This window comes from Mucilaginibacter sp. SG538B, from assembly GCF_013376065.1.
Classification (GTDB): domain Bacteria; phylum Bacteroidota; class Bacteroidia; order Sphingobacteriales; family Sphingobacteriaceae; genus Mucilaginibacter; species Mucilaginibacter rubeus.
The window spans coordinates 2131044-2246386 of record NZ_JABMJI010000001.1 but is presented as its reverse complement, the minus strand read 5'-3'; the positions used below and the strand labels follow the sequence as shown (position 1 = coordinate 2246386).

Below are 115343 nucleotides of genomic sequence, written 5' to 3'. Positions count from 1 at the left end.
AGGCAAAGGCGTTGAATATTATACTTCGCTTTATACTGGCAACCGCTTTTATCACTCCCCAACCTATACTACCGAAACCGTGGTTGACAAAGTTGGCAGCGGCGATTGCTTTATGGCCGGGCTTATTTACGGCTTTTATAACAAACAAGATCCACAGCAATTGCTGGACTTTGCAACGGCAGCCGCATTCGAGAAGCTATTTATTGAAGGCGATGCGACCACCAAAACAGTTGATCAAATTTATAACACAATGAAACAATGAGTAAAAAAGATATAGTACTTGACGCGATATTAAAGCAGGGTACATTACCGCTGTTCTTTTATAAAGACCCGGAGGTGAGCCTGCAAATAACCGGCACGCTTTATAAAGCTGGCATTAGGGTATTTGAGTATACCAACCGCGGTGCAGCCGCCCTCGAAAACTTCAAGGTTTTAAAACAAGCCCTTGCAAACGGCGATATGCCGGGCCTGGAATTAGGTATCGGCACTATCAAAAGTGTTCAGGAAGCTGAAGCTTTTATTGCTGCCGGGGCTGATTTTATCGTTTCGCCAATTGTTAACCCCGAGGTTGGCAAACTGGCGGCGCAGCATAACCTGTTATGGATTCCTGGTTGTATGACACCAACCGAAATCTATACAGCTCAACAAAATGAGGCTGCGTTGATAAAAATATTCCCGGCCAACATACTGGGACCGGAGTTTGTATCCTCAATCAGGGATTTGTTTGCCGGTCAGTTGTTCATACCAACAGGTGGGGTTGATTTGAACCATGACAGCATCAGTACCTGGTTTAAAGCGGGGGTATGCGCCGTGGGCATGGGCAGCAAGCTCATCAGCAAAAGCGTATTGGAAAACCGGGAGTACGACAAATTGTATAACGATACCCTGAAGCTGCTGGAAATAGTACAAACCATTAAATAGCCTGTAAACCTAAATTATAATGAGAGAAGAAAAAGTTGGAAACTACCGCTGGGTGATCTGCTCGCTGGTATTTTTCGCAACAACCGTTAATTACCTTGACCGGGCAGTAATCAGTTTGCTTAAATCAGACCTTACCAAAGAGTTTAAATGGAATGATGGTGATTATGCAAACATTGAGATAGCTTTTAAAATAGCTTATTCAATAGGTTTGCTGGCTGCCGGACGGATCATTGATAAGATAGGCACCAAACTCGGCTATTTCCTTTCAACACTACTATGGAGTATTTCGGCGGTGTGCCACGCTTTTGTTGGCGGCACCTTTGGTTTCGGCGTAGTGCGTTCTGCATTAGGCCTTAGTGAAGCGGGAAATTTTCCTGCAGCTATTAAAACCGTGGCCGAGTGGTTTCCTAAAAAAGAACGTGCATTTGCTACGGGGATCTTTAACTCGGGTGCAAACATAGGTGCTATAGTTGCACCTTTAACAGTTCCGTTTATAGCAGCTGCCTGGGGATGGCGCTGGGCATTTATCATAACCGGCTCAATCGGTTTTATATGGCTTGTATTATGGCAGGTAATTTACCGCGCACCTTCAAAGCATAGCAAGGTATCAAAAGCCGAGCTTGATTACATCAACAGTGATCATGACAGTCAAACTGAAGCTTTACAGCCTGCTGAACAAAAGAAAATATCTTGGGGCAAGCTGCTTTCGTTTAAGCAAACGTGGGCATTTGTTATAGGTAAATTCCTTACCGACCCTATATGGTGGTTTTACCTGTTCTGGCTCCCCGATTTTTTGGAAAGCCAGTATCATTTAAAGGGCACAGAAATAGCCATTCCCGTTGCGTTGGTTTATACCATGTCTACCTTTGGGAGTGTTGGCGGCGGTTGGCTGCCCATGAACCTGATTAAAAATAAATGGCCGGTGTTTAAAGCCCGTAAAACATCCATGTTTATTTATGCACTGGCAGTAATACCTATCATATTTGCCCAAATTTTGGGCGGTGTTAATATGTGGCTTGCCGTTATCGTAATTGGTATAGCAGCTTCGGCGCACCAGGCCTGGAGTGCCAATATATTTACTACAGTTTCGGATATGTTCCCAAAACGCACAATTGGCTCGGTAACGGGCTTAGGTGGCATGTTCGGTTCTATCGGTGGTGTGTTCCTGTCGCTTGCCGTGCAAAAAAACCTGTTTGTGTATTACCGGTCAATCGGTAAAATTGAGATAGCCTATTATATTATGTTCTTTGTTTGCGGAAGCGCTTACATTTTAGCCTGGCTCATTATGCATTTCCTGGTGCCTAAAATGAAACCAATTGAATTGGATTAACCATATGAAATATAACGAAGGAAGCCGGGGCAAATGATCCGGCTTCCTTTTTTTATAAAGAGTGGCTTACCGCCTGTTCGGCCAGTTCATCAATCCAGCTCGAAAGGTAAGGCTCTGTACCATCAATCCTGATCCATTCGCTATCCTGATCTTTGACAATTACCAAATGTAGTGTGCCATCTATCGATTTAAACTCATATGCATTGGCATAACCGGCCCAGGTCACCTGTTGCGCTGTACCTTCAATAATGCTATCGGTCCCCGTAAGCGTGGCATCAAATTGTTGTTTCATAGTGTTTATAGTTTTACTAACCTAACATAGTTCTGGCAGTTTCTGTTTGCGCTGGTGTTAAGCCGAAGGCCATGTTATTTATTTTAGACTGATAAAATTGTATTTAAATTTAAGCAACTAAAACTTTTAATACACGAGTTACGTTTTGTTAATAATTATAAACCATGAACAGAAGGCTCAGTACAAAATATTTCCAGGTATCGCAAAGGGTATGGGGAACTAAACTATTATTTGTTAATGTTTACATGATCGCCAACCGTCCCGGTGCTGCCAAAGGTTGGGTTTTGGTTGATACGGGGTTAAAAGGTTCGGCAAAAAAAATAATTGCCATGGCCGAAGAGCTTTTTGGCCCGGGAACCAGGCCTGCAGCTATTGTGCTCACACATGGACATGCCGACCACTCGGGAGGATTAGCAGAACTTTTGGAGATTTGGAATGTACCTGTTTATGCCCACGCACTTGAATTGCCTTACCTAACAGGCCTGTCATCATACCCACCAGCCGATCCATCGCTGACCGACGGACTGATGAGCTTGTTGTCGGTATTTTTCCCAACATCCCCCATTAACCTCGGTACTAAAGTAAAAACCATCGATATGGAGGAAGGGATCCCCGAACTGCCCGAATGGAAGATCATTCACACACCCGGCCATACGGCGGGCCATATTTCCCTGTTTTTGCCAATAAATTCGACCCTTGTAGCCGGGGATGCCTTTTCAACTACTAAGGCCGAATCAGCTTTATATTCATTTAGTTCGCTTAAAAAGTTAACCGGACCGCCAAGGTATTTCACTACCGACTGGGAAGCTGCTGCCCAATCAGTACGCAGGCTTGCCGCGCTTGAACCACGTACGGTGGCCACAGGCCATGGCCCGATAATGCGCGGCCGTGAGCTGCATGATCAATTGCATGAACTGGCCGATAACTTTGAGCAGGTTGCAATACCCGTAAAAGGCCGCTATGTGGGGCATCCGGCTGTTGCCGATGAAATGGGCGTGACCTATATCCCGCCTTATATAAGCAGCAGTATCTTAAAAGCAACAGTTGGCATCGCAGCTGCACTCGCAACGTTTTTTATTATAAAAGGATTGCAGGAATAGGAGCAGAATCCCATCGCTTTGTGCTTACCTTTACCGCGTGGAAAATTTAAAACCCGATCCCAAAATTCTCATCGATATTGTACAAACCCGGATGCCTTATGGCAAATATAAGGGTACTATTATAGCTGATATCCCAGTATCTTACCTGGAATGGATGTCGGGTAAAGGATTTACTAAAGATAAAATGGGGATGTTACTTTCAACCACATTTGAGATCAAAACAAATGGGCTGGGTGAGATTCTGTATATGGTGAAGAAACAAGTTCAAGCCCAAGCCCCCCGACCCCCTAAAGGGGGAGGATTCTGATCAGGTTTTTTACCCATCTCCATTAAAAAAAGAAGCAGTACTCGTAACGCTTCTTTTTTATGCCGACAACTCCCGTTTAAGGGGCTGGGGGGCATCTACAATCTGTTAAACCAGCCTTTCTTCCAAAATACAAACACCTGTATTATGGCTATCAAAAACATAAACAAGATAGCATAAATGTAACCATGGTGCCAATATAACTCTGGCATGTTATCCGGCAGAAGATGGCCTTTATCATCCTGCCGGGAAAAATTCATCCCGTAGATACCGGCTATAAAAGTAAGCGGGATAAAGATCACAGAAATGATAGTAAGCACCTTCATGATCTCGTTCATGCGGTTACTTACCATGGATAGGTACAGGTCGATGATACTTGACGTTACCTCTTTATAGTTTTCAATGAGGTCCATGGCCTGGATGCAATGATCATAGGCGTCGCGCAAAAACAATTTAACTTCCGGCGTTATCAGCGGGCTTTCAGACCTGATCATGTCATTGATCTTATCCCTTTCTGGCCAGCTGGCACGGCGTACAACAATGAGCGTACGTTTTAGCTGCTGCGCATCAAACATGATGGTTTTATCGGCGCTTTGATAAAGCTTATCCTCCAGCGCATCCAAATGATCGCCTATTTCGGCAAGCAGCACAAAGTAGGTATCAATTATGGTATCGGTAAGCGCATAGCACATATAACCCGGTCCGGCAGTGCGGATAGCACCTTTCCCTGCCTTTAAGCGGGTTTTTACAGCATCAAAACGTTCAGCATGGTCTTCTTCAAAGCTAATGATGATATTATCTTTTATAATAGCCGAGAACTGGCAGTTGATGATCTCATTATCCTTGTTAAAATGAATAATGCGGCTGGTACAAAAGGCATAATCCTCGTATTCATCAAATTTGGGGCGCTGGTGGGTGTTGGCAATATCCTCCAAAACCAGGGAATTGATATTGCAATGTTCACCAATTTGCTCAATCAGCGAGGCATCGCCCAACCCATTAATCTTGATCCAATGGGTATGATTATCACATTTATTTAGCTGTTTTAATGCTGTTTTGATATCCTTGCCCTCGCAAGTTACCAACTCATCTTTATTGTATGAGTAAACTGATATAATGGGTTTCAGTGCATCCTCGGCTACCCTGATAGTACCCGGTCTGTCGCCTACATTTCCTGCTTGTTTGTGTTTTTTAAGGCGCAGGCGTTTAAAGTTGCCATTCATCTACAAATAGTTTATGGTTTGCGGGCCCTGGTTAAACAGCAGGTCAATGATACTCAGGTTTTTCATAAAGCCCTTGCGGTCTTCAAATACCTGGAAATATGGTTTCTGCTGTATATCGCTTTCTTTTTTAGGATGGATAGAAAACCGAAAATCGTGCAGGTTAGGATATTCGGGCTGGTATTCATCCGTGTAATTTAATTCCGTTTTTATTTTAGTAAGCTTGAGCAGCAGGTTCAAAAGCTCCTGATTATAATCAAACAAGTAGGTAATTTGTTTTTCATAAAAAGGTGCAAAGTCATCTTCATAAAACTCAAAATAAGCCGAACGGCGATAACAGGCCTGCAAGCTTTGCCAGTGCAGGCGCTGCCACATAAAATCGTAGCTGATTTTTACATCTTTAACTTTAGTGTGATTTTTTGAACCTTTTATTACCGGAACCACCAATGCCAGCACACCATCGGGCGAGTAGATATTGGCCCGGTTGCGATAAGTTTGTTTGGGGAAATGTTCTTCTCTTTCTATCAGTATATCAGGCTTGTACGTATTTAACTGTACAAAATAATCTACCGGTGGAAGATAAAACATGGGTAACACAGCGCCTTTTTCAATCATATATTTTATGTTTGTGCTCAAAATTGGCTAAAATAATGATAAAAAAGGGTTTTACTAAGTTAGGGATATTAATTTTATACCTTATCTCGTTGCTTCCCTTTTGGTTTTTATACATTTTATCCGATATTGCGTTTGTTATTATTTACTACGTTGTTCATTACCGCCGTGATGTAGTGCAGCAAAACCTCCGCAATTCCTTTCCCGAAAAAACAGATCAGGAACGTCATGATATTGAACGAAAGTATTATCGCTACCTGGCCGACCTGATAGTGGAAACCATTAAAATGATCACCGTATCAGAAAAACAGATCCAAAAAAGGGTAGTGGCTACCAACTCCGACCTGGTGTTTGAATACTTTGCTAAAGGTAAAAGTATTATTGCAGTTGCCGGCCATTATTGCAATTGGGAAATGGCAGCCCTCAATTTCAACTTTGTTACCGATAAAAGATTCATGATCATTTACAAAAACCTGTCGAACAAAACGTTTGATGATTTTTTTATTAAGATCCGGTCAAGGTTTGGTGGGCAGCCGGTAGCCATGAAGCAAACGCTACGCAAAATGGTGGAATACCGTAAGGAGCTTACCGTAAGCGTATTGGTGGGCGACCAAACCCCTGTAATGCATGAGGTAAACTATTTCACCAATTTTTTAAATCAGCCAACTGCGGTATTTTTGGGTATTGAAAAGATTGCCAAAACAATTGACGCCGCTGTTGTTTTTTACGACATGAAAAGGGTAAAACGCGGATATTATGAATATACCCTAATCCCGCTTACCGAAACACCAAAAGAAACTGCCGAACACGAAATAACAGATATGCACGTGAAATACCTTGAGGGAATGATCAGGAAAGAACCGCAATACTGGTTATGGTCGCACCGGAGATGGAAATTTAAGCCGGAGGATTTACATAGATGACCCATACACCTAAAGTTGCTGTAGTTATTTTAAACTGGAACGGCGCAAAGTACCTTAAACAATTTCTTCCTTCGGTATTATCCTCAACGTATCCTAACCTGGATATCGTTATGGGGGATAACGCTTCTTCGGATGATTCAATAGCGTTTATGCGCGCAAACTATCCATCGGTAAGGATTATCCAAAATGATAAAAACTACGGCTTTACAGGGGGGTATAACCGGGTGCTGGCCCAGGTTGATGCCGATTATTATATCCTGCTTAATTCGGACGTTGAGGTTGTTCCAGGATGGATTGAACCTGTTATCGAATTAATGGAAAGCGATAGTTTAATTGCTGCTGCTGCTCCCAAGATCCGGTCATACGCACAAAAAGAATACTTTGAACATGCCGGTGCTGCCGGTGGCTTTATTGATAAGCACGGCTATCCCTTTTGCCGTGGCAGAATCTTTTACGAGCTGGAAAAGGATAACGGTCAATATGAGCAATCAGGTGAGGTATTCTGGGCATCGGGAGCTTCTTTGTTTATCAAAAAAAGCATCTGGGATGAAGCCGGCGGCTTTGATGAAAGCTTTTTTGCCCATATGGAAGAGATCGACCTTTGCTGGCGCTTAAAAAACATGGGCTATAAAGTAATGTACTGCGCGCAATCAACCATATATCACGTTGGCGGCGGTACATTAAATGCCGAAAACCCGTTTAAGACCTATCTCAATTTCAGGAATAACCTGCTGCTTATAAAAAAGAACCTTCCATTTTGGCGGGCGTTTTGGGTGATCAGCATCCGTTTTATAATGGATCTCCTGGCCTTGTTCAGGTTTTTGATGGAAGGTAAACGCAAAGATGCCTGGGCAGTAAGCAGGGCACATCAAAGCTTTGTGTTAAGTTTCTTCAAGAAGGTTAAAGACGAAAGGCAAAAGGCGAAAGGCAACGCGGTACAAAACACAAAAGGCATATACAGAGGCAGTATAGTTTGGGATTTCTTTGTTAAAAAGAAAACTCATTTTACTGATCTTGATCCTTCGGAGTTTTAGCGGCATCTGTACCCTGTTCCGGCTCAGTTTCGTCGCTTATGCCCCGCGCTTCTACTTTAATGGGAGGCAAGCCTTTTGGCCATATTACGCGTACGTCCTGCTGGCGGAACGGTATTTCGATACCTTCTCTGTTAAATGCATCGTAAATATCGGCTAATACGCGGCTCTTAAGTCCAAGCCAGGTATTGATATCGGCTGCCCAGAAAAACACCCTGAAATCAACCGAGCTTTCATTTAAATTATGCAGGAATACAGAAGGCGATGGCTGGTTCATGATATCATCATGGTTAGTTAATAAATTTAACAATATTGCCTTAACCTGCTCAATGTTTGATCCATATGCTACCCCAATAATCAGTTCAACCCGGCGATTGTTATTACTTAAGGTCCAGTTAATTACGTGGTGAGATATTAAGTCGCCGTTAGGGATAATTACCTCCGCGCCATCGGCGGTAGCAATTTTACTGGCACGGATGCCGATATCCATAATAGTACCCGAACGGCTGTCAACTTCAATAATATCACCAACCTGGATCGGTTTCTCGAAAGCAAGTATCAAACCCGATACGAGGTTGTTAACGATATTCTGTAAGCCAAAACCAATACCAATACCAAAGGCACTGATAATGATAGTAATCTTATCAATAGGCACTCCTGAAGCAGCTACGGCCAGGAAGAAGCCTAAAGCAATTACCCCGATACGGATAAGCAGGGTAGAGGTGCGGTTCTTTTTCTTGGCTACATCAATATCATTGGCATGCTTGGCTGCAATATCATAAAGATAGCTGATTATCTTTGACGCGATAGATGACAGCCAGATCACGGCCACAAATATGATCACGCTTTGAAACGTGAACTGGGTATTGGTACCCCCGATGCTGCGGTTTTTGGTCAGAAAATCGCCCAGGTAATCAAATACGGTATCTTCAACGTTCAGGTTTTGGGTAAGCATTACCAGCCATAGCAAGGTAGCCAATATGCTCAGCACACTCCTGAACTTATTTTGCATTAATTTATAATCGATAAAAGAAGTTAGGTTGTTGCTCTTTTTACCGGCTTCCAGTTGCAGGAACAAGGCTTCCATAATGATATGCACTATGTAATACATAGCAAGGGCAAGCCACAGGTTATAAACTACACTAACACCAATGATTTTAGCCAAACTCACCCTGCCGAAAACATTACATAAAAAAGATGCTCCCTGCAGAAATATGAAAACCTTCAATATAAAGCCGGTATAAGGCAGGTAATCAGCCCTGGCCTTGCGCACTTCCGATAAAAACCTGAAACTTATTACCGATGCCGCCAGACCTGAAATCAAAACAACTACCCTGTCGATATTGGTTACCTGGATATAAAGATTGCTCAGGCTGTAAATAATAGTGATGCCAAATAGCTGCAGCATATAACGGAACATAGTTGCAGGGCATGCCTTTTTTATGAGGTAAAGCAGGGCGATCATCAGCACCAATAAAAACATCTCCAATACAATTACCGGCGGGTGATCATAAACGTTTGGCAGCAACGTAAAAGTTAAAACAATTGAGGATACAAATGGATAATTTACAACGTAATTGGCCTGGCCAAACACACTTTCGGGCGCATCGTTATCACGTATGATCCTACGGCGACTGGCGCGGACCCAGGCAAAAAAAACAAATAGAACCACCAGGCCAGAAAGATGGATCAGGATATCCCGACCTATAAAAAAGTTGAACAGCTTGGCGTTCATATCGGCCGTAGCTTTTGTTGCCGGGCCGAAATCGCTGCCTTCATCAGCATTCATGTTCCATATGTTGCTATACTCCTGAGACATCGCCCTGATGCTGAAATCCCTGATCTTGGTATCAATCTGGTCTTTAAGGTCAAGTATCGAAATATAAACAGCCGAGGTGCGGTTTTGCAGCAGGCCTACTTTTACCATCACCTTTTTGTTAGTGGTGTCCAGGCGATGGTATTTACTGTCGATAGCTATTTTCTGGATGAGGTAAGTGGTAGCCAGCGAGCTATCGGCAGGCAGGATCTTTAAAACGCTGTCGCGCGATATAGCGTCCAGATCGTTTTGATTTTGAACAAGTTTACTGTTGATATCCGCAAGCTGCTCCTGCCAAAGGTCAAGCTGGTCATCACTGCGGGTAAGCACATCCCTGATGGTATACAGGTACCTTAACGTGCTTGATTTATCATTATCAATAAGCGATTTGATGAGCGTAATCCGCCTTTCAAATGATGGCAGCTTGGTGCTGATCTCTGCCGTATCTAACTTTTTTGACAGGTTGCTTTTGATCTGGTTAAAGGCAGATGTGTAATATTCAACCTTTTGCAGCAGGTTATTGACCGATGTATCCGAGCGTTTGAGCGCCCGCATCATCGAATCACGCGAAAGGATAGAAGCCCGAAGCGAGTCTCTTACCGATCTTGGCTTTTTCTTTTTGGCTTGGGCAAATGCATCAACACTGAATAACAGCGTAATAAAAAGTAAACTTAGCGCGGCAACCCGGAATATTTTAAGCATCTGGAACAATAAGCTGAAAGCAATGTTTAAACGCTTTTACACCAAAAGCGTTTTATCAAAACGATAAAATATTTTAATATTATTTGAGCGACAGGTTTTCAATGGCCAGGCGATAGCTATCCATCCCGAAACCCGCAATTACTCCACGGCAACTGGCCGCTATCATTGATTTATGCCTGAACTCCTCGCGCTTGTGTACGTTGGAGATATGCACTTCAATAACCGGCGTATTGATGGCTGCAATTGCATCGGCAATGGCAATAGAAGTATGGGTATACGCGCCGGCATTCATCACAATACCATCGTAACTAAACCCAATTTCATGCAGTTTATTTATAATTTCGCCCTCAATGTTGCTTTGATAATAATCAATGGTGATGTTTGCATAGCGTTGGCGCAAAGTTTCAAGGTAGGTTTCAAAACTGGCATCGCCATAAATTGATTTTTCGCGAACGCCTAACAGGTTCAAATTGGGGCCGTTTATAATTTGTATCTTCATTAGTTCAAACTTAGCTATAAATCATCAAAACTAAAATCAATTGGATTGGCGTTCGGCAATAAAAGGTTTCCAGGCATATTTAAAATTAGAAAAGTCGCTGTCCGACAACTCTATCGAAGCTTACAGCAGGGATATAGAAAAGCTATATCAATATTCAGATTTACAGTTAGTTAAGTTAAAACCAGAATTAATTACTTTAACTAATTTACGGGAGTTCATCAACTGGATAAATGAGCTGGGGATGATCCCGTCATCCCAGGCCAGGATCCTATCCGGGATCAAAGCGTTTTATAAATACCTGCTGATGGAAGATATTATTAAATCTGACCCGTCAGAACTGCTCGAATCGCCCAAGATCAGGCGTAAACTGCCGGATACATTGAGCTATGAAGAGATCAACAAAATTATAGCTGCCTTAGACCTTTCCAAACCCGAAGGCATGCGAAACAAAGCCATCCTGGAAACCCTATACGGTTCAGGCCTGCGTGTATCCGAGCTTACCGAACTGAAACTCTCCAACCTGTACCTTGATATTGAATTTATAAAGGTGACCGGTAAAGGCAATAAGGAACGATTGGTGCCGATAGGCAGCGAAGCTATAAAAGCGCTGAAGATCTGGATAGAAAATGTAAGAGTACATAACCCAATAAAAAGAGGTGAGGAGGATTATGTTTTCCTGAACAGGCGCGGCACAAGGTTAAGCCGGCAGATTATTTTTTTAACCATCAAAGGGTTGGCTGAAACCATCGGATTGAAGAAAAAGATAAGTCCGCATACCTTTCGGCATTCCTTTGCCACACACCTGGTTGAAGGGGGCGCCGATTTACGGGCAGTACAGGAGATGCTGGGACATGAAAGTATCACCACAACAGAGATCTATACCCATTTAGACAGGGAGTATTTAAAAAGCACCATCAGCCAATTCCATCCGCGGAGCTAAAACGGGCGATCAGATGAGGTACTGATCAATTACATCCTGAGGGATCTTTGCACCGCGTCCGGTAGCCATGTCAATCATCACATAATCAAACCAACCATCGCAGCAGATCTTTTTAGTGGCTTTATTGGTGATGGTAAACTTCACACGGCAGCCTTTGTCGTCAATACTTTCAATACCGGTTTTCACAATAAAGTAATCGCCCATGGTTAAAGCACGTTTATAATCCACATGGGCGGTACGTACTACCCACCCGAACCCGCGTTCCATAAATTTTTCCATCGCCATTCCATAGCAACGCTCCATCTGGTCGTAACGCGCAGCCAGTACATAATCAAAATATTTGCTGTTATGTACGTGCTGAAACATGTCGATATCATCGGGGCGTACGCGAAACTCAGATTCAAAAGTGGAAAGTTGGAGTGGTGTATCCATGCAGCAAATATAGTAAACCTATTTAAGCGAAAGGAAAGCCTCCAGTTTCTCATTAAAAGTGTTCCCGTGATCGCAATTGGTAAAAAATACATAGCCGGACTGCCGGGCCTTATCCATCATGAAAGCTGATTGAAAATTGCCATTATTGCCTGAGTGTAAGTAAATTGTACCTGATGAAATTTGCGCTATTGCTATGCCCAATCCCCAGGCTGAATAGCCTGCTTTGCGGAAATCTTCGGGAAGGGGCACGGTTAATTGCTGCCGGAACATTTCATGGATGCTATTGGTACTTAGTCCTTGGTCATTCATCAGGGCTATGAGGAATGTGGCATAATCTAAAGCATTAGTGTGCAGGGAAGCTGCAGGATTGAAAGTGTTTGAATCAATGCTGATGGATGGAATTACAGGCCAGTTTAATCCGTTAGCAGGATCTATGTGCCCAGCCTGATGTCCTCTGACCTTATGTTTCAAAATATAGGTATTGGCAGTGTATGAACTATGGGGCATGTGTAGTGGGATAGCCACTTCACGTTCAAACAGTGGCTCTATATTTTGCAATGAACGGTTAAGCAAATGTGCTACCACTTTGCCCAGGTAAAGAAACCCCTCGCCCGAATAATTGAATGATGTACCGGGCTTGAAATTCAAATAAAGGTCACCTTGTTTCACGTGTAAAGAGGAATCGGCCGTGAAGAAGCGCCAGTTTGGAAGCCCGGATTGATGAGAAAGCACCATCCGGGCGGTGATTAGTTTGTATCTCTCATCCTGTGCGATATCAGGATAGGGAAGATATTTATACAAAGGAGTATCCAGGCTTAATATTCCGCGATCTGCCATTTTTAAAACCCAATAAGTAAATATTGGTTTGGAAAGTGAGGCTGCTTCAAAAATCGACTGCTCGTCTACAGGCGCTTTTGTTTTAATATCTTTTATACCCAAAGCCCGGTGATAAACTATCTTACCTTTATTTATAAATGCGATAGATACCCCCGGGAGCTGCAACGAATCCATTTGTTTTTTCAAAAAAGCATCCATAGCAGTGTTACTGATAAGTTTCCCGGCTGGGCTTATGATCTGTGCTTGTAAGTTGCAGATGAGCCCGGACAAAACTAAACAGGTAAGTATAAGCATCCGGGTATATTTATTGTGTATGTGAGAAGATTGCATGTTTTGCATGAGGTAAGTTTTTAAATGGGACGCGAATATTAAAGATTTCGTTACAGGTTATTTTATATTTTAAGTGCTGTACCTTATTGCCGGATTTCTGCCTACCTATTAAAATATCTAAAAACAAAAAGCGGGCGATCTTGTGGATCGTCCGCTTTAAATGAGGATACAGAATCTATTTTATGACCACCACTTAAGCGGAAAAACTATCTTATCAACCGAGCTCGCTACCATATCCGGTTTAAACGCGTAATGGCTCAACTGATCTTTACTGGAGATACCAGATAGCACCAGGATAGTTTTATATCCCATTTGTACACCGCCCTGGATATCAGTTTCCATCGTATCGCCAATTACAGTCGTTTCGGCAGTTTCAAGGCCCAGGAATTTCCTTGCCGAGCGCATCATTACCGGGCTTGGCTTGCCGGTTACAAAAGCCTTACGGCCGGTAGCTTCCTCAATCATGGCTGTTGTAGCTGCGATACCTAAATTGTTCCAGCCTGGTTTTTTAGGAGATGGGTCCCTGTTGGTGGTTATAAACTTAGCGCCTGCCAGGATCATGTCGACCGCGCGTTGCACCATTTCCAATGTAAAGTTGCGGCCTTCGCCCAAAACAACAAACTCCGGGTCGGAATCAACAAGCGTGATGCCGTTTTCGTGCAAACTGCTCAATAGGCCGCCCTCGCCAAGCACAAAAGCGGTACCGTTAGGGCTTTGATCGCCCAGGAATTTCCCGGTAGCCATGGCGCTTGTATAAATATGTTTTGTTTCTACAGTTATTCCCAATCTTTTAAGTTTCCGTACAACCTCCAGGCTGGTGCGCTGGCTGTTGTTGGTCATAAAGGCAAATGGTATATCGTTATCAATAAGGTGTTTGATGAATTTATCGGCGCCCTGTATCAGTTCTTCGCCGCTGTAAATTACACCATCCATATCAATTAAAAGACCTTGTTTCATGCGTATAAATTATAAATGTTTTGTTTTATTAAAGAGGTGATGTTGAATAACCGGCGTTTTAAGCTCCCTCAAAAAAATCGATCAGGCCGCCAAAGTAGCTCTCGTTCCACCCGTCAACAATATCATTATAATCGTCATCGGGAATGTTGGTGTGCCTTAACTCGGCCGAAGTGCCTTGTTTATCAGCATGCAATTTGATGGTAACGATAGAGTTATCGCTTTGTCCTTCAAAATACCATTGCTGAACCACTTTTTTATTGGGTTCAAATTCAATGTTTTTACCTACTATACTGCCATCCCACATAGAAAATTCGGTACCGGGCTCTGTCGACATTTCTGCGACTTCGCCAGTCCACAATTCAATTGTAACCGGGTTGGTGATGGCCATGTATATCTCTTCGGGAGTGGCCGGTATGCTGTAATATTTTTTATAATCTTTCACCCGCGCAATTTAGCTCAAATAATTTAAACCTTCACCGGGCCAATTGGCAAAACGGTTTTTCCGTAAATCTCATTCAAAACATTGGCAATGCCGGTGTAGATGGCCGACGCCCCGCAAATAATACCTTCATAACCGGCAAGGTGCTTAATCCCTGCATTGCCGGTGACATCACCAGCCACTAACAGGAAAAATAATATAGTTAACGATGCAAAAACAAATTGCAGCGCACGGTTAAGCCTCAATGTTCCAAAAAACAACAGCAGGGTAAATACACCCCAGATGCTTAGGTAAGCGATCATGGCCCCTTCAGATGGCGCAGCTCCCCAGCCAAATTTAGGCATTACCAATAGGCCCACTAATGAAAGCCAGAAAAATCCATAAGAGGTGAATGCGGTCAGCCCGAAGGTATTGTTCTTTTTAGCTTCGATAACACCGGCAATAACTTGCGCCAAACCGCCGTAAAATATGCCCATAGCTAATATCATGGTGTTCATTTCAAAAAAACCGGCATTGTGAATGTTTAATAAAACGGTGGTCATTCCGAAAGCGCAAAGGCCAAGCGGCGCCGGGTTGGCAATGCCATCCTTCACTGGTACTGGTGTGGTAGGGATCATAATAGGTTTTAGTTTATTTGGTTTGTACCGCAAGCTAACTGATTTATAAATATTAAGCAAGTTTTTCATACCCTTAACCTACTTTTGCAATAATTAAACAACCCCACTAAAAGCATGTCCGGCAGAGCAGACTTTTAAATAACAAACAATAAAAGTTTCCCCATTAGAGGGGATTTAGAGACACCTACCTATGCAAAAATTAGTATTAATACGCCACGGCGAGAGTACCTGGAACCAGGAAAACAGATTTACAGGCTGGGAAGATGTCGACCTGTCAGAAAAAGGTTACGAACAGGCCCATCGCGCCGGAAAGATCCTTAATAAAAACGGCTACAATTTTGATATCGGCTTTACATCTTATTTAAAGAGATCCATTAAAACGCTCCATTATATTTTGGAAGAACTTGATCATTTATGGATCCCCGTCGAAAAATCATGGCGGTTGAACGAACGGTTTTATGGTGCCTTACAAGGGTTAAATAAAGATGAAACCATTGCCCGATACGGCGAAGAACAGGTGTTAAAATGGCGGCGCGACCCTAATGAACACCCGCCCGCTATAACCAAAGATGATGCGCGCTATCCGGGTCATGATCTCAGGTACAAGGACCTGACCGAGCGTGAGCTCCCGCTGACCGAAAACCTGAGCGAAACTATGGACAGGGTATTGCCCTTTTGGAACGAAAGAATTGTCAGGGCCTTGCGCCGCAATCAAAAGGTTATTGTAGCGGCACATGGTAACAGCCTGCGTTCGCTTATAAAATATATTGATAATTTAAATGATAAGGAAGTCACTTCGCTGGAAATCCCTACCGCTACCCCCTGGGTTTATGAACTTGATGGGGATTTAAACAGGATCAGGCATTATTACCTGGAATAATTTACCCTCCGGATCTTCATTTCTCTTTTTTATGTAGCACAATTGTTTATCTTGTAAGCCATAAACCAATTAATCCCTAATTAAGACGAATGAAAAAATCCGATATCTATGAGGTCGCCATTAAAATACTGGGTATATACCTGTTGGTGGCCGATATCTCTAAACTTCCCGGCCTGATCACTTTTATCGGTAACCATGCAAGTTCCCCTGCCGAACAGCAGCCTGCCGATCAGGGAAACCTTTTGTTGGTAAACGGGTTAAACTTTATTTTCCTGATCATATTGGCGGTGCTGTTAATTGCCGGTACTAAAAGGATCACCCGCTGGATCACTAATGAAAGTGATTACCAGGAAAACGCGAAACTTTTTGCCGAACGAAAAGTCATCTACGAAATATCCCTGGTAATAATAGGAGGGTTATTGTTAGTTGGCACTATCCCTGATTTTTTATATCACCTGTATACGCTTGCTAACGTTAATGAACAAAGCAGTGTAATATCGGCAGGGGCAAAAATATTTATCGGCATAATTACCGTGGCATTTGCCAAAAGGATAGGGGCTTATTTTGCCAAATAAATTTGAACAACTTTAATGTATTGAAAGAGCGGCCTTTTTGGACGCTTTTCTTGTTTGCGGCCGGCCATATGTTAACCGTTGTCAAAACTCTTTCAACCATGGGTTGTCCACACCTGATGTGTATGACCAAAGGGTGTTCCACTAAAAAAAACGCCAAAAATCTTAAATATCTGATTATTAGCAATATAGTTACCTTTCACTTTTTGAACCACTTAAGTTGTTGATAACCAGCGGTAACATAAATGCGCAGTATTCCACAATGTTCCACTTCTGAAAATGGAACACTTTATATAAATGTAAAAAGTTTCAAGGTTTACTTAACAATAAGTTAATGAAATAGCAATAATTACGAATTAACCTTTGTGCAGCTTTACCGTATAATTTAACATTATTAACTTATACATTAAAACCTAAAAAAATCATTATGCTAAAACTTACTAATCTACGTATGTGGGTATTGGCCGCTGCCGCAACAGGCATGCTGGCAAGCTGTCAGAAAAATGGCCAGATGCCTGCATTGAAAGATGCTGATCAAACTGCAACCGGTGCAAAAACGATTAAAACCTTAGCTGTGTCCTTAACACAGGGTTTTGAAGTTGGCGCAACCAGTCCAAAAACTGCTTATGATGTATCACCAACCGGTTCATCAAGCGGCGACAATGTTACCCTATCCGGCAGTTCATGGAATATGTATGATGCCCTGATCGGTAATCTCGCAGCAGATCAAAAAGCAGGCTCATGGAGTGCCCGTGTACGCAATACCGGTAAAATTACCATGTTGTTTGATGTTACTACCGGCATAAGTACTGTTACTATTAAAAGTGCAACTTATAACGGCGATACTCCAAGCACATGGGGATTGTTTTATTCTGTTAACGGAGGTTCGTCCTGGACGCAATCCGGCTCAGCAATTACTACTACTGCAACCCTTACTACATCAACTTTTACTGTTACACAAACCGGTAATGTACGTTTAGAGATCCGTAAATTATCCGGCGGCACCAACCGTATCAATATTGATGATATCACCATTAATGATAACGGCGGCGGCGGTACAGGCGGGGGTACTGTACTTACAGGCAAAAAATTCCTGTTTGATGCAAGTCACCTTGAAAATGCAGGCAGCGCCGACTGGCAAATAGATGCCGACGGCACTGAGCAGGTTGCTATTTACACAGGCGGTACCACTACCGAAACCAAGGCACAACGCATTCCTACTCCGTCATACACAGGTATTACTTCATCTACTACCGAAACTTATTGGAAAGGCGCTCTTTCAGCATGGGCTGTAGAATTGGTAAAACGAGGCGAACTGGTTGAATCGTTACCTGTAGGCACTGCCATCACTTATGGCGGCGGTGGAGCCCAGGATTTGAGCAATTACGATGTATTTGTTGTTTGCGAACCTAACCGCTTATTTACTGCCGCCGAGAAAACTGCTTTGATGAACTTTGTAGCAAACGGTGGTGGTTTATTTATGATAGCTGATCATACGGCGGCAACAACTGCCGGTACCGATGCTAATGGCTACAATCCTTCAGACCGCGATGGTGATGGTTATGATTCGCCAAGGGTTTGGAATGACTTAATGACCAACAATGGCATCAATAACAACAACCCTTTCGGCTTTAGTGTAAATTATGTTGATATCAACGAAAGCCCGTCAACCAACGTTTATACCGGCTCCAATGCCGATGCGCAAAAAGTGCTGAATGGTGCGGCAGGTACTGCTTCAAAAATGGCTTTCTACGATGGTTCTACAGCAACCTTGTTCCCGGCCAACAACTCAACCGTACAGGGCTTATTCTGGCGTAACAGCGCTACCAATGGTGGCAATGCCAACGCTATGGCATTATTGGCAACCTATGGAAGCGGCCGTGTTGTTTGGATCGGCGACAGCTCGGACGCCGATGACGGCACAGGTGATACAGGCGATAACCTGTTTAATGGTTGGTCGGGTGATGCTCCGTCAGGATATACCTCGCATTCGTCATTTCATTTAAATGCTTCATTCTGGCTGGCCAAAGCCCAGTAAGCATAAAATAACCTTAGAACGGGAGAATTTTCATTTGTTAGTTTAAGTCCGGTTGCCCGTGGCAACCGGACTTTTTTATTACCCCGCTTCAAACAAGTTAGTTGCTTTTGCAGTTATATATTATACGAAGGTGATCAATGAACTCATCTTCTGTTTTACCTATACAAAAACTTCACCATGAAAAATTATGAAACCTTAGTGGATGCCACTAATGACCTCATGAAGAGGGGATATACGGCCAACCTTAGCCTTGATGGCGATACTATTGATGATAAAGAAAAAGATATCAGGATGACCGCCGATGACTTTGAGATCGATGAGTTTTACCGCTTTGAAGGTCCAAGTAATCCATCGGATATGTCGATAGTATACGCTGTATCATCATCAAAATATAACTTAAAAGGAGTGCTGGTAAATGCATATGGTACTTATGCCGATGATAGCTCATCCGCGTTAGCTGCCAAATTGCATCATGGGCAGGTAAGTCATAACCTGCACGGCGACGACAGGCCCACGGCGTAAGTAAGTCGAAAGTCTTAAGTCAAAAATCTTAAGTTAAAAGTCGGTGACAAATATTTCTGTAGGGACAGCGGGATATTTGTTGGCGGCTTTTGGCTTTTAATATAACAGCCAATTTTTAAACGTCTGCCCTTCGGGGGATTAGAGAGGCTTAGATCTCAATTCCTTCGTCATTTTTTTTCCTGCCGACTGGATAGCCGCCGTACCATTACGCGTTAAAAATTCAAGCTGGGCCGGTAGCTCATCGGCCACCCAGGGGTAACGGTGCCGCAAATTAAACAAAGCCCAACCAGCAAATACTTTCACCGCTATTTTAACTTTTGGATCTATCATCCAGTCAAAAAGCTGCTCAACCGCTGGTTCAAGATCGATGCTGTTCAGTTTTTGTTTTACCGGCGATTGTTCTTTTTCTTCGGTGGCGTGCATCAATATTTTAGCATAATGCCTTTGGCAGCCTGGATTGGTAACCTGTGGTAACCGTTCAATCAAATATTCAAGATTATTGGTAAAAACCTCAGGGTCTTTTAAAAACATGTTTTCCAGGAGCCACGCCGCACGGAACCCGAGGGGTTTATCAGCATGAAAGGTAATCTCTATCAGGTCGCGCAAATCAAACTGTTGTTCCGTCAAAATACGGCTTAATTCAAGCACTTTGAGTTTGCCTATGGTATTCGCTATTTTTTGGGTAAGTTCGTCGCGGGTCATTGGTAGCCTAAAAGTAAAAAAATACCGGGGCCTAACCTAAAACACTTGTTCATTTTTGGCATTCACTTTCAATGTCATCAAAAGTTATACATTTGCTATCCGTATTAAAAATTTAAGAGATACATGGTTAAATTCAACCGATTCACACTTGACAATGGCCTTAGGGTTATTGTGCATGAAGATAATACAACGCCAATGGCGGTGCTTAACATTTTATATGATGTTGGTGCACGCGATGAAGATCCTGAACAAACCGGCTTTGCCCATTTGTTTGAGCATCTCATGTTTGGCGGATCAGTCAATATCCCTGTTTATGACGAACCACTGCAAAGGGTAGGAGGTGAAAATAATGCCTTTACCAGCAACGATATCACCAACTATTATATCACTCTGCCATCGGCTAACCTGGAAACCGCATTTTGGTTGGAGAGTGACCGGATGCTGAGCCTTGCTTTTAGCGAAAAAAGCCTTGAGGTGCAGCGTAACGTAGTTATAGAGGAGTTTAAACAGCGGTACTTAAATCAGCCATACGGCGATGTTTGGTTAAAGCTTCGTCCGCTGGTTTACAAAAAACACCCTTATCGTTGGGCGACTATCGGCAAAACCATCAAACATATCGAGGATGCACAAATCGAAGACGTAAAAGCGTTCTTCAAAAAACATTATAACCCACAAAACGCCATTATGGTAGTAGGGGGTAACGTAACAACTGAACAGGTAAAAGAGCTCTCCGAAAAATGGTTTGCTCCGATCCCGGCCGGCGAAAGATATCACCGCAGCCTTCCCCAGGAACCTGAACAGCAGGAAGCCCGCCGCGAAACGGTTACCGCCAAAGTACCACTCAATGATGTGTATATCGCTTTTCAGATGGGGGCCCGCACAGATCAAGATTACTATGTGGTAGAGCTGCTTTCGGATATTCTTTCGCGCGGCAATTCATCACGGTTATATAAATCGCTGATTAAGGAAAAACAGATTTTTAGCGAGGTGCATGCCTATATTACCGGCAGTTTGGATAAAGGCATGTTTGTGTTAGAAGGCAAACCGCTCGATGGCATCAGCATTGAACAGGCAGAGACTGCATTATGGGAGGAACTGGAGAAAATAAAAACTGAGGAGATCCCGGCAGATGAACTTACTAAAGTTCAGAACAAAACCGAGTCAACCATGATATTTTCCGAAATGTCGCTATTGGATAAGGCCATGAACCTGGCCTCATTTGAATTGCTGGGTGATGCTGACCTGATCAACCATGAAACAGCAAAATATCTTGCTGTAAACGCTGCCCAGGTAAAAGCACAAGCCAATAAACTGTTCAGAAAAGATAATTCATCAACACTTATTTATTTGGCTGAGAAATAAAACCGTCTGAATCAGAATTTACAGAATTTAAGAATTAGCTGAATTTCAAATGGCATTCTGTGAATTGTAAAATTCTGTAAATTCTGATTCAGATAAACAATATACATATGATCAACAGAAAATTAGCCCCCGAATTCAGGGCTATCGATAATATTAATCTGATTAGGCCAGAGCACAAGAAACTAAGCAATGGCTGCAACATTTTTTGCTTTAACTCCGGCGACCAGGAGCTCGTGCGCATTGAGTGGGTCTTCGGTAACCTAAGCTTTGATCCGGCGAAACCATTGCTTAACATGGCCGTAAACTCCATGCTTACTGATGGCACTACAACTTTAACTGCTGCACAGATTGCCGACAAAATTGACTTTTACGGCGCCTTTTTACAGGTTGACTATGGATATGAAAACTCGCAGGTAACACTGTATAGCTTAAATAAACACCTGCACCATACTTTACCGGTTATTGCCGATATCCTGAATAATTCCATTTTTCCGGAGAAGGAACTGGAAACCTTTAAGCGCAACCAACAACAAAAATTGCAGGTTAGTCTGCAAAAAAATGATGTGGTGGCCCGCAGAGCATTTAACAGGGCTGTTTATGGAACTACCATTTTTGGATATGCTGCTGAGATGACCGACTATCAAACCCTGCAGCATGATGATATGCTGGCACATTACAAAAAAATGTACCAGCCTTCCAATTGCACTATCGTTATAGCGGGTAAGATTGAGCCTGAAATGCTGACATTGCTTACCGATACGTTTGATAAAGACTGGGAAAACAGCCCAACCCCGGCGGTTACAATTCAGCCCGAGATTAAGGCCGCCGCCGACCTGTTTTATTTTACAGAGAAACCGGAAGCTTTGCAATCGGCTATCCGGATAGGTACGCCTATCATCAACCGTTCGCATGAAGACTTCCAGGCGTTACAGGTTTTAAATACAGTATTCGGTGGTTATTTTGGATCGCGGTTAATGGCTAATATCCGCGAGGATAAAGGGTATACCTATGGTATAGGATCGGGGCTGGCGTCATTTAAGCAGGGCGGATCATTTTTTATAGCGACAGAGGTTGGTGCAGATGTTTGTAAGTCGGCGGTTGCCGAGATTGAAAAAGAAATGAACCTGTTGAAAACCGAACTGGTACCGGAAGAGGAACTTTCCCTGGTGCGCAATTACATGTTAGGCTCATTATTAGGAAGTTTGGAGAATGTATTTTCGCATGCTGATAAGTTCAAAACCATCTATTTTGCAGGTTTGGATTACGATTATTATGCCAGGTACACGGTGACCGTAAAAAACATAACTTCAGATAAGCTGATCCAACTGGCCAATACGTATTTCAACTTCGATCAGTTTTATAAAGTGATTGTAGGGAAATATTAATTTTTGACTTCGGAATTGGGATGTTCGATTTCGGATTACTTTGATTTCGGAAATTCGCTTTTTGATTTGTCTAACGGCGAATCAGAAAGCGAAACTCCCAAATTCTTGAATGGATTTGAGCAGTAAAAATAAAATAAATCCGAAATCGAACATTCGAAATCCCAAATCCCGAATTATCATCTTAAGGCAATTTTAAATAAATAGAAAAGCGAAATTCCGAATTCCGAAATATTTTATTACCTTTGCCCGGCAAATAATAACTCCAAAATAATTATTTGCTATGCAGTTAGACCCATCAAAATTTGTTGCCGAAGGATTAACTTACGACGACGTTTTACTACTCCCGGCTTATTCAGAAGTGTTACCGCGCGAAGTGAATACCGGCACTTACTTAACTAAAAGCATCCGGTTAAACATTCCTATTATCTCGGCCGCCATGGATACCGTTACTGAGGCTGATCTGGCTATTGCCATTGCACAGGCAGGCGGTATAGGCATGTTACACAAAAACATGACCATACAGGCACAGGCCGACGAGGTGCGCAAGGTTAAACGCTCAGAAAGCGGTATGATCCAGGATCCGGTAACTTTACTGGAAGACGCCTTGCTTGCAGACGCTTTCCAGATCATGAGGGAATTTAGCATTGGCGGTATCCCGGTTATTGATGCCGATCATAATCTGAAAGGCATTATCACCAATCGTGATCTTCGCTTCCAAAAAGACATGAGCGTTCCCGTGAGCGAAGTAATGACCAAAACCAACCTGATCACTGCACCTGAAGGAACTACTTTAGTTGACGCTGCCAACATATTGCAAAGTAATAAGATTGAGAAACTACCGGTTGTGAATAAAGATGGAAAACTGGTAGGCCTCATCACTTATAAAGATATTCAGAAAGTTAAAAACTTCCCTAACGCTTGTAAAGACGAATATGGTCGTTTACGTGTTGGTGCAGCCGTTGGTGTGGCCGCCGATAACATTGACCGGGTAACCGCCCTGGTTAATGCCGGTGTCGACGTAATTACGGTTGATACAGCTCATGGCCATTCAAAAGGAGTTATTGATATGGTTAAGGCAGTTAAAAAACTCTATCCTAACCTGCAGGTAATTGCCGGCAACATCGCAACAGGCGATGCTGCTATCGCACTTGCTGATGCCGGTGCTGATGCGGTTAAAGTAGGTATTGGCCCGGGCTCGATTTGTACGACCCGTATCATTGCCGGTGTGGGTGTACCACAGTTATACGCGGTATATGAGTGCGCCAAGGCACTTGAAGGTCGTGGCGTTCCGGTAATTGCCGATGGCGGTATTAAACAAACCGGAGATATCGTTAAAGCTATTGCCGCCGGTGCAAGCTCAATCATGGCAGGTTCATTATTTGCCGGTGTTGAAGAGTCGCCCGGCGAAACTATTATATATGAAGGCCGTAAATTTAAATCATACCGTGGTATGGGTTCGGTTGAGGCGATGGCCAAAGGCTCAAAAGACCGCTATTTTCAGGATGAAACCGATGTGGTGACAAAACTGGTACCGGAAGGAATTGTTGGTCGCGTGCCGTTTAAAGGCAGCATGGCCGAAGTGATTTTCCAGTACATCGGTGGTTTACGTGCCGGCATGCACTATTGCGGTGCTGCCAATATCGAAGACCTCCAACGTGCCAAATTTGTGAGGATCACCGCTGCTGGTATGCGCGAAAGTCATCCGCATGATATTACTATCACTAAAGAAGCGCCTAACTATACAAGCAGGTAATTCTTAATATAAACTGCATAAAACAAAAGCGGCTGAAAGATCCTCTATCTTTCAGCCGCTTTTGTTTTTGATAATAACCTATTGGCCGGTCACTGATGATGATTTTGAAATTAAACCGTTCGCGGTGATGATCTTTAACGCCTGTTCGTAATTGAATCCCACTTTAACAAGTGCATCAAAATAATCTTTATTTAATTTAGCTATTTCGGCTATTTTGCCGGGCTGCTTAAAGTAAGCGAGTTGAGCATCAAGCACTGATTTTGCCATCGATGCGTACATCGGTCCCATAGAATTCATCGCGTTTTGCATGTCATTAGAGGGGCTTCCATTAAATAGTCCTGTTGAGGCTGTATCCGTGGCTACAGGTGGTGGCGGAAGCAATACAACATCGGTTACCTTGACATGCTTGGTTGCGGCAGCTTGCTCAGTTAAACTAACATTATAAAAATTAAAATAGTTAATTCCCGACCTGCTTAACCCGGCATGCTCTATGATGTCAATGGATTTTGCAGCAGAAGGTATTTTTTTAAAATATACCTTAAACTCAAGCTTATCACCAGCCTTTTTTAATACATTTTTATTGGGTACCATGGCTATGTTTTCCGACTTAACATACTCATAATGTGCGTTGCTTAAATCAGTTTGAATAAAGATCTCTTTATTGAGCTGTAGCCACGCATTATCCTGGTAAGCATAGTTTTCAAAGGTCACAATAGTATACTGACTATTGGTTTCTATTTTTTTGATGATTGTTGATTGATCGTCTTTTTGCTCAACATTAGGAGTTGTGATGTTTTGTGCGAATGCCTGCACTGCAACAATAAAAAACGTGATAATGGTTAAGATAGGTTTTTTCATGTGATAATTTTTCTAAATATATAAATATTGGATTACATACAATCAATAGGTAACAAAACCTTAATAGGCCATTGAACAAATTTTGTTATCATTGAGCATGAAATCTATCTGTGTGTTCTGCGGTGCCAATTTCAATGGCGATCCTGCATTAAAACAAGCCATCGAACTATTGGCAGAGGTTATGGTAAGCCGTAACATTACACTTGTGTTTGGCGGCGGTAAAGTTGGCGTTATGGGTTTGATGGCCGATGCTGTGTTAAGCAGGGGAGGTAAAGTTATCGGTATAATCCCGCAGTTTTTGATGGATAAAGAAGTAGGACATACAGGTTTAACCGAGTTGCACATTGTAGAAAATATGCATCAGCGTAAACAAATGATGAACGATCTTAGTGAAGGCATCATTACGCTTCCGGGCGGATGGGGCACTCTTGAGGAGTTTTTTGAGGTGCTAACCTGGCTGCAGTTGGGTTTGCATAACCATCCTATCGGCTTGCTCAACGTCAACGGCTTTTACGATCTGTTACTTAAACAAATGGATGTAATGGTTGAACAACGTTTTCTGAAGCCAACCAATCGCGAACTGATTCTTACCTCAGGCGATCCGATAGAGCTGGTAAACCTGATGGATAATTTCGACGTAAAACCGGATGAAGTATGGTTTAAAGACAAAAACCTTATTTAAGTCTTAAGTTCGAAGTTTTAAGTCAAAAGTTTTGGTGTTTGCGAAGGTTTTATAAGCTAATGAACTGCCTGTTGCCAACTATTTACTGCTAACTGTTTTATCCCTTTGAAACAAAACCGTTTACAATTTCCTTTTTTAGATAGGAAATTTTCTAAATTACCTGTCCTATCTAAAACCAATTATGAATATCGAATTCAATAAAAATGAAGATATTAATAAGCAGCTTGTTTATGAGCTAAACACCCGGCTTAACAAAGTACATCAGGGCGGTGGTGAAAAAGCCGCAGCCAAACAAAAAGAAAAAGGAAAAATGCTGGCCCGCGAGCGGGTAGCTTACCTCATTGACAAAGATAAACCATGGCTGGAGCTCGGCGCTTTTGTTGCCGACGGCATGTACGCCGAGCATGGCGGCTGTCCGTCAGGTGGCGTTATTTGTGGCATTGGGTACATATCCGGCAGGCAATGTGTTGTAGTTGCCAATGATGCAACTGTAAAAGCTGGGGCCTGGTTTCCGATAACAGCTAAGAAGAACCTCCGTGCCCAGGAAATAGCCATCGAAAACAAGTTACCTATCATTTACCTCGTCGATTCAGCAGGAGTTTATCTGCCTTTGCAGGACGAGATCTTTCCGGATAAAGAACACTTTGGCCGCATTTTTCGCAATAATGCTATCATGAGCAGTATGGGAATTATCCAGATCGCCGCCATTATGGGTTCATGCGTGGCAGGAGGTGCATATCTGCCTATCATGAGCGATGAAGCGATGATAGTAGAAGGCACAGGCTCTGTTTTCCTGGCGGGATCATATCTCGTAAAATCGGCCATTGGCGAGGATGTAGATAACGAAACCCTCGGTGGTGCCACTACTCATTGCGAAATTTCAGGCGTTACCGATTATAAACAGCCTAATGATCAAGCCGCTCTTGATTCCATCCGTAATATCATGAGTATGACGGGCGATTATACCAAAGCCGGTTTCGACAGGATCCAGCCCTCAGCTCCAAAACTCAGTGAAAAAGAAATTTATGGAATACTGCCCGATAACCGGGAAAAAGCCTATGATATGAAGGAGATCATACTCCGTTTGTTGGATAACTCAGAATTTGAACCCTATAAAGATGGCTACGGACAATCTATCATTTGCGGCTTAGGCCGCATTGACGGATGGGCTGTAGGGATTGTAGCTAATCAGCGCAAAGTGATCAAATCAAAAAAAGGAGAAATGCAGTTTGGTGGGGTGATCTATTCTGATTCGGCAGATAAGGCTACCCGTTTTATCATGAATTGCAATCAAAAAAAAATCCCATTGGTGTTTTTACAGGATGTCACCGGTTTTATGGTGGGTAGCCGCTCGGAGCAGGGAGGCATCATTAAAGATGGCGCCAAAATGGTGAATGCAGTAGCAAATTCAGTAGTGCCAAAGTTTACCATTGTTATTGGCAATAGTTACGGAGCGGGCAATTACGCCATGTGTGGCAAAGCGTACGATCCACGATTGATCTATGCCTGGCCGTCGGCCAAAATTGCGGTAATGGGCGGCGGACAAGCAGCGAAAACGCTGTTACAAATCCAGGAAGCAAGCCTCAAAGCGAAAGGCGAAGAGATTGACGCAACAAAAGAAGCTGAGTTATTGAAACAGATAACAGATAAATATAACTCTCAAACAACTCCATATTATGCCGCTGCCCGACTTTGGGTTGATGGGATCATCGACCCGCTTGAAACCCGTAAAGTAATTTCAATGGGTATCGACGCGGCTAACCACGCACCGATAGAAAAGGCTTTTAATGTAGGGGTTATGCAGACGTGATCTTAGTGATTAGAGGTTGGAGATTAGTGATTAATAAAAAGCGCCATGATGAACTGCTCATCACGGCGCTTTTAATATTTTGATTTGTTTCGCCTTGCGCTCGTTTGTAACGCAAACTAAACTACCCTCTACGCTTTTTATGCTTTTTCTTAGATGATTTTGACGAGGATGACGATGAATTTTGTTTATCTGATGATTTTTTCTCATCAGTTTTAGCAGGCTGATTGTCCGGTTGCTTTACATCTGTCGAATCTTTGCTCAACTGCTTAACGGTAAATTCATTACCCCGTAAACCATACTCCAATTGGCGTTTTGCTCCTGATGGTTTGGCATCTTTGCCGGTTCCGTTAAATATCGGGAACTCCCGCATCAGCTTACCTTCCTTAATATAGAAATTATCATTACCACGGTAACCTTTGCGCTGCGAGCTGGTCAGCTTCGGAAAATCCAGCTTATTGGCCTTACTATTATTGTCGTTAAACTCAAAGGCGTAAATTGACGTGTAATTGGTTGTATCCTTTGATTTCGCCTGGATCAGGATCTCCGGATTGCCATCCACATCCATATCCGAATTGTAAACATCAATAATTGCGCCATCCAAATCGCCGGTTGTTGTAGTGTATTTTATGGCCGACGAATCTGAATGCAATATCATGAACGAACCAGCTTCTTCGGCACCGCGCCCCCAGCTCAAAATATCATAGCTTTGGCCCGGAGACACCTCTATCAGTTTGTGATACCTGAAAGGTGCCATCAGTTCCGGCTTTTTAGGTGCCGTAGGAGCGGCAGGCTTTTTTGTTTCCTGCCCACCGCATCCAGCCATTAATGCACTTATTGCAAGTGCAAAAAGGTAAAACCTGTTAGTCATATTTCTTAGGGTTCAACTTAGTTGTATAATGTATCTGGTGTTAGCTCGGCTTTTGCTTTACCAGGTGCGGTAATAAACACTTTTAACGATACCGGGCCAATCCCCTGATCAAAATATTTTACCGTTACCTTATGGTAGCCTTTTAATAACGGCGCAGCTCCCATTTGTTCATTTATGGTATGCTTTCCGTCGTTATCAACTACCGGTTGGTCATCGATTAATAAAACCGAACCACCTGCGGATGACGTTGCAAAGCCATAAACGCCATCTGTTTCAATATTAATAAATCCTGTATAAATCACACCATATTTACCTTTATTTTTTCGCAGATCGGCCGTATTAAAGGTTTTGGTTACACCGCTGTCGGCAGGCATAACGCCAAGTTGGTTTGTACTGCTGTAAAGACCAGGAAAAACCTGATACTTTAGTCCTGATGCTGTACCTGTATAAGTAACGGCTGCCATTGGCGCTTTATTGTAAACCAATGTACGGGTAACATTGCTCCGTTTGCCCGAAGGAGTGATAACGATAGTCTGTAGTTCGCGGTATTGATCAACAGGTATCTCCAAATTCAACGGAATAGTATAAATCAAATCTGTTTCGCGCGGGGTATAACCGTCAATAGTATAATGAACTTTTGCACCTTCAACAGATGGTTTTAATACGGCATTTAACTTACTGCCTATCATCACTGTATCTTTTGCACCTATAGCTGTTGGCACGTGGTAATCAAAACCGTTTTTATCCAGCCAGGCCAAATGAGCAGGTAAACGTGTATCAGCAAAATCAACATAATTTTTATTAGCCAATGGCGACCAGGCTATTTCCGACAGGGCAAGCAGTCTCGGCAATAGCATAAACTCTACCTTGGCATCGGTTGCTACATATTCTGTCCACAAATTGGCTTGTACACCTTTAATGTATTTCTGCTCATCTGGTGTTAACACAGCAGGGGTAGGGTTGTAGCTGTAAATTTTTGATAATGGTTCGTTACCGCCAATGCTCAAAGGTTCCTGGCTTGGTTTTCCCTGGCCATGATCAATATATAAACCGTTGCTTCCCGGTGTCATGATCACATCATGTTTTTGTTGAGCTGCTGCAATTCCACCTTCTTCCCCGCGCCAGCTCATAACTGTAGCGTTAGGGGCAAGGCCACCTTCTAAAATCTCATCCCAGCCAATGATACTGCGACCTTTTGAGTTTAAAAACTTTTCAATGCGTTGTATAAAATAACTTTGCAGTGCGTGCTCATCTTTCAGCTTTAATTTTTTTATTAATTGCTGGCAAAATGGCGAACTTTTCCAGGCATCTTTCGGAGCTTCGTCACCGCCAATGTGAATGTATTTGCTCGGGAAAAGCGCCATCACTTCTGTTAAAACATCCTGCAAAAAAGCAAAGGTTTTTTCATTAGGGCAGTAAATATCGTTAAATACGCCCCAGGTTTCGGCAGGTTGATATGTTTTTGACGGGTCACAGCTTAACTCGGGATAAGCAGCAAGCGCAGCTTTAGAGTGCCCCGGCATTTCAATTTCAGGTACTATGGTAATAAACCTGTCTGAGGCATACTTTACTACCTGGCGGATTTGATCTTGTGTATAAAAGCCGCCGTACGGTGTCCCATCAAATTGTTGTGGCGTACGGTCGTGATAACCACCTATAAGCGTTTGTGCACGCATACTGCTTATTTGGGTAAGCTTAGGGTATTTCTTTATTTCAATCCGCCAGCCCTGATCTTCAGTAAGGTGCCAGTGAAAGGTATTCAGTTTATAAGCGGCCAAGAGGTCGATATATTTTTTAACCATCTCAACCCCAAAAAAATGACGACCAACATCAAGCATTGCGCCACGATATCCAAAACGCGGGTAATCTTCAATTTGCACGGCAGGCAGCTTTATGGTAGCGGAATGTTCGGTAGGCATCAGTTGAAGTAATGTTTGCACACCGTAAAATAATCCAGCCCCTTTGCCAGCAACAGTAATTTGTTGTGGCGTAATGGTTAAGCGATAACCTTCGGCAGGTAAACCTTCGGTACCGGCTGCAGTAAGAGTTATAACGTTGTTGCTTCTGCTGCCTTTTAAAGCAACCGGTTTGTTATAAGCCTGATTGTTGGCAAGGTAATCTTTAAAAAATATCACCGCTTTATTTGATGGTGTATCTGCCTGAACGGTAGTTTCCTGGCTCAAAACAAATTGACCGGAAGCTTTTTTCAAGGAAACAGGAGCGGGGATAATACCCAGGTTTGGATCCGTGTCCTGTGCGTTTACAGTGGAGGTGTACACTGCAAGCACGGCAAGCAGTACTAAAGAAGCCTTTTTATACATAATTTATCTAACAGGTTAGTGTGAGCCCGTAAGATAAAACTTTTTTAAAAAATTTAAAAAGTTTTAATGTGTAAAAATGTTAGTTCAATAGTAGAGATGATTACATACTTCGCCTCTCTTTGCCCGCCCACAATCCCAATACTCGCTGTGGACTTTCCATTGCAATCTAACACGGTTGCTATTTAATGATGAGTACTTTGAAAATAAAAAAGCGACAGGCAAAACCTATCGCTTTTTTGAGGCTAAGACACTAATCTCTAACCTCCAATCTCTAATCACTTTAATTAAGCCGTCACCACATGCTCTTTGGCAGCCAGATAACGCTCAGCGTCGATAGCGGCCATACAGCCGGTGCCGGCTGCTGTTACAGCCTGGCGGTAAATGTGATCCTGGGCGTCGCCGGCGCAAAATACACCTTCAACGTTGGTCTCAGTTGAACCGGGACGGGTGATGATATAACCGGTTTCATCCATATGTAACCAGCCTTTAAAAATATCGGTATTAGGGTGGTGACCAATTGCTACAAAGAATCCTGTAACATCAAGATCGGTTTCGGCGTTTGTTTGGTTGTTAATTACTTTAACACCAGTAACGCTTTGACCATCGCCTAAAATTTCTTTGGTTTCGGTATTATATAATATTTCAATGTTTGGAGTGTTCAGCACGCGGTGAACCATCGCTTTTGAAGCGCGGAACTCGTCCCTGCGAACGATCATATATACCTTGCGGGCAAGTTTAGCTAAATAAGTAGCTTCTTCGGCAGCGGTGTCACCGGCACCAACAATAGCCACATCCTGGCCTTTAAAAAAGAAACCATCGCATACTGCACATGCAGAAACACCAAAGCCGCTATATTTTTGTTCAGACTCTAAACCAAGCCATTTGGCCGAAGCTCCGGTTGAAATAATCACGGTATCAGCTGTGATGGTTTTCACATCATCAACTACAACTTTATGTGGCAGGCTTGAAAAATCTACAGAACTAACATATCCGAAACGGATTTCGGTACCCAGGCGCTCAGCCTGTTTGCGAAAATCTTCCATCAGTTCAGGACCCATAATGCCCTGCGGATAGCCCGGGAAGTTTTCAACTTCGGTAGTTTGTGTAAGCTGGCCGCCTGCCAGTAAACCAGTATACATGACTGGCTTAAGATCAGCGCGGGAAGCATATATAGCTGCAGTATAACCTGCAGGACCTGAGCCTATGATCAGGCATTTTACGTGTTCAGTTTCTTGAGACATTTTATTATAAATGAGTTGCGAATTTACGATTTTAAGCGCATAAGGCAAAGCGCATATCGTCAACAAAGTGACATCATTTGCCTGTATTTGCGGCAAGCACCCGCATTACATTTCCACCTAATATTTTATCAATATCTTTTTGGCTGTAGCCTAATTTCAATAGTTCTCCGGTTATTTTTGGATAATCAGCAACGCTATCCAAACCAAGAGGGTATGATTCGGCACCATCAAAATCCGACCCGATACCCACATAATCAACACCTATCAGTTTCACAATATAATCGATATGCTTGATCAGCAGCTCAAGCGGTGGTCTGAGCTTGTCTGATTCCGATTTATACAAGGCGTTTATCCTGATATTGGCCAGATCGACGTCATGATAAACTTTGGTCAATGAATCGAGCTCTGTTTTATGCAGCGCCAAAAACTTAAGCACTTTGGGTGTATAGGTACTATCTACAAAGCCACTATAAAAATTAATGCATACCACACCGCCGTTTTTTGCCAGCGCCTTTAGTTGGTCATCCTTTAAGTTGCGGCGAAATGGATCGATACTATAAGCACAGCTATGTGAAGCGATAACAGGCTTTGTGGTAGTTGCCAGTACATCATAAAAAGTGCGTTCACCTACGTGCGATACGTCAACCATAACACCAAGCTCGTTCAGGTGTTTAACAATCTGCTTACCATAATCGGTGAGCCCTAAATGTTTCAAACTATCTTTTTTAGTAACCTCGTCACGTGCTGAAGTTGCCCATGAAGTACTGTTATTCCAGGTGAGGGTGAGGTAACGCATCCCACGTTTAGCAAGGCTGTCGATGTAATCCATCCTGTCTTCGATCATATGCCCGCCTTCAACACCAATCAACGCCGCCAGCTTTTTGTCGGCCACAGCTTTTTTAAGTTCTTTGGTGTTGCGCACTAAAGCTATTTTATCAGGATTACGCTTGATGAGCGCGTACAAAGAATCAATTTCCCGGTTAGCAAAGGCAAAACCGGATCCTTTACCATAACTCTCACCGCACCAGATAGAAAAGATTTGTGCATCAAGCCCGCCTTCTTTCGCACGAACCAAATCGAAGTTACCTTCGCTTTGATGTTTCCTTAAATCAACTTTGGTTATCAGCTCATTTGAAATAACATCATTGTGGGCATCAATTAGAACTGCCTTTTGATGAATTTGCTGTACGTTTTGGGCAGATAGTTTTAGCGTGAGTGATAAAAGAAATAATAATAACGATCTTTTCATAATTGGAAGATAAGGAAATTGACCGCTGATTCACATGTTTTTTCGATTTTACCGATTTTGGCTATCCAGCTTTCACTATGAAAATAATAATTGATGCAGCTAATAACGTTAATCCAAGTAAAATGAAGCTAAGGGGGACGCTTTTTGAAGAACTGTCATTTAATGTAAATAGCGAATTATCAGCAGGATCATATACCACATTTACCGAATCACCCTCTTTATATGAGTATCTGCTGATACCAACGTTGTGTTTTTTTGTTATCAATTCGTTTTGTAATGTCCGATATCTAATTACCGGGTAGTTTAATACCATCGAATCTTTATTGCTCCTTTCATGTTCAATACTTATAACCGTACCCTCAACTTGTATACCTCTTTTCATGAGTTTTTTGTGGCTATCATATAGTATGGCCCCAAACAGGCTAAATATGGCTCCGGTACCCCCCAGTGTCAAAGCAGTTATTGTAGGATTATTGCTTGATATTAAATGGCTGCTATATAGTAATGTATCAATGATCATGGTTCAGGTTTATATAACATGCGAAGAGACTAATAGCTCTCCGCGGTGTTAAAGATGTTTATCCAGCAATCACCAAATCACTTAACTGGTTATTGATAAACTCCATTTCCTCTCCATTGATATGAATATTGATGGCTTTGGCATTTTGAACAGATTGTTCGGCATTACGGGCGCCAACCAGCGCTACAGTTATGCCTGGATGATTGATTGTCCAGCGGATAACCAATTGCCCTAAAGTTGCACCTTTTTCGTCGGCCAATGGTTTTATTTTGGCAAGAAAGGCATTGGTACGCTCAATGTTTTGATCTTTAAAGTATTTGACGCCTGCGCGATGGTCGCCCTCATCAAAGTTTTGGCCGGGTTTCATTTTACCGGTCAATAAACCACGCTCAAGGGGACTATAAGCTAATATCGCTTTCCTATTCTCGATGCAATAAGGAATTAGCTCATCTTCAATAGCGCGGTTTACCATGCTAAACGGAACCTGGTTTGCAACGAGTTTAATAGTTTTGGCAGCTATTTGCATTTGGCTTACATCATAATTGCAAACGCCAGCCTCGCGGATTTTCCCCTGTTCCTGTAAGCGCAGGATAGCCTCCATAGTTTCGTCGATAGGCGTTGTTTTGTCCGACCAGTGGATCTGGTATAAATCGATATAATCGGTACCAAGACGTTTGAGGCTGGTTTCACACTCGGCAATAATGCTGTCTTTACCGGCATATCGATATACATCAATATCCTTCCCGTTGTTGTCTTTACTCTTAAAAAAGAACTCACCTTTAGCAAGGTCCCAGCGCAAGCCATATTTAGTCAGGATCTGTACCTTATCCCGGGGCAGGTCTTTAATAGCCTGGCCCACCAGCTCTTCGCTTTTACCTTGTCCATAAACTGGGGCTGTATCAATTGATGTTATTCCAAGATCGTAAGCCGCGCGCATGGCATCAATAGCTTCCTGGTCATCATTGCCTCCCCACATCCAGCCGCCAGCAGCCCATGCCCCAAAAGTTATTGCCGATACGCTTAGTTTACTTTCGCCTAATCTTCTGTATTCCATTTTTTAAGTAGATTGATGTATGCACCAAATATATTTATTTATACATGATTTGAAAGGGGCATCTATAGATGTATGAATAAAGCCAGGCTAAAACCTACGCATCTGAAATTTGCACATCGGCATATTTAAAAAATTACCACATTTGTAAATAGCACAACCATCTATATAAAATATGTATTTTTTATATCCTGCTTTTTTATTCGCGTTGCTGAGCCTGGCTATCCCGGTTGTGATCCACCTGTTCAATTTTCGTAAATACAAAAAGGTATATTTCAGTAATGTACAGTTTCTGAAAGAGGTGCAGGAACAGCAGGCTTCACGCCGCAATTTGAAGGAGCGATTGATATTGGCGTCGCGTTTACTTGCTTTGTTATTTCTGATACTGGCATTTGCCCGACCTTATATCCCCGGCGCGCAAAATGCTAATGCTGGTAAACAGCAGGTGATCAGCGTTTTTGTGGATAATTCTTACTCCATGGAAACCCTTAACCGCGAGGGCTCGTTACTTGATGAAGCCAAACGCCGTGCTAAGGAAATTACTTCGGCTTATAATATTAATGATCGGTTTCAATTACTTACGCAAGATTTTGAAGGTAAACATCAAAGACTATTGAGCCGTGATGAATTTAATGATGCAGTTGATGCGGTTAAAGTAAGTTCACAAAGCAGGAGCTTACAACAGGTTATCAGCAGACAGGAAAACCTATTGCAAAATCAACCGGGAGCTCCCAAGTCGGTGTTTATTATTTCTGATTTTCAAAAAAACAGAAATGATAAACCAGTGAAAGCCGATAGTAATATTGCCGTTAACCTTGTTCAGCTTAAAGCCGGGAACCTTCCCAATGTTGCTGTTGATTCGATTTGGCTCCTTGGTGCGGTACATCGCCCGGGTGAAAGTGAAAAACTGGTTGTACGCCTACATAATTACGCTACAGAAAAAGCAGAAAAGATTCCCCTCAAAATATTAATTAATGGTGAGCAAAAGGCGCTCGGTAGCTTCAGTATCAATGCCCGCCATGTTCAAAATGATACCTTATCATTTTCGGGCTTAAAACCTGGATGGCAGAGCGGTGAAATTCAGTTGCAGGACAACCCGGTCACATTTGACAACCAGTTTTATTTTAGTTTTAATGTAAAGGAGCAAATGCCGGTTCTGCTGATAGATGGAGGCGCTCCAAATCCATATCTGAAGGCTGTTTTTGCATCTGACGCTTTCTTTGCTGCATCCCGTGTAACCGATGGTAACGTTGATTACGCTGCACTTAATAGCTACCCTATAGTAATTATCAGCGACATTAAAACCATAGCTACCGGACTGGCACAGCAGTTGAGAACGTACGTGACAAAAGGAGGGACGCTGGTTGTATTTCCGTCGGCCGATGCTGATCTGGCTAATTATAAGTCATTGTTATTAGCCTTAAATACCGGATATCCTGAAAAGCTAATAACCCAGGACGTAAAAGTAGCCTCCATCAACAAACAGAGCGCAGTATTTAAAAATGTATTTGAGAGCTTTCCTCAAAATCCTGATTTGCCATCCGTAAAAAAATATTATCAGCTGAGTAAAAGCGGTTCTCAGCAGGAAAGCCTGATGAACCTTGCTACCGGCGAAGCTTTTTGGGAGGGTTACAGCAGCGGAAAAGGGAATGTTTACATGTGTGCTGTACCTCTTAGCGAAGATTTTAGTAACCTGCCAAGGCATGCGCTGTTTGTACCCATACTTTTTAGGATGGCATTATTAAGCGGGCATGACCAACCCTTATTTTACACTTTTGGTGCCGACGAAAGTTTTGAGGTACCACCCGTACAAACCACCGAAAAGCAATTGCTCAAACTCACCAAAGGCAATCAAAGCATTATCCCGGATGTAAGGCAGCAGGAGGGAAGTACGTTGTTATATGTTTCTGATCAATTAAATGAACCCGGAATTTATTCGCTCCGCAAGCAGGACAGTACGCTGGCAACACTTGCTCTTAACGATAACCGGGCAGAATCAGATATGAGTTATTTTACGGCGGCCGATCTCGAAAAAATACTACCAAATGCAAAGCCCTTATTAACAGCAGGAAGCGGTTCATTAAAAAGTGTTGTTGCCGAATCAAATTTTGGCACACAATTATGGAAACTTTGTATAATTTTGGCGCTGATCTTCCTGCTTGCAGAAATTTTGTTAATCAGGTTTTATAAGCCTGATCAACAGGGCGTTATTCAGGCTGGATAGATCGATACAAATCCACACATAAAGCAGTGCTAATGAATTTGCTTATCAAATCAGCCACTATTCTTGATCCCGGATCATCCTTTCATCAACAAGTTGCCGATATTTTAATTGAAAATGGTGTTATCACCCGCATAGGCGACGATATAGATGCCGATGCCGAACTGTTTGATGCCGAAGGCAAATATGTTTCGCCCGGTTTTTTCGATCTTAACTGTAATGTAGGCGAGTTGGGCCTTGAAACCAAGGAAGACCTTCGCTCCGGTACAGTAGCCGCAGCAGCAGGAGGTTTTACGGGCATAGCACTAATGCCCAATACCCAGCCGCCGGTGCATTCCAAGTCGGAAGTTGAATACCTGCTAAACCGCTCAAAAGGTAACCTGGTTGATGTTTATCCTCTGGGTACCATATCGCAGAAGCGTGAAGGGAAAGATCTTGCCGAAATGTATGATATGTACCAAAGCGGTGCCAGGGCTTTTACCGATGGCAGTCGCCCGGTACAGGACGCGGGTTTAATGGAAAGAGCTTTACTGTATGCACAGGGTTTTGATGCACTGGTTTTCTCTTACCCTGAAGATACCGCTATAGCAGGTAAGGCAAAAGTTAATGAGGGGGAGATCAGCACGCTACTTGGCATGAAGGGAATTCCTTCACTGGCCGAAGAACTGATGGTTGCCCGTGATCTTTATCTTGCAGAATACACCGTGTCCCGCATCCATTTTACAACCATATCAACTGCGCGTTCGGTCGAATTGATCCGTGAGGCCAAGCGTAAAGGCATTGAAGTTACCTGCGACGTTGCCGCACATCATTTAATATTAACCGATGAAGCCCTTTTAGGCTTTGACAGTTTATATAAAGTGAAACCACCCCTGCGTACTGCCGATGATGTTGCTGCGTTGATAAAAGGTTTAAAAGACGGCACTATCGACGCCATTGTATCGCAACATACCCCACACGAAATTGAATTTAAAGATGTGGAGTTTGAAGTTGCTGAATATGGCATAATAGGTCTGCAAACCGCATTTTCCCTGGCTTTAAAAGCGGGTTTACCGGTTGAACTTATAGTTGAAAAACTGGCTGTTAATCCCCGCGAAATACTTGGTGTTGAACTGTCGGTTATCGCTGAAGATGAAAAGGCAAACATCGTGGTTTTTGATACTGATACCGAATGGGAATACACTGCGGCTAACAACAAATCTAAATCTGCAAACTCGCCTTATATCGGGCAGCGTTTAAAAGGTAAAGTATTGTTAACTTACAACAATCACCAAATATTTAAATAATATACCTATGATCGATCCTAAAATAGAAAACGCCTTTATAGCAGCGCTTGAGGCCTTCTCCAAATACAACAACTTTGATGCAACCCAGCTAACCGATGAGTTTGCTGATGTTTTTGCGTCCGACGAAGATTTTTTATCTAAAGTAGATGAGCTTGATGCGGTTTTTGATGAAAATCCTGAAGTAGAAGAACTTCGTGAGATCTTCTTCGATTTGCTAATGATCAACTTCTTTAGCGCAGATGTTAAAAAACTGGAAGAAGATTACCTCGATACTCCTGAATGGGAGAGCATTGAAGAAGAAACACTCGACCGCGGTACCGAACTCCTTAACCTTTTACTATATCTGAATGAGTGTGAAGATGAAGATATTGAGCCGGAACTGGAAGATTACCTGAAAGAGTTTTTATTAGTTGATGAAGACGAGTTCCAGGATGAATACCGCATTTATGAGCCGGTTATTGCCAACCAAATCCTGATTGAAAGCCCGGTATCCGAAATCAGCAAGGTTGCTACTACGCTTCCTGAAGATTCGGAGCTTAAAGAGCTGTTTTACCCCATGATGTGCTTTTTTCAAAACATTGATCCATCTGACGAAGAGAAGAAAGAGATTGCTGATAATGCTATCAACAAAGAGTTTGATATGGCAGTTTTAGAAATTTTAGTTAGTTTTCAATAGCCTTTTTGATGAGCGCACAATTAGAAAGAACCATAAAAATACAAGGACTTATCAAAGGATTGATTTTAGGTGCAGTATTGGCTGTGGTAAGTATTATTTATTTTTATTTTATGGTAAGTGTAGCATCGGCTGTCGCAATAACAGTTGGTGCAATACTTTTCACGTACATATTTCCGATAGCTATTGCTGCTTTGTTTTGCATAAATCTGAGGAGCAAAGTCGGCGGGTATTGGACAATGAGGCAGGCCGCCACCGGAATTTTCATTATGTTTTTCATTTCAAACCTGACCATATTTATACTACGTGATCAGATATTTGCAAACGCTATAGAACCGCAAATGGCTCAGAAGACTAAGACAGCTATGGTTACAGCTTTGACTAAACTGAAAGAAAGCACTGCCAAACCGGAAGAAAAGAAGGAAGCTGACGCCAAGATTCAGGAGATGGAGAAAAGCTTTCAAACCGGAAAAAGCATTACCATAGGTCAGCAAATCCAGTCATTAGGTATAAGCATTATATTTCTGTTTGTTTTATCGATAATTTTCGCTGCTTTCTTTAAACGGGAGCCGGCGGAGTCTATTTCTTGAATAAAAGATTAATCGTATAACAAAACAGGCTTTTCAAATTTTGAAAGGCCTGTTTTGTTATACCGAGTTTACGAAATTAAAACCAAGATAACACACCCTAATAAACTGGGTTAACACTGGCTAACACATTTTAAATAAAGTGATTATAAATAATTAGTAATCAGTATATTGTATTTCTACCGGGTTAACACTACTGATATTTTTGAATAATTAAGCACATCTGAATGTTTGCGCCTGTTATTTGCAAAAATAGGTGCCGAGTGGGCCTGGGCGTTTAACCTGCTTCAGACCATAAAACAGCATCTAATAGCTCGCCTGTATCATAGCCTTTCCTCAGTTATATTAATTAACAACGAGATATCGGCGATAAACATTTGAAAAGCATTTGCCTGGGTAAAAAATAAACATATACATGATATAAGATAATTAGTTAATTTTAACCAAACACTAAATAACCTATATCATGGAAATAAAAAAAGCGAGCCCATCGCAACCAGCCCTGAAGTGGGCGCTAATTAACCTGGTAACTTCAATAGTTATAACTTATGCATTTCAGTTTCTTGATATTGACCCCAACTCATCTCTTAAATACCTGAGCTTTTTGCCCTTCATCGCTTTCTTGCTGTTAACGCAAAAAGAATACAAAGATCAGCTTGGCGGATATATTACCTACGGAGAAGGCTTTTTATCCGGTTTTTTATATGCGATTTTTACAGGAGTTTTCGTTGCGGTATTCACTTATGTATATTATGCGATATTAAGTCCGGAAATGGTTAATAAGGCCCTAACTGCCTCACGCGCGCAAATGGAAGCAAAAGGAAATCTGTCGCAGGATCAAATAGACAATGCCTTAAGTATGGTAAGTAAATATTTTGCGGTTATAGCGACAGTAAGCGTTGTATTTATATACGCCATTTTTGGCGCTATAGTGAGTCTGATCTCGGCAGCGGTATTCAAAAATGAAAGATCACCTTTTGACACCGTTTCCGATAATTACGAAGATCCTAAACCTATTGATCCGGCGGTATAAAACAAGCTGAAAGCAGAATGCTCAAAGCTTAAAGCTAATTCTAATTTGTACAGCTATTCAATTGATTGATAAATTCATATAAAACAAGAAAGGCCTTTCAGTAGTTGAAAGACCTTTCTTGTTTTATATGCTTGGGAGGCATCTCTAACCTCCAATCACTAATCTCTAATCGCTATTTCTTCATTACCAGCTTCACAATATCGTTACCAAAAACAAATACCATTAGGGTAACTAAAATTACAAAGCCTACAATCTGGGCGCGTTCAAGGAACTTATCGCTCAACGGTTTACCTTTAATCATTTCAATGATCAGGAATACCGCGTGACCTCCGTCAAGCGCCGGGATAGGCAAAAGGTTCATCAATGCCAATACCATCGAAAGAAAGCCTACCAATGTCCAAAAGTGGACCCAATCAACAGTACCACCAAACAGGTTGGCTATAGCTACCGGTCCGCTTACTGCTTTACCAGGGTTAACATCACCTCTGAAAATCTTACCGATACCTTTGGCATTATCCCTGAAAGTTCCCCATGCTCTTTGTGCTCCTATAGGAAAAGCTTCGAAAAAACCGTACTTTATTGTTTTGATATCCGGAAAATCGCTTTTTGCACGGTAAAAGCCCAGCTTGCCTTCTGGCGTAACCTGTGCTTTCAAGGTAACCAGTTCATGGTTGCGTTTTATACCCAGTTCAACCTGTTTGCCTTTATTAGCCGATAGTTGAGCCTGCAATTCGTCCCAAAATACAATTGGATGATTGTTGGCCATTACAATGCTGTCGCCCTTTTTTAAACCTGCTTTTACAGCATTACTGCCCGGTTCCAATGAATCAACAATGAACTTGGCACGGGGCAGGCGACTGATGAAACCTTCTATATCATGATCGTTCAAATCATTTAGGATGGTACGCGGAATGCTGATCTGCAAAGTTTGGGTGCCACGCAACACGGTAAAAACAGTATTATCCAATAATACCTGCGGACTTGTAAGATCATCAAAACGTTCAAATGGCTTACCATTGATAGCAACAACCTTGTCGCCTATTTGAAGGCCTATTTTTTTACCTACTTCACCTGGTACAATACCGTATTTTGCTGCCGAATTAGGTATATAACTATCGCCAAAACGCATGGTTAGCACCCAAAATATCAAGATGCCCAGTATAACATTTACCGTAACACCACCAAGCATTACAATAAGGCGCTGCCAAGCTGGTTTTGAACGAAACTCCCAAGGTTGCGGCGGACCAGCCATTTGTTCTGTATCCATCGATTCATCAATCATACCGGCAATTTTAACATAGCCACCAAGTGGTAGCCAGCCAATACCATACTCAACGCCTTTATATGTAAATTTAAACAGGCTCACGTTCCAGGCATCAAAAAACAGGTAGAATTTTTCTACCTTAATGCCAAAGGCCCGTGCCGCCAGGAAATGCCCCAGTTCATGCAGGATTATCAAAATTGAAAGGCCCAGTATAAGCTGGCCCACCATGATCACTATACTCATTATCTATATCTATGTAATATTAAAACTGTAATGTTTTTGAAGGTAGTTGCTGTATATAATTTTCCGCAAAGATGCGTGTTTCTTTGTCAGTATTCAAATAATCGGTTAGGGTTGGCTTTGCAATAAAATTTATTTTCTGCATACATTCTTCAATAATGCCGCTCATAGTTAAAAAGCCAATTTTACGGTCAAGAAACCCGGCAACCGCTATTTCATTTGCCGCATTGATAATGCAAGGTATGTTACCTCCCTGTTTTAACGCAGCGTACGCTAAGCTTAGATTACGGAAAGTTTCCATGTCTGGTTTTTCGAAAGTGAGGTTAGCGTAGTCGGCAAAGCTGAAACGTTTAAAATTCGTTTCGATCCGGTTGGGATAGGTGAGGGCATACTGTATAGGTAGCTTCATATCGGGCAAACCCAATTGTGCCTTAATTGATCCATCCCTGAACTGTACCAGTGAGTGAATAATAGATTGCGGATGAACTACAACCTCGATCTGATCGGCCTCAATATCAAACAGCCATTTGGCCTCAATAACTTCAAGCCCTTTGTTCATTAATGATGCCGAGTCGATAGTTATTTTAGCGCCCATTACCCAGTTGGGGTGTTTAAGGGCATCCTCACGGGTAACGTTGGCTAAAAAGTCGAGACTACGGCCACGGAAAGGACCGCCCGATGCGGTAATGATCAGTTTTTCTATCGACTTATACTCCTCACCAACAAGGCTTTGAAATATTGCTGAATGTTCCGAATCAACCGGTAAAATCTGAACTGCATTTTGTTTCGCCAAAGCGGTTATGATATCGCCGGCAACAACCAATGTTTCTTTATTAGCAAGAGCAATGTCTTTACCGGCTTTAATGGCAGCTATTGTTGGCTCCAGACCTGCAAAGCCTACCATGGCAGTTAGCACAACCGCAATTTCGGGATGCGTTACTGTATCAATGATAGCCTGGTGACCGGCAAGTACCTGTATTGGCAAATGTGCTAAAGCCTCTTTAACTTCCTGGTATTTGCTTTGATCACAGATAATGGCATATTCCGGCACAAACTCAATAGCCTGGCTGATGAGTAAATCGGCATTAGAATGTGCTGTGAGCAAAAACGCCCTGAATAAATTGCTGTTCCACCTTATAACATCAAGTGTTTGTGTACCGATGCTGCCTGTTGAGCCAAGGATGGCAATGTTTTTTATTTGGTTACTCAAGTATCTTTATTTTATAAAACTCTTTAATCCTTCGGCAATCTTCCTGTCGTTTGATAGCCGTGGTACTTTGTTTTGCCCGCCAAGTTTACCTTCAGTCCTCATATAATTGATAAAGGCATCTTTTTGCAGGCTTTGGATCACCAAAGGTTGCAAAATGTTACCTTCAATCAGGTCAAAATAGTAAATATTTTTATTCTGCAACGCCTTGTCCACTTTTATGGCGAAAGCCTGAAGATTGTCAGGGGCTGTACCAAACTCGATAAACCATTCATGGTAAGGTAATTGCCCCGCTGCAGGGTTAACCTGGGGTGCAACGGTAAATTCAACCACGTCAACGCCCTCTTCTTTAGCCACGCTCATTAATGCATACTCTACCTCTTCGCCTATAACATGTTCACCAAAAGCCGATATATAATGCTTAATACGGCCGGTTACGACAATACGATACGGATCTTTTGAAACAAATTTAATCGTATCGCCTATACTATAGCCCCATAAACCAGCGCTGGTGTTCATGATGAGCGCGTAGTTTCTATTCAACTCTACATCTTTAATATTAATGCGGGTTGGGCTTTCATTAAAATACTCATCGGATGGGATAAACTCGTAGAAGATCCCAGAATCAACTAATAATAAAAGGCCTTTTTCTTTTTGTGAATCCTGGAACGCGATAAAGCCTTCGGATGCCGGGTAGGTTTCTATCGAATCGACCTTGAAACCGATACTTTCCTCAATACGGGCGCGGTAAGGCTCGTAATTAACTCCTCCATAAACGTAAAGCTTAAAGTTTGGGAAAATGTCTTTTATCTTTTTACCTCCTGCTTTGGCCGAAAGTCTGTCGAAATACATCTGGCACCATGGCGGGATCCCACTGATGAGGCGCATATCTTCATTAACAGTTTCGTCTACAATGGCGTCAACCTTTTGCTCCCAATCTTCAATGCAATTGGTTTCGTAGCTGGGCAAGCGGTTTTTTTGCAGATAAGCGGGAACATGATGCGCAACGATACCCGAAAGCCTGCCTGTTGAAATGCCATGCTTTTCGGCTAAAATGGGGCTGCCCTGCAAAAATATCAATTTGCCATCAACAAAATCAGAGTTACCGGTTTCGTGGATATAGCTTAGCAAAGCATTACGTGCCGCTTTGATATGCTCCGGCATGCTTTCTTTAGAAATGGGGATATATTTTACACCGGATGTTGTACCGGATGTTTTGGCGAGATAAGCAGGTTTCCCGGGCCATAGCACATCCTCCTCGCCATTAACCACTCGGTCGATATAGGGGCGAAGGTCTTCATAGTCATGTACAGGCACCAATCGCTTAAAATCCTCGTAGTTGTTGATCTTTTCAAACTGATGATCTTTACCAAAACTGGTGTCTTTGGCCGCATGCACCAGATCTGTAAATGCCTTTTGCTGAAATGCAACCGCGTTTTTACGAACCTTATTTAATTCCCGATTAACAAAGGCAGCAAATACTTTACTTAATGCAGATTTAAATCCCATTTTTAATTGGTTTCAGATAGGTCATCATCCACATCAAGGTGGCTATAAACCAGTTTGCGATAGGCTGCCATCAAAATTATGTTAGCAAATGGAATAGCTATTATTAACCCTACAACGGTGATTGCTGCAACCAGCATCAATATTTCGATTATAATGAAGATCAAGAAATATTTTAAAAAATTCCCCTTTATCAAATAAAAGCTTTGTTGTACTGATTCTATCGGCCCCGACGCGTCATCAACAATGAAACAGGTGCAAATAGGAAAATAGAACAAAAAAAAGAACTGAACAATAAGTCCGATAATAAATTTGAAAAAATCCTGGGCGAAACCTTCTTTTAAACCTTCAACCAGGTGGGTCGCAAAAACAGCTAATGTACTCACCAGTACCAATAACGTAAGATAGCTTACCAGCATCCTGATTTTAGGAATGATCTCGCTAAAATCAAAATCATAGTATTCTTTGTCCATTAATCTGAATACCAGCTTTATAAATGCTAAGAATATGAAAGTTATTTCAACCAGTAACACAACAAAGCCAATAGAACTCACCATTGCATTATCATCAAAATAAAATACGGCAAAGCCTGATATGAAGACAAATATCATGGCAACTACCGAGTAGACCGAGATTATGGCAAAATTCTTCTTTAAAATATTCCATGCGGTTTTAATGGTCTCCGCTACAGAAAAGGGGTGGTACATATTGCTTATGATCTACTTAAAACTTTCCGCTTCCAAAAATCCTGTATAAATCCTAACCCGTAGGCAATAAGTTGTGTGAAGGCAGCTATAATGCTCAAAAATGCGATTTTTAACGATTTATTTTTCCACCATGCATGGAAAAATATTAACAAAGTGAAAATCAACAGTATAAAATTACCTACAGGTGCTAATACAGAGCCAAATAGGTTTAGAATAATAGTAAGGATAACACCTACTGTAAAAGCAGCCGGAAAAAAATGAACCAGCTTTAACTCCTGCGGGAAAAATTTAGAAATATTGATGCGCGCCCTTCCGAAAAAGTGCAGCTGCTTATAAAACTGATAAAAGTTGGTTCGTCGTTTATGATAGACTATTGCATCTGGAATCAACCCAATTTTAAAGCCCAGCGAATGGATCCTAATGCTGTATTCTATATCCTCACCAAGGCGGGTGATAATAAATCCGCCGGCTTTTTCCCAGGCCTGCCTTGAAACACCCATGTTAAAACTACGTGGGTGAAACTGCCCTATACCTTTTTTATTACCACGAATACCTCCGGTAGTAAAAGGGGAGGTCATGGAATAGCTTATGGCTTTTTGTGTAGGGGTAAAAGATTCATGCGCGCCATCGGGACCACCATAGGCATCGAGATAGTTTTTTGCCAATGAATCGTTTACAATTCGGAGGTAATTGGGGGGGACTAAACAATCCGAGTCAAAAATTACAAAATAATCGCCTTTGGCACGCTCAAAACCAAAGTTACGTGCAAAACCCTGGCCTTCATTCTGTTTTTTAAAATAACGCAGGTTAAGCTTATCGGTAAAGGTATTTACTATGACTTCAGCATCATTTACAGAACCATCTTCAATAACCAAAACCTCAAAATTGTGATAGGTTTGCAAGGTGAGGCTTTCCAGCAGTTCTTTAATTTCCTGCGGTCGGTTATATAAAGGAATGATGATGGAAAAAAACATGTTTTTAGAATAGATGTGAGATTTAAGATGTTAGATATGAGACAGGAGGCAAGTATTCAAAAAGTCTCAAATCTCATATCTAACATCTCAAATCTGATTAAATTGTTTCCTCAATTTGGTAATGGTTACGTTCGCTTGCGCTGCGTGAAACAAGCTCGGCAACAAAGCCTGTTAAAAACAATTGTGAGCCTAATATAATAGCAACTAAGGCTATATAAAACAGCGGACTCGTGGTTACATCCCTGTATTTTAGGTTGTGTGCTATATTGTAAAGCTTTTCCCAAATTATCCAGATGGCCATAATCAAACCCGTAAAAAAGCTCAATGTGCCCAGCGTACCAAAAAAATGCATCGGACGCTTGCCAAATTTACCTACAAAGAAAATTGAAAGCAGATCGAGAAAGCCGTTGATAAACCGGCTTAAGCCAAACTTGGTTTTGCCATATTTGCGAGGGCGGTGCTCAACAACCTGTTCGCCAATTTTGGTGAAGCCGGCCCATTTTGCCAGAACCGGGATATAACGGTGCATCTCGCCATAAATTTCAATGTTTTTAACTACAACATTACGATAGGCTTTTAAACCGCAATTAAAATCGTGCAGGTTATGGATGCCACTCATACGACGGGTTGCCGCGTTGAATAGTTTGGTAGGTATAGTTTTGCTCAATGGGTCGTGCCTTTTTGCTTTCCAGCCCGAAACAAGGTCGTATTTCTCTTCAGTTATCCGGCGGTAAAGTTCCGGGATCTCATCCGGACTATCCTGCAAATCGGCATCCATGGTGATCACCACATTGCCTTTGGCAGCGATAAAACCGGTGTTAAGGGCTGCGGATTTACCATAATTACGCCTGAATTTAATGCCTTTGATAAAAGGATTACCGGTTTGCAGCTTCCTGATCATTTCCCATGATCCGTCCTTGCTGCCATCGTCAACCAAAATTATCTCGTAAGTAAAACGGTTTTCGTCCATTACCCGGCTAATCCAAGAGGTTAATTCGGGTAACGACTCTACTTCATCGTAAAGAGGTACTACAACTGATATATCCATTTATTAGGGCTGCGATCAACGACTGTATGTGCCGTAAATCATCCGCAAAAATATAAAAAATAGGGATTGATTTGCAACAATGTATCAACGGCCATTTTAGCAAAATAGTTTATTCGTAATTGTTATAAACAAATGAGCTTGATACTACGTAACCAAGCAATTACGTTTCAAGTCAAATATATTTTAATATCTTTCCCTCACAATTAAAACACAGTTAATGAAATTCTACAAAGCCGCGTTGTTATTGGTTTTAGGCATTTATGCCGGTGAAGTAAAAGCGCAAAATGCAGATCAGGCAGCACCCAAGTATGATCAGCACAAAGTATTTAACCCTATATTTTACCCCGAAAGGGGCGGTGAGTTCAGGACGGCCAGTGGTGCTCCAGGTCCAAAATACTGGCAAAACCGGGCCGATTATAAGCTTGATGTTACGCTTGATACCGCTAAACACCGGGTAGAGGGCAGTACTTTAATTACTTACACCAATAACAGCCCGGATGCGCTTGGGTTTTTATGGCTCCAGGTAGATCAGAATATTTATAAAGAGGATTCACGTGCCGAATCTACAAGCAATGTTTCGGGTGGAAGGTTTGCAAATAAATCATATACAAAGGGTGCCGAAATAAAATCGGTTTATATCATCAACAAAGGCAAAACGCTGAAAGCCGATTACCTGATCACTGATACCCGTATGCAGATCAAGCTTAAAGATTCATTACGTGCAGCCGGGAGCAAATTGCAGATCAAGATTGAATACGGTTTTGATATTCCCGAATATGGTACCGACAGAATGGGCCGTCAGCATACTAAAAATGGCTGGATCTATGAAATTGCGCAGTGGTACCCACGCATGGAAGTTTACGACGATGTAACCGGATGGAACACCATACCATATCTTGGTGCAAGCGAGTTTTACCTGGAGTACGGCAATTTTGATTATACTATTACCGCGCCTGCAAGTTTGGTTGTAGCAGGATCGGGCGAACTGCTTAACCCTGCCGAAGTATTATCACCTACCTCGATAAACCGTTTGGCCGAAGCCCGTAAGAGTGATAAAACAGTTATCATTAAAGATTCAACTGATATTTTACGTAATAACGATTACCCGAAAAAGCCGACGCTTACCTGGCATTTTATGTGTAAAAACGCCCGCGATGTGGCCTGGGCTGCGTCAAAAGCATTCATTTGGGATGCTGCACGCATCAATTTGCCAAGCGGTAAAAAAGCGCTTGCCCAATCTGTTTACCCTGTGGAAGCTAAAGGGAATAACTCGTATGGCCGCTCAACCGAATATGTTAAAGCCGCAATTGAACTATATAGTGATAAATGGTTTGAATATACCTATCCTGTAGCTACCAACGTGGCCGGTATAGTAGGAGGGATGGAGTATCCGGGTATCGTATTCTGTGGCTCAAATAATCAAAACGGGGGTTTGTGGGAGGTTACCAACCACGAGTTTGGCCATAACTGGTTCCCGATGATCGTCGGTTCAAATGAGCGTAAATACGCCTGGATGGACGAGGGTTTTAACACCTTTTTAAATAATGTTGATACCAAGGTATTTAACAAGGGTGAATATTATGAAAAGCCCGATCAGCAAAAAAGTGCCGCTTATTTATTTAGCCCAGGTGCTGAGGCTATTATGAATACGCCCGATGTGATACAGGAGGATTTTTTAGCAGTTGCTGCTTATGAAAAACCGGCCTTAGGATTAACTATTTTACGCGAACAGATCTTAGGTGAAGAGCGTTTTGATTATGCATTTAAAACCTATATCAAACGCTGGGCTTTTAAACATCCAACTCCCTGGGATTTTTTCCATACGATGGATAATGCCGCAGGTGAGGACCTGAGCTGGTTTTGGAACGAATGGTTTTTCACCACCTGGAAAGTTGATCAGGGTATAAAGGATATTTCATATCCTGATAATGATGCCACCAAAGGTGCTATGATCACCATTGTAAACCTGGAAGAAATGGCATTGCCGGTTACCATATCAATTAAAGAAGAGAACGGAAAAACCGGCATTGTAAAGCTTCCGGCAGAGATCTGGCAGCGCGGCGATACCTGGACCTTCCCGTACAAATCGACCTCGAAAATTGCTTATGCAACCATCGATCCTGATCATAATTTACCTGATGTTAATCCCGAAAATAACTCATATAGCGGGCTGCCGATTCCACAAGGCACAACTGCAAGTACTGTAATCAAGGCGTATTTAGATGCCATTGGCGGTGCCGACAAACTAAAAAATATTCGCGATCTGCAAACATCGGCAGTTGGTAATATACAAGGCGCTGACGTGCAATTGGTAACCCGGTATAAAATGCCTGATAAGTACTACCAGGAAGCAATAGTGCCTTCATATAATAACCTTGTTGTGTCGCATATAACACTTAATGGCGATAGCATAAAAGCACGACAGGTTAACAGGGATGTACAGCTTGATGATGCAGCTAAAAAAATGATCAAACTTAAAAGTCGCCCGTTTCCAGAACTTGATTATGAGCGGATAAATCAAAATATAACGCTGCAGCCTATTTTAAGAGTGGTAAATAACGAGCTGGCCTACGAGGTTGATATCAATATAGGTACTGAAATTCATATCCATAATTATTATAGCCAAAAAACAGGACTGAAGCTTAAACAAACCATTGAAGGGGCAAATGACCTGACTGTTGAGTTTGGTAACTATGAAGGTATAAACGGAGGTATTAAAATTCCGTTCTCTGTAAAGACCATCCTGGTTGGCCAACCAATTGAATTTAAGGTTAAAGAGACATCTGTTAATTCTAATCCGTCGAACGAGGCTTTTAAGTAGGCTCAACACCATAAACCGATGGGGTATCTTAATTTTTCATATAAATTGAAAATTAAGATGCCCCATTTTTATTTTCTATGCTACAAGCCTGAAAATCCCCATCAAACAAAAAATTGAAACTGCTTTGATGTTAAATGCTATTTAAAATTCTATTTTTGTACCCACAAAATGAGGGTCACTTTGTAGGTGACCGTTTAAACGTAATTTTATAAAAATTAAATCATAGTTGTAGATGATTAACATTACACTTCCCGATGGATCCGTTCGTCAGTATGACAAAGGGATTACTTCCATGCAAATCGCGCAGTCGATTTCCGAAGGTTTAGCGCGTAACGTATTAGCAGCCGAAGTTGACGGCCAGGTTTGGGACGCAAGTCGCCCCATTGAGCAGGATGCCCATGTTAAATTATTAACCTGGAATGATGCTGATGGAAAGTCGACTTTCTGGCATTCATCGGCCCACTTAATGGCCGAAGCTTTGGAAGCCCTTTATCCGGGTACTAAATTTGGTATCGGTCCGGCTATTGAAACAGGTTTTTATTACGATGTTGACTTTGGCGACAAGGTTTTATCTTCTGACGAGTTTAAGCAGATAGAGGATAAAATGATTGAACTTGCCAAAACCAAAGAAGAGTACATCCGCAAACCGGTGAGCAAGGCTGATGCTATTGAGTATTTCACAGAAAAAGGCGATGAGTATAAACTCGATCTGATTAAAGATTTGCCTGATGGTGCTATTACTTTTTATTCGCAAGGTAATTTTACAGATCTGTGCCGTGGGCCTCACATCCCTAACACAGGCTTTATAAAAGCGGTTAAGTTGATGAGCCTTGCCGGTGCATACTGGCGTGGTGACGAAACCCGCAAGCAATTAACCCGTATTTACGGCGTTACATTCCCTAAAGCAAGCGAACTTACTGAATACCTGCACATGATCGAAGAAGCTAAAAAGCGCGATCACCGCAAATTGGGTAAGGAACTGGAACTGTTCGCTTTTTCGGAAAAGGTAGGTATGGGATTACCATTGTGGTTACCTAAAGGAACTGCATTGCGCGAACGTTTGGTAAATTTCTTGCAAAAAGCACAGATAAAAGCAGGCTATGAGCAGGTAATCACTCCTCATATCGGTCATAAAAATCTGTATGTAACATCGGGTCACTATGAAAAATACGGTGCCGATTCATTCCAGCCGATAAAGACCCCGCAGGAAGGAGAGGAGTTTTTCTTAAAACCGATGAACTGCCCTCACCATTGCGAAATCTACAAAACAAAACCTCGTTCATACAAAGACCTGCCGGTTCGTTTTGCTGAGTTTGGTACTGTGTACCGTTATGAGCAGAGCGGCGAGTTGCACGGTTTAACCCGTGTACGTGGTTTTACTCAGGATGATGCCCACTTATTTTGCCGTCCGGACCAGGTAAAGGATGAGTTTAAAAAAGTAATTGACCTTGTATTGTATGTATTTAAAGCTTTAGGCTTTGAAAACTATACCGCACAGGTATCATTACGTGATCCTGAAAACAGGGCAAAATACATTGGTACAGATGAAAACTGGGCTCTGGCAGAAAGTGCAATCATTGAGGCTGCTGCGGAAAAAGGATTGACTACAGTTGTAGAATTAGGCGAGGCTGCATTTTACGGCCCTAAGCTTGATTTTATGGTAAAAGACGCTCTTGGCCGTAAATGGCAATTGGGTACTATCCAGGTTGACTATAACCTGCCTGAACGTTTTGAACTGGAATATACAGGCAGCGACAATCAGAAGCACCGTCCGGTAATGATCCACAGGGCGCCGTTTGGTTCGATGGAACGCTTTATAGCGGTATTAATTGAGCATTGTGCAGGTAATTTCCCGTTGTGGCTATCGCCCGAGCAGTTCATTATACTTCCCATATCAGAAAAATATGAAGAATATGCAAAAAAAGTTTCTGATATATTAAAAGATTCCGATATTTGCGGGCTAATCGACTTCAGGGACGAGAAAATAGGCAGAAAGATACGAGATGCTGAAGTCAAAAAAATCCCTTACATGCTGGTTGTGGGCGAAAAAGAAGCTGCCGAAGGCTTGGTTTCTGTACGTAAACATGGTACCGGTGATTTGGGAAGTATGAGCATTGAAGATTTTAAAGAACAGATAACTAAAGAAATAACAGTATAACTTGGCATTAAACAAACCTTTCAATAGAGGACCAAGGCTTCCTTTTAAGAAAAAAGAAGCCGAACATAACATAAACCAATTCATTAGGGCTCAGGAAGTTCGCCTTGTAGGTGATAACGTTGAGCAGGGAGTTTACTCATTAAGAGATGCCCTTGCAATAGCGCAGGAGCAGGAATTGGATTTGGTTGAAATATCTCCTAACGCCGTACCGCCGGTTTGTAAAGTAACGGACTATAACAAGTTCATTTACGAACAAAAGAAAAAGCTTAAAGAGATAAAAAGCAATGCCAAGCAAACGGTTATTAAGGAGATCCGTTTCGGACCGAATACTGATGATCATGACTTTGAATTTAAATTAAAGCATGCCATTAAGTTTTTGGAAGCTGGCGAAAAGGTAAGGGCTTACGTACACTTTAAAGGTCGTGCCATTGTTTACAAAGAACAAGGCGAGATCTTACTACTTCGCTTTGCCCAGGCATTGGAAGAAGTTGGTAAAGTGGAGCAATTACCAAAGCTTGAAGGAAAAAGGATGTTTTTAACCCTTGCACCAAAGGCAGCAAAAAAATAATTAAGATTGCACCCTGCTTTAGGGGCAGGTGCTTTGAAAATAAAACGTTGAGAAACGTTAATATCTAACACAAATAAATAGAGTTATGCCAAAAATGAAAACCAATTCCAGTGCTAAAAAGCGCTTCAAGCTTACTGGAACAGGTAAAATCGCAAGAAAAAACGCATACAAAAGCCACATCTTAACCAAGATGTCGACAAAACGTAAGCGTGCCCTTGGTCAAACCAGCTTAGTATCTGATGCCGACATGGGTAACGTAAAACGTATGCTTTGTATCGGAAAGTAATTCACAAATTTTAAAACCAGGTATTAGAGTTTTAAGTCCGGCACACGAGATGCAGGCACTCACTACCAAAAAACACACAAGATGCCACGTTCAGTTAACGCAGTAGCGTCGAGAAGACGCAGGAAAAGGATCATGAACCTCGCCAAAGGTTATTGGGGTTCACGTAGCAAGGTATACACCATTGCAAAAAACACAGTTGAAAAAGGTTTACAGTACGCTTACCGCGACCGTAAAACCAAAAAGAGAGAGTTCAGGGCTTTATGGATCCAACGTATTAATGCTGGTGCCCGTCAGCACGGAATTTCTTACTCTCAGTTGATGGGTAAATTAGCCGCTAAAGAAATCGGTTTAAACCGTAAAGTATTGGCTGACTTAGCAATGAACAACCCAGACGCTTTCAAAGCAGTTGTTGATGCAGTAAAATAATATCGCATTCTAATGCATGAGAGAGGCCGCAATTTGCGGCCTTTTTTGTTTTAATTATTTGAGTGTCTATTTTTATGGTATGACATCAAACAAGGAGGGACAGCCTGTCTTATCCAGCTTATTGCGCAGTAACTATTATTACTCTTTAAATGGATTTCGCGGCATTTCAATTATCCTGGTTGTATTTTACCACCTTCAGTTATCTGATAATTATTTTTATACTACAATATTCAATGGTGGGTTGGGAGTAAACATTTTCTTTGTAATAAGTGGTTTTTTAATTACGAGCCTATGTTTAAAAGAAAAAGAAGTAACAGGTGGCTTATCGCTAAAAAAATTTTATATCAGGCGTTTTTTGCGAATATTTCCTTTAGCCTATTTATATATTGGAGTGGTGTTTTTATTAAACCATTTCTATAGTTTAAACATTTCCTGGATTCAATTTTTTGGCTCGGCATTATATCTAATGAATTTTAGCTATTTCCGCAGCCATGATTTCACTTATTACTTCAGTCATTATTGGTCGTTATCGGTTGAAGAACAATTTTATCTCCTTTTTCCTTTTATTTTAAAGATCAACAGAACTGCATTTTATTATATTATTATCAGCATTGTATTCGCATTGCCGCTATTGTGTACAGTGCAACAGTTTGTTCCGGTTTTGAATCGTGGCATTATTTACTGTTTTACTCACTATTTTATAAAGTTTCAATCAATTGGTGTCGGCTGTTTTTTTGCGTTGATGGCGTCCAAAGAAATTTTGAATGTAATTTGGCTCAAACAAACAAAGGCAGCTGGCAATATTTTGGCTATAATATTGATGTTTGGATTGCGCTTTGACGAATTTTATACCTTAAAATCATTGTACGTAAACCTGGCGATTTCAGTAATTACCGGCTATTTAATTTTAAGCAATATCATACCCGCAAACGATTGGATTTTTAAGGTGTTAAACAATAAATTTCTATCATTTATTGGTATTCTATCTTATGGCATATACATATGGCAACAGTTATTTACCGGCCGGGATAGTAAAATGCTATTAAGCATATTTCCTAACAATGTATTGGGTTTGATTACTGTCCCTTTATTATCGTATTATCTTTATGAACGGCGTTTTCTAAAACGCAAATCAAAATTCACCCATAAATGATGCTATTGTTGTAAGATATAAAGGCGCTCGCATTACCTGAGCGCCCTTGGATAAAGGTGTTATTTTTTTATTTGACGACAATTACTTCAACAAACTCATCCGGATCGTTATTGATATCCATATACTGTTTAAAGTTCTGAATATCCTTATCAACCATATTTTTGAATACCGGGTTTAGTATTTTGGCTATGCCTGCACCTACACCGCCTGCCGGGGGCTGATAACTGATCACCACATCAACAATGGTACCCTGCCCGTCAACCGTATCCTGAAAACGAATTTTACCCGCATTATTAATCATCGAATCAGACAGCGAACTCCAGCCGATCACTTCATTAGGTTCGTCATGGACAATTTCGGCATGCCAGCTGATTGTAGCTACATTTTTGGGAAGCTTCAAAGCCCAGTGTGAATATTTAGAGTCGATGACCTCCACACTTTCCAGGTGTTTCATAAAAAGGGGCAGGTTATCAAGCTTGCGCCAAAATTCATAAACCTTTTGCCGGGGTTTATTTACAATAAACGACGAACGAATATTTACATTTATGGGATTGGTGGATAGTTTACCAATACGTTTGTAAAGCTCACAATGCCCTGTGATGCCCCTGTTTAACAAATAGCCACCGGCACCTATTTTTACGATACTTGCAAACGGGTTTTTAAAAATATTTTTAAAACCTGAGAAACCGAGCTTCATACCACCTGCGATGGACGTAAAGCGTTCGGGCCAATTCAGGTTTATGCGGTCATCTCCATAAAGCACAGGGAAGTTGTCGGTATATTTTACTATTGTAGTTGCCATAGGTTTTTAAATAGTTATTGTTTTTAAAACACCTTTAGGGCTACTAAGTTTTCCAGAAGTGAATTTTATTGCTTTTTGCTATAAGTAAATTTAAATTTAGTTAAATGGAGCAGGTGTTTTTTAGGGCGCTTGAGTTCATATTGGTATATCACCTGGCCAAGGTTTTTCAGGAAAGGCAGGCATACCGTTGTGTACTCGTATTTATTATCGTTCAGTATCCCATCTTCATTTGATTGCACGACGGCACTGAGCATGAACTCAACATTGTTTTTAAAATCTACGATATATGCATTATCAATATCATAACCATAACTATCACCAACTTTATTAAAGATCCTGATGTCAGGATTAATAACTGCTGTACTGTCTCCGCCATAGAACAAAAACTTGCAATAAGCCGGGAAATATTCGGGGCGGCGATAGGTGGGTTTGGTGTTTTCGGTGGGGAAGGTACTCATATAACGGTAAATGAAGCGATAGTCATCTATCGTTAAATTAAAGCGTTGCTTTTTAGGGAAAGTTTCAGGAAACAACAACCTTTTAAGCACCATTTGCTGATCGGCGAGAGAGTAAACATTCTTTTCAGAAAAGTCAAGAGGCTTGTTAACCAACCGTTCGCTGCTATCTAAATAAGCTTTACCCTGCAGCATGTTTTCCAGGTGCATGGGATAATTTGACGCATCATATAGCGCCGGTTTCTGATAAATTAGCTTATTATCATTGTAAAAATCAATAGGGTTGGTGTGCTTTGTGCTTTCGCCTGCATCACCTATGGCTAACCTGCCCACAATACGGGTATTGTTAAGATGATACTTCTTTAGCTTTTGATTGATCTCTGCACGGCCGACAAATTCATAGAGCCGGTTATATGCATCATTATCGCTTACCAGCAAGATCTTTTTAATATAATTTTCGATACTCGGCAAACCTGTTGAGGATGATGTATCTATTTTAACTTTAGTCTGGCCGGCAAATGCGCTATCAGTAATCATGACCGATTTGCGGCTTAAGCATTTTATTTTTAATTCGTTAAGTTTCTCAAGCGCAAAAATGGCCGTTGGAAGCTTTACCGTGCTCGCGGGGTAAAAATAATGATGCGCATTAAGATGATAGCTGTATGAAGTAAAGTGCGGAACATTGTCTTTATCCCTGTCGATCCGGGTATATAGGATCTGTATTTCGTTTTGTGCAGGATGGTTCAAAACGCCTGAAAATAGTTCGGGATGGCTATATAGTAAACCTTTCAGAAAAACGGTATCGGGATGTTGGGCAAAACTGCCAAGCGCGCCCATCATCAATAATAAAATGCAGCAATATTTCATCATGATAAATATAGTTATGTAGTTTGAGGTTAACAGATACTTATTGTACTTTTGCAGCGCTTTAGGTTTCATTAAACTATTTTTTTAATGAATTAAAAGGGAATACGGTGTAAATCCGTAACTGTCCCGCAGCTGTAAGCTCCGTAACCGTTGCCAAATCTATACAGCCACTTTCTGTAAACAGGAGGGAAGGCCAGGCAAAATGGGGAGCAAGTCAGAAGACCTGCCAAGGCATTATATGTTATTCATAGCTTTCGGGGATTGAAGCTTGGATGTGAATGCTCTTCGTTTGGCGTGTTTTCATTTTATTCATTTCCGTGTATGCTATTAAGGCTGCATTATTATTTTATACATATCAATCATACATGGAAAAAAAGTACGCTAAAATTATTTTAGGATTCGGTTTGTTAACTGTTGGGTTATCTACCTCAGCAGCATATGCACAGGATACCACACGCACACTCAATACGGTAGTAGTAACTGCAAGCCGGTCGCCTAAAAAACTGTCAGACATTGGCCGCGTTGTTACCATCATTTCTGCCGATGAGATCAATAAATCGCAGGGCAAATCATTGCCTCAATTATTAAATACGGTTGCCGGGATAACTTTTTCTGGTGCAAATAATGCCCCCGGTATCAGCACATCGGTTTTCCTGCGCGGGGCTTCATCTGGCAATACCCTTATCCTGGTTGATGGTTTTCCGGTAAACAATGCTTCGGGCATTGATGGTAGTTATGATCTTAACGCTTTTTCGCTGGATCTGATAGATCATATCGAGATCTTGAAAGGAAGCGGTTCAACGCTGTATGGTTCTGATGCTGTAGCAGGTGTTATTAATATCATCACCAAAAAAGCTAAAGAGCAAGGGTTAACCGGTGGATTGCAGCTAACAGGTGGCAGCTATAATACGTTTAAAGAATCGGCTTCATTAATTGGAAAGGTAAAGAACACGGGTATAGCTGTTAATCTTTCAAATACCGATTCAAAAGGCTTTGCCGCTGCTACAGATACTACCGGCAAAGACGGTTTTAAGAAAGATGGTTTTCACCAACGTTCGGCCAGTGTGAACCTGAGCCAAAATGTTTCATCTAAATTTATTCTGAACGGAAACCTGCAGGTAAGCCACAATACCGGTGATCTTCCTTACGGTGCTTTTATAACCGACAATGATTACACTTATAAAAACACATTTTTATTTGGTGGAGTAGGTGCAAAATTGATTTTGCCAAAAGGTAACCTCAATGTGAACCTGTCGCAAAATACGGTTCAAAATAATTTTACTAACCTGCCATCTGATAACGACGGAACCCACCAGGTTACAAAAAATACAGGCCGTATAACCAATGCCGAAGCTGTATTTTATTATGAATTGAATAAGTATCTGGATATTACCAGCGGCGCGAGCTTTAAATACAGCAACACAAACCAGTACAGCCTGTATGAATCAACGGCCTATCAGGCACCAGCAAGTATTATCAAAGCCGGTGATGCTGCTAATAACATATTCAGCGCGTATACATCTTTATTCTTTAAATACGATATCTTCCACATGGAACTGGGCGGCAGGTATAATAATCACAGCAAATATGGCGACAAGTTTACTTATACCATCAACCCGTCATTATACCTTGCCGATCAGTTTAAGGTCTTCGGTACAATAGCTTCAGCATTTAAGTCGCCTTCGCTATATCAGTTATTTTCTCAATATGGTAATCCTAATTTAAACCCTGAGATCACCACATCGTACGAAGCAGGCTTTGACTGGGAAATTGTTAAAAACACATTGTCATTTAATACGCAGTTTTTTAAGCGTAATACCAAAGATGTTATCTATTTTAAAAACCTGTCTGGCCCTCCTTATAGTCAATATGCAAACGGGCAACAGCAAAAAGATAAAGGCTTTGAAACCGAATTAAAATATCACGATAATAAAATTCATGCATCTGCCTATTACGCTTATGTAACAGGTAAACTAACCGACGAAGCCGGTACACAAACCGGCAACCTTTACCGCAGGCCTAAGAGTACTTTGGGTGCCAACATCAGTTATGATGTTTTAAGTGATTTTGAGGTAGGTGTTAACTACAAATATGCAGGTAACCGTACCGATCTGACTTTTACAAACACTGGATCAGAAGTGATTACACTGAAGCACTATAACCTGGTAAATTTGCATTTGGAATACAAGGCAACCAAAAATCTAAATGTTTTTGGTGACCTTAACAACGTTTTGGATACTAAATACGTAGATTGGTTAGGATATAACACCCTCGGTATCAACTTCATGCTTGGTGCCAGGTATCAATTTAAATAGCGTTTGCTTATTGTTCGGATTATTAAGTAATTTTACGCCATATATAAAATCATGACCGCAAAAGATAACACCAACCGCAACCTGTTCCTGATCCTGATGATCCTGGTTGCTGCCGTATTCAGGCTTTTAGCATTTAAGTATAAAGAATTGAGTAATTTCAATCCGGTAGGTGCTATTGCATTATTTGGTGGTGCTTATTTTACGTCAAAGTGGAAAGGTTATGCAACAGTGTTGCTTACGCTGTTTTCAACCGATATCATAATCAATTACCTGTATACTTCAAAGTTAACTTTATGGTATGGCGGAGCCGCATGGGTTTACCTGTGTTTTGCATTAATGGTGCTTGTTGGTAATTTGCTTGAAAAGGTAAATGTTCTTAATGTGCTTTTAGGCTCAATCGCAGCAGTTTTAATTCACTGGTTAATTACAGATCTGCCCTGGTTATATGGTACACTTTATCCGCATACCTTAGCTGGCTATGGTGAATCATTGATTAAAGCTATTCCGTTTGAGAAAAATATGGCATTGGGTACATTAGTATTTAGTGCAATACTTTTTGGTGGTTTTGAATTGGCTAAGAATAAGTACACTTTTCTTCAGGACAAAAAGCAATTGGCTTTATAATATAAAAGCATTTAAATTTAAAGCGGATTGTTGAAAGGCAGTCCGCTTTTTTTATGGCCTAATCAATTATCATCTGTTTATATTAAAATGAAGAACTTAGTAGTGTTAACCGGCGCAGGTATCAGCGCCGAAAGTGGTTTAAAAACCTTCAGGGATAGCGATGGGCTTTGGGAAGGGTATAATATTGAAGACGTAGCCACCCCCGAGGCCTGGGAGCATAACCCGGTTATGGTACAGCAATTTTATAACGAGCGCCGTAAAACAGTATTGGAAGCCAAGCCCAATGCAGCACACTACGCCCTTGTCACCCTCGAAGAAAAATATAATGTAACCATCATCACTCAAAATATTGACGACCTGCATGAAAGGGCAGGTTCAACCAATGTGGTGCATTTACATGGCATTATCACCCGCTCACAATCAAGTATCAAACCAGAACTTACTTATCCTATCGATGGGTGGGAAATTAAAATGGGAGAGCTTTGCGAATTAGGTTCACAATTACGTGCGCACGTAGTTTGGTTTGGTGAGCCCGTACCAATGATAGAACATGCAGCCGCTATATGCGTGGGGGCTGATATATTTATACTTATAGGTACCTCCCTTGCTGTTTACCCGGCCGCAGGGCTTATCGGTTATGTTGACCGCGAGACGCCAAAGTATATTATCGATCCCAATATACCTTTTGTAAATGTTAAAGGGCCGGTTATTAAAATCCAGGAAAAAGCAACAGTTGGCGTCCCTGAATTAGTGAACCAATTATTAAAAGATTAAATCACTAATTCGCTAACTCACTAAATCACCAATTAAATATGAAGTGTATCTTCAATTGGAGCGGCGGTAAAGACAGCGCTCTCGCCTTATATTATTGCCTGCAAAGTCCGGATCTGGAAATCGTTTATCTTGTAACTACGATCAATGACGCAGCCGACCGGATTTCCATGCATGGTGTACGGACTGAACTGCTGATTAAACAGGCCGAAGCCATTGGTATTCCTTTATACCAAATCCGCCTGCCCGAAATGCCGGGTATGCAGGAATATGACGATGTGATGCGACACCATTTAACTCGCTTTAAAAATGAAGGTGTAACCCATTCCATTTTTGGCGATATATTTTTGCAAGACCTAAAAGATTACCGCGACGCACGGTTAAGCGAGGTTGGGCTCAAAGGTATTTACCCCTTATGGAAAAGGGATACATCCGAATTAATAAATGAATTTTTGAACCTCGGTTTCGGAACCGTGATAGCCTGTACCCAGCAACGTTTGGAACGCATTGTTGGTAAAGAGATCAGTCGGGAGTTAATTGATGCGTTGCCTGACGATGTTGACGTTTGCGGCGAGAATGGGGAATTTCATACCTTCACTTTTAAAGGGCCAATATTTAAAAACCCAATTGAATACAAAACAGGTGTGAAAATTTTTAAGGAATACGCCACGCCGAAAAACGCCAATGATCCCTGCGTTTCTGCTACCGATGCCAAACCTTCCGGTTTTTGGTATTGCGACCTGTTATTGGCTTGACCTTTCATTTATTCCGTTAAAATCAGCGCAGAATAAAATTTTGTTTAACTATATAATTACTTAAATATCAATACATTAATATTAGTTTATTTAATTTTTTATTTAGATACTATGTAAAATGAAGACAAGCAGAACTTAAAATGCAATTTTTTTTGCCAAATTAAATTTTGCCTACAGTTACTTTTACTTATAAGTTATTGGTTATCAATGTAAATTGATGTTTTACTTCAATAGTTGTATCTAAAATAAGCGTCTTTATAATCGTTACGCATGTCGATAAACCGGGCGGCTATCTTTTTTAAAAACTCTTCATCAAGTAATTCAAAAACGCTGTTAACCCCCTCGGTTAAATCCATTTCCGGGATCTTGTAACTCTGCTCAAGGGAGCCCTGCTCTACCTTTACAATAAACTTATTGTTCATATTCAGGATAGAGATTTTAAAATCGGGATGGGGGAGTTCTGCAATAATTCTCATGTCTTTTTATTTATTCAATAAGCCCTTTAATGGGTCTTTTCCGTTAATGGTACCGAAACTGGCAATAGGTTTAAACCGTGCAAAAAGTTCCTCGCTATACCAACCTTCGCTTCTTGTCTTTTTAATTACTTCGGCATGTTCGGGGCTTTTATATGCAAAAGCTTTGACGTGTTCCAGGCTTTCCCAAACAGAAAATGTAGCTTGTCTGTATACCGGAGCTTCACCAACGCCAAATGAATTTATATATCCGGGAGCGGATGTCATTATGTTTGCAACGGTATCTACATTGGCCCAGAAATTCTTTAGCCTGCTAAGTTTGATTGTTGCGCGTGTGAGTACGGCGACTGGGCCATTGATGTCGCTTACATCGGGCCTGCCGAATGGCTCTTTTCCATCCCAACTCCCGTGGCTTTGCAGGGGCTGACAAATCATTGTCCAGCTTTCAGTACCTAACAGCTTCCACCAGGATGAGACGAACGACCTGTTATAAAATGCGTCAAAATTTCCCCTGCTATCCCAGCAAGCCAATAAGCCCCATTGTTGCCAGTCGGGTTCAAGGTCAAATGTTCCGTTTTTTCCAGAACCAAGAAGCTTGTAAAAACTACATCCTTTTTGCATTAGCAGGGGGAGGCGATGAATAGCCATTGCCAATAGGGCAAACGGAATAAACAGTTTGCGGTAGCGGATTATAGTAAGGCTAACGATCATGTAAATGCTAAATAAAAGATTAAATATGATATTTGCCTTATTTAGTTTCAACGTGGCATCCTTACTTTTACATCATGGCAGAAGATCTAACAATAAATACATCGACCGATAAAGCGGAGCAATACGCCTCGCTTGTCCCTCAAATAGAAGCATTACTTTATGGCGAACCTGACCTTATAGCTAATATCGCAAACGTAGCGGCGGCTTTAAAAGAGCAGTTTAAATGGTTTTGGGTAGGTTTTTACCTGGTTAAAGAAAACGAATTGGTTTTAGGCCCATTTCAAGGGCCGGTTGCGTGTACCCGTATTGGCCTGGGGAAAGGTGTTTGCGGAGCCGCATGGCAGCAGGCTAAAACTTTGGTTGTGCCGGATGTTGATGCATTTCCCGGGCACATTGCCTGTAGTTCGCTTTCCCGTTCGGAAATCGTGGTGCCGGTATTTAAAGACGATAAAGTGGTAGCAGTACTTGATGTAGACAGCGAATTGCTTGATCAGTTCAATGAAACAGATGCACAGTATCTCGAGCAAATAGTAAAGCTTATTAATTTTTAATGAGCAGGATCTATCTGATTGCCGGCCTTGGCGCCGATACCCGCGTTTATAACAACATTAATCTCAATGATGAACATGAGGTGATTACGGTAGATTGGGTCGAGCCAAATTCAAAAGATACTTTAGTTACTTATGCTCAAAGGCTTATTTATCAATATAATATCAAGCCAAACTCGGTATTGATTGGCAATTCTTTAGGCGGGATAATTGCAGTGGAAATGGCTAAACTTTTACCTGTCGAAAAAGTCATCCTGATCTCCAGCATTAAAACCAGCGACGAAGCTCCATGGTATTTTAAACTCTTTCGCGTGCTGCCTGTTTACAAACTTATCCCGGGAAAAGCATTTAATTCGATGGGGTTTATGATTAAACCTTTGTTCGGCCACATGAGCCGCGAGGATGCCTGGTTGTTTGGCGATATGTTAAAAAAATCATCGCCGGCGTTTATGAAATGGGCCATGTACGCTATTTTGCATTGGAAGAACGAAGTTGTACCGCCAAACCTTTACCATATTACGGGTGATAAAGATCTGGTGTTTGATTATAAAAGAATTAAGGCTGCTACCATCGTTAAGGGAGGTACGCACATCATGATCTTTGACAAAGCAAAAGAGATCAATAAATTGTTGAAGGGAATCCTGAAAAAATGAAATTACCTGAAAGTTATTACCTGGGGAACGACGTTGTAAGTATCAGTAAAGATCTGTTAGGTAAGTATTTGTTTACTTGTATTGATGGTGTAACTACTGGTGGCTATATTGTTGAAACAGAAGCTTATAATGGTGTTGTAGACAAAGCTTCTCACGCTTTTGGTAACCGCCTTACACCCCGCACTAAAACCATGTTTATGCAGGGAGGTATTGCTTATGTTTACCTGTGCTACGGCATTCATGAAATGTTTAATATCGTCACCTCAAGTGAAGGGCACCCGCAGGCAATTCTTATCCGGGCAATTCAACCTACCGATGGGCTTGAAGCAATGCAGGTACGGCGCAACATGCCGGTTCTTAAGCCAACCATAACTGCCGGGCCCGGTTCGGTAGCCAAGGCGTTAGGCATTTCGCGCAATATCAATGCGTTTAGTTTGCAAGGTGATACGATCTGGCTTGAAGACCGTGGCCTTCATTTTCCGGATAATCAGATAAAAGCCGGCCCACGAATAGGAGTGGCTTACGCTGCTGAAGATGCCCTGCTGCCTTATCGTTTCTATGTAAAAGGCAATATTTACGTGAGCAAGCCCAACAAATAAGCTTCCTATTTTGTATTATTGGCGAATGAACTATCAAAACGATCTGGCGTTTGCCCGGCGGCAGGATGAGCAGGATTCATTAAAAAATTTCCGAAGTCGTTTTTTAATTCCCCAGCACAATGGTGAAGACGCGGTTTACCTTTGCGGTAACTCGCTTGGCTTGCAACCGGTTTCCGCGCAACAATATTTAGCCGATCAATTAAACATCTGGAAAAACCTTGCTGTTGAAGGTTGGTTTCAGGGAGATGATCCCTGGCTTGATTATCACAAATCCATTACCGGCTCAATTGCCGGCGTTGTAGGCGCGCGGGATAATGAAGTTACCATAATGAACTCACTTACAGTAAATCTTCATTTATTGATGGTAAGTTTTTATAAACCAGATAATAAGCGTTTTAAAATTCTCATGGAGGGAGGGGCTTTCCCTTCTGATCAATATGCAATGGAAAGCCAGGTGAGATTCCACGGTCTCGATCCTAAGGATACAATAATTGAGATTTTCCCGCGGAACGGGGAGGTCACATTACGTATTGAAGACATCATTCAAACCATTGATCAAAACAAAAATGAACTTGCTTTAGTGCTGTTCGGCGGAATCAATTACTATACCGGACAGTTTTTTGATATGAAAGCAATTACAGATGCCGCCCACGCAGCAGGCGCTTATGCAGGCTTTGATCTGGCTCATGCTGCGGGGAACGTTCCCTTGCAGTTGCACAATTGGGGAGCCGATTTCGCTTGCTGGTGTTCGTACAAATACATGAACTCCGGACCGGGCGGCATAAGCGGCATTTTTGTACATGAAAAACATTTTACCGATAAGGAACTGAACAGGTTTGCCGGCTGGTGGGGATACCGTCGTGATAAGCAGTTTCTGATGGCTCCGGGCTTCGACCCCGAGGCTGGGGCGGCCGGCTGGCAGGTAAGCACAAGCCCAATTCCGCTTCTCGCTTTATTTAAAGCCTCTATGGCTATTTTTGACAGTGCAGGCGGGTTAGATACCCTCCGGCGAAAAAGTCTTTATTTAACGGGGTATTTGGAATTTTTGATTCAAAGCATTAATAAACAGCAGGGCGAAGAGGTTTATCGGATAATTACTCCATCTGACGCGACTGCCCGCGGCTGCCAGCTTTCAGTAGTTTGCGAACGAAAAGCCAGGGCTATTTTCAACTATCTTGCACAAAATGGTGTTATAGGCGATTGGCGCGAACCGGATGTGATCCGCCTGAGCCCTGTACCGCTTTACAATACGTTTGAGGATGTTTACAAAGCAGCCAGATTGATGGCTGATGCACTAAAAGTTGTTTAAATTTTCAGAGATATATGGTTTACTACAATCCCAAAGAGTGGTTTTCATTCATTTTTAAAATAAATAAAGCCGAAACGCTGCGCGAGTTATTTCCACTTATGCTTGCCGTAGGTGCATATGCAGGTGTTGTTACCTATTTCCTGATTGATTTTTGGCAGCTACCCGATACAAGCATACTTAAGAAGGTAATCTTTATTCATCAAACAATAGGTTTCGTATTCTCCTTATTGCTGGCATTCCGTATCAACTCGGCTTATGACCGCTGGTGGGAAGGGCGTAAGATCTGGGGAAGCCTGGTGAATAACAGCCGCAACCTTGCCATCAAATTAAAACATCTGATTGGCGAAAATGAACTGGCTTTTTTTAATTACGCTATTCCGCGTTATGCAAGAGCTTTGAGAGATCATTTACGGGATGAATATGTTCTGGAGGAGCAGTCGTTCATCAGTGTTGATGCACAAAAACATGTACCCAACCAGGTAGCTTCTGAAATGATTAAAAACATTTACAGGTTAAATAAAGAAGGTGCTATCAACCCGGAGCAATTGTTTAGCATAACAGCAGAAATTACTTCTTTTACAGATATTTGCGGAGCATGTGAACGAATTAAGAAAACGCCTATTCCGTTTTCGTACAATGTTTTTATCAAGAAATTTATCTTTACGTACATCATGACCCTGCCGTTTACCTGGGCCTTTGACCTCAAATATTTTATTATCCCGATAATCTGCTTTGTACTTTTTGTTTTTGCGAGTATTGAGTTATTAGCTGAAGAAATTGAGGATCCTTTTGGCCGGGATGCTAATGATTTGCCGTTGGATAGCATTTGCGACAATATTCAAAAACATGTTGGAGAGTTGATAGGATAGAAGGTATGCTCAAAATAGCTTACGATCCGATATATGCCCATCCGCTGCCCGAAGGGCACCGCTTTCCTATGCTGAAGTATGAACTGATCCCGGGCCAGTTATTATATGAAGACGTGATAGGCAGGAATAATCTGTTTTCGCCGGGGCTGCTGGAAGAAAATATCATTACCCGTACCCATGATGAAAATTACTGGCACCAGCTTCGAGACCTCACGCTTTCACCGAAGGAACAACGCCGCACGGGTTTTCCTTTATCGGCGCAATTGGTTGAACGGGAGATCAGGATAGCAAAAGGCACAATTGATGGCTGCCGGTACGCTTTTGACGATGGTGTCGCGTTCAATGTTGCAGGCGGTACACATCACGCAGGCAGTAACTGGGGTGAAGGTTTCTGCCTGTTAAATGACCAAGCTATTGCAGCTAATTATTTATTAGACAATAAATTATCCAAATCTATCTTAATAATTGATTTAGATGTACATCAAGGCAACGGCACAGCTGAGATCTTTGAAAATGAGTCCAGGGTATTTACTTTCTCAATGCATGGGGCTAACAATTTCCCTTACAGAAAGGAGCAATCTGATCTGGATATCCCTTTAAAAGATGGCGTAAGTGATGGCGAGTTTCTCGACATACTTAAGACAACGCTGCCGCGATTGATTGAGCAACATAAGCCCGATTTTATCTTTTACCTTTCGGGTGTTGATATTTTGGCTACTGATAAGCTGGGTAAGCTTGCATTAAGTAAAGACGCATGTAAAGCCCGCGATCAGTTTGTTTTTGAACAATGCGTCAAACACAATGTCCCGGTGCAGGTAAGTATGGGAGGAGGGTATTCACCACAAATTAAAGATATTGTAGAAGCGCACTGTAATACGTTCAAGGCAGCTATTGACCTCTTTTTTTAATCCTTTGCCATTATTGATATTACCGGCTTTTGCTTACGGCTTTTGCTAAGCAGGTTAAACCGTGCAAATAAAAGTACCGAGGCAGTCCCGAGGCCCAGCACAAGGCCATACCAAACCCCATAAACCCCAAGGTTTAATTTAATACCAAGCAGGTAACCAACAGGCAAACCAATTATCCAGTACGCCAGAAAAGTAATAACGGTTGGAATATTTACATCGCCCATGCCCCTTAGCACACCAAGCCCAACAACCTGTGCGCCATCAAACAGCTGAAAAAATGCTGCAATTATAAGTAACTGTGATGCAATAGTTATTACTTCTTTATCCGAAGTAATAATCCATGGTAAAAGATGCCTGCCTAAAGCAAATACTACTGCTGTAAACGCCATGAAAAGCAATACAATGTGATAATTGGAGATAGCCGCAAGCCTTAAATTACGATGATCGCTTACACCAAAATAGTTACCCGATTTAATTGCTGCAGCTGCACCAATGCCGCTTGCCATCATATAAGTCATGGATGCCATAGTTATAGTAACCTGGTGTGCGGCCTGCGCAACTACGCCGATGGTGCCAACCAATAATGCAGCGCCGCCAAAGGCGCTGATCTCAAATGTGTACTGCATTGCCACAGGCGCACCGATTTTCATGATCTGGATACCTCGAAGCCTATCGATATTCTTAATGGCAAAATCTGTTAAATAAGTTTTAAAATTTTTTGAGCGGAAAACATAGATACCCATAACAGTTGCCATTAAGCAACGATCAATCAGTGTACTGTAGCCAACACCTCTGATACCCATTGGTTGGATGCCAAACAGGCCCTTAACAAAAATTATCCCGAACAAAATATTAATAAGGTTACCCCATATAGATATCATCATAGCTTGCTTGGTGAAACCCAACCCTTCTGCAAATTGCTTAAACGTATTAAAAATAAGCAGGGGTATTAGGGACAAGCTAAGCAAAAATAAATATGGCTTAGCCTCTTTTACAACCTCGGGCGACTGGTCAAGGTGGCCGATAAGCAACATGGTCCCAAAGTAGATTCCGCAAAACAGGATGATTCCGCTCAGTATATTCAGGAATAAACTATTGGATAATAACAGGCCGCATTCTTTGTGATTTTTGCGCCCATTATTTTGGGCGATAAGTGGCGTTAAACCATAAGAGATCCCCATGCCAATCACCAACGGAACCATGAACAGACTGTTTACGGTTGATACCGCAGCCAAAGAAACAGTGCCCGCAAAATGCCCCACAATGATGGTATCAGACATTTGAACAAGCGTGTGTCCTACGTTTGATATAATTACCGGGATAGCCAATTTAAGGCTTTCAAGATAATAAGGTTTGTATTTTTGGTAAAGGGCTCTCATAATTACTCAGGCAACAGGAGGACAAAAGTAACCATTCGGGCACACAGAAAAGTCAGCAGGCTGTATAATATTCTTCCTTTTCGGTTGTGTTGATCTTGATCAGGCCTGATAATATCAGGTCAACAAGTACATTCTGAGCACGACGGCGCCCAACTTTAAGCAGCTCGCTGCATTCTTTTATGGTAATGCGGCCAGCTTTTTCCAAATGGCCAAGTAAGGTACTCTCGTTTTCAGAATACTCAATTAAAACACCCTGATCATTTGACGAACGTTTTAAAACTTCCAGTACAATTTTACTGGCCAGTACACTTTTATCTTTTACGCGTACATAAGCCCACCATTTACCGTCTTCGGCGAGAGCATAATGAGGTTTTAGCTCGCTTGAAGCAATCTCTACAACGAGTACCAATTTATCATCAAAATATACCTCTTCAAAAACAGGTTCAAGCGCCGGCCTCGAAAAAAAATGAGCTGCCTTTGTTATCATGTACCTTTCTTCGTCGTCTGATTTCACCCCTTTTATTGTGCCATCATCAGCTACGCCAATAAGTAGCTTGCCGCCTTTATTGTTGGCGAATGATACCATTGTCCGGGCTATTTTTTCGCAACTGGTTATCGTTTTTTTAAAGTCGACGGTTACGCCTTCTCCTTCAAAAATCAGCTTCTTTACATTTGTTTTATGCATAGCCTTTTATAATTATCAGGGCTTAATGTATGGTGTGAAAATTTCCATCCAGGTTTCAGGGCGTGAAATGGGTGAAAAACCAAATTGATTATACAAGTTATGCGCATCCAATGTAGCTAACGACCATCTTCTTAAACCTTTCAAATCCGGATGTTTAACAATTGTTTGGATTAACCATTTAGAAAGGCTTTTACCACGATAAGCAGGCAGTACAAATACATCGCAGATATAAGCAAACGTAGCATTATCGGTAACAACACGTGCAAAGCCCGCCTGTTCATGGTTTAGATAAATACCAAAACACATGGAGTTTTCGATGGCTTTTGCCATTTTTTGTCGCGGGATGCCTTTTGCCCAGTATGATTCATTATTCAGATAATCATAAATAACATCAACGTTAAGCAGGTTTTTATCGGTTGAGATTTTGAAGCCTTTTTTTTCAAAAGCTTCGTCATTCATAATTACAGTCATCAGTATAAGTTATATAGTAGTATCAGTAAAGTTTAAGTTTCGAATATATACCTCAATCATGAGGGATACGCATATTTCGCCATCTTTATTGTAAATGTCAATAGGGAACGAGCGAATAAATTTCCCGGCTGTATTTAAAACATGCTCTGCTTCGGCTATATCGCTGTCTGATAGCTCGATATCAAAAGATAAATTTGTTGCTGCCGGCCTTGCGTATTTTACCGTTGCCGATTTTGACCAAACCGTAAGTTTATAACCTTTATGGCTAAATATTTGATAAAACAGGATAGGGTAAAAGGGATCTGCGGCCGAGAAAAGCGTGCCGCCAAAAATTGAGTTATTGTAGTTTTTATTGAGAAAACTCTTCCTGACTTTTACCTTAACACCGCGATAGCCTTTGCTGAATTTAACTACCCAGATACGCTGGAAAAGGAGAGGAGGGTAGAAGCGCATTACCCACTTTAATAATCCTTCGGATACTACCATAGCGCTTAAAGATCAGAAAAAAATTAAACAATAAGTGGCAAATGTGAATCAAACAGGCGTATGTTTAAAAATAAAAAGATAATAAAATCCAGAATTACCGGTAAACAATACGGTTAAAGCTTCGTTAATAGTATGGTTCATCATAAATTGATTATTAATCAAAAGCAAATAACTATGAAAAAGCAATTTTTAAGTTTCGCACTTGTCGCGGCAATGATAGGCGCTATTGCTACCAGCTGTAGCTCGGAAAAAAAAGCAGGCGATGGCTCTGACAGTACAAAAATGGATTCAACAAGTCAAAGTGCACCGGCGGCTACTGACACAGCTAAGACCGACACAAGCAAAAAAGACACTACAAAACATTAGAAATTTAGAACGCATAAAAAATCCCGGCCAGGTTTACGCCTGACCGGGATTTTTGTGCTTTTTCGTTTAAATTTCAGAATGCTGTTTTTATAACCCCGCCATCAGCACGTAAAGTTGCACCATTAGTTGCTGCCGATAGCGGACTTGCAATATAGGTAACCATGTTTGCAATTTCCTCTGTAGTAATAAAGCGTTTTATTAATGACGTGCCACGCACATTAGTGAAAAATTCTTTTTCTACCTCAGTATTACTCAAACCCTGATCTTTTGCTAAAGCCTCAATGAAATCGCCCACGCCTTCAGATAAAGTCGGCCCGGGCAAAACAGTATTTACAGTAACACCTGTGCTTTTAGTAAGTTCGGCCAAACCACGTGCAACTGCAATTTGAGCCGTTTTGGTTGTGCCATAATGGATCATTTCTTCGGGGATCTGATATGCCGATTCGCTAGAGATAAAAATAATACGGCCCCAATTTTTACTGATCATTTTATCAAAATAGGCTTTCGACAACCGTACCCCGCTTAGTACATTGACCTCAAAAAACTTCAGCCAGTCGGCATCGGTAATTTCGGTAAATGGTTTAGGTTCAAAAATACCCACGTTGTTCACCAGGATATCAACTTCCGGCAATTGTGCTGTCAGTGTTTCAACTTGCGCAATATTTGAAAAATCAGCAGCAATGCCTTTAATTTTATTGTTACCGGTTTCGGCAATCAGCTTTTTTACAACTTCGTCAACCTTGGTTTGGTTTCGGCCATTTACATATACCGTGGCGCCCTCGTTGGCTAATGATTTTGCAATAGCATAGCCAATTCCGGCTGTTGATCCGGTTACCAGCGCGATTTTGTCATTAAGTTTAAGATCCATGATTTTAGTTTTTGCTTAATAACACAAGTGTAGCATTGTTGTTAGTTTAAGGCAGATTTTAAAATCAAAGATTAAACAGCATTGACAATAGATGGCAAATTTTGAATTTAACCCTGACCGGGCTGGTACATTCTTTTTTCAACAGGCTGATAATATTCGTTTAAGTTTTCCGGCACCCGGGATTTATAACCCAAAACTTGCCTCAGGTCATCACTTAATCCTTCGCCAAATTCATATCCCAAAAATCTTGGATAATCAAGCTGTTGTTTAAAAAAAGGCTTAGTAAAAGCCATGGTTAATGTCCGCCTTGTTGCATCAGTATAATTTTTACCAGCCGCATGCCACAAATTGGAGTCAAACAAGATAATGCTGCCTCTTTTTGCATTGGCACGATCTGCATTTTTGTAGAAGAAATCACTCTCCGGTTTTTCATCGCTTTTATGCGAGCCTGACAAAAAATAAGTTGACCCGTTTTCAGGAGTAAAATCATCTAATATTATCATCATTTGAATCATTACTTTAAAATCGCCGGTAAAACTTCTTATATCCCGATGGATGTTTTGAACATATGGTTTTTCATCTTTTAAATTGATGACCGCGCCCAGCGAATTTATAATGTAATTTCCTTTTAAGAAATGCATCATCTGATCTGCACAATATTTTCGTTCAAGAAACTTCAGTGAAAATCTTTCCCGTTCAACAAGGTGGTGTAACGTTCCGTTCATGTTATCACCTATACCATTTGCAATTTGAATTTTACGCCTGATATCGTATGCAGGTATCAATGAATCTGTTATTTCATCAATGAATTCTTCGTCCAGGGCATTTTCGTATATAATCCATCCATATTCATCCATTACCCGGTCGAATACGGCAAGGTCAGCATCGGAATAGTTAAACTTATTTTTCATTTCTGTATTTAATTAAGGTTTTCAATTGTGGTGGTTTCTGGTTCAGAGGTAGTTGACCGTGTTTTTCTGTTAGGATGGCGATATAATGGAAAGAATTTAATTTCAGGATTGGGATCCACACCCGATTTTAAAACAAACTCGTTATATGCAGGCTCATCATTGATATAGCACCAGATCCGATCTTTTACCTGTAAGTTGGAGAAAAGCTTTTTGAAATTAAAAAGTGAATCTTCTTTTCCGCCTACGCCGCCTCCAAGGTGAAAGATCTTTTTTCCTAATCTTCTTCCAATCATACTTATCTCGTCTGTTAATAGTTTACTCGGAGAAATATTCAGATAATCGGGAGAAGTAGCAGAAAGGTGGTTTCTTACTATGTTATCTGATAATAAAATGAGCGCTCCGCACATTAGGTTTAGGCCATCGTAAATTAAGATCAGTTTATTTTTCATGTATTCCTCGTTAAGAAGATTGATAAAATGCTGAACATCAAAATAATAATTAGATGAGGCATGCAGCCTATCCATGTTTTTATAATACATTTCCGCAAAATGTTCAATTTCCTGAATTGTATCCGCTTCTTTAATAACAAAGCCCATTTTTCGCAGGCTTCTTATTTGGCGGCCAAGTCTTTTGTCATAGCCATTCCGTTGTTCTTCTTCAGACATGGAAAGATCAACGTACAGCGTTGTGCCGTTATCCTTAATACCGCCAATATTTTCCAAAAGATGATGCTGATTGAGGAACGGATGTAATCTTGAAAAGATACAAATGGCCGATTCTCCTTTCATAAAACCTGTAAACGCAACCTTAAATTGTGTAGTTATTGCGACCGGTAAGTTTTCAAGGGGTATGTTGGATAAAGGCCCTGAATAGCCATACACGCAAGTCATATCGAAGTATTCGGAACCTTCAATTTTCCTCTTGATCACGGGTAATGCTATAAAAACTGCATTTTCTTCATAAACAAATAAAAGCGGCTCGCCTTCATTATTTAATGAGTGATAATACCAGGTATGAAATCCCTCGTGCGCATATGACCGGTTTATATATTCGTCCCAATCTTTTCTATTACGTATGGTGAAACTTCGATAGCTCATAAGTGGTTTTAATTACGTTTAATTATTGATTATATGCCCGAGGGTAGGGCATGGGGTGCTTGTTAGTCAATAATACGAGGCAGTTTATGCCTCAAAAAAATGAAAATACTTATCCTTGTACCCGTTGGGTACAGGTTGATCATAATACAGCAGGAAGGAAAAACTGGGATAAAGTTTAAAGCAGATATTTTACAGTATCAAAAGCTTTACGTAACCGAAACCGGCCTAATTCAAATAGTATATATCTTTTAAGATACAGCAGCAGCAGCATTTTCTTTTGCATTCCACGATAGCGAAAGCGTCTGATAATGAGATTAAAATCACTGATAACCATCTCCATCCGGGCATCATTTCTTATCATGCTCCAAATGCCGCCAACATGATTGCGATAGCAGCTCATAACCTCAGGCATTACATATATTTTGCGCCCGGTGTTGAATGTGGCAAAGATTTTAAAGAATTTATCGGCTGCATAGCAACTCGTATACCATGACTCCTGAAACAATTCATGTACTTCTGGGATGTTATGATAAACAACAGTTGCTGTTTTAGTTTCTACCTGCCGGCCAACTAATAAATCTTGATAAGTATACTCAAGCGGTACAGGATTTGGCTCGATATTCAGGGTGTTATTGTTGATATCAATCACTCTTGTGTGGTGACAACAAATAATATATTCCGGGTTATTTTCCAGGAAATTGACTTGCTTTTGCAACTTTTGAGGACTTGTCCAAAAGTCATCGCCATCACAAAGAGCAATGTATTTTCCTTCACATGCTTTGATGGTATTAATAGTATTTAAATGAGCTCCACGGTTTTTTTCCGGGTAGATGATTTTGATTTTATCAGGATATTTTTCCTTGTATGATCTCACTATTTCAGTTGTGCCATCGGTTGAGCAATCGTCGCCAATAACAATTTCGTACCTAAAATTAGTTTCCTGCATCAGGAAACTTTCGATAGCCTGGCCGATAAAATCTTTGTGATTGTAAGTTGTACAGCAAACGCTAACCATCAAGTTCTGACCTGTTACCATATAAAAGAAAAAATTTATTTTAGAAGTATTAAATAGAATTTGAGCTTCACATGCCTGGTACTTTACCGAGATACCGAACCTGGTATACGTTTGAACCATCGCACAATGCTTCGCCATATGACTCACATTTTTTATTTATTTGATCGAAAGGTTTATTGCTTAAATAAACTTTTAATTCGTCTTTGGTTCGATCAAAAATCAATAATTACGAGTCGGCTTATAACAGCAATTTGCTATGTCAAATATATTTAATTCATGCTTATCAGCAGCCCGCGCTACTTTATTGACTCTTAAATTGTAAACTACTTTTCAATTACTTTACATACCTGTGAACGCCTGTAAATATTATCTGTATACCCGTGCAATTCGGTAAAAGTTTAAGCTAAAATTAATAGTATCTATGTGAAATTTGCAAATGAATATTATTCCCATAATTAACATTATGTTAAGTAAAACTTTTAAAAGGAAGGCCTTTTTCAAGGCCCCTCTTTTTTATATTGTATTATCTAATTATTGATTGGTTGGTAACGCATCAATCTGAGCTTTTAATTTTGAAGCATTCGCATCATCTTTAACACCCAAATAATAGGTTCTTAAATTTTGCAATGCGTCAATTGATTTTGGCTGTAGTTCAACAGCTTTTACCAAATATGGTTTAGCTTGTTCAAACTGAGCTTTAGCTTTAGCAATAGCAGCATCGTATTCTTTTTGTTTGTTAGCAGGCAATTTATTAGCAGCGTTATAAGCGTCAATAGCGGGGTTAAGTATTACATAACCATAGTTTAAATTAGCTTCAAAATAATTAGGATCAATTTCTAAAGCTTTTTTATACATTTCACCAGCTTTAACATAAGCCTCGGCTTTTGAGGCCTGCAGTTTCGCTTTTGCAGCAGCATCTTTAGTTGCACCCGCTTCTTTTGCGTAATTATCGGCTGTTTGTGAATAAGTTAGACCTGCATAGTAATACAAAGTCTTGTTTTTAGGGTCATTAGCCAAAGCTGCCTGGATCTTATCGGTAACTTCTTTTTCTTTTCCTGTTTGCAGGCTGATTTCGATTTCACGTTTACGCAATTCACTGTTTGCCGGGTATTTACTCACACCTTCAGATACTGCTTTAAGTGCACCTGCAGTGTCTTTACTGGCGAGATATAATGAAGAAAGATCAAGGTAAACCCCGGCATTTTTTGAATATTTTGTAGTTACCAGTTTGCTGTAGTTTGAAATTGCAGCCGGATAATTTTTTCCGTTTGCAGCTGCAAGACCGGTGTAATAAATGGCATTGGTATCTTCTGGTAATACGGTGCGGTAAAAGTCAAATGATTTGTAAGCAAGATCATATTTACCGGACGAATATTCTTTTACACCTTTAGTTAATTGATATTGAGCCAGATTTAAGTATGCCTCATCAATCATTTTTTTATTTTCACCTTTAGTGTCAGCTTCTTTAGCTTTTTTCAAGGCTTCTTCGGCTGTGGTAAACAAAGGCAATGAAGTAGCGGGTACAGTATCCTGAACAGCTAACGCTGAATAAATTGAACCTTTTACAGCGTAAGTAAGCGGTAAAGTAGCGGTTTTTTCATTGGCTGAAGCTTTGTCAATTGATTCTTTTGCAGTAGTGAGGCTTTTGCCTGCCATCGCTGCCATTGCCGGCTGGCCCCTTAAGCCCGAATATTTTTCATATTCTTCTTTTGCGGTATTTAACTCGCCTTTCTGTGCAAAAGCTGTTGCTGAAACCAAGCCTAACAGGCCCGCCATCAAAAGTTTGATTTTCATGATTATTATTGATTGGTTAACTGTTTTAGTTTATTGTTTATTTTGTCTAACTGATCCTGGTTATTGGTTTTTGCGTATGCCAACTGCAAAGCCTGCAGGCTGTTTACGTTATTCGGTGATATTTCATTGGCCTTTTCAAGCCATTGAATAGCTCGCCCAAGGTCCTGAATGCTCCTCTCCCCTTTCGAAGTCGTGCTTTGCTTTAAATATAATAACCCCAAATTAAATACCGGATCAAAATATGTTCCGCTTAGTTCAATGGCGTGTAAGTAAAGAGATTCTGCCTGATCAAATTTATCTAAATGATCGTAGCAATTAGCTGCAACAAATGCAATATCGGCGTTATTTGCATTAATATCAAGCAAGGGGCCAATTAGGGGCTCTAAGGCTTTGTAATTTTTTTTATTGTTATAGATATTGGCTTCATCAAGTAATAAAAATCTGTCGTTAGGCAAGATTTTCCTCCCTTTTTGAAGAATCTGTAAAGCCTTGGCCGTATCCCCCAATGATTTATAGATATTTGATGCTGTTTCAATATATTCAGTACGTGCACTGTCAACCCTTAGCATATTGCTATAATACACAGCGGCATCCTGCAAATTACCAGCTTTATTGTTTGCGAAAGCGATATAGGTATTGATCTGATTCATCGCCGGCGCATACTTTTTCGCGTTTTCAAACCAAGTTTTAGCATTGGTGAAATCTGAATTATTTACCGCATCAAACCCCTTTCGGATATAAACGTTTGCCAGGCAGCGCCTGGTATAATCAAGTTCTGACTGGTACTTGAAAATCTTGTTCATACCCGATAGCCGATCAACCAGTTTGGTTGTTTTGTCAAGCATATCTGCAGGCATCCCGAGTTTGTTTAAAGAATCGATGTACAGGATACTCGAATTTACAATAGCCCGGTAAAGGTTTTTTTCAATATCAGCCGTATCCGACTTGGTAATGATCAAACTATCTGCAGATTTTTTGGCCGCAGCCAAGTATTTCAGGTCGTTTTTCTGTTTATAAAAAGCCAGGTTATTTACTACAACTTTCAGCGCTTCTTTTTGTGCGAAGGCAAAAGTCGTAGTAAAGCTTGTAATTAAAACCGATAAAATGATCTTGCGGTAGTGCATATTTATTATTCTGTTGTATCGTCAGTTGATGGTTCTGCACCATTTTCAGCTGTATCATCACCGCCTGTATTTTCGGCTGTGGTATCAGAGCCTTCTGCATTTTCATCACCTTCTTTTACTTCCTCATCCTCATCATGCTCAATTTTGGCTACTGAAGCTATCTCATCGTTGTTTTTAAGCGTTATCAGCCTTACACCCTGTGTTGCACGGCCCATCACTCTTAATTCGCTTACAGCTATACGGATAATAATACCTGACTTGTTAATGATCATCAGGTCTTCCTTATCTGTAACACCTTTTATGGCAACAAGGTTTCCGGTTTTTTCAGTAATATTTAATGTTTTTACACCTTTACCACCACGGTTCGTAACACGATAGTCTTCAATGTCGGTACGTTTACCGTATCCCTTTTCTGATACCACCAATACGGTTGTTTCAGCGTCATCAATTGCTATCATGCCAACTACCTCATCGCTCTCGTCATCAAGCGTAATACCACGAACACCGGTAGCGGTACGTCCCATTGGCCTTACTGTTGATTCATTGAAACGAATAGCACGACCAGACTTAAGTGCCATCACAATTTCGCTGCTGCCACTGGTTAAGCTTGCCTCAAGTAATGAATCGCCCTCGTTAATATTGATAGCATTGATACCATTTGAACGTGGACGTGAATAAGCCTCGAGTGAGGTTTTCTTGATGGTACCCTTCTTGGTACACATAATAATGAAGTTATTTTCAAGGTAGTTCTGATCTTTAAGCGAAATCAGTTTAATGTAGGCCTTGATATTCTCTTCTTTCGGAATATTGATGATATTCTGGATGGCGCGGCCTTTTGAGGTACGTGTGCCTTCCGGTATTTCAAACACCCGGAGCCAGAAACATTGTCCCGATTCGGTAAAGAAGAGCATATAGTTGTGGTTTGAGGCAATAAGCAGGTGCTCAATGAAATCCTCATCACGGCTGTTGCTGCCAATAGCGCCTTTACCTCCCCTGCTCTGCCTGCGGTATTCGGTAAGCGGGGTACGTTTGATATAACCTTCGCGGGAGATGGTGATTACTACATCCTCGTCCTCAATAAAGTCTTCAGTTTGCATTTCTGCAGATGAGTGAACCATTTCAGTACGGCGCTCATCGCCATATTTCTCCTTAACTTCCAATAACTCATCCTTAATGATCTGCATCCTTAAACCTTCGTCGCTCAGGATGTTTTTTAAGTGTTCGATGAGTTTCATTAAAGCGGCATATTCATCTTTGATCTTATCACGTTCAAGTCCTGTTAACCTCCTTAGGGTCATATCAAGGATAGCACGTGCCTGGATATCGGTTAAACCAAAGCTGCTCATCAAGCCTTCCCTTGCTTCATCCGGAGTTTGTGAAGCGCGGATCAGGCGGATAACTTCATCAAGGTGATCTAAAGCGATCAATAAGCCTTCAAGGATGTGCGCGCGTTTTTCAGCTTCATTAAGCTCAAATTTGGTGCGGCGTACCACAACCTCATGACGGTGCTCAACAAAGTGATGGATCAGGTCTTTTAGGTTAAGCAGCATTGGCCGGCCATTAACCAACGCGATGTTGTTTACACTAAACGATGTTTGGAGGGCCGTATATTTAAACAGGTTGTTTAATACAATAGCAGCATTGGCGTCACGTTTGATCTCATAAACGATGCGGATCCCTTCACGACTCGATTCATCGCGAATAGCCGAAATGCCTTCCAGTTTCTTTTCGTTAACCAGTTCGGCAGTACGCTCAATCATCAAAGCTTTATTTACCTGGTAAGGTATTTCGCTAACAACGATGCGTTCACGTTCGCCATTATAGGTTTCAATCTCCGCACGTGCGCGGATCACAACCCTGCCGCGGCCTGTTTCAAGCGCTTCGCGAGGGCCGTCGTACCCGTAAATAATACCGCCTGTAGGGAAATCAGGGCCTTTTACATATTTCATTAACTCGGCAACCTCGATCTGGCGGTTATCAATTAATGCCATGGTTGCATCGATAACTTCCGATAGGTTGTGCGGAGCCATGTTGGTAGCCATACCTACGGCAATACCCGAAGCGCCGTTAACCAGCAGATTAGGAAATTTGGATGGCAGTACGGTTGGCTCCTGCAGTGAGTCGTCAAAGTTTAATTGAAAATCAATGGTGTCTTTGTTGATATCAGCAAGCATCTCTTCCGCAAGCTTTTGTAAGCGTGCCTCTGTATAACGCATTGCCGCAGGTTCGTCACCATCAACTGAACCGTAGTTACCCTGGCCTTCAACCAGTAAGTAGCGTAAGCTCCACTCCTGAGCCATACGTACCATAGTGTCGTACACCGATTTATCACCGTGCGGGTGATACTTACCCATCACCTCACCCACAATACGGGCAGACTTTTTATAGGGTTTGTTATTGGTTAAACCCAGGTCAAGCATACCGTAAAGTACGCGCCTGTGAACGGGTTTCAGTCCATCGCGGACATCGGGCAGCGCCCTGGAAACAATCACCGACATTGAATAATCAATGTACGCCGATCGCATTTCCTCATCAATATTTATCGAAATTATCCTGTCTTCTGCGTGTGAATTATCGTTTTCTGTTCCTTCAGCCATTTTTAATTATTTGTAGAACCTTCTCTTATAATTGCGTGTTAAAATTGATTTTTCAACGACCTGCGAAGTTAAAAAAATACTTGGGATTGCGCCAACTTAGTAACAATAAACCGGGGGAACATATTACCCCGGTTTAACAATTTTGTTACTTTAATACAGGTTTAATTCACCTTTACCCAGTAATCTTCAACCTTGTTGCCGTTGGGCAAAACCGAAAGCAGTTTTAGTGTATCGTTACTGATTATGTAGTTGTATTTTATGGTTTTGTTAAGCAGTTTTGACTCCTGCATACAATAGGTTTGGGTTTCAAAGCAGGTGTCAGCTTTTAACTGGTAATCGCCTTTTTCATATACCTGGGTCTTCTCTCCTTCTTCTATAACCCTCGCTTTGTAATGCTCGTTGTCGTAATCCCGTTGTAGTTTATAAGCTTTAGGGGCAGCATCAGTTTTGCCGTTAATTATACCGCCGCGGTATTCCCAGACGCCTCTGAGCGGACTGTCATCAAAACGGAAAGCACATAACAGTAAAATACCGAGTACCGGCACAATAGATCTTTTCATTGGTGATATTATTAGCTAAAAGCCTAAAGCTTAACGCTGAAAGCTTTTTTTCGGAGGCTTTGCCTTTGGCCTTCAGCGTTATGCTTTCAGCTTTGCCCTATGCCCAGTTAATTCCTTTTTTTAATAAAGATAGTGTTTTTTCCTCTTCGCTGCCAGCTAACGGGTGATAGTCATAAACCCATTTGGCTGTAGGCGGCAGGCTCATTAATATCGACTCGATGCGGCCGTTGGTTTCCAGCCCGAATTTGGTGCCGGCGTCATAAACCAGGTTAAATTCTGCATAACGGCTGCGGCGCTGGTATTGGAAAAGCTGCTGCGCTTCGGTAAATGATTTATCGCGATTTCGGTTAACCAGCTCAGTATATAAGGGTGCAAAAGAGCGGCCAACAGATTTTGAAAACTCAAAGATATCTTCCCAGCTTAACTCATCATTAGCGGTAAGCCTGTCGTAAAATATGCCGCCTATTCCACGGGTTTCATTACGGTGTTTGATGAAAAAGTAATCATCAGCCCATTTTTTAAACCGGGGGTAAAAATCGGCATAGTATTGATCACAAACAGCTTTTAGGCCTGAATGAAAAAAACGGGCGTCATCTTCTGTTACATAATGAGGCGTTAGATCTATTCCTCCGCCAAACCAGCGAACCGGTTTCTGGCTGTCGCCCATGGTTGATGGCATTTCAAAGTAGCGGATGTTCATGTGGATGATAGGTACCAGCGGGTGATTGGGATGGATCACAATTGATACACCGGTGGCAAAAAAATCATCCTGCTCAACCTGCAGGGCACGCTTCATGGTATCGGGCAAATGACCGTGAACAGCCGAAAAGTTAACCCCGCCCTTTTCAAGGATGTTACCGTTCTGGATAACCCGGGTACGCCCCCCGCCTCCGCCCTCGCGCTCCCAAATCTCCTCCTCAAATTTTGCGGCGCCATCTAATTGCTCAAGTGCGGTGCAGATTTCATTCTGTATTTGTTTATAATCTTCGGCTATTTGTTCTTTGCTGATCATAGGCTGTAAAAGTAATGAATTTTGGGAATTGCAGCGGAAGGCCTTTTTTCAACGTGGAAACCCGTAGCTACCCGCATTTACAGCCGATAATTGAAAGTGTTCAACTTTTTTAGGTGTGAACACCCCGTAAAAATAAATCAATTGATAATCAATTACTTATGTGTTCATTATTTTATTGCTAAAAACGTAAACAACTGATAATCAATGCCTGTGTTTTTAACATTAGGCTAAACGCAACATTTTTGAACACCCGTTTTTTAAAAGTTGAACACCTGGCCGATTTTAGCTTATCTCTACGTAATTCAAATCCTTGCCGAAGGTTTCCTTTAACTGGCTTAAGGATAACAGGGCTACTGCAGTAAGTATCCCCATCATGATATATCCCGATTTAATATACCCATACTTTGCATTGAAAGCATTAAATGCTACAGTTATAGGGATTAGTGAACCACGTACAAAGTTGGGCACCGTAGTGGTAACTGTTGAGCGGATATTGGTGCCGAATTGCTCAGACGCAATGGTAACAAACGTTGCCCAATAACCTACAGTACAACCCATGAAAAAGCTTAATACAGCAAATTTTTCGGGAGTAATGCCGTAACTGCTTAAATAAAAGTGGACACTAATTAATGATATAACCAGAAATACGGCCATCGTTAGTTTGCGCGATTTGGTAACCTGGGCCAGTAAGCCAGCCACAATATCGCCGATGGCAATGCCTATGTAACTGTAAAAAATACCATCGCCCGGTTTGATCAGGGTTTTAGCCCCTAAAGCAGCCCCAAACTTATCCGAAAAGCTGATCAATACACCCACTACGTACCAAAGCGGTGCGCCTATCAGGATACAAAACAGGTATTTTTTTAAACGTTCCCAGTTGGTAAACAACATGAGCATGTTGCCTTTAGATACATCGCTGTTCTCAACATTTTTGAACATGCCCGATTCAAAAGTACCAACACGAAGCAGCAATAATAAAATTCCTAAGCCGCCGCCTACAAAGTAGGCATTACGCCAGCCAAATTTAGCTACAGCATAAGCGGCAGTAGCTCCAAACAAGCCAATAACAGCTACCATCATGGTTCCGTAACCCCGGTTTTCCTTGCTTAATGTTTCGCTAACCAGGGTAATACCTGCGCCAAGTTCGCCTGCAAGCCCCAGGCCTGCAATAAACCTTACTATGGCATAAGTATTTACATCATGAACAAGGCCGTTGGCAAAATTGGCAATGGAGTAAAGTAATATCGAACCAAAAAGCACCTTAATACGACCCAGTTTGTCACCGACAATGCCCCATATGATGCCGCCAAGCAACAGCCCAAACATCTGGATGCTGATAATGAACTGACCTTTATCAGTTATTTCCTGTGCATTTAAGCCGATATCTTTAAGGCTGGGGATGCGTACTATAGAAAAAACCAAAAGATCATATATATCAACAAAATAGCCCAGGGAAGCAACAAGTACTAAGAAAACAGCGTTCCTTGTGGCTTTGGCGTTGGTAACATCGGTCATATCGTGTAAAAATTGGTTGGCTAATGTAGGTGATTTATGAAGATAAAAACAAAAAAATCGGCACAAAAAAACCCCTGTCATAACAGAGGTTTTGTAAGTAAGTTTTGCTCAATAATTTTATATATTTTATGCTTTTTTAACGTTTACTGCCTGTAATCCTTTTCTTCCTTCTTCCACATCGTACGTGACGCTATCATTATCCTTAATTGCATTTACACCGCCTTGCACGTCTTTAAAGTGTACAAAAAGATCCTTACCTTCTTCGGTAATAATAAAGCCGTAGCCTTTTTGTGTGTTAAACCATTTTACTTTTCCAGTTTTCATAATTATAATAATCGTAATAAAAAATTCGTGTTAAGATCAACTAAAACCAAACTGAAAACAAATAGGCTTATTGGTTCAGAAGGAATAGATATCCAGCTTCCCTCAAATATATAAAATTATTAATAAACCAAATAAAATTATTTATTTGGTTGTGGTGTCAGGCGCAAATAGGGCTTAACTGCAGTAAAACCCTTTGGAAATTTGGCAGGGATATCTTCAGTTTTAATTGCCGGCACCACCACCACGTCTTCTCCTTCTTTCCAGTCGGCAGGTGTGGCAACACTGTAATTAGCGGTTAACTGCAATGAGTCAATAACCCTTAAAATTTCCTGGAAGTTACGGCCGGTTGATGCCGGGTAAGTGATGATGAGCTTAACCAGCTTGTCGGGCCCTATAATAAATAATGAGCGCACTGTGGCATTTACCGAAGCATTTGGATGGATCATGTCATAGGCTTCAGAAATTTTGCGGTCTTCATCGGCAATGATCGGGAAGTTAACTTCAACACCCTGCGTTTCGTTAATGTCCTGGATCCAGCCATGGTGTGATTCTACCGAGTCGACACTAAGTGCCAATACTTTAACATTGCGTTTAGTGAATTCATCTTTTAACGCGGCAGTTTTGCCAAGTTCAGTGGTACATACAGGTGTATAATCGCCAGGGTGTGAGAATAGTACGCCCCAGCTATCCCCTAAATATTCGTAAAAGTCAATTTCGCCTTCTGATGTTTTTGCTTTGAAGTTTGGCGCTTTATCGCCCAGTCTTAAACTCATGATGATAGATTTTTTATGGTAATTTAATACGACTAAGTTACTATACATTCATAAACAAATGCAAACAAACTTTAAATAATCGCATTATTTACGCCAACATTACAAAGGCTGTGTTGTTGAAGTTTGAAATTAATAACACCTATCCATGAGTAAACACACCTATGATACCGGTATAATTGGCAATTGCGCCTTTTTAGCCCATATTAATAAAAACACCAATGTCGACTGGCTGTGCTGGCCCCGGTTTGACAGTACCTTTATTTTTGGCGGCCTGCTTGATAAAGATAAGGGCGGCGAATTCTCGATCCGCCCGGAAGGTGAATACACTACCAATCAGCATTACCTGGAAAATACCAATATTTTAATTACGGAAATATGCCCTGCAAGCGGCGGAAAATACCGCATAACCGATTTTGCACCAAGATTTTACCAGCATCAGCGTTATTATAAACCATTGATGCTGATCAGGAAAATTGAGGTTATTGAAGGCTCGCCGCGCATCATTGTCAAATGCGCGCCGGTTTCTGAATATGGTGCTGTTAAATTGAGTGTAAACCGTGGCAGCAATCATATCCAATATCTGGGCGGCGAAGAAAACATCCGCCTTACCACCAATATCCCCATAAGTTATGTTTTTGATGGACAGGCTTTTGTACTCAATGAAACCAAGTACCTGGCCATGACCTACGGCGAACCGCTTGAAGCGCCGCTCATCAGCACAGCGGATCGGTTTTTGGCCGAAACCGTGCAGTACTGGCGTACATGGATCAAACACTCATCAATAGCTACTTATTTTCAGCCCTTTGTAATCCGCTCTGCTTTGGCCCTTAAAATACACCAGTATGAGGATACCGGTGCAATTATCGCCGCAAGCACCACAAGTCTGCCCGAATCGCCGGGAAGCGGCCGTAACTGGGATTATCGTTATTGCTGGCTGCGCGATACTTATTACGTAATAACCGCGCTAAACCACATTGGCCATTTTGAGGAGATGGAGAAGTATTTCGGCTATGTTACTGATATTACCTTTTCGGAAATGGAACGCTACCAGCCGCTATATGGCATTACCGGTAAAAAAGACCTTGTCGAAAATATCATGACTGATTTAGCAGGCTATATGGGCAACCAGCCGGTGCGGGTTGGCAACCAGGCGTCTGAACACATTCAGAATGACATCTACGGCCAGGTATTGATCTCCCTGCTCCCATTATACACCGATCATCGCTTTGTTTTTTCGGAACGAAAAGATTCGGTTCACTGGATAGCGTTTTTGTTGAGTAAGATAGAGCATACCATTGATGAAAAAGATGCCGGCATCTGGGAGTTCAGGAATATGGCCAACATTCATTGTTACAGCAACCTGTTTCAATGGGCAGGTGCATCCGCTGCCGAAAAAATGGCGCGTACCATCCAAAACCAGGCGTTGATTGATAAGGCCATTTCTCTTAAAGAACGTGCGGCCGCGCATATCGAGAGCTGCTATGACCCGGTGCGCAAAGTTTACACCAACTCGGCCGGGAGCAGTAACCTTGACGCCAGCACTTTGCAATTGATTATGATGAACTATCTCGATCCAAATTCGCAGAAAGCGAAGGATCATTTAGTTGCATTAGAAAAAGAACTAAAGACACCTAATGGATTATTTTACAGGTATTTATATACAGACGATTTTGGTAAGCCTAAAACTACTTTCCTGATCTGCGCATTTTGGTATGTAGAAGCGCTGGCCGCTGTTGGCCGTTTGGATGATGCCCAGCGCGAGTTTGGCAACCTGCTGCAATACTCCAATCACCTGTTGCTCTTTAGCGAGGATGTTGACGAGCGCGACGGAAGCCAGTGGGGTAATTTCCCCCAGGCTTACAGCCATGTAGGGTTGATGAACGCGGCGTACCGGATTGCCATGAAATTGGATAGGCCGATATTTTTGTAGGATTAATCTTCTCTTGCATAAATTGGCAGCAGATAAGACTTACGAAGTTTCTAAAACTTCGTAAGTCTGGATTAACCAATTCGGTGTTCACCTAAATAATTACCTGATCTCCACTACCCCATCCGCAACTTTTGGAAACATCTCTAACTGCCTGCCATCATGCCCCGGGATTATAAATTTAACATCGCCGGCAAGCGTTTTCATCCGTTTCATTGCTTTGACATAACCTGCTGGATCAAGCGTACCACCTTGCGAAGGTGGCACTAAATGCTCAAGGCTGTAATAGATCCAGATATTATCAGATGCTATGATCACCCTGTTTTTCCGGGTTTGCACCAGCACATATTGCGAATTATAGGTATGCTTTGAACCTGTATAAACTTTTATACCTTTAATGATCTCTTTATTGTCGCCGTCTATCAGTTTGAGCCTGCCTGCCAAATTTAAATTAACGGTATTGATAACATCGCGCTTAGCATAACCACCTGCCTCTCCTGCTTTTTGCCATGCTGCGCCTGCAAAAAACTCATAATCCAGCTTTTGCATCCAAACCTTAGCTTTCGGGAAAAGGCTTAAACCATCTATATGATCCCAGTGAGGGTGGCTTAATATAATATCGGTTATATCCTGGGGCTTTACACCAAGCTTTAAAAGCGCCGAGTCCGGGCGTTGATAGGTTTTAAGTTTAAATTCTTTAGCATCTTCGATATCGGGCAAAAAGCCGGCATCAACCAAAATGTTTTTGCCGTTGCTGCCTTTGATAAGCCATACCATAAAATCAATTTTAACCGGCTCATTTTTGGGGCCGTTCAATGCCCAATCGCCCACTTTAAATGGATATCCGGATTCGGCGAATTTTACAGCATAAATTTTATAGACCGGGGTTTGCGCAAAAATGATATGGCAACTAAGCATCAATGCAAAAACAAGCAGGCTGATTTTTTTCATAAAGGGTTACATTATCGCGAACCGAATATAAAAAAATGGCCGCGGCTAAACCGCAGGCATAAATAAATTTTAAATTAAACTAATAATACCTATTTGTCATCTCGCGCTCGTTTGCAACGAGTGCGTAACCTGGGTTTGCGTTTATAACGCCACTGGCGATGCAATCGCTAAGCCATATTAAGCGCTCGTTGCAAACGAGCGCAAGATTAAAACTATTCAACCCTACTTGTCTGCCGGTTCCTCAACCGGCGTATATTTAGCAAAACTGGTCAGCAATTTCCTAACCTCCGATGGGTTCCGCAGGTAAAACTTAGCTGCCGAAAGATTACTGCCAACTTTAATGGTAATGGCACTTTCGGGCAGCGCTTTAAAGATATCTTCGTCGGTATAATCATCGCCGAAAGCTATAATGAAATCATAATCGCGGCCTTCGGTAAGTGTTAAAGCGGCTTTGCCTTTATTAATATCCATATTCTTCACTTCCAGTACCTTATCCCCTGCCAGTAACTGTAACCCTTTATCGCTTGCAAGATATTTAAGATTATTCATCAACTCATTGGCCCTGAGCTCGCCAAGCCCGGCCTGGGCTTTACGGTAATGCCAAACCAGTGAATATGTTTTCTCTTCAATGAACGAGCCAGGTGTACGATCAACATAGGTTTCCAATATCGGATAAATATCATGCTTCCATTGATCGGTTAGTCCGCTTATTTTATGCCATAAAGTGCCGGGTTGCTTAAACCATGAACCATGTTCGGCAATAAGATAGATGTCGTTTTCCTTAAACCACTCGTCGAGGTTTTCATGCTTTCGCCCGCTAATCAAAACCAATTGATTTGCAGAATCTTCCGCAAGTTTATTGATGACATTGTACAACTCCTTATCGGGAGAGGCCTGATCGATATTGGATTTAAAATTTACCAATGTTCCGTCATAATCCAAAAAGATAATGCGCTTTTTAGTTTTGATATAACGGTTAATAATACTTTGTTCGGTAGTGTTGCTCACGTGCCTGGCCTGCATGGAGCGCTGCATGAGTTTTACTTCTTTCAGCCTGTCCATAAAAATTTTAACCCAATGGGATGTGTTGAACTTTGCTACAAGCTGCCTCATCGGGATCATGCGCCGGCGCTGTTCCTCAAGCGGCATATTGATAGCCTGTAAAATGGCCCGGCAAACTTCCCCGGTATTATTAGGATTAACAATTATAGCATCTATAAGTTCTTTAGATGATCCTGCCATCTCACTCATAATCAATACGCCATCATTGTTTATCCGGCTGGCGACATACTCTTTGCTTACCAGGTTCATGCCATCGCGCATGGGTGTAACCAGGCAAACATCGGCCGAGTAGTAGAGTGCCGACAGGGTTTCGATAGGGAATGAGCGATAGTAATAGTGCACCGGGCTCCAGTCCATAGTGCGATACAAAGCATTGATCTTCCCTACTTTTTTATCTATTTCATCCCGAAGGTGAGCGTATTGCGGTACCGTATCCCGGGATGGAACCACGATCATGTAAAGCGTAATGTGCTCAATACATTCCGGGCATTGTTCAAGCAGCAGCTCAAAAGCTTCCAGCCTTTGCAGGATCCCCTTGCTGTAATCAAGCCTGTCTATAGAAAGGATCAGCTTTTTGTTCTGGAAATTCTCTTTAATAAGCTCAATCTGCTGTTTTACATCGTCCTGTAGCGGTAGCGATGAATACCTTTTTTCATCGATCCCCATCGGGAACGACTCGATAACAACCGAGCGCTCGCCATTGCTGATGATATTGGCACTGGATGTTACCGGCAGCAGACGTGTAGCCGCACCTAAAAAGTGGCGCACATCATCAAATGTATGTAAACCGATCAGATCGGCGCCAAGCATTCCATCCAATAGTTCCGAACGCCACGGGATTAACCTGAACATTTCATTTGACGGGAAAGGAATATGGAGGAAAAAGCCAATAGAAACATCCGGCAACTCCTGCCTGACCAGGGCGGGTAACAATAGCAACTGGTAATCGTGGATCCAGATCACATCGCCGGGCTCGGCAATGCTCAGGATCATATCCCTGAACTTTTTATTTACCGCTTTATAGTAATCCCAGTTTGATTGTTTGTATGCAGCATAAGTTGAAGCGTAATAATGAAAAACGGGCCATAAAACCTCGTTGCTGAAACCTTCGTAGTATTGGTTGATCTCTTCCTGATCTAAAAAAACAGGAATCAGGCTTAACTCTTTTAATTCTTTTGTAACCTGGTCTTTATCTTCCTGCTCAGCAACTTCTATTCCGGGCCAGCCTATCCATACGTTATCGCCCTGTTTATATATTGAACCTAAACCGGTAGCTAATCCTCCCTCGCTCGGTGATGAATGGTATGCACCATCAGTTTTGGAAATTTTAACAGGCAAACGGTTTGATACAATTATTGTTTTCGACATATGAAGTAAATATTAATTAATATTTAAAAGACGAAAACACCGTTTTTGTTTTATGAAAAGAGGCTTTATGACATAAAAGTGTGATTTATAATCATAAAAAAAGCCGTCCTGATATTCGGGACGGCTTTCCATTGTTATAATTTTTCGGAGTTATTTTACTTGTTGGAAAAACTCGATGTTAGCTTGTTGAGTAATCCTTACCAAAACTTCGTGTTTGTCGTTTTTCAAGTCAACAAAATATGAAGTTGGCTCGATGGCGTCATTGATTGAAGTGTTAGCCTGGTAAACGATAACTTCGCCTACTTCGTAACCTTTGTAATCGCTGTTGATTTGTTGAAGGGCTTTTGCAGGGATAGCTTTGTTGTCAACACGTTGAGTTGTACCTAAAAATTCACCTTGCAGGTTGTAGAAAGCAGTTTTTTGAACGCCATCAACAGTGAAAGTAGCTTTTTGAACGTTTTTGGTTACAGTCCAGTTAACGTTGGTAGCTTCAGCGAAATCAGCAGTAAAGCCGTGTAAAGCGATGTAAGAAACGTTGGTACCACCGTCAGATTTTTTGCCACCATCGGCAAAAGCGTTAACGGTAAATAATGCTGCGGTTGCTATTGTTAAAAATATCTTTTTCATGTTCGTTTAAATTTTAAATCCTGCAACAAAAATACGCTACACTTGTCAATATTTAAAATTTTCTTGAACTTTTATGAATATTTAATAATTATAGCCTTTTATAGCCGCAAAATTTAAATTTTATCAATAACCTTAGTGTATATTTTACAATATCTAAAAGAAAAAACGCCAATTAATGGCGTTTTTAGTTTGCTAAACCGATTTATGTTGTCATGAAAATGTCATTTAGCCATTATCTGCAAAGCCCGGGTACAAAGTCATGCCCCCATCTGCAAAAATTGTGACCCCGGTAATGTAATCCGACTCATCTGAAGCCAGCCAAACTGCCAGTTTTCCGATGTCAGCCGGCTGGCCTATCCGGTTGTAAGGGATGAGCGTCAATAACTTATCAAGAGCTTCCGGGGTTTCCCAGGCTTCCTTATTAATAGGTGTTTGTATAGCGCCTGGCCCTATCCCATTCACCCTGATCTTATGCGGGGCGAGCTCCTGTGCTATACTTTTCATAAACATCATAATACCGCCCTTGCTGGCAGCATAATTTACATGCCCTGCCCAGGGGATAACTTCATGCACGCTGCTCATACAGATAATTTTGCCCGCGGCTTTACTTTTTCCCTCAACAACGCCCCGTTTTATAAACTCTTTAGCAGCCTCCCTGGCACAAAGAAACTGGCCGGTTAAATTGATGCTGATCACTTTATTCCAGTCGTCGAGCGTCATATCAACAAATCTGGCATCTTTTTGCAAACCGGCATTGTTCACAAGGATATCAATAGTGCCGTATTGCTTAAATATTTCGGCAAACATGGCTTTTACCTCTTCCTCATGGCTTACATCTGCCTGAAATGCAAATGCCTCACCGCCTGTGGCTTTGATCTGGCTTACAACATCATCGGCTGCGGTTTTATTATGTGCGTAGTTAATGAGGAGTTTAGCGCCGGCTGCAGCCATTGCCAATGCAACGCCTTTGCCAATGCCGCTATCGGCACCGGTTACGAGGGCTGCTTGTCCTTTTAATAGTTGGGGAGTATTGCTCATAGATAAACGTTTTTGTGTTTAAGATAAGCAATGGAATTGAGAAGGGAATTGTTTTTGCGCGAACCGGGATTTATGTGATTATCGGATTACATAACCAAACAATTCTGATCCTGTAATCCTAAAAATCCGCCCCAATCCCGGTTCAGAGATTATAACGCTTTTATATACTCATGAAACAGGTACAGGGCTTTCTTCTTGTCTGCTGTTAAATCATAATCTATTTTAACCATCAGGTAGTCGATCAGGTCAAAGTCATCACGCATGGGTAGTTCTTTAAACAGATCTTCGCGATGATCAAGACCGTATTTTAGTGACTCGTTAAACTCGTCCATAAAATCCTGAGGGATAGGTTTATTAGCTATCCAGGCTGCAAAGGTGAATGGCAGACCTGTCATTTTTTGCCATTCTTCGGCCAGGTCGTAAACATATTTGTATTGCTGCTTTTTGCCGAAGGTACGGTCGCCTATTTGTACAAAGGCGGTTTGTTCATCTGCAGATTGGGCATAATCCGGCGCATTACTTACCTGTTTGGGGTTTACCAACCAGTGGTTTTTCAGCAGCACACGGGCAAGATTATTTGATGAACGCGACTGCGGATCGAGTTGAATGGTAGTTACGTCCCTAATATCACTATTGCTGAAAATGAAAACGGAGTTTACCGCGCCTACGGCACCAATGCAGTAATCAGAGACAATTTCCCATTGCGGCAAACTCAGTGCTGCAGCAACCGGGATCAGACCGATATCAACCACGTCGTCAATAAGCTTTTGAGCACAATCTGACGGGATATCAAGGCTCAGGTCAATTTTATTAATGATGTCGGTATGTTGAATGCCGTATAAAAAGGGTTTGGTATTAGTGTAGCTTACTGCTGATATTCTGATCTTGTTCACAAATTCGCTATTTCTATTCTTCGGAATGTTTGAGATGTTCGGCATTGTTAAAGTCGATGATTTCGAATCTTTCGCCATTGTACGTTACCTTGTATAATACCAGGTTTTGGTGCGGAAAGGTATCCATTTCGGATAAGGGCTTACCGGTAAGGATACAAAGCAACAGTCGTAAAGCGCGACCGTGCATACAAATAAGCACGTTTTTTTCTTCGGGGTGGCTCATGATCACCTCCATGGCTTCGCGCTGGCGTACTTCAACCTCAAGCGGACTTTCGCCCCCTTCAAATTTACTGTCGAGCTTACCATCCAGCCAATCACGCATAATCTGCAGAAAAGCAGCTTTATTATCAGTAGTTGGCGACTGGCCTTCGTGAATGCCCCAGGCCAGCTCATCCAAACCCGGAAGCTTTTCATAAGATATCCCCAGATCAATAAAAGGCTGGATACTTTGCTGTGTGCGCTTTAATGCCGATATATAAATTTTATCGAACGGAACAGTTTTATAAGCCTCAAAAAACTGGCGGGCTTGTTTACGGCCTTCGTCATTTAAATCGGTATCAACCCCGCGGCCCTGTATAATACCAAGTTTGTTATACTCAGTTTGGCCGTGGCGTACTATATATAAGGTTTTTTGTACCATTTTCTTGAGCCCAAAGCTGAAAGCCGAAGGCTTAAAGCTTTTTTGCTTTTATCTATGCTAAATTTATTGCTTTGCTTTAAGCTTTCGGCCTTTGGCTTTCAGCTTAAAAAGCTTAATTAATTACCGGTAATTTGTAATACTGCGGTTTCGGTTCGTCGCCGAACACAAAGTTGGTATAATCCGTTACTACATTATATAATGTATCACGTTCAATAGGCTGGCGGCCTACATGTTTAATTAACTCTACCACTTGCTTGGTGCTCATACCTGGATGCTGCTCTTCGGCGCCGGCCATTGAATAGATTTTGGTGGTATCATCAAGCGTACCATCAATGTCGTCAACGCCGAAGTTAAGCGAAAGCTGTGCGGTAGTACGACTGATCATAGCCCAATAAGCTTTAATATGGTCGAAGTTATCCAGGTAGATGCGGGCTACGGCGTAGTTTCGCAAATCTTCAATTACCGAAACCTCGGGTACGTGCGACATCTGGTTATCCTTGTTACGGAACTTAAGCGGAATGAACGTCTGGAAACCGCCTGTTTTATCCTGCAATTGGCGTAAGCGTTCCATGTGGTCAACGCGGTGTTTATATGCTTCAATATGCCCGTAAAGCATGGTAGCGTTTGAACGGCCGCCAAGCTTGTGCCATTCTTCATGAATAGCCAGCCACTGATCGGCAGTACATTTATCTTTCGAGATCTGGTCCCTTATTTCAGGATCAAAAATTTCAGCGCCGCCGCCGGGGATAGAGTCCAAGCCAGCTTCCTTCATCAGGCGCATGCCTGTGGCGTAGTCAATTTTAGCTTTTTTAAAGATGTAGTGATATTCAACCGGGGTTAACGCTTTGATATGCAACTCCGGGCGATGCGCGCGGATGCGGGCGAAAAGTTCCTGGTAAAAAGGCACGTCATATTGCGGCAGCACACCACCTACAATGTGAACCTCAGTAACCGGTTCGCCATCATACTTGGTAACCATGTTGAACATTTCATCCATGGTGTACTCCCATCCTTCCGCCTTTTGTTTCAGCAGCCGCGAGTACGAACAAAATTTGCAGTCGTAAACGCAAAGATTGGTAGGCTCAATATGAAAATTACGGTTGAAATAAGTTTTATCGCCGTGGCGCTCCTCGCGGATGTAGTTGGCTAAAGTGCCAAGATAGCCAAGTTCGCCCTGCTCGTAAAGCAAAACGCCTTCATCAAAAGTGATGCGTTGTTTGTCAAGAACTTTTTGAGCAATATGCTTTAAATCAGCAGATAAATTCGGATCGTTAAGTAAAAACTGTAAATTATCTGAATTATGCATCAATTAAAAATTTGGTCAAAGGTACTAAAAAGCACAAAAGTAATATGCGTTATGACACATATCGGCCAAATTTCGCGGTAAATTACAATAAAGTTACAGTGCCTTGATCTCGCTTATGGAGATACCTGTTGAGCAATCATCCTGACAGCCATTGGGTACATAACTTGCGCCGGATATCATGCCATTATTATTGGTTTCAAAATAAATGGTATTCTTTTTCTTATCTGCAGATAGCCATTCGTTCTTTGCTTTCTGGTAAACCTGGTCGAGGGTTATTGATGCAGCACCGGCGTCATGCTGGTTTAAAGAGTTTTTGTCCTCATGCCATTGTTCCCTGATAGCTTTAACAGGGATCATATTAGCAGTTTTATACTCTAAAACATATGATAAACACCCGGCCAGCTAGGTTTAATATAATTTGCATAAGTATCATCCTGGTCACTGGAGGGAAGTAAAACCACCTTTCGATAAATTTTTAATTTCGTTTGCTCCCAATTGGCGGTGAACTCATATTGTTCCTGAATAGCTTTTAAAGCACGCGCTATAGTGCTTTGGCTCCCCATGCTGTAATAAACAATTGGCCCTGTTTATCATCAAGTATCAGGGTTTTGATGAGGTCTGAACCTGGTGAATCTTTTGAAATATCACCATCAAATTCAATATTCCCAATCCTGATTTTGCCTCTGAGTACATCAGGTGCAGGATAATTGAAATTATGAATTTTTAGATTGGCGTAAACATTTGCGTAGGTATACACAGCATCATGAATAAAATGCTCATCTTCACCCCACCGCCACGATTCACATGGGCACAAGTTTAATCCAAAGCGGGTATACTCCCGTCCCGGTACAAACCATTTGGTTCTTTTGCTATCTCCCTTCCAATGAAAAGCGCTGCTGGCATAAATCAATCCTTCAATTTCAACATCACTGCTATATAGCAGGAACCGAATAAGTGAATTATTATCATCCAATTCCGGATCTGCTGTAATTACGATGCGTGGTCTTGTTTCGTTGGGTAAGTTTTGAGCGTGCGCAAAGCCGTTAGTAGTAAAAAGAGCGATTAGCATAAATGCATATCGCCTCGGTTCGAAGCTAAAGTATTTTCCGTTTAAAATCATTGGCAGCGCTGGCTTATAATTTTATATCAAACTGATAGTTAAATATAAGCAAACCATCCGCTATGTTATAAAAAACAGCCTAATATGTATACAAAAATCCCGCTTGAGCAGGATTATTGTATACTGGCGTGTATGGAAAAGTTTTAAATTGTAAATTACGTTTACTGCTGTTCCCTCAATGGTGCTTCCGCATGAAGATGATGTGTTTTTTGGATCAGAACGTGAGCTTCAGTTCTGTTATGCCCCGGAGGCGCTAAAAGCAAACTTGTTTTGGATAAACCCGACCATAAAGTTTGATTTTGAAATGCAATTGTACAGCCGCCGCGCCTCCTTTGCGAAATCATGCGGTTGATATCGCCAACACAAACCCAGGGGTCATGCAATGTGACTCCCCATTTGGCATGGTCATGTGTTTCGGGCCAGGCCCAGTGTGCACCCATGAAACCTAAATTGATATACTTGATGTCAAAAGTTTTGTGAATGCCGTCGCTATCAGCGATAGGTGGAATAGGACCGCGGATCCAGGTTTCAATGTCTAAATCGTCGTTTAGGATAGGCCCTACCAATTCGTTCCAAAAATCTTTATTCCATTCCCGGTTCTTGGCTATAACTTTGAATGGCATACCGCCAATAGACTTTAAATCGATCGAGTCGCCCAGAGCGATCGGGTGGCTCGCCAAAGGCTGTGTCAGCGAATGCAACTCGGCAGTTGCGGGCAGGTTGGCGGTATTATGAAGATAGATTTGCGGCTCCTGGTGGTTCAGCATCTGTTTGGCAATAAGATTAGCGGTATCCAAATCCAATGAAATGCACAGGTAGGTTTGCCCGTATTTGGGAGTAGGATCTTTGATGGCACCAGGGTCTGCAAATTTCGGCCATGAGTGAAGTAACCAAAATGCAGTTTTAGATTCGGTATCAAATGCCAATACTCCCTTGGTATGCCCTTTGGTGCCATCATCATGTTTATTGGCACTTTCGGGCATCTCGTCATTATAAAGAACCCATCCGGTACTCGGAGCCGGTGATTTAATGTTTTTGAATACGGAGTCCATAGTCAGGTTGAGTGCTCCTTTATCGCCATTCAAAACATTGGGTGATTTTGTAATCGTCCTTTTTCGGGCGTCGGTATTGGCATCGATAGTTGAGTCGTAATAAACATATTCGTACCCTGTAGCTTTGTCATTACCCACACCTCCGTCAAGTTGCGGAACTTTGTAGATAAACCACCAGTCGACTGGTGCGCCGTTCTCATCAAGCGCAGAAATTTTCATAACTTTTTTGGTTAGGTTGAAAAATTAATTGATTAATTGTTTGCAGGCGTTGATGAGGTTTGCAATAAAGATAAAGTAATATCGTGCACAAATGACCACGTAATTTCACGGAATTTTCAGAAGAGTTTCCCGTATTTTTACGCATAAAACAATTAATAGATCAATAGAAATTTAAGGCAATCAGCTATAAAAAAAACTCGCTGTCTGGTTAAGGCAACGAGCTCTAATCATCCATGTAATATTATACGGTTAATCTCTGGGAATGATGTTGACGTTAGCTATTTTCCCGATCAATCATCATGATCTTCATCTTTGCCCGCCAGTTTAGCGGGATAAGCTTTTTTACCCTTGGCCGCAAACCAAAGTATCCTGTTCATCACATCATCATTACCACCGTCAATATGATCGTATTCAGGTCTTGATGATAATTGTGCAAAATGCAATGCAGAACCTTTTAGCGCAGAAAAAGGCTGGTTGATTGTATTGAGCGGAACCCTGTTTTTTAAACTGGTATAAGTGTATGCAGATGGTTTGCCGGTAAAGCAATCAAACATAGGTAATGCAGTAGCGTCAATAATATTCATTGGTGGTAAGCCCAATATTTGCTCAATAGAACGCACTATACAGGTTTGATTATAGTTTTTGCTCACCTTATGCTGTAACCTGCTATACGGACTAATCACAAACCCTGTAGTACGATATGCAGATACATGGTCCCACCCTGCCTGTGAATCATCTTCGGTAACAAATATTACCGTGTTTTTCCAGAAACGGCTTTTTGAAACTGCTTCAACAATACGGCCGAGCGCCAGGTCATTATCAGCTACCATAGCGTCAGGTGTCGGGTAGCCTGGCCTCGTGCCTACGGTATGATCGGCCGATAGGGCCATGATCATTAGTTGCGGTAACTGGTCGCCGGGCTTTTGCTCATATTCATGTAGCTCTTTAATAAAAGCGGTGGCCCGTAACTGTTCATTAATCTTATGCTCGTCAGATCCCGGGAAGTTTTGTGACAGCATTGGCCTCACCCGGGAAATAGTGCTGGTGTTTTTAAATGCGAATGGTTTACCTGCTGTGTAATTGTTATAAATATCGCTCCAGTTTAACTTATCATCAAAATGCACGGCACAGGCTTCACCGTAAATTCTGACCGTTTTGCCATGATCGGCGGCATTATTCCAGATAAAACCGTTCCCGTCATAAACCAAAGCATCCTCCTGCACATGAGGATAACTTCTAAACCATGAACGCACGCTTTTTTCAACATAATCTGTAACCATAGCGGCATCAGTCCATTGGTGCCCTTCGGCAGAGCATTTTCCTGAGGCATAATAATTATCAAGCAATAAAAAGTTGCGCGCTAAATTATGCTGATTAGGGGTAACACTATCACCATAAATACAAAGCGATTTATTGCCTTCACCTTCAGGCATATCGCCCAAAACCTGGTCGTATGTACGGTTTTCCTTGATGATATAAAGCACATGGTTAAATACCGATGGCTCGCCAATACGCTCTGGTATGGGTTTAGGCGCAATGTTTTTACGGGGCAGTAGCTGCGCTATCTGCTGGCGGAAACTCAGGTTTAGGTTTTGGACTTTTTGAGTATACTTTTTAAGCAAAGCATCATCGGGAATGGCTATCATTGATACCGTAGCCTTCGAATGGTGCGAGTTGTAAGCTGTAACGTCTGCTCCCGAGGGTAAATCACCTTTCAAATTGCTTTTACCTATCTCATCGGCACTTACCCTCGAGCCTTCTCCTTCCAGGTTAGTTACAAATAAATTATTGCCGTCAACAGCCAGGCCGCCAGGGTATGCTTCGGTTGGAATAAAGCCTTTCACTTCGTTAGTGCCGGTTCCTTTAAGAGATGTTTTACTACCCAATTTTACCATGGCCACAGCGTTATCCAAACCATTTGCTACATAAAGTATTGTACCATCGGCATTAATGGCTAAAGCATTGGGCGTATCACCTATATAACTCTTTTTGCCAGGATTTAATTTAACATCAATCGCTGCTACATTTTGTAATGAACTTGTTGAAATTACCGATACCATGTCACTATTGCCATTCGCAACATAAACAAAAGCTTCATCGGCACTGTTGATAATGGCATTAGGATGCAGCCCAACAGTAATTTCCTTGATCACATCTCCTTTAGCCAAATCCATAACCATTACAGTGCCCTGCACTGTTGCCCCTGTTTTAGGATCGACATAAGCCTTACCATAGGGTACACCCGCTGTTTCACGCTTCAATGTATCAATAGCTTGCGGCCCGGCCCAGTTGGTTAAAAATATCTTGCCCTTTGCTATCGTCAATCCATAAGGTGCAACACCGGTCGATCTTGTCCAAATGGTTTTATTATCAGTTAAATTAATCTTTACCAGTTGATTATTCCCGTTTAAAACTACATATAAGTAATTTGTGCTGCTTTCTTTATTGATGGCTAAATCGTTAGGTAATGCCAATGGCGACTCGCCTTCAGCTTTAAAATTGAAAGTGTTTTGTATGCTAATATTACCATCTTTCCAGATAGCCTGGAAAACGTACGATTTTGAATCCTTACCCTTGCCTGCTGCAGCGCTCCAATATATTTGAGTTTGATTGTCAATATTTACAACTTTTAGGCCGGAGTAAGTACTTGTAAGTCCGCCGTAGCGGGGATCTTGTTTATAGGTCCAGCGGGTGGTTACTTTTTTTGAGAGTGTATCAATTATAGTAAGTCCGTATCGGTCTTCGACAGCGATAAACCTGGTGCCGGGGATCAGCCTTACATCCATGCTATGATTTTCGTCGGATGCATCGCCAAACGATATCACCGTTCCTGCCGGATCAATAATACGGTTGTAAGGCATTAAAACCGGTAGTATATGGCGATTTAGTGTGCTGTCATCATAAGCACTGTGCATATTAACCTGTTCATTATCGGAGCTTTGTTTGTTGCCAGAAACGGTATGGCAGGCATAAAGGGGAAAAAAAATTGCTAATATGGATAGATGCAATAAGAATTTTGGATACTTCATAGTACTGAACTAAGTGGCTAAATTAAGGCAGATACGTTTACTAAAGGTAAATATTTGATAAAGAATATAATTGTTACATAGTTAACGAAAATGCGTTGGTGATTGTCTTCTTTTATATAATTGTTATGATATTTACCGGGTAACACATCAATATACGAGTGATCAGGATAATCAGCTACCAGGAAGGCGAAAGCAACCATAATATTATCATCAAAGGCGCAACCATAACCGACTTTAGTGAAAGTGTTATTGCCGCTCATGCAGCCGTCAGCATTTATTTTGACAAGCAAAGTTACAGGCAAATACTGGCCAAACATTTGGAAATTAACCACGGAGCTTTTACCAATCAGTCGGGTACGGTTGCCTTCCCCGAGGTAATCATTACCAGTCATGAAGGGCAGCTGGCACTTTCGTGCGGGTGCCATGCTACAGGTAATAAACTGTGCGAGCACCAGGCACAGGTACTATCGGCAATAACACAGCGTGATGAGTTACGGTTATTTTTTGATGACGAACTAAGACATAAAAAGTTAAAAAAAGCAGCAGCTGATTACGGACTTGAAGAGGCCCCTGATCTCGACAAGTTTTTCGAGGTAAAATCACTGTCTAAAAATTTCGAGATAGTCCCCCGCTCCGCCGCGTTAACAGCCATTACCAAAGAGAGCCTTGCCAGTTTGCAAAGCGTTATAGTTAATAACATTTCTGAACCGGTTGGGCAACCTGGCGAGGACACGGATAAAACAACTTGTATCATACTAAAACAGCATAAATACTATAAATATTTATTTATTGAACTATACACCGCACAAAGCACCAAAGATGGAAAAATCAAGAACCCCCTTGTGCCTATAGCTCCTTTAGACCTGATTTGGGAAACGAATGACGCACAGCAACTCAAATTCTTTACCGGGGTACATAAGTTTCAAAATCATATTAACATACAAAGAACTGCTGCGGATATCGCAGCACTAAAAGCCGTTGTTAAAAACCCATTGGCCTACAGTTTTTACGCGCATGACAACACTGTTTCGGATAAAGTAACAGCTGGCTCGATAAACCCTGTATTGGTTAAAAATTTAAAAAGTGACCTGGAGCTAAAAGTAAATACCTGGGATGAGTTTTATGAAATAAGCGGCATTTTTAATATAGATGGCTTGCTGTACAATGTTAAGGACCTTGATATCAGGTATACTTATTTTATCGGCATAGGCAACGCGCTTTATCTTATTGAAAGCTTACAGGTATTAAATATCCTCGACCTTTTGAAAAAGAAACAAGGCAGCCTGCAGGTACATAAGAGTAAGTTTGCAGAATTAAAATCACATTTGCTTAACAAACTGGAAAACAAGCTTCTTATTGATTATACTTACATTAAACCTGCAACACAAGAGCAAATAAAAAAAGAAGGCTTTGATCAGCCTACCGAGAAGATCATTTATCTGTCGGACTTTGGCGCACATGTCATGATCATACCTGTGCTGCGTTATGGTGAGGCCGAGATCCCGATGCGCACGCAAAGGCAGATCTACGGAACCGACGAAAAAGGCAACCAATTTTTAGTTAAACGGCGCGATGATGAGGAAATAGCCTTTACAGCTCTGCTTGTAAAACAACACCCTTATTTTAACGAACAGTTGGATAACGGCCTTGATTACTTCTACCTGCATAAAAGGCATTTTTTAGATGAGGAGTGGTTTTTAAATGTATTTGACGAATGGCATAACCACAAGATCGAAATACTCGGCTTTAACGAACTGGAAGGCAACAAGCTGAACCCGCATAAAGTAAAGATAACCATCAACGTAGTGAGCGGGATTAACTGGTTCAATACAGTTATCGATATAAAATTTGGCAAAAAAAGAGCTTCGTTGAAACAGGTTCACCAGGCTGTAAAAAATAAAAGCAAGTATGTACACCTTGATGATGGAACCCGGGGAATTTTACCCACCGAATGGATAGAGAAATTCACTGATTATTTTAATTCGGGAGAGATTGCTGATAATGACACGCTGCATACTTCAAAAAGTAATTATACTGCTATACAGCAATATTACGACGAGGAAATGCTTGACGAGGACGTGCGAAATGAACTTGCGATATACAACAGAAAGCTTACCGGTACAGAAAGCATTGATGAAGTACCGGTTCCTCCCGGATTAAACGGAACGCTTCGCGCTTACCAACGCCAGGGATTAAACTGGTTAAGTTTTTTGGATAACCTTAATTTTGGCGGCTGCCTTGCCGATGATATGGGTCTGGGTAAAAGTCTCCAGGTGATTGCCTTTATCCTTTTACAGCGCAGCAAAACCGAAAATAATACCAACCTTGTTGTAGTGCCAACCTCGCTCCTGTTTAACTGGCAACAGGAGGTAGAAAAATTTGCGCCTTCTATCAGCATCCATACCATTTACGGTGCTGAACGGCTTAAGCATACCAGGCACCTGCACCAATATGAAATTGTACTTACCTCCTACGGTACTTTACTATCAGATATTAATTTCTTGAAGGATTTTAATTTCAATTATATTTTTCTCGATGAATCGCAGAATATAAAGAATCCCGAATCGCAGCGCTACAAGGCTGTAAGGCTCCTGAAATCGCGCAATAAAATTACGATAACGGGCACTCCGATAGAAAATAATACGTTCGATTTGTATGGCCAGCTATCATTTGCCTGCCCCGGTTTGCTGGGAAGCAAGCAATATTTCAAGGATATTTATGCTGTTCCTATCGATAAATTTAAGGGCAGCAAACGCGCGGCCGAACTACAGGAAAAAGTAAGGCCTTTTATACTTCGTCGTACTAAACAGCAGGTTGCAACAGAACTGCCTGAAAAAACCGAAATGGTGCTGTATTGCGAAATGAAGCAGGAGCAGCGTCATATTTACGACTCATATGAAAAAGAATTCAGAGAGTACATTTCGGCCACAACAAACGAAGAGCTAAAAAAGAGCTCGATGAACGTATTAAAAGGGTTAAACAAATTGAGGCAGATCTGCGACTCGCCGATGCTCATAAAAGGCGAAAAAATGCCCGGTGATGCATCGGCCAAATTGGAAACGCTGATTGAGGAAATAGAAAACAAAAAGCACCAGCACAAAATCCTCATATTTTCGCAGTTTGTTTCCATGCTTGATCTTATCCGCAACGAATTGATATCCCGCGAGATTCGCTTCTCATATCTCACCGGTCAAACCCGCAAACGGGAGCAGGTGGTTAATGAATTTCAAAACGATCCCGGCATCAGGGTGTTCCTCATTAGCCTAAAAGCTGGTGGCACCGGTCTTAATTTAACAGCAGCAGATTATGTTTACCTCGTCGACCCGTGGTGGAACCCGGCTGTCGAAAACCAGGCCATAGATCGTTGTCACCGCATCGGCCAGGACAAAAAAATTGTGGCGGTAAGGCTTATTTGCCCCGGCACTATCGAAGAGAAGATCATGGTGATGCAGCAATCAAAAAAGGATATCGCCAAAACCCTGATCAAGCCCGACAGCGCTTTTGCAAGTTCATTGTCAAAAGATGACCTGCTTGATTTATTGAGTTAGTTAATCCTTATTGGGCCTTCAAGCTACTCATCATTATTGCGTTTTAGATTTTCGTAATAATGCGAGAACTAAAAAAGTAACAATAGCATGAGCAACTAAGGACAGGCCAAAAGTAAACAGCAAGATGTATGATCTCCTCATCCAGGTATCAAAATAATCAAGGAAGGCTGAGCGGTTTGTACCACTATACAAGGCAGCTAAAGCAAACACAGATAAGCCGGTAAGCCAAAGCGTTAGATGCGAGTAAAAATAGCGTGATGGAATAATGCCAGCATTTGAAAACGAAGTAAATAACAAAATAACGTGAGCAATAAAAAGAATAATTGCCACTGAGATTAAGATATAAAGCATGATAAAGATTTTTAACTTGAAGATAAAACTTTAGCCGTCACAACCAAAAGTTTTACGTTGTATTTTTATCTTTAACAATAAACAAATGTCAAATACTATTCAACCGGATCAGGAGGCGCCGGTTTCGATGGATCATATACAGCTACGGCTACCCGCGAATCTGCACAACCATAGTAAAGGAACCATTTCCTTTTAAAATAAACCATTCCTTCAATAAAAACTGTTCCGTTAATATATTGACCACTTTTCTCAAAAGGTTCCATTGGCCTTAAAAAAGGAATATCAAGGCGTGTTTTGAATTTAGAAGGATCTTTTGCATCAAACAAGGCTTGCCCTGCACAGTATGAATTAGCGTTAAACCGGGTGTCCCTGCCTTCGGCGGGTTTGTTTTTGCCGTTGTAAAATAGGATTACACCGTTTTTGGTCATCAAAGCAGGCGGGCCGCACTCAGTTAAGTCACTGTCGAAATAACCATCACGCGGGGACATGAGTTCTTTCAACTCTCCTTTATTGTCAACCACCGGGGCCCAGTCTACCAGGTTTATCGATGTTGCCGCGTATACATGATGTTCGCCCCAGTACAGCCAATATTTTCCATTTGCTTTAATAATCACTTGTATACCATTAACCACCCGGGTTAATATAGAAGCTGATTTACTGGCGATATTAAAAAATTTGCCATGATAAGCTGTTTCAAATATCGGCCCGTGTTTTTTCCAATGGATAAGATCCTTTGATGTGGCCACACCTAATCTTGGCAAATCGCGGTTCCATTCTGTGTAAAAAACAACATAGGTGCCACCGGGCGTAACGGCTACGCGGGGGTCTTCACAGCCTCCGGGCCATTCGTACTTTTTAGCGATATCATTATCAGGATATAGTACCGGGGTTTTCCTTCTGCTAAACCGAATTCCATCAGCACTTTCGGCATATCCAACACGGGAAGTACGGAAGCCAATACCGATCCCGTACAGGTCCTCAGCCCGGTATAGTACTACTATTTTATTATTTTTTATGGTCGCGGCAGGGTTAAAAGTATCATTGGCTTCCCATTGCACCTGCTTTCTACTCATCGGATCAAGGAACCGGGAAACCGTATCTGGTGAGATAATAGGATTGATATTTACCGGCCGCACAAAGCCGCCAAAGGCCCAGGAAGGCAGGGTATTAACCCGCGACTGGCCATAGCATAGCTGGGTAAGTAACAACGAAAATATAATATTTCCCTTCCGTAAAAAGTTTATCATAATAAATGGCTTATGTATTTGTTTTTTTTAATTGGCCCACACCTTGATATCTATTATTTCCCTGCGATAATATCGCACAAAACCCCTGAAAACAAATCAGATATCAGTTATATTCGTTCCAAAAATAGTAAATTTATAACCTGTTATAAACCAATTACCCATCCTGCAGCAGGGTATAATTTTAGGCTGATGAGAAAACTTTTTTTACTCGCATTTTTATTCTTTGTATTTAACGCAAAATCGCAAACGCTTACGCCCCGGCAACAATTCCCGGGATTGTTTGAGGCGGTTCAAACTTCAACCATTTTCCCGGATAACAAAACTTTTGTTGACGCTGTGCCCAACCAGAATCCAGCGCTGATCATGAAGGCTTATAACGAACAGAAAGATCAACCCGGGTTTAACCTGCAGGCATTTGTATTGGCCAATTTTAATGTACCTGTATCGCACAACAATTTTCAAACGGATATATCTGCCGGTATCCGCAAACATATTGATACTTTGTGGCAGGTGTTACAACGCCGTCCGGATGAAGCAAAACCTTTTTCATCAACCCTGGCGCTGCCTAACCCTTACATTGTACCTGGCGGCAGGTTCAGGGAAATTTACTATTGGGACTCATATTTTACGATGTTAGGCTTACAGGAAAGCCATCAGGTTAAAGTGATCCGCAACATGGTCGAAAACTTTGCTTACCTCATTGATAAATATGGCTTTATACCCAACGGCAATCGAAGTTATTATCTTACCCGTTCGCAGCCGCCATTTTTTGCTATGATGGTAAACCTGTTGGCCAAAATTGAGGGAGAGAAAGTATTGGTACATTTCAGGCCGCAATTGATCAAAGAATATGAATATTGGATGCATGGATGGGAAGCTGTACAAGCCAATCAGGCTGCACACCGGGTTGTACGAATGCCGGATGGGCAGATAATGAACCGTTATTGGGACGAAAGTGATGAACCCCGCGAAGAATCATATATAAAAGATGTTAATGCCGCCAAAGAAAGCAAACAACCGGCAGCACAATTTTACCGCAACGTGCGGGCAGCGGCGGCTTCGGGTTGGGATTTCAGTACGCGCTGGTTTGATGAATCGGGTAAGTTGCCAACTATACAAACCACCGATATTATACCGGTTGATTTGAATTGCCTATTATATAACCTGGAAATGACTATTGCACGAAGTTTAAACCAACTTTCAAATGCAAAGCTTGCCAAAATGTATAGATATAGGGCAAACAGCCGCAAAAATGCTATCCTGAAATATTGCTGGAACCAAAAAACAGGCTGGTTTGATGATTACAACTGGCAGCTGAAACAACTATCTGCCGTGGAAACACTTGCAGGTGAGTTCCCTCTCGAATTTAAAATTGCCAGCGATGAGCAAGCCCGCCTTGTGGCCGACGGGCTTAAAAATAATTTCCTGAAACCCGGCGGACTGGTTACTACCCTCAACTTTTCCGGCCAGCAGTGGGATGCACCCAATGGCTGGGCCCCGCTGCAATACATAGCTATAGACGGGCTTGAAAAGTACAATTACAATACACTTGCCAAAGAAATAGCCACCCGCTGGCTTAAACTTAACATCCGGGTGTTTAAACAAACGGGCAAATTGCTTGAAAAGTATAATGTGGTTGATACCCAATTAACTGCCGGCGGTGGTGAATACCCCCTACAAGATGGTTTCGGCTGGACAAATGGGGTATTACTGCACTTAGTAAACAGGTATCATATTGATACCCAGCAATTAGAAAGGGCTCCGGCAGAAGTTCAGAACTAAGTACCTGGTAAAGCAAGTTTCAGAAGCCAGACTGACGAACTTTTTAAAACTTCGTCAGTCTTCCATTCGCCAGTTCTCTCTCTGTCAAACGCAGGAGATTTTAAAGGGCATAATGTATAAAGTTATAAAACAGTTACTTTATTGTATAAGTAGCCTTATCCATTCCCACGCCTGTAATTTTCAATGATTTCCAGTTAGCAGGCAACTTGCTTTTAACTTGTACTATACCGGTTGGTGTAATATCCAAACCCCCAAAACCCATCAGTAAGCTTTGAATAATACCACCTGCGCCTGTAGCAAAATACGGATTGGTTCCACCTTTTGTTTCGGCAATTACCCTGAATGGCGGGTTGAGGTTAGGTTCGTAAGCATCCTTAAAAAAGTGAAATGCCTTTTCGCCATTGCCCAACCGCGAGTATAATAAAGCAAAAACAGCCTGGGTCATGGCAGGCGTACCTTCGTTAGGTACACGGGTTTCATAATATTCAAGATCTTTTTTTATTTGTGCCGGATCGGTTATTGTCTTAAGCGGATAAGCTAACAGGTTAACATCAGCCTGTTTAATTCCTTCGCCTTTATAAGAAGCATGTTCGCTGGTAACGCCATTATCCAGCTTCAGGATCGGGATGTTTTGAGCAACATTTACCCAATCGGCATCGGCCTTTTCTCCCAGGATTTTGGCAGCAGCGGTAGCATTTAGCAAGTTAGCTTTCGCTGCGGCATTGGTGAAAGCATTGTTGTCAATGTTTTCGGCCCATTCATCTGCAGCAACTACGTTTTTAATATCGTAATGACCGGGTCCATTGCGTTCAACTCTGCTTGCCCAAAAATCGGCAGTGGCTGAAAGTATTGGCCAACCTTTTTCTTTTAGCCATTGTTTATCCTGGGTTACCCAATAGTAATTCCATGCGGCCAGCGCTACATCCGCAGTAATATGGTGCTCAAACGGACCGCTCAAAGCCCAAACCGGTGTTTCCTCTACCCCGCTGTCAGCGCTTTCCCAGGGGAACATCGCTCCTTTATACCCATGCGAAAAAGCATTTTTACGCGCGGCATCCAATCGTTCAAACCTGTATTCAACCATAGATTTGGCAATGTCGGGGTGTAAAACCAGCATAGCCGGATACATCCAAACATCACAATCCCAAAAAACGTGGCCATTGTAACCCAACCCCGAAAGTCCCATGGGTGAAGGTGAGTATGCTGTGCCAGCCCTCGAGAATGAATATAAATGATATAACATGCTGTGAATATCCTGCTGCGATTGATCGTCGCCTTCTATTTGGATATCGCTTGTCCACAGCTCACTCCAGGCCTTGTTATGAAATTTAATTAGCCTGTCCCGACCTTCCAATTTGGCAAAAATGGTGAGGCGTTCGGCTTCATTCAGTGGGTCGGCATGGTGTGCTGAAGTTATGGATGAACCAGTTACCGCATAATTATAAGTTTGCCCCGCAGCTATTGACTTGCTAAACTTCATAAGGTGCATGTTATTGTCCCACATTTCATGAATAATGCGCGGCTCTTGTCCATGCGGTTCATTGAATAAGAACGAAGTAGATGCACATAACTGCATTTTACCTGTAGGGCTCTTTGCTGTTGAAGTAAGCAAACTAATGGTTACATGCGGTCTGTCGATTTCGTTATAATAATTCTGCACTTCTTTGAGCGCATCGGGCGCTTCCATTACACTGGCCGATGTAATGTTGATGGCCTGTTTTGCTGTTACCGAAACATCCATCAAAACGGTAAAGGGCAGTTGCCGCAGCGAGTAATAAGTATATTTTATGGTCGCTTTATCGGCATAATCAAAGGTAGTAGTGAAGGCGGCGTGTTGCATATCCAGTTCCTGCTTAAAATTGTTAATACTTTTAGCATCGATCCGTCTGCCATCTATTTCAAAGTACATATTAAGCAGGTTAAAGCTGTTCAGGAAATTGCTTACCCGCCCCCTGCCATATAGATCATAGGCGCCGGCCAGTACTACATTTTTAACCTTGAAAGGCTCCGGTGCTGATACTATTCCAATCATCCCGTTGGCTACGGTAATTCCGTAATAGTTTGCGGGATCAATTTTGTCGGCTTTAATTTTCCATGGATCGATGCTTTGCGCCTCAGACACAGCAGGTGTTAGCAAAGCGAAAAACAAGCTCAATTTAAATATCCTGTTCAAAATCAATTATTTAATTAAAATAAATAAAATACTACTTAATTTTTAATTGTAGCTTTTTCACCACCAGTTGCCCAATCTCGGCGCCTTGTTTATTGCCCACAATACAGGCATTCTTAAAATGGATTCCTCCCATTACCCTTGACATCCCTGCTGATTTCGCGGCCGCCCGGAATGATTTAAAAGAAAGCGGATCGATCCCAAACTCCATTTCTGATGAATCTGTATATGCAAAATTATCACCGATCCTATTGGTAAGTACTTCGGCCGCGGCTGCCGAAATTACGGCATGGCCGCTACTATACTCCGGAAAGGGGGGCGTTTGAATATATGGGCGCCATTCGGCATCCATATATTTGGTAATTATGGTTTCGGGGCGAACGTAATTTGAGCGGTATTTAAGGTACCAGCAATTGATAAAGCCATCAAACAGAGCGATCGCCGTTTCGGTATAAACGCTTACTGTGGTTCCAAAATCAAACTTTTTAATTCTTGTGCCAATTGCGGTAATATTCATCCAGTGCCCTCCCGGCGAAAACTTCTTGGTCGCGAACGATGCATGGCCTACGACGTTGAGTTTAAAGGCATTATCATCCCAAAAATCGGCCTGATGTTTCTCTTCTTTGGTTAGGCTGTCAACTATTTGCTTTACTTCAAGCGCCTGTTTGTAAAAAGGACTGTTATGGTCTTTAACATTGAAAGCCGGCGGATCGGGTGGAATAAATTGAGCTGTGGAATCCAGCACCATGGGCCTGATCTCACCCCAATGGGCCTCAAGGGCCTGCGCGTACATGGGCGGCGTGGGGATCCAACGGCCATCCTGCTGTTTTACCGTGTATTTACTTGCCGACCGTGTTTGTGCATAGTGATCGCCTTTGCTCCACTTCAATATAAATTTAGCGACTTTATCAGCGTAGTTTACGGAACCTTCAAACAAAACCGACGGCATACCTGCATCTTTGGCCTTCTTTTTAAGCTCATCAACATATTGATCCATACTACCTTCCGGAAACGTTACCGCATTGCCAACTGTGCAAAAGGCAAGCAACGAAGCAAATTGGTAATCAACAGCAGTATCTTTTGACGCTTTGGGTACGGCCGGTAAGTGTTTAATTTGCCCGGCTAATGATCTAAAATGCTCAGGATCTCCGGAAGCTATAACTTCATAGGCGGCTATATTGGCATATACATAATTACGGGAAGCTGTAACCGGCGGAAAGTTATTTTCCAATACAATATCATTAAGTTTTTTAACGGTTATACGATAAAGTTCGGGATCGTGGAGTACTTTTTCATAGTAGGGCTTTTTACAGGAGGTGAATAAAAGTAATACACCGGCAAGGCAAAATAAAAAGGATCTCATAAGTTATAAAATAGGTTAAAAACCGGACAGATACACAAGGAGAAAATCTGCTGGTTTTTTGATTGATCAACAGCCAATATAGGCTTTTTTTTGTACGCTACAGCATATTTACATTAGTTTTTTAACCCGATGAGGCACTTTTTTTATTTAATAAAAAGGCAACATATTTTATAACAATATACACCTGTTAATCCACCCGATATTATTAAATTTATCACCCCGGGTATCCGTCTTTTATAAACTAAATGAAGAAGATCTTTTTTATTATACTTACCATTATTGTAATTATTGCAGCGGCTTATATTTTGCTCCCCGAAAAACCTGTTATAACCCAGGACCTGTCAATTGATACCTCCGATGTTATTGCCGGAAAATTCCTGACCACAGAAAGTGGATGGAATAAATGGTGGCCCGGCACCAAAACCGGGTACAGGCAATACAATTTTAAAGGTACAAAGATCGGTATCGATAAAATGACCAATAGCAGTACCTATCTTAAATTGAAAAAAGATAACCTGACCTTTAGCGGCAAAATAAGCTATTTTGCCGACGCCGAAGGTTCTGTCAAATTTAAATGGGATGCTGTTGATGAGAATAACACCCAATTTTTATCACGGATAACTAATTATTTCAAAACCAAAGATGCAGAAAAACTGGTTGGCGAAATTTTACTAACCCTTAAACATTTTCTTGAGGATGAAAGAAACGCATATGGCTATAGAATATACTTAAATCATGCTAAAGACACAGTTTTGCTCGTTTCAGCTAACACCTATCCGATATATCCTTCATTACAAGCAATTTATAACACCATTAAAACCCTCCAACACCAAGCTGGCAGCCAGGGGGCCAAACAAACAAATTTCCCTATGCTTAACGTCACCCAAACAGATGAGCACGAATACCAGGTAAATGTCGCCTTACCGATTAACAAAAGGATAATTCCGTTTCAAAAAACAAGTTTAAATAATATACCAAAGGGAGGCAATTTATTGGTGGCTGATGTACGTGGCGGCCAAAACACAGTCAACAATGCATTGGTACAAATGAAAATATACATGACAGATCACAGGCTGGTATCACCTGCCATGCCTTTTCAATCGCTTGTTACCGATAGGCTGGCACAAAAGGATACCTCAAAATGGATTACCAAAATATATTATCCAATATTGTGATATTACGTTATCTGCTTAATAACATTACCCGGCCATCATAGGTAACCGCAAGATAATTATTCAGATTGGTTGCCGTTTTCACTGGCGCCAGATAAGTGATTTCCTGTGAGTTGATTGCACCGTTAACATAGTATGTCGGCGTATCAAATTGTTTTTGCTGTTTGTTGTAGTGTAAGCCGGCCAGGCCGAGTGCATCGTACTTTCCTTCATAGGGCACAACACCCCAAAAGTTTCCGTTCAGCAATATATCACCATTATCATATTTTAACATCGATTTGATAGGGGCTTGCTGATAAAGATATGGCAGTGCAGTAACCGAAGTAGCATGCAATACATCACTTACAAAAACGCTATTGAATTGGTTCACGCTTAACCTGTCATTATCATCCAGTTTGTCCTTAAATACCTCAGTGGTGGTTTTATCGGCCATTTTTTGATAGCTAAGCCATTCTTTTTTAAGATATGGCAGTTCCTGCTCCAAATCATTTTTAGGACGAAACGGGTAATAGAGGCCTTTATAAAAATATGATAATATCAAATCGTTTTTGCCATCCTTGTCCAAATCGGTATTATAGGCATAAAGCGGCTGATCGGCAGTAACATTATATTTATTGTTCAACCCCCAATTGCCGGCAATAAGGTCGGCCTTGCCGTCGCCATCTATATCGCTTATTATAGCCGACTGCCACCAGCCCTTTTCCTTATCCAAAACCGGTGATGAGAAACGATTTAATTTTTTTCCATCATTCAGGAAAATGTAAACGGGCTGCCACTCGGCCGTTATCAGCAGATCGGGCTTGCCATTGTGGTCGATATCGGCAGTTGTTATACTGGTGACATATTGCAGGTCCGTGATTTGATTATATGCCTTGTCGTGACTTATTTCAAACTTTCCATTGCCTTTATTAATGAGTATTGAGGAAGGAATAGTAGCTGTATAATCCTTAAATGAAACGGCGCTGGTAAATAAAATATCGTTCAGCCCATCTCCATTAAAATCAAACAACGTAATTTTTGATGCCTGGTAATTGAGTTTTGGCAAATGTTGATCTTCAAACTGAAAATTGCCTTTATTGATATATAACCGAGGCTGTATCAATTTCTCGGTTTCCTGAAAAGGATGGTTAGCGCTGATCACGATCAAATCGGGCTTACCATCGTTATTTACATCAGCCCATGTAGCCTGCTCATCCGCAATATATTTATCCCGGTCAAATAATGACACTTTAACTTTGGTAAATCCTCCCGATTTATCACCTGCAAGTATGTATTTTTCTTCGTCGGTTATGCCTCCTACGTAAATATCATCAATGCCATCATTATTGGCATCAGCTACGGCAACTGCGGGAGTGTGCTGCAAATAAGTGTGCGGTAAAAGCGAATAATAATTAAAGTCGGGAGTATCAAAAGTTTTAACGGTGGTCAAAAGCTTTGCTTGTATAAATTTGCTGTCAAACTGTTTTTTATCGCTGATGAAAGCTTCGATAACCTTAGCTATAGGTTTACTATTTTCAACTGCTTGAGGGTTATATCTTAAAGTGGTTTTCTGACCGAGCCTAAAATCATTCACCACTTCGTAGCTATTGTCAGGCCAAACCACTAACAACGATTCTGGTTTATCGTCAGGGGCAAATGTAAAAAGCAGCTCGTTATTCAAATTACTTTCGTACGCATTGCTGGTTTGTATTTCCTGGTGATCGAGATGATGCTTTGACTTAAGGAAAAATTTAGTACCGATGCCATCACGGTTTAAAAGGTTATATTTTACAGTGTATTTAAGATAGCCCGGCTTGCTTTCTTTGCGGTTCTCCATTGTGGTATTGTTATAGATATATGCCGGTTCATCCATATTGTTGGTCACAATATCGAGATCGCCATCATTATCTAAATCAACGGCAACAGATCCTGCCGATATAGATGCTTGCTGCATATCGTTGCCGTTAGAAACATCTGTAAATTTCAATTTATCCTCACCGTGATAAAAGTAATTATGCACGCCGCCTTCGGGCATTCTGTTGATCTTGTCCTTATCAAAAACGCGATTTTGTTTATATGCCTGCATAACCATGGGGTCACCAAGATATTTCAGGTAGTCCATATCATTGAGACGGCGTTTGATACCGTTGGAGAAGAACATATCTTTCATTCCGTCCATATCAAAATCCTGTACCAGTGGCGACCATGTCCAATCCGTAGCAGAGTTCCCGCTGTACAAACTCAGGTCGACAAACTTATTGCCGTTGCCTACGTTCAATTGCATACAATTTTTTGAATATTGATAGTAATACCCGGCATTAACTTCCTGATTATAAATATCCAAAGGTTCGTCGTTGATGGTCGATCGTAACACCTTCATTTCTTCCGGAAGCATGTCGGTGCTAAGCACATCCAAATGGCCATCCTGGTTGATATCACTGATAGTATTCCCCATTGAAAAAAGACTGGTATGTCCGAACGCACTTTTCAACTCTTCCTTAAATGTGCCGTTATGCTGGTTGACATAGTAATAGTCCTGCTCAAAAAAGTCGTTACTTACATAAAGATCATCCCAGCCATCGTTATTCAAATCACCTACACTTACACCTAAGCCGTAACCAATCGGCGCTGAAAAAATGCCTGAACCCGCCGTTACATCTGTAAAGTGCCCATTGTCATTCCTGAAAAGATGATCGCCGGCATCATGGCTGTATTTAAACCTTTGGGTTGAATCGCCATAGGTATCATTGCTATGAACTGATGAGGTAAGCAGGAACATATCCAGGTCACCGTCCTTATCATAATCAAAAAAAGAAGCCTGGGTAGAAAGTCCTGCAAAATCGAGCCCGTATTTGGCCGCGCTTTCTGTAAAAGTTAAATTACCGTTATTAATGTAAAGCTGATTTTTACCTTTAAAGGTTTTATAACCTGACACCACGCTTACGTAGATATCTTTAAATCCATCGCCATTGATATCAACTACAGTTACGCCGGTTTTCCAATTCCCGGTACCTGCAACACCCGCTCTATCGGTGATGTCTTCAAACTTCATCCCTCCCTTATTAAGGTAAAGCTTGTTAGAACCCTGGTTTGATACGAAATAAAGATCGGGCAAGCCGTCGTTATTAAAATCAGCGGTAGCTATGCCGGCACCGTTGTAGAAATACAAATAATCTAAAACATTGACCGAATCGGATACTACGTTCCTGTTTTCGAAGGTCACCCCCGTTTCATTAGCTGGGAGTAATTTAAATACACCTTCTCCGGCCTTTTGGGGTTTACAAGAAGACAGGCCGACCACACCAATACAAAGAAGGATAAAGAAGTATCTCAGAATATATTTGGCAAACAGCATTAAATTGATGTTAACGTAGTTCATAAGCTTTAAGCGGTTCATCATTAATGCCAAACAGGTAATAATTTTTACCGGATGCATTTCTTATACCTAACGATGAGCGTACCTGTCCGTTTAAATTGAGGCCCGTTTTGGCAGCCGGAAAATAAGCAAACCCATTTTTTGTATATTGATAAACAAGCCCCCGATTGGCATCAAGCCGGCCGATTTCGGGTTTAAAGCCATAAAAGTTAC

104 protein-coding genes and 1 riboswitch (2 of these 105 cut by a window edge) are annotated in these 115343 nt (G+C 41.6%); of the genes, 43 read left to right on the top strand and 61 right to left on the bottom strand.

Features of this window, described 5'->3' with window-relative positions; all coding sequences use genetic code 11:
• The 3 genes in view from FHW88_RS09030 to FHW88_RS09020 are tightly spaced (at most 19 nt apart) and all read left to right on the top strand, a layout consistent with a single transcriptional unit that may run on beyond the window.
• Positions 1-262, top strand: the end of a protein-coding gene (locus tag FHW88_RS09030; protein ID WP_176624739.1) for a sugar kinase. It extends 770 nt beyond the left edge of the window; only the last 262 of its 1032 coding nucleotides appear in the window; the start codon falls outside the window, past its left edge; its stop codon occupies positions 260-262.
• On the top strand, positions 259-921 hold the full coding sequence (locus tag FHW88_RS09025; RefSeq protein WP_176624737.1) for a bifunctional 4-hydroxy-2-oxoglutarate aldolase/2-dehydro-3-deoxy-phosphogluconate aldolase: 663 nt from the start codon (positions 259-261) through the stop codon (positions 919-921). The genes FHW88_RS09030 and FHW88_RS09025 overlap by 4 nt, the downstream gene beginning before the upstream one ends.
• 19 nt (positions 922-940) lie before the next feature.
• Positions 941-2251 carry an MFS transporter gene (locus tag FHW88_RS09020; RefSeq protein ID WP_176624735.1) on the top strand — a complete coding sequence of 437 codons (1311 nt, stop codon included), beginning with the start codon at positions 941-943 and terminating at the stop codon, positions 2249-2251.
• Positions 2252-2303: 52 nt separating this feature from the next.
• On the opposite strand, the gene FHW88_RS09015 is transcribed toward FHW88_RS09020, so the two are convergent.
• Positions 2304-2543 carry a hypothetical protein gene (locus tag FHW88_RS09015; protein WP_090525721.1) on the bottom strand — a complete coding sequence of 80 codons (240 nt, stop codon included), beginning with the start codon at positions 2541-2543 and terminating at the stop codon, positions 2304-2306.
• A gap of 164 nt (positions 2544-2707) precedes the next feature.
• Between FHW88_RS09015 and FHW88_RS09010 the strand changes: the two genes are divergently transcribed.
• Complete coding sequence (locus tag FHW88_RS09010) at positions 2708-3643, top strand: MBL fold metallo-hydrolase (protein ID WP_176624733.1); 936 nt, start codon at positions 2708-2710, stop codon at positions 3641-3643.
• Between the two features lie 37 nt (positions 3644-3680).
• Positions 3681-3950 carry a DUF3820 family protein gene (locus FHW88_RS09005; protein ID WP_176624730.1) on the top strand — a complete coding sequence of 90 codons (270 nt, stop codon included), beginning with the start codon at positions 3681-3683 and terminating at the stop codon, positions 3948-3950.
• A 95-nt stretch (positions 3951-4045) separates the two neighbouring features.
• On the opposite strand, the gene corA is transcribed toward FHW88_RS09005, so the two are convergent.
• The gene (corA, locus tag FHW88_RS09000; RefSeq protein ID WP_176624728.1) at positions 4046-5170 is read right to left on the bottom strand and encodes a magnesium/cobalt transporter CorA; all 1125 of its coding nucleotides are present in this window, start codon (positions 5168-5170) and stop codon (positions 4046-4048) included.
• Positions 5171-5782 (bottom strand): WbqC family protein, encoded by a 612-nt coding sequence (locus FHW88_RS08995; RefSeq protein WP_176624726.1) that lies wholly within the window; start codon positions 5780-5782, stop codon positions 5171-5173.
• Positions 5783-5817: 35 nt separating this feature from the next.
• Here FHW88_RS08995 and FHW88_RS08990 point away from each other — a divergent pair, with 35 nt between their 5' ends.
• Positions 5818-6702, top strand: coding sequence for a lysophospholipid acyltransferase family protein (locus tag FHW88_RS08990; RefSeq protein ID WP_090525709.1), 885 nt, complete (start codon positions 5818-5820; stop codon positions 6700-6702).
• The gene (locus FHW88_RS08985; RefSeq protein WP_176624724.1) at positions 6699-7736 is read left to right on the top strand and encodes a glycosyltransferase family 2 protein; all 1038 of its coding nucleotides are present in this window, start codon (positions 6699-6701) and stop codon (positions 7734-7736) included. Before FHW88_RS08990 ends, FHW88_RS08985 begins: the two co-directional genes overlap by 4 nt.
• On the opposite strand, the gene FHW88_RS08980 is transcribed toward FHW88_RS08985, so the two are convergent.
• Together FHW88_RS08980 and aroQ are read right to left on the bottom strand one after the other, a co-directional pair.
• Entirely contained in the window at positions 7708-10251 is a 2544-nt protein-coding gene (locus FHW88_RS08980; RefSeq protein WP_176624722.1) for a mechanosensitive ion channel family protein, read from the bottom strand. The genes FHW88_RS08985 and FHW88_RS08980 overlap by 29 nt on opposite strands.
• A 79-nt stretch (positions 10252-10330) precedes the next feature.
• Positions 10331-10750 carry a type II 3-dehydroquinate dehydratase gene (gene aroQ, locus FHW88_RS08975; RefSeq protein WP_090525703.1) on the bottom strand — a complete coding sequence of 140 codons (420 nt, stop codon included), beginning with the start codon at positions 10748-10750 and terminating at the stop codon, positions 10331-10333.
• A gap of 40 nt (positions 10751-10790) precedes the next feature.
• On the opposite strand from aroQ, the gene xerD reads away from it, so the two are divergent.
• Complete coding sequence (gene xerD / locus FHW88_RS08970) at positions 10791-11690, top strand: site-specific tyrosine recombinase XerD (RefSeq protein ID WP_176624721.1); 900 nt, start codon at positions 10791-10793, stop codon at positions 11688-11690.
• Positions 11691-11699: 9 nt separating this feature from the next.
• Here the strand turns inward: xerD and FHW88_RS08965 are convergent, their stop codons facing one another.
• From FHW88_RS08965 to FHW88_RS08945, 5 genes are all read right to left on the bottom strand, one after another.
• Positions 11700-12122 carry an acyl-CoA thioesterase gene (locus FHW88_RS08965; RefSeq protein WP_090525696.1) on the bottom strand — a complete coding sequence of 141 codons (423 nt, stop codon included), beginning with the start codon at positions 12120-12122 and terminating at the stop codon, positions 11700-11702.
• An 18-nt stretch (positions 12123-12140) separates the two neighbouring features.
• Positions 12141-13157: a serine hydrolase domain-containing protein gene (locus FHW88_RS08960; protein ID WP_176624719.1), complete on the bottom strand. Its 1017-nt coding sequence runs from the start codon at positions 13155-13157 to the stop codon at positions 12141-12143.
• Positions 13158-13469: 312 nt separating this feature from the next.
• A complete protein-coding gene (locus FHW88_RS08955; protein WP_090525692.1) occupies positions 13470-14246 on the bottom strand; it encodes an HAD-IIA family hydrolase in 777 nt (258 codons plus the stop codon).
• Between the two features lie 58 nt (positions 14247-14304).
• The gene (locus FHW88_RS08950; protein ID WP_091164811.1) at positions 14305-14688 is read right to left on the bottom strand and encodes an SRPBCC domain-containing protein; all 384 of its coding nucleotides are present in this window, start codon (positions 14686-14688) and stop codon (positions 14305-14307) included.
• 23 nt (positions 14689-14711) lie between these two features.
• Entirely contained in the window at positions 14712-15302 is a 591-nt protein-coding gene (locus tag FHW88_RS08945; protein WP_129570160.1) for an acetate uptake transporter, read from the bottom strand.
• Positions 15303-15492: 190 nt separating this feature from the next.
• On the opposite strand from FHW88_RS08945, the gene gpmA reads away from it, so the two are divergent.
• From gpmA to FHW88_RS08925, 4 genes are all read left to right on the top strand, one after another.
• Positions 15493-16182 (top strand): 2,3-diphosphoglycerate-dependent phosphoglycerate mutase, encoded by a 690-nt coding sequence (gpmA, locus tag FHW88_RS08940; RefSeq protein WP_176624717.1) that lies wholly within the window; start codon positions 15493-15495, stop codon positions 16180-16182.
• 89 nt (positions 16183-16271) lie between these two features.
• On the top strand, positions 16272-16757 hold the full coding sequence (locus tag FHW88_RS08935; RefSeq protein ID WP_090525680.1) for a hypothetical protein: 486 nt from the start codon (positions 16272-16274) through the stop codon (positions 16755-16757).
• A 424-nt stretch (positions 16758-17181) separates the two neighbouring features.
• Positions 17182-18792 carry a hypothetical protein gene (locus tag FHW88_RS08930; RefSeq protein WP_218117147.1) on the top strand — a complete coding sequence of 537 codons (1611 nt, stop codon included), beginning with the start codon at positions 17182-17184 and terminating at the stop codon, positions 18790-18792.
• A gap of 177 nt (positions 18793-18969) precedes the next feature.
• Positions 18970-19314, top strand: coding sequence for a phosphoribosylpyrophosphate synthetase (locus tag FHW88_RS08925; RefSeq protein WP_090525677.1), 345 nt, complete (start codon positions 18970-18972; stop codon positions 19312-19314).
• A gap of 138 nt (positions 19315-19452) precedes the next feature.
• Here the strand turns inward: FHW88_RS08925 and FHW88_RS08920 are convergent, their stop codons facing one another.
• A complete protein-coding gene (locus FHW88_RS08920) occupies positions 19453-20016 on the bottom strand; it encodes a hypothetical protein (protein WP_090525675.1) in 564 nt (187 codons plus the stop codon).
• A 123-nt stretch (positions 20017-20139) separates the two neighbouring features.
• On the opposite strand from FHW88_RS08920, the gene FHW88_RS08915 reads away from it, so the two are divergent.
• The 3 genes from FHW88_RS08915 (at position 20140) to guaB (ending at position 24516) form a co-directional block, all read left to right on the top strand.
• Entirely contained in the window at positions 20140-21378 is a 1239-nt protein-coding gene (locus FHW88_RS08915; RefSeq protein ID WP_176624715.1) for a M16 family metallopeptidase, read from the top strand.
• 107 nt (positions 21379-21485) lie between these two features.
• Positions 21486-22763 carry a M16 family metallopeptidase gene (locus tag FHW88_RS08910; RefSeq protein ID WP_176624713.1) on the top strand — a complete coding sequence of 426 codons (1278 nt, stop codon included), beginning with the start codon at positions 21486-21488 and terminating at the stop codon, positions 22761-22763.
• Positions 22764-23043: 280 nt separating this feature from the next.
• Positions 23044-24516 carry an IMP dehydrogenase gene (gene guaB / locus FHW88_RS08905; protein ID WP_090525669.1) on the top strand — a complete coding sequence of 491 codons (1473 nt, stop codon included), beginning with the start codon at positions 23044-23046 and terminating at the stop codon, positions 24514-24516.
• Between the two features lie 78 nt (positions 24517-24594).
• On the opposite strand, the gene FHW88_RS08900 is transcribed toward guaB, so the two are convergent.
• Positions 24595-25374: a hypothetical protein gene (locus FHW88_RS08900; protein WP_090525667.1), complete on the bottom strand. Its 780-nt coding sequence runs from the start codon at positions 25372-25374 to the stop codon at positions 24595-24597.
• A gap of 97 nt (positions 25375-25471) precedes the next feature.
• On the opposite strand from FHW88_RS08900, the gene FHW88_RS08895 reads away from it, so the two are divergent.
• Positions 25472-26056 (top strand): TIGR00730 family Rossman fold protein, encoded by a 585-nt coding sequence (locus FHW88_RS08895; RefSeq protein WP_090525665.1) that lies wholly within the window; start codon positions 25472-25474, stop codon positions 26054-26056.
• Between the two features lie 181 nt (positions 26057-26237).
• A complete protein-coding gene (locus FHW88_RS08890; protein WP_090525663.1) occupies positions 26238-27866 on the top strand; it encodes an acyl-CoA carboxylase subunit beta in 1629 nt (542 codons plus the stop codon).
• A 121-nt stretch (positions 27867-27987) separates the two neighbouring features.
• Here FHW88_RS08890 and FHW88_RS08885 read toward each other — a convergent pair whose 3' ends face one another.
• The 6 genes from FHW88_RS08885 to FHW88_RS08860 all read right to left on the bottom strand — a co-directional run bounded on the left by FHW88_RS08885 (position 27988) and on the right by FHW88_RS08860 (position 35119).
• Positions 27988-28734: a hypothetical protein gene (locus tag FHW88_RS08885; RefSeq protein WP_176624711.1), complete on the bottom strand. Its 747-nt coding sequence runs from the start codon at positions 28732-28734 to the stop codon at positions 27988-27990.
• A gap of 17 nt (positions 28735-28751) precedes the next feature.
• Positions 28752-31055 carry a family 20 glycosylhydrolase gene (locus tag FHW88_RS08880; RefSeq protein WP_176624709.1) on the bottom strand — a complete coding sequence of 768 codons (2304 nt, stop codon included), beginning with the start codon at positions 31053-31055 and terminating at the stop codon, positions 28752-28754.
• 284 nt (positions 31056-31339) lie between these two features.
• Entirely contained in the window at positions 31340-32296 is a 957-nt protein-coding gene (gene trxB, locus FHW88_RS08875) for a thioredoxin-disulfide reductase (RefSeq protein ID WP_090526227.1), read from the bottom strand.
• Positions 32297-32369: 73 nt separating this feature from the next.
• Entirely contained in the window at positions 32370-33545 is a 1176-nt protein-coding gene (locus FHW88_RS08870) for a dipeptidase (protein ID WP_176624707.1), read from the bottom strand.
• 61 nt (positions 33546-33606) lie between these two features.
• Positions 33607-34065 (bottom strand): DUF3592 domain-containing protein, encoded by a 459-nt coding sequence (locus FHW88_RS08865; RefSeq protein WP_176624705.1) that lies wholly within the window; start codon positions 34063-34065, stop codon positions 33607-33609.
• Positions 34066-34123: 58 nt separating this feature from the next.
• Positions 34124-35119 carry an aldo/keto reductase gene (locus FHW88_RS08860; protein ID WP_176624703.1) on the bottom strand — a complete coding sequence of 332 codons (996 nt, stop codon included), beginning with the start codon at positions 35117-35119 and terminating at the stop codon, positions 34124-34126.
• A gap of 172 nt (positions 35120-35291) precedes the next feature.
• On the opposite strand from FHW88_RS08860, the gene FHW88_RS08855 reads away from it, so the two are divergent.
• From FHW88_RS08855 to FHW88_RS08835, 5 genes are all read left to right on the top strand, one after another.
• Positions 35292-37340, top strand: a complete 2049-nt coding sequence (locus tag FHW88_RS08855) for a vWA domain-containing protein (RefSeq protein WP_176624701.1) — start codon at positions 35292-35294, stop codon at positions 37338-37340.
• Between the two features lie 32 nt (positions 37341-37372).
• Positions 37373-38623, top strand: a complete 1251-nt coding sequence (locus FHW88_RS08850) for a dihydroorotase (RefSeq protein WP_176624699.1) — start codon at positions 37373-37375, stop codon at positions 38621-38623.
• A gap of 7 nt (positions 38624-38630) precedes the next feature.
• Positions 38631-39299 (top strand): hypothetical protein, encoded by a 669-nt coding sequence (locus FHW88_RS08845; protein WP_176624697.1) that lies wholly within the window; start codon positions 38631-38633, stop codon positions 39297-39299.
• 8 nt (positions 39300-39307) lie between these two features.
• Positions 39308-39886: a DUF4199 domain-containing protein gene (locus tag FHW88_RS08840; protein WP_090525645.1), complete on the top strand. Its 579-nt coding sequence runs from the start codon at positions 39308-39310 to the stop codon at positions 39884-39886.
• Between the two features lie 463 nt (positions 39887-40349).
• Positions 40350-40916 (top strand): DUF4199 domain-containing protein, encoded by a 567-nt coding sequence (locus FHW88_RS08835; RefSeq protein ID WP_090525643.1) that lies wholly within the window; start codon positions 40350-40352, stop codon positions 40914-40916.
• 172 nt (positions 40917-41088) lie between these two features.
• On the opposite strand, the gene rseP is transcribed toward FHW88_RS08835, so the two are convergent.
• The 6 genes from rseP to FHW88_RS08805 form a co-directional block, all read right to left on the bottom strand.
• Positions 41089-42423 carry an RIP metalloprotease RseP gene (gene rseP, locus FHW88_RS08830; protein WP_090525641.1) on the bottom strand — a complete coding sequence of 445 codons (1335 nt, stop codon included), beginning with the start codon at positions 42421-42423 and terminating at the stop codon, positions 41089-41091.
• 19 nt (positions 42424-42442) lie between these two features.
• Positions 42443-43630 (bottom strand): 1-deoxy-D-xylulose-5-phosphate reductoisomerase, encoded by a 1188-nt coding sequence (locus FHW88_RS08825; RefSeq protein ID WP_218117146.1) that lies wholly within the window; start codon positions 43628-43630, stop codon positions 42443-42445.
• Between the two features lie 6 nt (positions 43631-43636).
• Entirely contained in the window at positions 43637-45136 is a 1500-nt protein-coding gene (locus tag FHW88_RS08820; protein WP_176624695.1) for a GH3 auxin-responsive promoter family protein, read from the bottom strand.
• A gap of 2 nt (positions 45137-45138) precedes the next feature.
• Positions 45139-45840, bottom strand: a complete 702-nt coding sequence (locus FHW88_RS08815) for a hypothetical protein (RefSeq protein WP_090525637.1) — start codon at positions 45838-45840, stop codon at positions 45139-45141.
• Between the two features lie 5 nt (positions 45841-45845).
• Positions 45846-46814, bottom strand: a complete 969-nt coding sequence (locus tag FHW88_RS08810) for a glycosyltransferase (protein WP_176624693.1) — start codon at positions 46812-46814, stop codon at positions 45846-45848.
• A 97-nt stretch (positions 46815-46911) separates the two neighbouring features.
• Positions 46912-47862 (bottom strand): glycosyltransferase family 2 protein, encoded by a 951-nt coding sequence (locus FHW88_RS08805; RefSeq protein ID WP_090525633.1) that lies wholly within the window; start codon positions 47860-47862, stop codon positions 46912-46914.
• Between the two features lie 217 nt (positions 47863-48079).
• Between FHW88_RS08805 and FHW88_RS30155 the strand changes: the two genes are divergently transcribed.
• From FHW88_RS30155 to FHW88_RS30390, 6 genes are all read left to right on the top strand, one after another.
• A complete protein-coding gene (locus tag FHW88_RS30155) occupies positions 48080-50683 on the top strand; it encodes a M1 family metallopeptidase (RefSeq protein WP_176624691.1) in 2604 nt (867 codons plus the stop codon).
• A gap of 232 nt (positions 50684-50915) precedes the next feature.
• Positions 50916-52841: a threonine--tRNA ligase gene (thrS, locus tag FHW88_RS08795; protein ID WP_176624689.1), complete on the top strand. Its 1926-nt coding sequence runs from the start codon at positions 50916-50918 to the stop codon at positions 52839-52841.
• 1 nt (position 52842) lies between these two features.
• Positions 52843-53409 carry a translation initiation factor IF-3 gene (infC, locus tag FHW88_RS08790; RefSeq protein ID WP_090525629.1) on the top strand — a complete coding sequence of 189 codons (567 nt, stop codon included), beginning with the start codon at positions 52843-52845 and terminating at the stop codon, positions 53407-53409.
• Positions 53410-53494: 85 nt separating this feature from the next.
• Positions 53495-53695 carry a 50S ribosomal protein L35 gene (gene rpmI / locus FHW88_RS08785; protein WP_090525627.1) on the top strand — a complete coding sequence of 67 codons (201 nt, stop codon included), beginning with the start codon at positions 53495-53497 and terminating at the stop codon, positions 53693-53695.
• A gap of 81 nt (positions 53696-53776) precedes the next feature.
• Positions 53777-54121, top strand: a complete 345-nt coding sequence (gene rplT / locus FHW88_RS08780) for a 50S ribosomal protein L20 (protein ID WP_022829871.1) — start codon at positions 53777-53779, stop codon at positions 54119-54121.
• Positions 54122-54137: 16 nt separating this feature from the next.
• Positions 54138-55274 carry an acyltransferase family protein gene (locus FHW88_RS30390; RefSeq protein WP_410505611.1) on the top strand — a complete coding sequence of 379 codons (1137 nt, stop codon included), beginning with the start codon at positions 54138-54140 and terminating at the stop codon, positions 55272-55274.
• Positions 55275-55341: 67 nt separating this feature from the next.
• On the opposite strand, the gene FHW88_RS08770 is transcribed toward FHW88_RS30390, so the two are convergent.
• Both FHW88_RS08770 and FHW88_RS08765 read right to left on the bottom strand, forming a co-directional pair.
• Entirely contained in the window at positions 55342-56076 is a 735-nt protein-coding gene (locus FHW88_RS08770) for an SRPBCC family protein (protein WP_176624685.1), read from the bottom strand.
• Between the two features lie 65 nt (positions 56077-56141).
• A complete protein-coding gene (locus tag FHW88_RS08765; RefSeq protein WP_255485237.1) occupies positions 56142-57470 on the bottom strand; it encodes a class A beta-lactamase-related serine hydrolase in 1329 nt (442 codons plus the stop codon).
• A riboswitch (cobalamin riboswitch) is annotated at positions 57445-57644 on the top strand. Its footprint overlaps the gene before it by 26 nt.
• Before the next feature lie 119 nt (positions 57645-57763).
• On the opposite strand from FHW88_RS08765, the gene FHW88_RS08760 reads away from it, so the two are divergent.
• The 4 genes from FHW88_RS08760 to FHW88_RS08745 all read left to right on the top strand — a co-directional run bounded on the left by FHW88_RS08760 (position 57764) and on the right by FHW88_RS08745 (position 61863).
• Entirely contained in the window at positions 57764-59713 is a 1950-nt protein-coding gene (locus tag FHW88_RS08760) for a TonB-dependent receptor plug domain-containing protein (RefSeq protein ID WP_176624683.1), read from the top strand.
• Between the two features lie 51 nt (positions 59714-59764).
• Positions 59765-60337 carry a DUF6580 family putative transport protein gene (locus FHW88_RS08755; protein WP_176624681.1) on the top strand — a complete coding sequence of 191 codons (573 nt, stop codon included), beginning with the start codon at positions 59765-59767 and terminating at the stop codon, positions 60335-60337.
• Positions 60338-60424: 87 nt separating this feature from the next.
• On the top strand, positions 60425-61111 hold the full coding sequence (locus tag FHW88_RS08750) for an SIR2 family NAD-dependent protein deacylase (protein WP_176624679.1): 687 nt from the start codon (positions 60425-60427) through the stop codon (positions 61109-61111).
• Positions 61112-61149: 38 nt separating this feature from the next.
• Complete coding sequence (locus tag FHW88_RS08745) at positions 61150-61863, top strand: diphthine--ammonia ligase (protein WP_176624677.1); 714 nt, start codon at positions 61150-61152, stop codon at positions 61861-61863.
• Between the two features lie 227 nt (positions 61864-62090).
• Here the strand turns inward: FHW88_RS08745 and FHW88_RS08740 are convergent, their stop codons facing one another.
• Positions 62091-62339 carry a hypothetical protein gene (locus tag FHW88_RS08740; RefSeq protein WP_091164687.1) on the bottom strand — a complete coding sequence of 83 codons (249 nt, stop codon included), beginning with the start codon at positions 62337-62339 and terminating at the stop codon, positions 62091-62093.
• A 6-nt stretch (positions 62340-62345) separates the two neighbouring features.
• Positions 62346-63047 (bottom strand): DUF3291 domain-containing protein, encoded by a 702-nt coding sequence (locus FHW88_RS08735; RefSeq protein WP_176624675.1) that lies wholly within the window; start codon positions 63045-63047, stop codon positions 62346-62348.
• Positions 63048-63121: 74 nt separating this feature from the next.
• Between FHW88_RS08735 and FHW88_RS08730 the strand changes: the two genes are divergently transcribed.
• Genes FHW88_RS08730 through FHW88_RS08705 form a run of 6 tightly spaced genes read left to right on the top strand, consistent with a single transcriptional unit; the run spans position 63122 to position 67933 of the window.
• Entirely contained in the window at positions 63122-63598 is a 477-nt protein-coding gene (locus FHW88_RS08730) for a GAF domain-containing protein (protein ID WP_176624673.1), read from the top strand.
• On the top strand, positions 63598-64248 hold the full coding sequence (locus FHW88_RS08725; RefSeq protein WP_176624671.1) for an alpha/beta hydrolase: 651 nt from the start codon (positions 63598-63600) through the stop codon (positions 64246-64248). The genes FHW88_RS08730 and FHW88_RS08725 overlap by 1 nt, the downstream gene beginning before the upstream one ends.
• On the top strand, positions 64245-64847 hold the full coding sequence (locus FHW88_RS08720; protein WP_176624669.1) for a DNA-3-methyladenine glycosylase: 603 nt from the start codon (positions 64245-64247) through the stop codon (positions 64845-64847). The genes FHW88_RS08725 and FHW88_RS08720 overlap by 4 nt, the downstream gene beginning before the upstream one ends.
• Positions 64848-64872: 25 nt before the next feature.
• The gene (gene kynU / locus FHW88_RS08715; protein WP_176624667.1) at positions 64873-66156 is read left to right on the top strand and encodes a kynureninase; all 1284 of its coding nucleotides are present in this window, start codon (positions 64873-64875) and stop codon (positions 66154-66156) included.
• A 14-nt stretch (positions 66157-66170) separates the two neighbouring features.
• Complete coding sequence (locus tag FHW88_RS08710) at positions 66171-67025, top strand: bestrophin family protein (RefSeq protein WP_176624665.1); 855 nt, start codon at positions 66171-66173, stop codon at positions 67023-67025.
• A 5-nt stretch (positions 67026-67030) separates the two neighbouring features.
• Entirely contained in the window at positions 67031-67933 is a 903-nt protein-coding gene (locus tag FHW88_RS08705; RefSeq protein ID WP_176624662.1) for a histone deacetylase, read from the top strand.
• Here FHW88_RS08705 and FHW88_RS08700 read toward each other — a convergent pair.
• Genes FHW88_RS08700 through FHW88_RS08685 form a run of 4 tightly spaced genes read right to left on the bottom strand, consistent with a single transcriptional unit; the run spans position 67930 to position 70954 of the window.
• Positions 67930-69312, bottom strand: coding sequence for an MATE family efflux transporter (locus FHW88_RS08700; protein WP_176624660.1), 1383 nt, complete (start codon positions 69310-69312; stop codon positions 67930-67932). The two genes, FHW88_RS08705 and FHW88_RS08700, sit on opposite strands and share 4 nt — an antisense overlap.
• Before the next feature lie 52 nt (positions 69313-69364).
• On the bottom strand, positions 69365-69997 hold the full coding sequence (locus FHW88_RS08695; protein WP_176624658.1) for a helix-turn-helix domain-containing protein: 633 nt from the start codon (positions 69995-69997) through the stop codon (positions 69365-69367).
• Between the two features lie 15 nt (positions 69998-70012).
• Positions 70013-70468 (bottom strand): GNAT family N-acetyltransferase, encoded by a 456-nt coding sequence (locus FHW88_RS08690; RefSeq protein WP_176624656.1) that lies wholly within the window; start codon positions 70466-70468, stop codon positions 70013-70015.
• Positions 70469-70477: 9 nt separating this feature from the next.
• Positions 70478-70954 (bottom strand): DUF4442 domain-containing protein, encoded by a 477-nt coding sequence (locus tag FHW88_RS08685; protein WP_090525580.1) that lies wholly within the window; start codon positions 70952-70954, stop codon positions 70478-70480.
• 174 nt (positions 70955-71128) lie between these two features.
• Between FHW88_RS08685 and FHW88_RS08680 the strand changes: the two genes are divergently transcribed.
• Positions 71129-71320 (top strand): hypothetical protein, encoded by a 192-nt coding sequence (locus FHW88_RS08680; protein ID WP_139159935.1) that lies wholly within the window; start codon positions 71129-71131, stop codon positions 71318-71320.
• Positions 71321-71393: 73 nt separating this feature from the next.
• Here the strand turns inward: FHW88_RS08680 and FHW88_RS08675 are convergent, their stop codons facing one another.
• From FHW88_RS08675 to FHW88_RS08620, 12 genes are all read right to left on the bottom strand, one after another.
• Entirely contained in the window at positions 71394-72188 is a 795-nt protein-coding gene (locus tag FHW88_RS08675; protein WP_090525576.1) for an SDR family NAD(P)-dependent oxidoreductase, read from the bottom strand.
• A gap of 107 nt (positions 72189-72295) precedes the next feature.
• Positions 72296-73099 (bottom strand): phytanoyl-CoA dioxygenase family protein, encoded by an 804-nt coding sequence (locus FHW88_RS08670; RefSeq protein ID WP_176624654.1) that lies wholly within the window; start codon positions 73097-73099, stop codon positions 72296-72298.
• Positions 73100-73107: 8 nt separating this feature from the next.
• Positions 73108-74196, bottom strand: a complete 1089-nt coding sequence (locus tag FHW88_RS08665) for a GNAT family N-acetyltransferase (protein WP_176624652.1) — start codon at positions 74194-74196, stop codon at positions 73108-73110.
• Positions 74197-74371: 175 nt separating this feature from the next.
• On the bottom strand, positions 74372-75349 hold the full coding sequence (locus FHW88_RS08660) for a glycosyltransferase family 2 protein (protein ID WP_255485236.1): 978 nt from the start codon (positions 75347-75349) through the stop codon (positions 74372-74374).
• Between the two features lie 393 nt (positions 75350-75742).
• Complete coding sequence (locus FHW88_RS08655; RefSeq protein WP_090525572.1) at positions 75743-77005, bottom strand: tetratricopeptide repeat protein; 1263 nt, start codon at positions 77003-77005, stop codon at positions 75743-75745.
• A gap of 5 nt (positions 77006-77010) precedes the next feature.
• Positions 77011-78129 carry a tetratricopeptide repeat protein gene (locus FHW88_RS08650; RefSeq protein ID WP_176624650.1) on the bottom strand — a complete coding sequence of 373 codons (1119 nt, stop codon included), beginning with the start codon at positions 78127-78129 and terminating at the stop codon, positions 77011-77013.
• A gap of 5 nt (positions 78130-78134) precedes the next feature.
• Complete coding sequence (gene gyrA / locus FHW88_RS08645; RefSeq protein ID WP_090525568.1) at positions 78135-80726, bottom strand: DNA gyrase subunit A; 2592 nt, start codon at positions 80724-80726, stop codon at positions 78135-78137.
• Positions 80727-80887: 161 nt separating this feature from the next.
• A complete protein-coding gene (locus FHW88_RS08640) occupies positions 80888-81286 on the bottom strand; it encodes a hypothetical protein (protein WP_176624648.1) in 399 nt (132 codons plus the stop codon).
• Between the two features lie 97 nt (positions 81287-81383).
• The gene (gene hemF / locus FHW88_RS08635) at positions 81384-82298 is read right to left on the bottom strand and encodes an oxygen-dependent coproporphyrinogen oxidase (RefSeq protein ID WP_176624646.1); all 915 of its coding nucleotides are present in this window, start codon (positions 82296-82298) and stop codon (positions 81384-81386) included.
• Positions 82299-82580: 282 nt separating this feature from the next.
• A complete protein-coding gene (locus FHW88_RS08630; RefSeq protein WP_176624644.1) occupies positions 82581-83813 on the bottom strand; it encodes an MFS transporter in 1233 nt (410 codons plus the stop codon).
• A 126-nt stretch (positions 83814-83939) separates the two neighbouring features.
• Positions 83940-84137, bottom strand: a complete 198-nt coding sequence (locus FHW88_RS08625; protein ID WP_090525558.1) for a cold-shock protein — start codon at positions 84135-84137, stop codon at positions 83940-83942.
• Between the two features lie 137 nt (positions 84138-84274).
• Positions 84275-84910, bottom strand: a complete 636-nt coding sequence (locus FHW88_RS08620) for a peroxiredoxin (RefSeq protein WP_176624642.1) — start codon at positions 84908-84910, stop codon at positions 84275-84277.
• 145 nt (positions 84911-85055) lie between these two features.
• On the opposite strand from FHW88_RS08620, the gene FHW88_RS08615 reads away from it, so the two are divergent.
• The gene (locus FHW88_RS08615; RefSeq protein WP_176624640.1) at positions 85056-86840 is read left to right on the top strand and encodes a glycoside hydrolase family 15 protein; all 1785 of its coding nucleotides are present in this window, start codon (positions 85056-85058) and stop codon (positions 86838-86840) included.
• A gap of 99 nt (positions 86841-86939) precedes the next feature.
• On the opposite strand, the gene FHW88_RS08610 is transcribed toward FHW88_RS08615, so the two are convergent.
• From FHW88_RS08610 to FHW88_RS08560, 11 genes are all read right to left on the bottom strand, one after another.
• Positions 86940-87788, bottom strand: coding sequence for an N-acyl homoserine lactonase family protein (locus FHW88_RS08610; RefSeq protein ID WP_176624637.1), 849 nt, complete (start codon positions 87786-87788; stop codon positions 86940-86942).
• Between the two features lie 222 nt (positions 87789-88010).
• On the bottom strand, positions 88011-90218 hold the full coding sequence (locus FHW88_RS08605) for a bifunctional alpha,alpha-trehalose-phosphate synthase (UDP-forming)/trehalose-phosphatase (RefSeq protein WP_176624635.1): 2208 nt from the start codon (positions 90216-90218) through the stop codon (positions 88011-88013).
• Between the two features lie 150 nt (positions 90219-90368).
• Positions 90369-90845, bottom strand: a complete 477-nt coding sequence (locus FHW88_RS08600) for a hypothetical protein (RefSeq protein WP_176624633.1) — start codon at positions 90843-90845, stop codon at positions 90369-90371.
• Between the two features lie 225 nt (positions 90846-91070).
• A complete protein-coding gene (locus FHW88_RS08595; RefSeq protein WP_176624630.1) occupies positions 91071-91883 on the bottom strand; it encodes an SDR family oxidoreductase in 813 nt (270 codons plus the stop codon).
• Between the two features lie 149 nt (positions 91884-92032).
• The gene (locus FHW88_RS08590; RefSeq protein ID WP_218117145.1) at positions 92033-92821 is read right to left on the bottom strand and encodes a menaquinone biosynthetic enzyme MqnA/MqnD family protein; all 789 of its coding nucleotides are present in this window, start codon (positions 92819-92821) and stop codon (positions 92033-92035) included.
• Positions 92790-93416, bottom strand: coding sequence for a histidine phosphatase family protein (locus FHW88_RS08585; protein WP_090525547.1), 627 nt, complete (start codon positions 93414-93416; stop codon positions 92790-92792). Before FHW88_RS08585 ends, FHW88_RS08590 begins: the two co-directional genes overlap by 32 nt.
• 112 nt (positions 93417-93528) lie before the next feature.
• On the bottom strand, positions 93529-94722 hold the full coding sequence (mqnE, locus tag FHW88_RS08580; protein WP_090525545.1) for an aminofutalosine synthase MqnE: 1194 nt from the start codon (positions 94720-94722) through the stop codon (positions 93529-93531).
• Between the two features lie 93 nt (positions 94723-94815).
• Positions 94816-95079, bottom strand: coding sequence for a hypothetical protein (locus FHW88_RS08575; protein WP_176624628.1), 264 nt, complete (start codon positions 95077-95079; stop codon positions 94816-94818).
• A gap of 184 nt (positions 95080-95263) precedes the next feature.
• A complete protein-coding gene (locus tag FHW88_RS08570) occupies positions 95264-95791 on the bottom strand; it encodes a nucleoside hydrolase-like domain-containing protein (RefSeq protein ID WP_218117144.1) in 528 nt (175 codons plus the stop codon).
• Between the two features lie 212 nt (positions 95792-96003).
• Positions 96004-97113 (bottom strand): deoxyribonuclease II family protein, encoded by a 1110-nt coding sequence (locus FHW88_RS08565; RefSeq protein ID WP_090525541.1) that lies wholly within the window; start codon positions 97111-97113, stop codon positions 96004-96006.
• A 290-nt stretch (positions 97114-97403) separates the two neighbouring features.
• A complete protein-coding gene (locus tag FHW88_RS08560; protein WP_176624626.1) occupies positions 97404-100142 on the bottom strand; it encodes a bifunctional YncE family protein/alkaline phosphatase family protein in 2739 nt (912 codons plus the stop codon).
• A 158-nt stretch (positions 100143-100300) separates the two neighbouring features.
• Here FHW88_RS08560 and FHW88_RS30325 point away from each other — a divergent pair, with 158 nt between their 5' ends.
• Positions 100301-103690 carry a DEAD/DEAH box helicase gene (locus tag FHW88_RS30325; protein WP_317171340.1) on the top strand — a complete coding sequence of 1130 codons (3390 nt, stop codon included), beginning with the start codon at positions 100301-100303 and terminating at the stop codon, positions 103688-103690.
• A 33-nt stretch (positions 103691-103723) separates the two neighbouring features.
• Here the strand turns inward: FHW88_RS30325 and FHW88_RS08550 are convergent, their stop codons facing one another.
• Together FHW88_RS08550 and FHW88_RS08545 are read right to left on the bottom strand one after the other, a co-directional pair.
• Positions 103724-104041: a hypothetical protein gene (locus FHW88_RS08550; protein ID WP_176624624.1), complete on the bottom strand. Its 318-nt coding sequence runs from the start codon at positions 104039-104041 to the stop codon at positions 103724-103726.
• 95 nt (positions 104042-104136) lie between these two features.
• On the bottom strand, positions 104137-105288 hold the full coding sequence (locus tag FHW88_RS08545; RefSeq protein ID WP_176624622.1) for a glycoside hydrolase family 130 protein: 1152 nt from the start codon (positions 105286-105288) through the stop codon (positions 104137-104139).
• A 189-nt stretch (positions 105289-105477) separates the two neighbouring features.
• Between FHW88_RS08545 and treA the strand changes: the two genes are divergently transcribed.
• Positions 105478-107070: an alpha,alpha-trehalase TreA gene (treA, locus tag FHW88_RS08540; RefSeq protein ID WP_176624620.1), complete on the top strand. Its 1593-nt coding sequence runs from the start codon at positions 105478-105480 to the stop codon at positions 107068-107070.
• 133 nt (positions 107071-107203) lie between these two features.
• Here treA and FHW88_RS08535 read toward each other — a convergent pair whose 3' ends face one another.
• Positions 107204-109243 (bottom strand): glycoside hydrolase family 65 protein, encoded by a 2040-nt coding sequence (locus FHW88_RS08535; RefSeq protein WP_255485232.1) that lies wholly within the window; start codon positions 109241-109243, stop codon positions 107204-107206.
• A gap of 31 nt (positions 109244-109274) precedes the next feature.
• Positions 109275-110603 carry a vanadium-dependent haloperoxidase gene (locus tag FHW88_RS08530; RefSeq protein WP_176624618.1) on the bottom strand — a complete coding sequence of 443 codons (1329 nt, stop codon included), beginning with the start codon at positions 110601-110603 and terminating at the stop codon, positions 109275-109277.
• A 245-nt stretch (positions 110604-110848) separates the two neighbouring features.
• Between FHW88_RS08530 and FHW88_RS08525 the strand changes: the two genes are divergently transcribed.
• The gene (locus tag FHW88_RS08525; RefSeq protein WP_176624616.1) at positions 110849-111778 is read left to right on the top strand and encodes a hypothetical protein; all 930 of its coding nucleotides are present in this window, start codon (positions 110849-110851) and stop codon (positions 111776-111778) included.
• Positions 111779-111785: 7 nt separating this feature from the next.
• Here FHW88_RS08525 and FHW88_RS08520 read toward each other — a convergent pair whose 3' ends face one another.
• Positions 111786-115133: an FG-GAP repeat domain-containing protein gene (locus FHW88_RS08520; RefSeq protein WP_176624615.1), complete on the bottom strand. Its 3348-nt coding sequence runs from the start codon at positions 115131-115133 to the stop codon at positions 111786-111788.
• Positions 115120-115343, bottom strand: the final stretch of a protein-coding gene (locus tag FHW88_RS08515; protein ID WP_176624614.1) for a VCBS repeat-containing protein. 3079 nt of this gene lie beyond the right edge of the window; 224 of the gene's 3303 nt are visible here — the last part of the coding sequence; its start codon lies off the right edge, out of view — the gene reads right to left on this strand; its stop codon occupies positions 115120-115122. Before FHW88_RS08515 ends, FHW88_RS08520 begins: the two co-directional genes overlap by 14 nt.

Coding starts and splice junctions, on each gene's coding strand:
- FHW88_RS09025 (WP_176624737.1), top strand. CDS start 259: ATGAGTAAAAAAGATATAGTACTTGACGCGATATTAAAGCAGGGTACA.
- FHW88_RS09020 (WP_176624735.1), top strand. CDS start 941: ATGAGAGAAGAAAAAGTTGGAAACTACCGCTGGGTGATCTGCTCGCTG.
- FHW88_RS09015 (WP_090525721.1), bottom strand. CDS start 2,543: ATGAAACAACAATTTGATGCCACGCTTACGGGGACCGATAGCATTATT.
- FHW88_RS09010 (WP_176624733.1), top strand. CDS start 2,708: ATGAACAGAAGGCTCAGTACAAAATATTTCCAGGTATCGCAAAGGGTA.
- corA (WP_176624728.1), bottom strand. CDS start 5,170: ATGAATGGCAACTTTAAACGCCTGCGCCTTAAAAAACACAAACAAGCA.
- FHW88_RS08995 (WP_176624726.1), bottom strand. CDS start 5,782: ATGATTGAAAAAGGCGCTGTGTTACCCATGTTTTATCTTCCACCGGTA.
- FHW88_RS08990 (WP_090525709.1), top strand. CDS start 5,818: ATGATAAAAAAGGGTTTTACTAAGTTAGGGATATTAATTTTATACCTT.
- FHW88_RS08985 (WP_176624724.1), top strand. CDS start 6,699: ATGACCCATACACCTAAAGTTGCTGTAGTTATTTTAAACTGGAACGGC.
- FHW88_RS08980 (WP_176624722.1), bottom strand. CDS start 10,251: ATGCTTAAAATATTCCGGGTTGCCGCGCTAAGTTTACTTTTTATTACG.
- aroQ (WP_090525703.1), bottom strand. CDS start 10,750: ATGAAGATACAAATTATAAACGGCCCCAATTTGAACCTGTTAGGCGTT.
- FHW88_RS08965 (WP_090525696.1), bottom strand. CDS start 12,122: ATGGATACACCACTCCAACTTTCCACTTTTGAATCTGAGTTTCGCGTA.
- FHW88_RS08960 (WP_176624719.1), bottom strand. CDS start 13,157: ATGGATGCTTTTTTGAAAAAACAAATGGATTCGTTGCAGCTCCCGGGG.
- FHW88_RS08955 (WP_090525692.1), bottom strand. CDS start 14,246: ATGAAACAAGGTCTTTTAATTGATATGGATGGTGTAATTTACAGCGGC.
- FHW88_RS08945 (WP_129570160.1), bottom strand. CDS start 15,302: ATGATCCCTACCACACCAGTACCAGTGAAGGATGGCATTGCCAACCCG.
- gpmA (WP_176624717.1), top strand. CDS start 15,493: ATGCAAAAATTAGTATTAATACGCCACGGCGAGAGTACCTGGAACCAG.
- FHW88_RS08935 (WP_090525680.1), top strand. CDS start 16,272: ATGAAAAAATCCGATATCTATGAGGTCGCCATTAAAATACTGGGTATA.
- FHW88_RS08930 (WP_218117147.1), top strand. CDS start 17,182: ATGCTAAAACTTACTAATCTACGTATGTGGGTATTGGCCGCTGCCGCA.
- FHW88_RS08925 (WP_090525677.1), top strand. CDS start 18,970: ATGAAAAATTATGAAACCTTAGTGGATGCCACTAATGACCTCATGAAG.
- FHW88_RS08920 (WP_090525675.1), bottom strand. CDS start 20,016: ATGACCCGCGACGAACTTACCCAAAAAATAGCGAATACCATAGGCAAA.
- FHW88_RS08915 (WP_176624715.1), top strand. CDS start 20,140: ATGGTTAAATTCAACCGATTCACACTTGACAATGGCCTTAGGGTTATT.
- FHW88_RS08910 (WP_176624713.1), top strand. CDS start 21,486: ATGATCAACAGAAAATTAGCCCCCGAATTCAGGGCTATCGATAATATT.
- guaB (WP_090525669.1), top strand. CDS start 23,044: ATGCAGTTAGACCCATCAAAATTTGTTGCCGAAGGATTAACTTACGAC.
- FHW88_RS08900 (WP_090525667.1), bottom strand. CDS start 25,374: ATGAAAAAACCTATCTTAACCATTATCACGTTTTTTATTGTTGCAGTG.
- FHW88_RS08895 (WP_090525665.1), top strand. CDS start 25,472: ATGAAATCTATCTGTGTGTTCTGCGGTGCCAATTTCAATGGCGATCCT.
- FHW88_RS08890 (WP_090525663.1), top strand. CDS start 26,238: ATGAATATCGAATTCAATAAAAATGAAGATATTAATAAGCAGCTTGTT.
- FHW88_RS08885 (WP_176624711.1), bottom strand. CDS start 28,734: ATGACTAACAGGTTTTACCTTTTTGCACTTGCAATAAGTGCATTAATG.
- FHW88_RS08880 (WP_176624709.1), bottom strand. CDS start 31,055: ATGTATAAAAAGGCTTCTTTAGTACTGCTTGCCGTGCTTGCAGTGTAC.
- trxB (WP_090526227.1), bottom strand. CDS start 32,296: ATGTCTCAAGAAACTGAACACGTAAAATGCCTGATCATAGGCTCAGGT.
- FHW88_RS08870 (WP_176624707.1), bottom strand. CDS start 33,545: ATGAAAAGATCGTTATTATTATTTCTTTTATCACTCACGCTAAAACTA.
- FHW88_RS08865 (WP_176624705.1), bottom strand. CDS start 34,065: ATGATCATTGATACATTACTATATAGCAGCCATTTAATATCAAGCAAT.
- FHW88_RS08860 (WP_176624703.1), bottom strand. CDS start 35,119: ATGGAATACAGAAGATTAGGCGAAAGTAAACTAAGCGTATCGGCAATA.
- FHW88_RS08855 (WP_176624701.1), top strand. CDS start 35,292: ATGTATTTTTTATATCCTGCTTTTTTATTCGCGTTGCTGAGCCTGGCT.
- FHW88_RS08850 (WP_176624699.1), top strand. CDS start 37,373: ATGAATTTGCTTATCAAATCAGCCACTATTCTTGATCCCGGATCATCC.
- FHW88_RS08845 (WP_176624697.1), top strand. CDS start 38,631: ATGATCGATCCTAAAATAGAAAACGCCTTTATAGCAGCGCTTGAGGCC.
- FHW88_RS08840 (WP_090525645.1), top strand. CDS start 39,308: ATGAGCGCACAATTAGAAAGAACCATAAAAATACAAGGACTTATCAAA.
- FHW88_RS08835 (WP_090525643.1), top strand. CDS start 40,350: ATGGAAATAAAAAAAGCGAGCCCATCGCAACCAGCCCTGAAGTGGGCG.
- rseP (WP_090525641.1), bottom strand. CDS start 42,423: ATGAGTATAGTGATCATGGTGGGCCAGCTTATACTGGGCCTTTCAATT.
- FHW88_RS08820 (WP_176624695.1), bottom strand. CDS start 45,136: ATGGGATTTAAATCTGCATTAAGTAAAGTATTTGCTGCCTTTGTTAAT.
- FHW88_RS08815 (WP_090525637.1), bottom strand. CDS start 45,840: ATGTACCACCCCTTTTCTGTAGCGGAGACCATTAAAACCGCATGGAAT.
- FHW88_RS08810 (WP_176624693.1), bottom strand. CDS start 46,814: ATGTTTTTTTCCATCATCATTCCTTTATATAACCGACCGCAGGAAATT.
- FHW88_RS08805 (WP_090525633.1), bottom strand. CDS start 47,862: ATGGATATATCAGTTGTAGTACCTCTTTACGATGAAGTAGAGTCGTTA.
- FHW88_RS30155 (WP_176624691.1), top strand. CDS start 48,080: ATGAAATTCTACAAAGCCGCGTTGTTATTGGTTTTAGGCATTTATGCC.
- thrS (WP_176624689.1), top strand. CDS start 50,916: ATGATTAACATTACACTTCCCGATGGATCCGTTCGTCAGTATGACAAA.
- rpmI (WP_090525627.1), top strand. CDS start 53,495: ATGCCAAAAATGAAAACCAATTCCAGTGCTAAAAAGCGCTTCAAGCTT.
- rplT (WP_022829871.1), top strand. CDS start 53,777: ATGCCACGTTCAGTTAACGCAGTAGCGTCGAGAAGACGCAGGAAAAGG.
- FHW88_RS30390 (WP_410505611.1), top strand. CDS start 54,138: ATGAGAGAGGCCGCAATTTGCGGCCTTTTTTGTTTTAATTATTTGAGT.
- FHW88_RS08770 (WP_176624685.1), bottom strand. CDS start 56,076: ATGGCAACTACAATAGTAAAATATACCGACAACTTCCCTGTGCTTTAT.
- FHW88_RS08765 (WP_255485237.1), bottom strand. CDS start 57,470: ATGAAACCTAAAGCGCTGCAAAAGTACAATAAGTATCTGTTAACCTCA.
- FHW88_RS08760 (WP_176624683.1), top strand. CDS start 57,764: ATGGAAAAAAAGTACGCTAAAATTATTTTAGGATTCGGTTTGTTAACT.
- FHW88_RS08755 (WP_176624681.1), top strand. CDS start 59,765: ATGACCGCAAAAGATAACACCAACCGCAACCTGTTCCTGATCCTGATG.
- FHW88_RS08750 (WP_176624679.1), top strand. CDS start 60,425: ATGAAGAACTTAGTAGTGTTAACCGGCGCAGGTATCAGCGCCGAAAGT.
- FHW88_RS08745 (WP_176624677.1), top strand. CDS start 61,150: ATGAAGTGTATCTTCAATTGGAGCGGCGGTAAAGACAGCGCTCTCGCC.
- FHW88_RS08740 (WP_091164687.1), bottom strand. CDS start 62,339: ATGAGAATTATTGCAGAACTCCCCCATCCCGATTTTAAAATCTCTATC.
- FHW88_RS08735 (WP_176624675.1), bottom strand. CDS start 63,047: ATGATCGTTAGCCTTACTATAATCCGCTACCGCAAACTGTTTATTCCG.
- FHW88_RS08730 (WP_176624673.1), top strand. CDS start 63,122: ATGGCAGAAGATCTAACAATAAATACATCGACCGATAAAGCGGAGCAA.
- FHW88_RS08725 (WP_176624671.1), top strand. CDS start 63,598: ATGAGCAGGATCTATCTGATTGCCGGCCTTGGCGCCGATACCCGCGTT.
- FHW88_RS08720 (WP_176624669.1), top strand. CDS start 64,245: ATGAAATTACCTGAAAGTTATTACCTGGGGAACGACGTTGTAAGTATC.
- kynU (WP_176624667.1), top strand. CDS start 64,873: ATGAACTATCAAAACGATCTGGCGTTTGCCCGGCGGCAGGATGAGCAG.
- FHW88_RS08710 (WP_176624665.1), top strand. CDS start 66,171: ATGGTTTACTACAATCCCAAAGAGTGGTTTTCATTCATTTTTAAAATA.
- FHW88_RS08705 (WP_176624662.1), top strand. CDS start 67,031: ATGCTCAAAATAGCTTACGATCCGATATATGCCCATCCGCTGCCCGAA.
- FHW88_RS08700 (WP_176624660.1), bottom strand. CDS start 69,312: ATGAGAGCCCTTTACCAAAAATACAAACCTTATTATCTTGAAAGCCTT.
- FHW88_RS08695 (WP_176624658.1), bottom strand. CDS start 69,997: ATGCATAAAACAAATGTAAAGAAGCTGATTTTTGAAGGAGAAGGCGTA.
- FHW88_RS08690 (WP_176624656.1), bottom strand. CDS start 70,468: ATGACTGTAATTATGAATGACGAAGCTTTTGAAAAAAAAGGCTTCAAA.
- FHW88_RS08685 (WP_090525580.1), bottom strand. CDS start 70,954: ATGGTAGTATCCGAAGGATTATTAAAGTGGGTAATGCGCTTCTACCCT.
- FHW88_RS08680 (WP_139159935.1), top strand. CDS start 71,129: ATGAAAAAGCAATTTTTAAGTTTCGCACTTGTCGCGGCAATGATAGGC.
- FHW88_RS08675 (WP_090525576.1), bottom strand. CDS start 72,188: ATGGATCTTAAACTTAATGACAAAATCGCGCTGGTAACCGGATCAACA.
- FHW88_RS08670 (WP_176624654.1), bottom strand. CDS start 73,099: ATGAAAAATAAGTTTAACTATTCCGATGCTGACCTTGCCGTATTCGAC.
- FHW88_RS08665 (WP_176624652.1), bottom strand. CDS start 74,196: ATGAGCTATCGAAGTTTCACCATACGTAATAGAAAAGATTGGGACGAA.
- FHW88_RS08660 (WP_255485236.1), bottom strand. CDS start 75,349: ATGGCGAAGCATTGTGCGATGGTTCAAACGTATACCAGGTTCGGTATC.
- FHW88_RS08655 (WP_090525572.1), bottom strand. CDS start 77,005: ATGAAAATCAAACTTTTGATGGCGGGCCTGTTAGGCTTGGTTTCAGCA.
- FHW88_RS08650 (WP_176624650.1), bottom strand. CDS start 78,129: ATGCACTACCGCAAGATCATTTTATCGGTTTTAATTACAAGCTTTACT.
- gyrA (WP_090525568.1), bottom strand. CDS start 80,726: ATGGCTGAAGGAACAGAAAACGATAATTCACACGCAGAAGACAGGATA.
- FHW88_RS08640 (WP_176624648.1), bottom strand. CDS start 81,286: ATGAAAAGATCTATTGTGCCGGTACTCGGTATTTTACTGTTATGTGCT.
- hemF (WP_176624646.1), bottom strand. CDS start 82,298: ATGATCAGCAAAGAACAAATAGCCGAAGATTATAAACAAATACAGAAT.
- FHW88_RS08630 (WP_176624644.1), bottom strand. CDS start 83,813: ATGACCGATGTTACCAACGCCAAAGCCACAAGGAACGCTGTTTTCTTA.
- FHW88_RS08625 (WP_090525558.1), bottom strand. CDS start 84,137: ATGAAAACTGGAAAAGTAAAATGGTTTAACACACAAAAAGGCTACGGC.
- FHW88_RS08620 (WP_176624642.1), bottom strand. CDS start 84,910: ATGAGTTTAAGACTGGGCGATAAAGCGCCAAACTTCAAAGCAAAAACA.
- FHW88_RS08615 (WP_176624640.1), top strand. CDS start 85,056: ATGAGTAAACACACCTATGATACCGGTATAATTGGCAATTGCGCCTTT.
- FHW88_RS08610 (WP_176624637.1), bottom strand. CDS start 87,788: ATGAAAAAAATCAGCCTGCTTGTTTTTGCATTGATGCTTAGTTGCCAT.
- FHW88_RS08605 (WP_176624635.1), bottom strand. CDS start 90,218: ATGTCGAAAACAATAATTGTATCAAACCGTTTGCCTGTTAAAATTTCC.
- FHW88_RS08600 (WP_176624633.1), bottom strand. CDS start 90,845: ATGAAAAAGATATTTTTAACAATAGCAACCGCAGCATTATTTACCGTT.
- FHW88_RS08595 (WP_176624630.1), bottom strand. CDS start 91,883: ATGAGCAATACTCCCCAACTATTAAAAGGACAAGCAGCCCTCGTAACC.
- FHW88_RS08590 (WP_218117145.1), bottom strand. CDS start 92,821: ATGCCGAACATCTCAAACATTCCGAAGAATAGAAATAGCGAATTTGTG.
- FHW88_RS08585 (WP_090525547.1), bottom strand. CDS start 93,416: ATGGTACAAAAAACCTTATATATAGTACGCCACGGCCAAACTGAGTAT.
- mqnE (WP_090525545.1), bottom strand. CDS start 94,722: ATGCATAATTCAGATAATTTACAGTTTTTACTTAACGATCCGAATTTA.
- FHW88_RS08575 (WP_176624628.1), bottom strand. CDS start 95,079: ATGATCCCTGTTAAAGCTATCAGGGAACAATGGCATGAGGACAAAAAC.
- FHW88_RS08570 (WP_218117144.1), bottom strand. CDS start 95,791: ATGCTAATCGCTCTTTTTACTACTAACGGCTTTGCGCACGCTCAAAAC.
- FHW88_RS08565 (WP_090525541.1), bottom strand. CDS start 97,113: ATGAAAATTTCTGCGCTTGATGAGAACGGCGCACCAGTCGACTGGTGG.
- FHW88_RS08560 (WP_176624626.1), bottom strand. CDS start 100,142: ATGAAGTATCCAAAATTCTTATTGCATCTATCCATATTAGCAATTTTT.
- FHW88_RS08550 (WP_176624624.1), bottom strand. CDS start 104,041: ATGCTTTATATCTTAATCTCAGTGGCAATTATTCTTTTTATTGCTCAC.
- FHW88_RS08545 (WP_176624622.1), bottom strand. CDS start 105,288: ATGATAAACTTTTTACGGAAGGGAAATATTATATTTTCGTTGTTACTT.
- treA (WP_176624620.1), top strand. CDS start 105,478: ATGAGAAAACTTTTTTTACTCGCATTTTTATTCTTTGTATTTAACGCA.
- FHW88_RS08530 (WP_176624618.1), bottom strand. CDS start 110,603: ATGAGATCCTTTTTATTTTGCCTTGCCGGTGTATTACTTTTATTCACC.
- FHW88_RS08525 (WP_176624616.1), top strand. CDS start 110,849: ATGAAGAAGATCTTTTTTATTATACTTACCATTATTGTAATTATTGCA.
- FHW88_RS08520 (WP_176624615.1), bottom strand. CDS start 115,133: ATGAACTACGTTAACATCAATTTAATGCTGTTTGCCAAATATATTCTG.